We start from the raw sequence: 115343 nt of genomic DNA on the forward strand, positions 1-115343 counted from the left end.
GGCGGCTGTGAATCTCCTTCAGAATGAGATTGGCAATCTGTTTTTCTTTCTCGCTAAGCTCCAGATGATCGAAGAATTTCAGGGATTCTCCGATCGACAAGCTGGTAACATAGGCCATGTTGCGATCATTGATCGTAACGGCCAAGCTTTCCTTGCGGAGACGATGGCCTTTGCATACATCGCACGGCTTGCTGCTCATATAGCCTTCGATGTATTCGCGGATACCCTCGGAGTTCGTATCGCGGTAGCGGCGTTCCAGATTGGGAATGATGCCTTCGAAGGTGACGTGCGCTTCCTTCCGCTGACCGAAGTCATTCTCATAACGGAAGTGAACCTTCTCTTTGCCCGTGCCGTACAACAGTTTATTCATCTGTTCCTGGCTAAAGGTACTGACCGGCTTGTCCAGCGGAATGCCGAAATGCGCGCAGACCGATTTCAGAAACTGCGGATAATACGTGGATGTGCCCCCGCTCCATGCGGCAAAGGCGCCTTCCTCGACGCTTTTGCTCATATCTGGCACAAGTAGCTCTGGATCCACGATCATCTCCACGCCCAAACCGTCGCAATCCGGGCAAGCACCGAAAGGCGTATTGAAGGAGAACATTCTCGGCGTCAGCTCTTCCATGCTGAAGCCGCAGATCGGACAGGCAAAGTTGGAGCTGAACCGCAGCTCCTCCTGACCCATGATATCGACCAGGAGCTGGCCGCCTGACAGGTTCAGTGCCGTCTCGATCGAATCGGCGAGGCGGGCCTCGATATCTTCTTTAACCACGATCCGGTCCACAACCACCTCGATCGTATGCTTTTTATTCTTCTCGAGCTCGATGTTCTCCGACAGATCGCGAAGCTCCCCATCGACGCGCACCCGAACGAAGCCCTGCTTCGCAATGTCGGCAAATAGATTTTTGTGCTCGCCCTTGCGGCCGGAAATGACCGGCGCGAGAATTTGCAGTCTCGTCTTCTCGGGATACTGCATGATGCGGTCTACCATCTGCTCGACCGTCTGGGAGGTAATTTCCACCCCATGGTCCGGACAGTGCGGGTGTCCGACCCGGGCGAACAGCAGACGCAAATAATCGTAAATTTCCGTCACGGTGCCTACCGTCGAGCGCGGATTGCGGCTCGTGGTTTTCTGGTCAATCGATATCGCCGGCGACAGGCCTTCAATGGAATCGACATCCGGCTTCTCCATCTGTCCGAGGAACTGGCGCGCATAAGCGGACAAGGATTCCACGTAACGGCGCTGACCCTCGGCATAAATCGTATCGAATGCGAGGGAGGATTTGCCCGAGCCGCTAAGCCCCGTCAGTACGACAAACTTGTCACGCGGTATCGTGACGTCGATATTTTTCAGATTGTGTGCGCGGGCGCCTTTGATCACAATTTTTTCACTGGCCAAACGATATCATCTCCTACTCCATATGGCATGCATGTGGTGCTTATATTTCACAAAGAGAACGACCGCATAGGCCGTCCCCCTTGTCATTCGTCTCTCCATATTACTCGGCCTGCAGTTCCAGCAGCGCGTCACGAAGCTCGGCCGCACGCTCGAATTGCAAATTCTTCGCCGCTTCCTTCATTTCGGCCTCGAGGCGCTGGATCAGCTTCTGACGCTCTTTCTTCGACATCTTCTGTCCTTCGCCCACCAGGTAATCCGCCTTGCCCTCGGCGACCTTCGTCGCTTCGATGACATCGCGTACCTTCTTGCGGATCGTCTGCGGCGTGATGCCGTGCTCCTCGTTGTAAGCAACCTGGATGCTGCGGCGGCGCTCGGTTTCCTTGATCGCCCGATCCATCGAATCGGTGATCTTGTCGCCGTACATGATAACCTTGCCTTCCGAGTTCCGGGCCGCCCGTCCGATCGTCTGGATGAGCGAGCGGTCGGAGCGCAGGAACCCTTCCTTGTCCGCATCCAGAATCGCTACGAGGGAAACCTCCGGCAGGTCAAGACCCTCCCGTAGAAGGTTAATACCCACCAGCACGTGGAATGTACCAAGCCGCAGATCGCGCAGGATCTGCATCCGCTCCAGCGTTTTGATATCGGAGTGCATGTAACGGACCTTGATTCCGATTTCCTTCAGGTAATCGGTCAGATCCTCGGCCATTTTCTTCGTGAGCGTGGTCACTAGCACGCGCTCGTCCCGGTCCACGCGGTCATGGATCTCGCCGATCAAGTCATCGATCTGCCCTTCGGTCGGGCGCACGTCGATGATCGGATCGAGCAGGCCTGTCGGCCGGATGATCTGTTCGACCATCGTATCGCAGTGCTCCATCTCATACGGTCCCGGCGTGGCCGATACATAGATGATCTGGTTCACCTTCTCCTCGAATTCCTCGAACTTCAGCGGCCGGTTATCGAGCGCGGACGGCAAGCGGAAGCCATGATCAACCAGCACCGTTTTGCGTGCCCGGTCACCGTTGTACATCGCGCGGATTTGCGGCAGCGTAACGTGCGACTCGTCAATGACGAACAGCATGTCGTCCGGGAAGTAATCGAGAAGCGTATATGGCGTAGCCCCAGGCTCCCTGAAGGTCAGGGGACCCGAATAGTTCTCGATCCCGGAGCAGAATCCGACTTCCTTCATCATCTCGATGTCGTAACGGGTGCGCTGCTCCAGCCGCTGAGCCTCCAGCAGCTTGCCTTCCGAGCGCAGCAGTTCAAGGCGCTCTTCCAGTTCGCGTTCGATATTCACGAGCGCTACCCGCATCGTCTCTTCGCGGGTGACGAAGTGAGACGCCGGGAAAATGGCGATATGCTCGCGTTCCCCGACCAGCTCGCCCGTCAAAACGTCGATCTCCGTGATCCGTTCGATCTCGTCGCCGAACAGCTCGACGCGGACGGCATGCTCTCCCTTCGAGGCCGGGAAAATCTCGACGACATCCCCGCGCACGCGGAACGTGCCGCGCACGAAGTTGATATCGTTCCGCTGGTATTGGATATCGACCAGCCGCGACAGAATCTCGTTGCGAGGCTTCTCCATGCCCACCCGGAGCGAAAGCAGCATTTCCCCATACTCGTGCGGCGAACCCAAACCGTATATGCAGGATACGCTCGCCACGATGATGACGTCGCGCCGTTCGAACAGCGAGCTCGTGGCGGAGTGGCGAAGCTTATCGATCTCTTCATTAATGCTGGAATCCTTCTCGATATACGTATCAGAGGAAGGAATGTAGGCTTCCGGCTGATAGTAATCGTAATAACTCACGAAATAATCCACCGAGTTGTTCGGGAAGAATTCCTTAAACTCGCTGGCCAGCTGCGCAGCCAGCGTCTTGTTATGCGCGATGACGAGTGTGGGACGGTTTACCTTGGCGATTGTCTGCGCGATCGTAAACGTCTTACCCGTTCCTGTTGCACCTAGCAGCGTCTGATGTTTTTTCCCTTGGCGGAGTCCTTCGACCAACGCATCAATAGCCGTGGGCTGATCGCCCTGCGGCTGGAATTCAGACTGGATCTCAAAGGATTTGGTACTGACAACTAAATCGCTCATTGCCCTTCATCACCCTCATACTCTAAAATGAAATTCATGCTAAAAGATATGTCGAAACTTCCCGATGATATACTATGGGAAATTAGTGGTGTCTGCGTAAGGAATAAGAATATTTGTTCCCGTCTCATTATACCCTTTACGTTTTTTTGATGCAAACAGTTTAATGAAAATTTCAATAAGTTCCAGGGCAAATGTTTAAGTCCACGGCTTCCACGACTTCGGGAGCCTTCAGCGTTCATGTCGAACGGGCAACATACGAGCCGATGATCTTAATTAACTTCCTTAAGGAGATGATACAGCGTTATGGATATTACGATTATTCTTGGCATTCTCGCCGGTCTGGCCGCGTTGATCGGAGGGTTTTTATGGGAAGGCGGGCATCTGAGCGGCCTGCTGCAAGGCGCGGCTGCGCTCATCGTATTCGGCGGGACCATCGCCGCCGTCATCGTCAGTTTCCCCGCCACCCGGCTCCGTACGATCCCCGCTGCGCTCAAGCTGGCCTTCGGCCGCAGCAACCGTTCGACGGACGAGCTGATCGATGCCATCGTCGACATGTCGGTAACGGCCAGAAGAGACGGGGTGCTGGCGCTCGAGCGCATCTCGGCCGAACACGAGGATCCGTTCCTGCGGGAAGGCATGCAGATGGTCGTGGACGGCAACGACCCGGAAATGGTGCGTCAAATCCTGGAGCTCGATATTAATGCCGCCGAGCAGAAGCACGAAGGCTATGCCAAAATTTTCGAGTCCGCCGGGGGCTATGCCCCTACCATGGGGATCATCGGTACCGTCATGGGATTGATCCACGTGCTGGGCAGCCTGCAGGACCCGACCGGTCTCGGCCCGTCCATCGCTGTCGCGTTTACCGCCACTTTATACGGCGTCGCAAGTGCCAATATTATCTTTTTGCCCATTGCGTCCAAGATTAAAGCACGTTCCGAAGAAGAAATTGTAAAAATGGAGCTGCTGCTCGAAGGAATCATGGCCGTTCAGAACGGAGAGCACCCGCTGTTGGTTCGCAAAAAGCTCGCCTCCTTCGCTTCCGCAGGCAACACGAACATTCCGTCCTCAAGGGGGATCGCGCATGAGACAGCCGAATAGACGGCGGCGTCAGCGCAAGCAGGCCGAAGGCGAACAGCGCGACCGCTGGATGATCACCTATGCAGACCTGATTACGCTGCTTCTGATCTTTTTTGTTGTGATGTATGCCATGAGCCGGCTCGACACGGAAAAATACAAGCTCGTCACCCAATCCCTGCAGGCCACCTTCCAGAGCGGGGACAGCATTCTGGAGATGGGCTCGGGGATTACCGGAACTGCCGATACCGAGAACCATAAAAATCCTCCGCCGAAGCCTGCTGCCGACGAGGAAGGCGAGGACAAGGATAACGGGCAGGAACCGCTAACCGAGCGCGAGCTTGCTTTCCGTGCCCAGGAGGAAGAGCTGGCGAACTTTATGGGGCTCATTCAGCAATACGTGAAGGATAACCAGCTCGAAGAGGACATCTTCATCTCGGACGAGCCGCAGGGGATTGCCATTACGTTAAGCGACCGCTTCCTGTTCGATGTCGGCAAGGCCGAGCTTAAACCTGGCGCCGCTCCGGTTCTGGGCAAATTAGCCAGCCTGTTCGGGGATTTAAACACCACGGTGAGCATCGAGGGGCATACGGACAACGTGCCGATCGGCCGCTACTCCAGCTATAAGGACAACTGGGAGCTTTCCGGCGCCCGAGCGATGTCGGTGCTGCGATTCTTCCTCGAGCACAGCAAGCTGGACCCGGCAGGCTTCCAGTATGCAGGCTATGCCGATACGAGGCCGGCCGCGGACAACGCGACCGCCGAAGGCAAGCAGAAGAACCGCCGGGTTGAAATCACGGTGTTACGGCAGCTGAAGGAGTAGGCAATTGCCGCAATGACCGGCCCATGTACTTCCATGCTTTGCGTTGAAGGAAATCGTAACACATCCGCATAAACCGAATAAGCGCCCGGCAGACTGAATCGGCATGGATTCAGATCTGGCCGGGCGCTTTTACATATATAAACAATGGTTCGATTACTAACGGCATTCCTGAGGTTACAAGGTTTACGGCAAATTCGATATGCAACTTCCGGTCGAAGCTTCAAGAGCTTTATTACGGAGGAAACCCTGGAGGGAGTATCTTAAGCGCCGTGCCCAACCCCGCTCTCGCTCGGCCTCAGGACAGCGGAACCGACGGCCAGCAGAATGACCGCCATCAGGCCCAGCACGGCCAGCGGCAGTGCGATATCGGATAACGTGCCGCCCGTAGCCGCGGTCTCCACCGCCTCAATGGCCCATTTTTGCGGGATGAAATTGGCGATCTTCTGCATGAATTCCGGCATGATGGCAAGCGGCCAGAAGCACCCGCCCAGCATGCAGGTCGGCGTGACGATCATGGAATTGATCATGGCCGCATTTTGCCCGTTCCGGATCAGCCCCGCGACCGTGCTTGCCACGCCTAACGATACGAGCATAAAGGCCATCAGAATAAGGAAATGCAGCACGAACGGAACTCCGTAATCGTAACGAAGGACATACCGGCTGAGCACGAGCACGATGACCACCTGCAGCGAGCCGACCACCAGGCTGCCCAGAAAATTACCTAAAGCGATCTGATAGGCGCGTACCGGCGCCGTATACATGCGGGACAGCGTTCGCTGCCTGCGGTCATCAATCATCATCGACACCACGCTGGAGATAAGGGTCATCATGAACATCAGGGTAAATCCCGTTACGTTCGAGAGTCCCGGCTTCGCATACAGATTCAGATCCGTGACCTCGGTATCCACCCGATTCAGCGCGGATTGCTTGAGCACCTCTTGCAGCGCCAGCATACGATCCGCGTCCGGCTCCGAGGTTTCCCGGATCAAGGCAGCCGTACCGCTCAGGCGCGTAACCGCGGAGTCCGCCGTCATTCGGATCATCACCGAGGCCTCCGAGGTGGAAACTTCGTATATTTTGACCGCCGGCCGTTGGCCTTCCATCAGTCCGTCGCTGAACCCCTGCGGAATATAAACGCCCACCGTGCTTTTATTCTCCACCAGGTCTTCCCTCAGCACATTCTCAGACCCGGACTCCTTGAGCACGTATTGGCCGCTTCGCTCCAGTTCATTCATCAAGTACCGCCCTGCAGGTCCCTCATCCTCGTTCACGTAAGAGACCAGAATGCTCGCGGCCGTGGTCTGCCCCAGAAGAAACACCGTCAAGGTAACGACCACGCAAGGAACCAACAGATAGACGATCCAGCCTCTTTTTCGTCCCAGCGTGCGTCTCACCATATGCCAGGCAATGGTTAAGCTATGCATGGTATCCCACCTTCCTGTACGTAATCATGGCTGCAGCCGACAAGGCCGCGGTAATGGCCGCCAGCATGCCAACGCATGTGACAATCAAATGCACGTCGCTGTTCAGCATCATCCGCAGCATGCTCTGCATCGCCCAATGGTTGACGGTGAAGGCGCCAAGCTTCTGGAAGAACTCCACGGGCAGCGGCATAAACCCTCCGCTGACAAACGTCATGGCGATAATGATCGCCTGCATCAGCCCTCTGGCTCCAGCCGCCGTGGAGGAGACCAGGGTTATGAACGTGGCGATGGTCATGGACGATAACGTGATTAATACGCAGACCACGATGAGCAGCAAAGGGTGCGGTCCCCATTTAACGCCGTACAGCCACATGGATCCAAGGACGATGGCGGCTGCCTGTGCCAGCGTGATCAGGCTGCATCCGATAATTTTTCCGGCAAACACGGTTCCGGGGTTAACGGGCGCGCTTTGCAAGCGATACAGGGTCCGGCTTTCCCGCTCGCCCAGCAGGCTGCTGCTGGCCATCAGACCGGAATACAGCAAGAACATGATCAGCATGGAGGCTGCATAATATTGGGCTGCGGAGTACGTTGCTCCTTTCTCGCTCAACTGCCCGATCGTAACGTTGGGTCCTTCCGACGCATCGACAGGCGCTGCCGCTTGAGCCGCAAGAACTTGGTCTCCGCCCATAACGAATACCTCCGCCTGTTTGTGATTGGCATCTGCGATAAAGGTCTTGAAGACAGTGTCTGCCACGAGGTTTAGATCACGGTCTCTTCCAGGTAGCAGCTCAAGCTTCACATCCGCTCCCTGGCTCATTCGTTCATCAAAGGAAGCAGGAACCACCACCGCGTAATCGACCTCGCCCCGGCGCAGCTTTTCTTCGGCTTCTTCGCGGCTGGATACCACCTCAGGTTCCAGTAGGTCCTGAATCTCCGGCAAGCCGGTCAGCGCCTGCATGCTCCCCGGCAGCTGTCCTCCAGCCTCGGCATCCAACACCAATCCCACTCGGACCGATGGCTGTTTAAATTCCTGATCATTGCCAAACCAGCCCGACAGCGCATTTCCCAATATGAAAATAAGGATCAGCGGCAGCAAAAATTGGTTGATCAGCACCGATCGGCTGGTGGCCATCCGCTTCAGCTCGAACCAGGCGATAATCATCGTATTCATCTTCGGTATTCCTCCTTCATGGATCCCTTTGCTCGTGTCCGTTATGATCAATCGCGAAGCGTTCGCCCGGTCAGGCTGAGAAACAGCGTTTCAAGCCCCGGCTCCTCGCACTGCAGGGAGCGAAGCGTCGTATGGTGTTTACTGCAGATGAACAAAATATCCTGCAGCTCATCCTGAGCTGACGGTACATAGACTTCGACCTCGTTATCATTCTGCGCAACGCGCCTAACGCGCGGGTGAATGGTCAGTTCCTCCACCAGATCCTGTGTGATCCCATCAGCAGTAAGAATGATTTTTTCCTCATGCGCCACGCGTGCCCGAAGCTCCTGCTGCGTCCCGCAGGCGATAACATGACCTTGATCCATGATGGCCACCCGGTCGCTGATCGCGGCAACTTCCTCCATGTAATGACTTGTATAAATAACGGTAGAACCCAAGCGGTTCAACGTCTTCACCGATTCCAGGATATGATTCCGGGACTGCGGATCAATCCCCACCGTCGGCTCATCCATAATAATCAGCTTCGGACGATGCGTAATCGAGCAGGCAATATTCAGTCTTCGTTTCATCCCCCCGGAGAAGGTGGACGGCCTTTCTTTCGCCCGATCCTGCAGGCCGACAAACGCCAGCGCCTCCTCCACCCGCTCCTTCAGCAGTTGGCCGCGCAGCCCGTACAATTTCGCAAAAAAAGCGACATTGTCCCAGGCCGGCATCTCTTCGTACAGCGCCAGATCCTGGGGCACCAGCCCAATTCTCCGTTTCACTTCCAGCGGCTGCTCCTCGATGGAGATACCGTCTACTTTGATGATGCCCTGATCCTTCGCCAGAAGGCCGCAGATCATATTGATGGACGTGCTCTTGCCCGCTCCGTTCGGTCCCAATAATCCAAAAATCTCGCCTTCGTGCACTTCCAGGTTCATATGATCCACCGACAGCTTGCTTCCATATCGTTTTACGACATCCTTCATCTCCAGAAAGACGGTCATCATCATCATCTCCATTTCCCTCGTATCCATCTGTTGATTACATTCTATCTGGAATCGCCGGATTTTTAAGGTAGAGGAAGTCACCTTATGGGGTGACAAAAGTCATCTCCTTGCCGAAAACATCCATGTGCTATAATGTAGCCAATCGTTTGAACGGTTTGACTTCACAATGGAAAAGGGTTGGATCGCACGTGACATCTCCACTTGCCTATCTCAGGTACGGCCTCATTCTCCTGCCCGCCGCAGCGGACATCTTTTTGCAGCAGCTCGACGATTACGGGGAGTATATGGTGTACATCCTGCTTTTTCTGGCGATTGCAGTGCTGAGCCGTTTCCTGCCTTCGCCTGCTTACCGGAAAGCAGCCATACTGCTGGAAATCCCGTTGTCCCTATGGCTATGCCACCAATACGGCTTCATGATGGTATTCCTGTCCATATCCTCCCTATGCGTCTATCTGCCCTTGTTCGAGCGGCCTGGCAGGCTGTGGCTGGCATTCGGTCACCTTGCGCTGCTCAACATCGCGATTACCGATTACGATGCGCTGCTGCATACGACGGCCAATCTGCTGTTTCTGTTCTTGGCGGTCACATTCCACCGCATCCATGAAATGAACCAGAAGGAATTGGATCACATTCATTTATACGATGAGCTGAAAAGACTGCATTTCCAGCAGGACGAAGCAGGCAGGCAGCTGCTGCAGTTCGCCCATCAGGTGGAAAGCGCGGCGCAGGCCGAGGAGCGTAACCGCATCTCCCGCCAGCTGCATGACGATATCGGCCATCGGCTGATTCGCGTCAAAATGATGATGGAAGCCGCTCTTCATATCGTGCCGCAGGATGCCGCCCGGGGCATGGATATGCTCCATCAAATCCGCGACCAGCTGGGGGAGAGCATGGAGCAAATGCGGACCTCCGTGAAACAGATGAATCCGTCAAGGCGGATCACGGACGATTATTCCCTGGATCGGCTGCTGGAGGAGACCGGCAGGGAGACCGGAATCGAGACCGAGCTTGTACTGCAGGGAATTCCTTATCCGCTTTATCCGAGCCAACAGGTGGTGTTATACAAAAATGCCCGGGAAGCCATCACCAACGCCATACGCCACGGCGAGGCCAAGCAGGTCCAAATTTTTCTCCAGTACGGAGACGAGGAAGTTCGAATGGAGGTCTCCAACGATGGCACGGTCCAAGAGGAGGCGAAGCCGATCGCTGCGGCTGACCGTCATGGCATCGGGATAAGCGGCATGCTCGAACGAACCAAGGTGGTGGGAGGAGCGCTGGAGGTCAGAAAATCCGTGCCTTTTACCGTCATCACCCGGCTGCCTGTCTACCGAAAGCGCGAGATTATGTAACTGGCATGACCGGCAGCACCCTAACTTAGAAAGGATCGTGGCTATCCATGATATCCGTATTGATTGCAGATGATGACCCGTTCATTCGGGAAAGCTTGAAACTGTTGGTGGGGATGGATCCGGATATCGAAGTATCGGCTGTCGCGGAACACGGGGAGGAGGCTCTATCGTTATTGATGGACGGACTTCATGCCGACGTCGTGCTCATGGACATCCGGATGCCGGTATGCGACGGCGTGGAAGGAACCCGGCGTATTCGCGAGCGATACCCTGATGTTCGGGTGCTGATGCTGACTACCTTCGATGATGACGATTATATCGTAGAGGCGCTGCGGAACGGGGCCAGCGGTTATCTGCTGAAGAACATTCCGCCCGATCGCATCATTCAGGGGATCAAAACGGTGCATGACGGTAACATGCTGATACATCCCGATATCGCTCGCAAGCTGACCGGGATGCTTCGTCCAACCTCGCAGCCAGCCCCGAGATCCGCTGATCTGGAACAGTTCGGTCTCACCCCTGCCGAGAAAAGGGTCGTCGCCCTTATCGCGGAGGGCCTGTCCAACAAGGAAATTGCCGCGCAGCTTTACCTAAGCGAAGGCACCGTCAAAAACTACGTCACCGATATTCTGGGCAAGCTGAATCTTCGGGACCGGACGCAAATCGCTATCTTTTATTTAAAAAAGGTGCAGGGCTAGTCCCCGCTTATCCATTACATAACGGCATGAAGCTAAAAAACGGGCCCTTGTCCATATTGGACAAAGGCCCGTTTGAAATATCACGATGAAGGGAATCCGGCTTCTTCGGAACCGCCGGACGTCTTGCTTCCGGAGGCCCCCCGCTTGCTGCGAATATGAAGTTTATTCGCCAGCAGCGTGATCAAGCTTACCGGCTTCAACCCCACTGCAATGCCATCCCTCGGGTCTGGCGCCACGATAGCTCCCAGCTGATGATGATCCCCGGCGTAAATCGCACGCTGGAGAAATTTGCTCTCTCCTTGATGGTTCTGAACCTCCAGCTTGCAGAAGGCTGGATTCTGGCGCAGCGCGCTGTGCAGCTGCTCCTTGCTGTGAATCAGTTTACCGTTCACCTTGAGGATCGTCTCCCCTGCCAAAATGCCGAGCTCGCTTGCCGGACTGTCCGGCAGCACGGCGAGAACGCGTAATCCGCGTACCGGATGCACAAACATCGGGCTGCGCTGCTGTTCTTCGTATCTGCTGTACCATACCAAGCCCTCATGCAGCAGCAGCGCCGCTAATGCGGCGGCGATGGTAAGCGGCGACCACCACTCGGCCAGCAGGCTCAATGCCAGCACAATCGCTCCATAGAAAATGAGACGCTTCGACGTAATCCCTGCCTTCTCCTGCGGGAGCATGCTCTGCGTCATCTCTCCGAAGCCGATCACGACCGGAAGGGCCATCATGGTAAAGCCCGTACTCCAAGCATCGCCGCCAAAGAACGGTGTCCACGGCAGCACGCTGCCCCCGCCAACCGCCGGAACGAGCAGGAACAACGGCAGGGGCCAGAAGCTCTGCATATGATAGCCGCCGACAAGCTTGCCGCGCTTGCCCTCCAGAAACAGCGGGGTGGCAAATCCTGCCCCTTGTATCCTTACCAGCAAAGCTTCCGCAAAATGCAGGACGGCGGACAACGCCAGCAAGGCCGGAATGTCCAAACCAAGGATCGTTGCCGTTACCTGATGAATCCAGCCTTCCGGCTGCCAATTCGGAAACCAGCCCAACACAAACTGAATGATCCCGAGCAGACCGATGGAATAGGCAAAGCATAAGTACCGGATATGAAACAGCATCAGGATCAGCGAAGTCACCCATATGCATATAATGGCTTCCAAACTTAATGATATCCCCAAGAAGGCCACCACGATGGACACGCCGATGCCTGCCGCCAGTCCCCCTAGAAACGTACGCCAGGTCTGCAATCCCCAGGAATGCAGCTTCACATGGAACAGCTTGCGCTCCACCAACACCTGCCTTCGGTAAAACAGCATGACAAACAAAATCGAAATATAATAAAAGGGCTGCGTCAGCAGTTGTATGCCTGCATCTATCCCATACATCAGCAGTTGTTTCAATGTCTCCAACGGCTTGCCACGCTCCTTTCGGTTCCAAGATGCTTCGAAGTTTACGCTTTCTGATATCTCCAAAGAAAAAAGAAGGCTAACGTTCAGCCTTCTTACTTGTTCGACGCCTTAGCGGCGATTTCCTTCCGAACCTCGGCAATTCCGCGATTCATTTGGTTATCCTCTTTCGGATCCTGAATCTTCTCGATCAATGCCGCTTCCAATGCCTCGGCTGTAGCGCTGTTAATGATGCCGTCCGCTTTCAGCTTGTGCTTGCTCTGGAAGCTCTTGACCGCCTTCTCCGTATTCCGGTCGAAGTAACCATCCGTGCGTCCTGCCGCGTAACCAACCGCTTCAAGCATAATCTGCGCGTTCTTCACATCCGTGCTGTTCGTGTCGTACGCATAGGTTTTCTTCTTATCGATCGGCGCAACGGTAAAGTATTCAGGCTGCGACACCTTAATATCCGGTTCGATTCCCTTCTCATGGATCCAGGTACCGTTTGGCGTCAGCCATTTGGCAATGGTCACCTTGAGCAGGCTTCCGTCGCCAAACTGCTTGTCAAAGCTCGTTTGCACGGTCCCTTTTCCGAAGGAGTGCTCGCCCATCAGGGTAGCTCCGGCGGACTGCTGCAAGGCGCCTGCCAAAATCTCGGAAGCGCTGGCGCTGCCCTTGTTCATCAGCACCGTAATCGGGTACGATTTCGCCACGCCATTGGAAGGATGCTTCTCCCGCTTCTTATCCTTGTCTTCGACCTGAACGATCAGCTCGCCTTTAGGCACGAACTGCTCTGCGATGTCAATGACAACGGACAGCACGCCGCCGGGATTGTTCCGGACGTCGATCAGCAGTCCCTTCATGCCTTGGCTTTCCAGCTTCTTGAGCTCTTCCTTAAAGCGTTCGCCCGTATTCAGCGAGAATTGGGAAATCTCGATCACGCCGATTCCGCCCTTCTCCATCCGTGCCGACACGGTTTCCAGATCGACGTCATCCCGAACGATAACATACTCGATCGGCTGCTCGGATCCTGCCCGCTTGATCTGAAGGACGGCCTTGGAGCCCTTCGGACCGCGAATCTTGTTAACGGCCGCATTCAGCTCAAGGCCCTGCAAGGATTCGCCATTGACGGAAAGGATGGTATCCTTGGCCCGAATGCCGGCTTTATCCGCAGGCGATCCCTTGATCGGGGATACAACGACGACGCTGCCGTCTACGGAGGACACTTCCGCGCCAATCCCCGTGAAGGAGCCCTCAATGCTTTCTTCAAACTGGGCCGCCGTTTCTTTGCCCATATAGTTGGAATACGGATCTTCCAGCGCTTCCATCATCCCGTTGATCGCGCCGTCGATCAGCTTCGACCGATCGATATCCTTGTAATAATTGCTTTCGATGAGGTCAATCGCTGTCCCCAGTTTCTTCGCTTCAGACTGCTCCAGTCCATTCCTGTTCGCGATGCTGGCCAGCAATCCCTCGCCGCCGTCTCCGGTCTGACTTGGAGCAGGCAGCTGGGTCAAAGCCATCGTTAACAGTCCGCCGCACAGCATGGCAGCGATGACCAGAAAGACAGCCGTTCGTTTTTTCAGCAAGTACTTCACCGCCTTTGTACGTTTCAACTGCTACACACAGGGGAATCCCGTCCACCTAGTATATGATTGGCTTGCCGGGAATATTTATACAGCGGTATTGAAGGTTATATGGTTTGCGTCATCATTTCTGTTACAGATAAGGCGAAGGATTCACCGGCGATCCATTGACCCGAACCTCAAAATGAAGATGCGGTCCCGTGCTCTGACCCGTGGAGCCTACTTCGGCAATCTTCTGCCCTCTGGACACCTTGTCGCCTTCGCTGACTTTAATGCCGCCGTTGCGGATATGCCCATACAAGGTCCATACGCCGCCCCCATGATCAACAATAACACAGTTTCCGTAACCGCTCCACCACTCGGCCAAGATGACGGTGCCGCTCTCGGCTGCCCGGATCTCGGTCCCTTGCGGAACCGCGAAGTCCTGACCCGTGTGCATCTTGCCAACCTCGCCCGTTACCGGATGGACGCGCGGTCCGTAACCGGAGGAGAGTCTGGCTCCGGAGACCGGTATCGCAAACGGTCCGCCGTTGCCGGTATACCCGCCGCCGCCTTTGCTGCCGCCGAGGGTTGTCGCCTTCGCTCTCTTCGCCGCCGCCGCTTTGGCAGCCGCCGCTTTACGAGCCGCTTCTTCGGCAGCAAGCTTATTCTTTTCCTTCTGCAGGTCCGAGCGCTTGCTTGCCAAGGCAACTAGCATTCTATCCTGCTCTTCGGTCAGGATTTCCGCATCCTCGATATCTTGATCGTACTGGGCCAGCAGAACGCGCTTCTCCTGTTCCTTCTCGTTCAGGATGCTCTTGCGGTCCTCCATCTGGCCGTACAGGTCCTTGGCGGTTGCGTACTGCCCTTCAAGTTCTTTCTTCTTGTCGATGACCAGCAGCTTGTCCTGCTTATGCTGCACCAGCAAATCCTGGTCCTGATCGACGATAGTCTTCAACGAATCGGCACGCTCAATAAAATCGCTGAAGCTGGTTGCGGAGAGCAGCACATCCAGATACGATACTTGCCCATCCATATAGATGAGGCGAATCCGGGATTCCAACAGCTTCTCTCGGGATGCGATGCGCTCCTCCGCCGCTTCAAGCTCCTTGGTCGTTGTTCTCAGCAAATCCTCCGTCTCCTCGATCTTGACGGAAATCTTCGTCAATTCATTGCTGACGATGCTGATTTGCTCCATTACGTATTTCAGGTTCTTCGTCGTTTTATTCTTATAATGCTGGGCTTCTTGTTTATCATCCGCAGCCTTGCTCTTCTGCGCCCGCGCTTTCTTGACCTGCTCCTGAAGCACCCTCAGCTCTTTGTCTACATCGGCTGTGGTTTTCTTCTCGGCTTGTCCGACGGTCGGTTGGATCATAACAGTGGCCAGTAATAAGGCTGCTACTCCTGCGGCGATTTTCTTCAAGTTTCGCTCCCCATCCTTTACCTTGTTTTATACTTTCAAAAATTTACGTATCGACATGGTGCTGCCCCAAATGCCAATGACGATGCCCAGGGCCACGATGATGGTCCCGAGCAGCAGCCACAGATCTCCCAATGGAATCAGGCTCTGCGCCAGCGTCAAATCCGTCTGCGACGCGGCGTACAGGCGATTGTAGCCTATAAACAGCAGCGTAACCGTAATGATCGAGCCCAGGAGGCCGATCATGGCTCCTTCCACGAAGAACGGCCAGCGGATGAAGTTGTTGGTCGCGCCAACAAGCTTCATGATGCCGATCTCGCGGCGACGGGCCAAAATCGTTACCCGAATGGTGTTCGAAATCAGAAACATGGACATCAAGCCGAGTCCCGCTACGAAAATAAAGCCGATATTCCGCACCGTTTTCGTAATCTTGAACAAGGTTTCTACCGTGCCCTCCCCGTATTTGACCCGCAGGATCGGCTCTTCCGCATACTTCTCGTTCAGCGCGGTAATCTTGTCGGCAACGAACCCGACCGTGGTCGGTTCGATAACGGAAACCTCGAATGCGTCCGGAAGCGGATTCTGGTCCGCTTCGCTGAAGCCTTCCACCCATTCGGAGCCGAGGCTTTCCTCAAGCTCCTTCATGCCCTCTTCCTTGGACACGAATTTGATGGCGTTGACTTCCGGCATGGCCTCGATCTCGCCTTTGATGGTTTCGCGCAGCTTCTCGTCCACATTGAGATTCAAGTACGTATTGATTTGCACATTGCTATCTGCTTTATCGGCTAATGCGTTCACATTCATGACTAACAGCATGAAAACGCCCAGTATAAATAATGACACCACGATGGACGTAATCGATGCGACCGACATCCATCCATTCCGGAAAACGCTCTTCGCCCCTTCCCGCAAGTGCCGCAAGAAGGTTCTAAAATTCATACCCGTACTCTCCTCTCTGCTGGTCGCGGACGATCTGTCCGTGCTCAATCGCAAGTACGCGCTTACGCATCGTGTTCACGATATCCCTGTTGTGGGTAGCCATTACGATGGTGGTTCCCCTGAAATTGATTTCGTCCAACAGCTGCATGATGCCCCAGGAGGTTTCCGGGTCCAGGTTGCCCGTAGGCTCGTCCGCAATAATGACGGACGGGTTGTTCACGATCGCCCTGGCGATTGCGATCCGCTGCTGCTCCCCGCCGGAGAGCTGGGAAGGCTCGCGGTTCGCCTTGGCTTTCAGGCCCACCAGATCCAGCACCTCCATAACCCGTCTCTTGATGAGACGCTGCGGCGCTTCGATAACTTCCATGGCAAAAGCTACATTTTCGTAAGCAGTCAGCTTGGGCAGCAGACGATAGTCCTGAAAAATAACCCCGATATTTCGGCGAACATAGGGGATTTTGCGCTGCTTCAGCTTCCCGATATTAAATCCGTTAACGGAAATTTGGCCTTTGGTCGGCACTTCTTCTCTATAGATAAGTTTCATGAATGTCGATTTGCCGGCACCCGACGGTCCGACAACATAGACGAATTCATTGCGGTTAATGGTAACGGAAACTCCTTGAAGCGCATGGGCGCCGCTTGGATAAGTCTTCCATACGTCCTGCATTTCGATCACTTCATCACTTCCCAATCCATAATTAGCCATTATACTTTCGACAGTTTCCATCGAATTCCTTTAAAATCCAAGAAAAATCCTCACGACATCGTCTATTGTAACAAATTTGTTACCTTTTGAGTACCCGAAAGTTTAAGCCCACCGTGACATATACATGAACAAGTGCATGTACTGCGGCCAATACGAAGTTAAGAAGGTGGTTTCAAATGAAAAAAATTCATCTCGGTCTCATCTTTGTCATCAGTATCGCTCTTCTCCTCTCCGTCGGTTTCGGTCTATTGACGATGTACGCGAACCAAAAGGAGCTGCCGAAGGGAGTCGTTCTCTCGGGCTGGCAGGTAGGGGGGCAACCCGCCGACGAGGTATTGTCCGAGCTGGAACAGCGGCTCCATGCCATGACTAGCATCAAGGTGACGCTGGAGTCGGAGGCCCTGAAAGGGCACACGGAAAACTTCAGTCTCCAAGAAGCCGGCGTTCGGTTCAGCGCAGCCGATTTCAGGGAAGCCATCGCCAAGCTGTCCGAAGGATCGCTATGGGAACAGGTTCTTTACCGGCGGCAGTTTCAGCTGGAATGGCATATATCCACCGACTGGAATCGTGACGTATTGAAAGGGCGGTTAAACGAAGACTGGCAAAAAGAACGCTTTGGAGAGCCTGTCAACGCAGTGCGGAGCATTTCCGAAGACGATGTGGTCCGGTATACCCCGGAGAAAACCGCGTACCGCATCGATTGGCCTGCGTTCTATGAAGGGTTCAGCGCAGCGCTTCCGAACGAGTCCCACTTCACGGAACCGTATCCGGAAGAAGCCATTGCGGTGCAGCTGCCTCTTATCCGTCAAAAGCCCCCCGTTACCGTAAAGTCGCTGCAGGACGAGGGCATTGAGCGAAAAATCGTTGAAATTTCCACCGGTCTTGGATCCAGCGGGCCCGGACGCGTACATAACGTAACCGCTGCCTCCAAAGCCGTGGACGGCATGATTCTGAAGCCCGGCGATGAGTTCAATTATGCTCATATCATTGATGTTGCGAAGAAGGAGTATGGATTTGAGGAAGCTCCCGTCATCGTGAACGGCAAGCTGGTGCCCGGTATCGGGGGCGGGATCTGCCAGGTATCCAGCACAGTGTATCATGCCGCCCTGCTGATCGGGCTGGAGATCACCGAAAGGCGGAATCATTCCCTTCCGGTCAGCTACTTGCCCAAGGGACAGGACGCCACCTTTGCCGAAGGGGCGATCAACTTTCGCTTCCGAAACAATACAGGCAAGCATCTGCTGATCCTGTCCGAGGTATCGCACGGCAATTTAACGCTGAAGATGTTCGGCACCTTCCCGGAAAATACGGAATACGAGCTGGTATCCACCACGATCGAAACCTTGCCTTCGCCGGAAAAGGTCATCCACAACAACTCGCTGCCGCCGGGATTGAAGCAGGTGGTTCAGAACGGAAAACCAGGCTATGTGGTAGAAACCTACCGAACCAAGAAAGTGAACGGGAAAGTCGTGGAGAACGTGAAAATATCCAAGGATACCTACCGCCCCCAGAACAGCATCGTTGCCATCAATCCGACGAATGAGGTCCCGCTGCCGGATGCGAACGAAACGCCCAAAGAGGAAGTCGTTGAGGACGGTATCAGCGCCCCGTAAATCGAAGCTGACATGAAACAGCCCGCATTCGCGAATCGAACCGCGAATACGGGCTGTTTTCCTTGCCGTTATTTTAATGTCGTGCATCGATTTTATAATAGCTTCCGATTTCTGCCTGAGCATCTGCGCTGAACGTCTCGGTATATTCCACCCGGCCGATGGAGCAGCCCTTTCCGATATGGACTCTACTGCCCCTGACAATGGCCGCGCTCGTATTCTCCAGACGGATATCCTCGCCTTCAACCAGCTCGGCATTCAGATATCCGATCCGTGAGGAACGGAACCATTTGGCCAGCACCGTAGGCGCTACGGAGACCGTGCGGCTTCGGAGTTCGTTGACGCGCGAAGCTTGCGCAACGAGCCTCAGCGTCAATTCCCGAGCTATCACGGACCCGCTCACGCGTAGTATGCCGCGGACCGTCATCTCTTCGGCTTCCAGGTTGCCGCCAACATCCAGGGTACCGTTCACGACGCCTTTTACCGCAAACAGATCGGCTCCCGTGCTCAAGCCGCCATTGATTCCGATGCGGCTGATTCTAACGCTTCCGCCGGCATCCAAGCTTCCATTCACCCGGACGTGCTCCATCTGGACATGATGGGACACCTTCACATGGCCGTTCACTCTAGCCTGCCTTCCGAGCAGGCTTCCGTTTATGACCGCGCTCCCGTTGCAGCTTAGCAGATGGCAATCCGTGTCGCCATGAATGACGCCTTCACCGCTTATCCGAAGCTTGCCGACAATACCGCCGCCAACGACACCGTCACCCGTTATGGAAACACCGGGTCTTTCTACGGCTGTTCCGTTATGCACCATATCGCTGCCTCCTTACCATCTATTCGGCCAATGCCCGGATGTTTGGCCCGATTCTCCCTTAAAACCGCCGGGATGCTCTGACCTGGGCTTCCGGATGCTGCGTCAATTCATCCCGGTATTCCACTTGCCGAATCTCGCACCCTGGGCCGAGAATCACCCGGTTGCCGCGGACGATATCGGCTTCGACATACTCTAGATCCAGGACATCGCCCTCAATAATGCGTGCCTCCAGCCGCGTTCCCCGTAATGGCAGGGACAGCATCTCCCAGAGACGCTTTCCTTTTTTGCGGATCGTGATCCGGTCTCCGACGATTTCCTGCGCAAGGCAGCGGCCCAACAGCCGAATATCCGCTGTTCCTACATGCAGGCGGCCATCGATCTTGAAGCCCCCATGAAACGTGGCCGTCTCACTCCGCACGTCACCATGGCTTCTCAGGTTTCCGGTTACATCAAGCCTCTTCGATTCGGAATCACCGTGAATGCTGCAATGCCCCCCGATAAAAATGGACCGGCTGCGCACGCCTCTCTTCACGCTCAGGCTGCCGGCTACATGCAGCTCCTCCGCGTCCACCGTCCCCTTAATGGTTCCCGAACCGTTCACGCGAATCTTGTCGGCAGCTACGTCGCCGTTCAAACTCATCGTTCCGTTGCCTGTTAATTCCCGGCAGTCCAGATCTCCATTCACCTGACCGGCACCATCGATTCGCACCTTGCCGTATTGGCCGCCGCTTGAGCTGCCGGTTCCCGTAATCTTCAGATCGGACAGTTTATCGTCATGTGGTATCATGAGCATACTCCTCCAGATTCACAAATAGGATCATCATGCTATATCTTAACTGGACACTCGCTTCGCTGAACTTCTAAATCTATGCCATTGAATCCTCCACCGGGTGGAGCCATAATCTCCCTCTAAGATAACACAACGCAGCGCATCATAGAACAGCCCGATGGCTGAACCTCGCCTCGGTCTGAAGACCGAGGCGTTTTATGCACGGATTCATTCCATCCGTTTCAATTCGGTCGCTGACCCCCTTTATGCTCCTGGAGAATGGCGAAGCGTCCGAACGCTGCATCCTTTAAATGCGTTCTCGTCCGCCGCAGACGATAACTTAGATTTACTTGGAGCAAGGGAGCTCGATTATGATATGATCCTAGTAGGCTCGTCACTTTGATCTCTCATTTTCAAAAATGAAAGGGGATACATAATCCATGGCTCTAATGCAATGTCACTTTTACTCGGAGGTGCTCGGTCTCAGCACGTCCATGACCGTCATTCTCCCTCAGCAAACCTCTTCACAAATCGGCATGACGAATCATGCCAAAAGTGGTCTGCATCCGACGCTCTTCCTCCTGCACGGCCTGTCCGACGACGATTCCATCTGGCTGCGCAGAACCTCCATCGAACGCTACGTGGCCGAGATGGGCATTGCCGTCGTTATGCCGCAAGTGCATCGCAGCTTCTATACCGACATGGAATACGGAGGCAAATACTGGGCCTTTATCAGCCAGGAGCTGCCGGCCATCGCCCGTTCCTTTTTCCCGTTATCCCACGCGAGGGAAGATAACTTCGTCGCCGGGTTGTCCATGGGCGGCTACGGGGCGTTCAAGCTTGCCCTTCGCTGTCCCGAATCCTTCGCCGCTGCTGCCAGCCTGTCGGGCGCGCTCGACATGGCGGGTCATATTAATAGGAACGAGGCTTTGTTTGAGCATCGTTTAGTCTACGGAGATCGGGACATTACCGGCACCGACAATGACCTGTTGTGGCTGCTTCAGGAAGTGGACCGCTCGGAGGGGCCGAAGCCGCTGCTGTATCAATGCTGCGGAACGGAAGACTTCCTCTACCAAGACAATCAAGCGTTCCGCAAAGCCTGCGAAGCAACCTCCCTGGATCTCACGTATCAGGAAGGGCCGGGCGGTCATGATTGGGGATATTGGGATACCCACATCCAGGATGTTCTGAAATGGCTTCCGTTGAAAGCCTGATGAACCCATAATATGCACGCCATGAACGTGCCTGTGGTTCATTCGCGGTTCCATGGGATGTACTTGGTGTACTTCTCTTCGTGAGAGAATTTAGGCAATCCCTCATTCAACGGATCTCATCGTTACACAACAAAAGGTGGATCAGCAAATGTAACATTTGCCGATCCACCTTTATTTTTGCTACGTCAGGGTTTTCTGTATCCTTTACTCTACATTCCCCTGGCGGAGACCCAGCCATTCTTCCGTGACCTGAAGGGTCTGCACGCTGCGGTCGATCGCCGCTTTCACCTGCTCGGTTGCCGTGCCGCCGTAAACGTTACGCGCATTGACCACCGTCTCGGGTTGAAGCACGCCATAGATGGAGTCGTCAAACAGCTCGGAGAACTGCTTGAATTCGTCCAGCGTCAGGTCCAGCAGGTATTTGTTGTTCTGGATGCAGTACAATACGGTCTTGCCGATCACTTCGTGCGCCTGGCGGAAAGGAAGCCCTTTGCCGACCAGGAAGTCCGCAATATCCGTTGCATTCGAGAAGTCGGTGTTCACTGCTTCGCGCATGCGGCCTTTGTTGACCTTCATCGTGGCGATCATCGGCGCGAACAGCTGCAATGCGCCTTCCAGCGTAGCCACCGTGTCGAACATGCCCTCTTTGTCTTCCTGCATGTCCTTGTTATAAGCAAGCGGCAGCGACTTCAGCACGGTGAGCAGACCCATCAGGTTGCCGTATACCCGCCCGGTTTTGCCGCGGACAAGCTCGGGCACGTCCGGGTTCTTCTTCTGCGGCATAATGCTGCTGCCCGTGCAGAACGCATCATCCAGCTCGACGAAGTTGAACTCGGTGCTGCTCCAAAGCACCAGCTCCTCGCTCAGGCGGGACAAGTGCATCATGATGATGGAAGCATCCGAGAGGAATTCCAGGATAAAGTCGCGGTCGCTGACCGCATCCAGGCTGTTCTCGTAAACGCCGTCGAAACCGAGCTGCTCGGCCACGAAATGGCGGTCGATCGGGAACGTTGTGCCCGCAAGCGCGCCTGCCCCGAGCGGCAGCACGTTAATGCGCTTATAGCTGTCGATCAGACGGTCGATATCCCGCTGGAACATGGACACGTAAGCCATCAGATGATGCGCGAACAGAATCGGCTGCGCACGCTGCAGATGCGTATACCCCGGAATAATCGTATCCAGGTTATCCTTGGCTTGCCCAATCAACGCGGTCTGCAGCTCGTGCAGCATGCCGGTCAAAGCCACGACGCGGTTGCGCAAATACAAGTGCATGTCCGTTGCCACCTGGTCGTTACGGCTGCGGCCCGTGTGGAGCTTGCCGCCGACAGGTCCGATTTCCTCGATCAGATTCTTTTCGATGTTCATATGGATATCCTCATCCGATACGGAGAACTCGATGCTGCCCTCACGGATGCGTTCCAGCACTTTGCCCAATCCTGCCTTGATCGTCTCTACGTCTTCCGCCGGCACGATGCCGCATTTGCCCAGCATGGACACATGTGCAAGGCTTCCCTGGATGTCCTCCTCGGCCAGCTGCTTGTCAAAACCGATGGATGCCGTATATTCCTCTACCAATGCGTTGGTCTGCTTCGTAAAGCGTCCGCCCCATAACTTGCTCACAACACTTGCCCCTCTCTGATTTAAGGCAGAGGGCCGCTTCCCGCTTAAGAGGTTCCGTTCGTCCCGTTCAACGAGAATCGACGGAGCTCTCCAGCATGAAAACGGCCTTCAGCCTGTTCATTACTAGTACGTCCATATCCATACGCTTATATTCGATCAATTACCGGATATAAGACATAAGGCTTCATATCATGTATCCTTCGGCCGCGTTGTTACCGCGCTCTATCCGATGCGCTTGTTCCGTTAAACGGGCCCACAGACTGTTTTATTGATTTTGATTCACGCCGGTTGCCACTTTCAAACGCAATGCGTTCAAGCGAATAAAGCCGGTAGCGTCGCCTTGATCGTAAGCTTGCGTCGGATCGGCTTCCATCGTGGCGATGTCCGGGTTGTACAGGCTCACCGGACTCTTCACGCCTGCGCCGATCACATTGCCCTTGTACAGCTTCACGCGCACCGTTCCCGTAACGTTCTTCTGGCTCTCGGTCACCAGCGCCTGCAATGCCAGACGCTCCGGCGCAAACCAGAAGCCGTTATAAACCAAGGTGCTGTAGCGGGTAATCAGGCTGTCGCGAAGGTTCATCACTTCACGGTCCATCGTGATGGACTCCATCTTGCGATGAGCGGTGAACAGGATCGTGCCGCCAGGAGTCTCATAGACGCCGCGGCTCTTCATGCCGACAAAGCGGTTCTCCACCATATCCACGCGACCGATGCCGTGCTTACCGCCCAGCTCGTTCAGCTTCTCCATCACTTGCAGCGGGCTCATCGACTCGCCGTTCAGCGCAACGACATTCCCTTGCTCGAACGTAAGCTCGAGGTATTCCGCCTCATCCGGCGCATCCTCAGGCGATACGCTGAGCAGGTACATATCCTTGCTGTCCTCCGCGCTTGCATCGAACCAAGGATCCTCCAGCACGCCGCTCTCGTAACTGATATGGAGCAGGTTGCGGTCCATGGAGTAGGATTTCGCAGCGGATGCCGTTACCGGAATGCCGTGCGCTTCCGCGTAAGCGATCATCTCCGCGCGTCCCGGGAAGGAGTTGCGGAACTCCTCGATGCGCCAAGGCGCGATCACTTCAATGTCCGGTGCCAAGCCGGCAACGCCCAGCTCAAAACGAACCTGGTCATTCCCTTTACCCGTAGCGCCGTGCGCAATCGCCGTCGCGCCTTCGGCACGTGCGATATCCACCATGCGTTTCGCGATCAACGGGCGCGCGATGCTGGTGCCGAGCAGGTACTGCCCTTCGTACATGGCACCCGCCTGGAACATCGGGAAGATGAAATCATTCGCAAATTCGTCGCGCAGATCGTCGATGTATACTTTGGAGGCGCCGGTCGCCAGCGCTTTTTCCTCAAGTCCGTCCAGCTCTTCCTTCTGGCCGATATCGGCCGTGAAGGCAATGATCTCCGCATCGTAGGTTTCTTTCAGCCACTTCAGAATGACGGACGTATCCAGACCGCCGGAATACGCCAGTACGATTTTTTGTTTTGCCATGGTTTAACTCCCTCTCTTTGTTACTAACAACCCTGTCCTTCATTATACTAAAGATAACGTCCATTGACGCATTTTCATATAGAATGTTCGCTGGTCATCGGCGGCTTTATGCCATCAAAGCAACCATCAAAGCCTTCTGGGCATGAAGACGGTTCTCGGCCTGATCGAAAATGACGGAATTGGCACCGTCGATCACGCCTTCGCTGACCTCTTCGCCGCGGTGGGCCGGAAGGCAGTGCAGGAACAAGTAATCAGGCTTCGCCGCTTTCACCAGCTCCTCATTCACCTGGTAGTCCGCAAAGGCGGCTTCCCGCTGTGCCTGCTCCTCTTCAAAGCCCATGCTTGCCCATACATCCGTGTAGATCACGTCCGCATCCTTCGCGGCTTCGAGCGGGTCTTGGGTAATCGTGATTTTGCCGCCCGTTTGCGCCGCGATTTCCTCGCTCAGCTTCACGATGCTGGCATCCGCCTCGTAGCCCTTCGGACTGGCCACGGCCACATGCATGCCCATCTTGGCACCGCCGATCAGGAGCGAATGCGCCATGTTGTTGCCATCGCCGATAAAGGCCATTTTGAGGCCCTTCAGCTTGCCCTTGTGCTCCAGTACCGTCTGCAAATCAGCCAGCACCTGACATGGATGCGCCATGTCGCTCAGGCCGTTGATGACCGGAATCGAAGCATATTTCGCCAGGTTGACCACGTTGTCGTGCCCGAAGGTACGGATCATCAGGCCGTCCAGATAACGGGACATCACCTGCGCCGTATCGCTGATCGGCTCGCCGCGTCCGAGCTGAATATCGTTTTTGCTCAAAAAGAGTGCATGTCCGCCCAGCTGGAACATCCCAGCCTCGAACGAAACCCGCGTCCGCGTGGACGACTTCTCAAAAATCAAGCCGATCGTCTTGCCTTTCAGCGGCTGATAGACTTCGCCGTTCTTCTGCTTGCGCTTGATCTCGATTGCCGAATCGAGCAAGAACTGAATCTCTTCCGTCGAGTATTCGTCCAGCTCGATCATATCCCGCCCTTTCAGGCTTAATTCCTTCAATTGTCCGCTAGCGGCCATATTCTTCAGTCCTCCTTAACCATGCTGTTATTGTCCGTAATGCTGCTGCACGATTCTTCTATGCTTGGCTAACCGCCGTATGTTCATGTATAAGTTCCGTAACGATCGACACCGCTTGGTCGATCTCTTGTTTCGTGACGTACAGATTCGGAAGCAGCCGGATCACGTTCGGTCCTGCCGTTACGAACAGCAGCCCGCGGCTCTGTCCTTTCAGCACCAGCTCGCCAACCGATTCGACGCATTCGATGCCGATCAGCAGGCCTTTCCCCCGGATCGCCTTCACAAAAGGATGACTGCCCAGGCTCTCATTCAGCTTCGTCATCAAATATTCTCCGGCTTCGGCCGCGCGCTGCGGCACGTCGTCCTCCAGCATCGTCTCGATGGTGGCCTGGATGACGGCGCTGGCAATCGGCGTGCCGCCAAACGTCGTGGCATGGCTTCCTGCCGTGAAGGCTTCGCGCAAGTAAGCTTTGCCCAGCATCGCGCCGACCGGGAACCCGGAGCCGAGCCCTTTGGCCACGGTGAAAATATCCGGCTCGATGCCGTAATGCTCGTGCGCAAACAGCTTGCCGGTCCGGCCCATGCCCGTTTGCACCTCGTCCACGATCAGCAGCAGTCCGTGCTTCTTGCACAGCCCGGTGACGGCTTGAAGGAATTCCGGTTCCACCGGATGCACGCCGCCCTCCGCCTGCACCATCTCGATCATGATGGCTGCGGTTTTGTCGTTAATGGCTGTTTCCAGCGCCGGAAGGTCATGCAGCGGAACGCTTTTGAAGCCTGCCGGAAGCGGAAGGAAGCCTTCCTTCACCTTATCCTGGCCGGTGGCCGTCAGCGTAGCCAGCGTCCGACCATGGAAGGACTGGGTAAACGTAATGACCTCGTAGCGTCCCGTTCCCTTCACCTTCTGATGGTAGCGGCGTGCCAGCTTAATGGCAGCTTCGTTCGCTTCGGCCCCGCTGTTGCAGAAGAAGACCGCATCCGCGCAGGTGTTGGCTGTCAGCAGCTCGGCTGCTTTTTCCTGGCCCGGAATGTGGAACAGGTTCGAGACATGCCACAATTCATCCAGCTGGGCTTTCAGCTTCTCTTTCACTTTTACCGGGGCATGGCCGAGATTCGTTACCGCCAGACCGGCCATAAAATCAAGATACTTGTTGCCTTGATCATCCCATAGCCAGCTGCCCTCCCCTTTGACCAGGGCGATTGGGTATCTGGCGTACGTTTGGAACAACGAGCTTTCATTAGCTGCTTTGATACCGCCTGCTGCTTCTTTTCCCATAGCCTTCACACACTCCTTTGCATTTGGCATTGCTTCGTGTTTCACGTTTGAACCGTCCTACGATATGAACATCCATTAAGCTTAACCGGCACTGCGAATTCGGATCATTCCTCCGATCCCTGTTGCCCACAGATTTTCATGGAATCATGTAATCAAGGATAAATTCCGTGGACAAAGGGGCCCGCTTCGCTTCTCCGGAATGATGCCGCCTTCTCCGTTGAAGTTTTTTATAGTTCCGGTTTGACTATCAAACCGTGCCTTATTACATTCGCACGATGCGCGTTCCCAGCACTTCGCCTCCAAGCACCCGGCTCAGCACGTTCGGCTCGCTTCCGTCCACGATGACAACCTCGCTCACTTTGCCGTGAATGCAGCTGATGGCTGCTCTTACCTTCGGTATCATGCCGCCATAGATTTCGCCCGTTCCGATCATATCCTCGATCTCCTGCACCGTCACGGTCGGAAGCACCCGCTTCTCGCCGCCCGATCCCTTCATGATCCCCGGCACGTCGGTGACAACGATCATCCGGTTAACGCCCAGATGAGAAGCCACGGCACCAGCTGCGGTATCGGCATTGATGTTATAGCGCTGACCGGATGGATCCACGCCGATCGGCGCAACCACCGGCATGTACCCCATCTCCAGCACGCCGCTCAGGATCGATGACTTCACCAGCGTAACGTCGCCGACCCAGCCAACCTCCGCATGGTTCGTTACCGGTTTGGCCTCGATCAGCCCGCCGTCCGAACCGGACAAGCCGATGGCAGAACCGCCCACGCTTTGAATCCGTCGTACGATCTGTTTATTGATGGTGCCCGCAAGCACCATCTCCACGACGTCCAGCACATCCTCCGTCGTCTTGCGCAGCCCGTTCACAAACTCGGTCTCGATGCCGAGTTTCTCCAGGTTGCCGGAAATTGCGGGACCGCCGCCGTGCACGATAACGGGGTTAACCCCCTTATCCTGCAGATTCTTCAAATCCTCGAAGAAGCTGTCCGGAAGGGCCGCGAGCGTGCTGCCGCCGCATTTCATCACAAACGTATCCGCGCTTGAGGTTTGAACCGGCTGCGAATTCTCCTGATCGATCGTGCTCTTCATATCCATCTCCTCCGTCCTGATTTTTTGTTATCTAAGTACGATAGGCCGCATTAATGCGGACATAGTCATAGGTTAAATCACAGCCCCAAGCCGTAGCCGACCCGCTGCCGATATGCAGCTTCACGTCGATATCCACGGTGTCGCCTTGAAGGTAAGCCAGCGCCGCATCTTCGTCAAAAGGAACGGGCCTTGACTGCTCCAGCACCGAAATCGGGCCAATGGCAATATCCACCGTCTCCGGATTGACCGGACGGCCTGCGCGGCCCACAGCCGCAATGATCCGTCCCCAGTTGGCATCCGCACCGAACACCGCCGATTTGACCAGGCTGGAGCCGATGATGGTCTTGGCAATCGCTTGCGCGTCATCGTCGCTTTCGGCGCCGTCCACGCGAACCTCGATCAAGCGGGAAGCTCCCTCTCCGTCACGCGCGATCGCTTTCGCCAGCTGCTGGCACACATAGTGGAAACCGGCTGCGAATGCATCCCAATCCGGATGCTCCGGCGTAAGCACGTCGTGCCCCGCCAAGCCGCTGGCCATCGCAACCAGCATATCGTTGGTGCTTGTATCGCCGTCCACCGTAATCATATTAAAGGTCAGGTTGGTCGTTTGGCGCAGCAGCAGCTGCAGCGCTTCCTGACCAATGACCGCATCCGTCGTCATGAATCCGAGCATGGTCGCCATGTTCGGATGAATCATTCCCGATCCCTTCGCCGTGCCGGCGATGGTCACCTTCGTGCCGCTAACCTGTACGGTAACGCAGGCTTCCTTTTTTACCAGATCGGTTGTCAAAATCGCTTGGCTGAAGCTTTCAGCCCCTTCGCTTTCGCCGCTGAGCCGTGCAGGCAAGCCGGCAATTCCGGAGGATACTCGGTCCATCTTCAGCAGCTCCCCGATGACACCCGTCGAAGCAACGGCCACATCGTTCACGTCCAGGCCGAACTGCGCAGCCGTATCGGCGCGCATCGTGTAAGCATCCTCTTCGCCCTGCTTGCCCGTGCAGGCATTGGCATTCCCGCTGTTCACGACAATCGCGCGAAGCTTGCCGTCATCTAAGCTTTCACGCGTTACCTTCAGCGGTGCCGCTTGGAACAGGTTCGTCGTATAGACGGCAGCCGCCACGGCAGGCACATCGCATACAATGACGCCCAGGTCGTTACGGTCGGTCTTCTTAAGTCCACAGTGGAGCCCGGCAGCCTTGAAGCCTTGCGGCGTTACGATGCTGCCCCCATCGATAATCGCAAACGTATTCTCTCCCATGTCTGTATCCCCAGCCGCTTACGGATAAATCGGCGTAAACGTAAGTCCGAGGCTCTCCTCCCATCCCATCATCAAATTCAGGTTCTGGATCGCCTGCCCGGCCGCACCCTTCACCACATTATCAATGACCGATATAATGGTCACTCTGTTCGTGCGCGCATCCACCGCAAAGCCGATATCGCAGAAGTTCGACCCGCTGACTTCTTTTGTTGCAGGCCATACGCCCAGGTCGCGGATTCTCACAAATTTACGATCCTTGAAATACTGGCGGTACAGTTCAATGAAATCCTCTTCCGTGTAAGGACCGTTCAGCGTGGCATACATGGTGCTCATGATCCCCCGCGTCATCGGTACCAGATGCGTCGTAAAGGTGACCGTGATCGGTTCGCCCGCTACCTGCGTCAATACCTGTTCGACCTCGGGAATATGCTGATGCTTATTCACCTTGTAGGCTTTGAAGTTCTCGTTGATTTCGGCATAATGCGTCATCAGGCTCGTTCCCCGTCCTGCACCGGACACGCCGGATTTGGCGTCGATAATAAGGGATGAAGCATCGATCCAGCCCGCGCTGATGGCCGGAATCAGGCCCAGCAGCGTCGCGGTCGGATAACAGCCCGGATTGGAGATGAAATCCACATCGCGGACCTCTTCGCCAAACACTTCGCACAGGCCATATACGGCCTTTTCCAACAGCTCCGCGCTCGGAGCCGTGTGTTTATACCACTGTTCATATACGGCTCCATCTTTCAAGCGAAAATCGCCCGAGAGATCAATGACCTTCAAGCCTGCATCCAGCAGCTCCGGTACCAGCTTGGCACTGACGCCCGAAGGCGTAGCCGCAAATACCAAGTCGGCCACCTCGGCGATTTCCGCCGGGTTAACGCCATCCAGGTTACGTGTGATGATATTGGTCAAATGCGGAAATCCGTCCGATATCGGTACGCCTGCCGTCGATGAAGAGATTACCGATGTAATCTCAACGCGCGGGTGCGCTTGCAGCAAGCGGATCAGTTCCACGCCACCGTAGCCGGTAGATCCAACAATAGCAACTCTTACTGTGTTTGTGTCCGTCATATCCTCATCCCTCTCCCCAAGGAACAGCTGAAGGACCTTATGCAAGGTCCCATTCATCCATCCTTCATCTATACGCCATGCTCTTCCGTTTCCTGCGTCAAAAGCGATATGTGCTTCCAAGGTATTCATTGACTTTATCCGTCTCATAAATATGTATTATTATACGACCGTATTCATATAAATACAATGGATTATTCAAATTTGGTCCAAACTGCTAACGGGCTCCGAGGCAATGTCTATCGAGATGGATCGAACTCTTCTTTCAGAATGGAATAGAGCTTGAGGTCCCAATGCTGCCCCTTAACCTTGATCCCCTTCCTCACCGTCCCCTCATAGGACATGCCGATCTTCTCCATTACGCGCTGAGAGCCGATATTCCCCACCAAACATCGAGCCTGCACGCGTACAAGCTCCATACGGCCGAAACCAAGCTTGAGCAGCGCGGAGGCCGCCTCGGTCATGATGCCTTGCCCCCAACAATCCCGTGCCAGTACATAACCGATCTCCGCGGCCTGCTGCTCGGGCTTCCACCATACAAAATCAACCGTCCCGACCAGTCGCCCGCTCTCCTTCAGCTCGATCCCCCACGGGGCAATATCATGCTTGGCATACTGAGCCAGTATGAATTGAATAAACCGCTTGCTGTCATCGATCGAGCGATGGGTCTCCCAAGTGACGTATTTCGCCACCTCATCGTCTGAGGCATAGGCATACATCTGATCGGCATCCTGCATCGATACTCTGCGAAGGCGCAGGCGGTCGGTTTCCAGGACCGGCAAACTGCCGTAGATCTGTTCGATTTCCATTCGTAAGTCCCCCTTACTTGTTCTATAAACTAAGACTTCACGCTCCCTATTACTTTTAACCTAATAAATATGTCTATCGACCTAAACGGTGCTTTGATATAATCCTCTTAAGGAAATATGTTCCTACAACTTAGATTCCTGGAGGTAAAACCATGATATTCAAAAGAACGACGGGCCTATTATGTCTTCTCTTACTGATCTGCCTCACGTGGCAGGCTCCTCATCCCAGTTTCGCTGCCGCTTCAACCACCCAAGCCAAAACCAAACCTGCGCCAATGTTAATCCTCAACAAGAACACGGCGGCTTATTTGAAAAAGGGAGTCATCCCGGGCTTTGGCGGCGTCCAATTCGGCATGACCCAAAATCAGATCGCTTCCAAATTGGGAAAACCTGTGAGTTCATTCTACCACTACGGCGGCGAGTTTTGGAAATTCAAAAATATTTCGTATGCCGGATTTAATTTCGAAAACCCTTATACAGGCTCTAACGGCATGTGGTGTTTGTTGATAGGTAAAGAAGGCTTCCCGAACCAAACCTTTGCAGACGTCAAAAAGCATTTAGGCAGCGCCTACGAAATGTATTATAACGACATGGAAGAGGCGTACGAGATGGTCTACACATTCGGCAAGACCCGCATCTCCTTCATGGCGGACACCTCCAAGGCAAAGATTACGCTGGTTCAGATCAGTCGTTAAAGATCCCATTACATAAAAAAAGAAGTAACCCATGTTCAGACTACGCCGTCTGTCGAATGGTTACTTCTTTCTTATAGAGAGTATGCTGACGAGCCGCGAGGCTACGCCTTAATATTGCGGAATCCTTCGCCCAATACCTCATGGGCATTGCTAATGATGACGAAGGCATTCGGATCCACCGATTGGACCACCGTTTTGAGACGGGGAATTTCGCTCTGTCCGACGACGACCATCAGGACCGTCCGGTGTTCGCCCGTATAGCCTCCCTCTGCGGTCAGCTTGGTTAAACCGCGGTCAAGGTCCTCGAGAATGGCCTTGGTAATCGGCTCCGTATGATCGGATATAATATAGGCCACCTTGGTGAAGCTAAAGCCCAGTTCAATGGCATCAATCACTTTGCCTGTCACGTACAGTCCGATCAGCGCGTATAACGCCTGCTCCAGTGAAAGCACGAGGGCTGCCGACGAGATTACGATCGCATCCAGCAGTACGACGCAGACGGAAAAGCTCAGGCCGCTGTATTTTTGCAGGAGCTGTGCCACGATGGTCAACCCGCCGGTTGACCCCCTGCCGCGATAGACCAGCCCCATGCCGATACCGACGCCGATACCGCCATAAATGGAAGCCAGCAGCGGGTTAGAGGTTGGAATCGGCCAGTCCTTGGTCAAAAAGACGAACAGCGGCAAAATCACGCTTCCCAGCAGGGAGCGGATGCCGTAGTCGCGTCCAAGCAGCCAAAAGCCAAGCACGAACAACGGAATGTTCAGCGCCCACTGCGTAAAGGCCGGTTCAATGCCGAGCCATGCTTGCGCAAGAACGGACAAACCCGACACGCCGCCCGAGGCGATGTGATTGGGCAGGAAAAACAGATTAAACGACAGCGCCATAATAAAGGAGCCGACGATAATAAAGATTGCGTCCACCGTCTGCCGAAGCGGACCGTTGATCGGAATCAAGGGTTCTCTTTTTCGTTTGTTGATCGATGGATTGCCAGCGGATTGCGCCATAGTTCTATAAATCTCTCCTCAACGTCCTACTCGACTTCCTGCTTGATCTGGCTGCGCAAATATCCGTCGATGAATCCGTCCAAATCTCCGTCCATGACGGCGCCGACATTACCGGTCTCCACTTGCGTCCGATGATCCTTGACCATGCTGTACGGATGGAATACATACGAACGGATCTGGCTGCCCCAAGCAATATCGGACTGCTCGCCGCGGATTTCCGCCAATTCCTTCTGCTGCTCCTCGATTTTGCGTTCGTAGAGCTTGGAACGAAGCATCGTCATCGCCCGCTCGCGGTTCTTGATCTGGGAGCGTTCATTCTGGCACGTCACCACCACGCCAGTTGGCAAGTGCGTAATCCGAACGGCCGAGTCCGTCGTATTGATATGCTGACCGCCGGCGCCGCTCGCCCGGTACGTGTCGATCTTCAAATCCTCGGTACGGATGTCGATCTCCACGTCATCCGTAATTTCCGGTACGACGTCACAAGACACGAAGGACGTATGCCGTCTGCCCGACGAATCGAACGGAGAGATCCGAACCAGTCGATGGACCCCTTTTTCAGCCTTCAAATATCCGTAGGCATTAAAGCCTTTGATCAACAGGGTTACGCTTTTGATTCCCGCTTCATCGCCAGGGAGATAATCCAGCGTCTCCACCTTGAAGCCGCGCTTCTCGGCCCATCGCGTGTACATGCGGTGCAGCATTTGGCCCCAGTCTTGAGATTCGGTACCCCCCGCGCCGGGATGCAGCTCAAGAATCGCATTCATTTTATCGTAAGGCTGGTTCAGCAGCAGCTGAAGCTCAAATTCCTCCACGCGCCCAACCAGGTCCTTGATCGTCTCACCGATCTCTCCCGCAAGGGAGTCATCGCCCTCTTCATCCGCCAGCTCGATCATCACGACGGCATCATCGTAATCCGCCTGCAGCTTCTGATATTGATCCACGGATGACTTCACGGCATTCATCTCGGCGATGAGCGCCTGAGCCTTCTCATTATCATCCCAGAAATCGGGAGCTGCCATCTTTTCCTCAAAATTCTCAATCATTTCCTGTTTGAGATCTAAGTCAAAGAGACCCCCTAAGATTGGTTAGTTTCTTGCTGATTTCACGCAGGTCCTGCTTCACACTTGGATCGATCATGAGTCCTCGTCCTTTCTTATCTACACGTAATAATTTCAGTATACCCTCTCCTCCATGGAAAACGTTCCATTTCAAGAGAAATTTACGTTGCCGTACCAGGAATTTCGCTGTTTATTCAGATAAACTCCCTTAAGCGCGGCAGGGGTATCCGGATCACCGTGGAAAAGACCACCATCACCCGGTTCATCTGCCGCTCTTAAGGGAGCCAGAAAAATCCGCGCCCATCACCTGGACGGGCTATCTATACGATTCATCGCCTTTGGGACGGATCGCTTACGCGTTCTGTCCATGGCAATGCTTGTACTTCTTGCCGCTGCCGCAAGGGCATGGGTCGTTCCGGCCGATCTGTTCAGCCACTTGGACCGGTCGCTTCTCGGCAGGTTCGCTGCTGCTGTTTGTGGAGACTTTGTTCTCGTCCACAACCGCTTGACGTTCCTGGTTCGTTGCGATTTGAGCTTTCATGATATAGGTCGCCACTTCTTCCTGGATCGTAGCGATCATCGCATTAAACATTTCGAAGCCTTCGAATTGGTATTCGCGAAGCGGATCAGTACCGCCGTATGCACGGAGGTGGATACCTTGACGCAGCTGGTCCATCGCATCGATGTGATCCATCCACTTGCTGTCTACCGCGCGCAGCACGATAACCTTCTCGAACTCGCGTACCATTTCTTCGCCGATGGCTTGCTCGCGCTCTTCGTATTTCTTCATCACGCGATCGAAGAGATACTCGGTAAGCTCTTCGGCTTCTTTGCCCCACAGATCCTCGCGGGTAACGGCACCCTCGTCCAGCAGCTTGCTGTTCACGTAGTCTGCCACTTCCTGCAATTCCCAGTTCTCCGGAATGTCATCGCTGCAGTGTGCCTGCACGACGCGGTCAATGACCGGCTTGATCATCTCTACAACGATTTGCTTGATGTCTTGGGATTCCAAGATCTCGCGGCGCTGCTTGTAGATGATCTCGCGTTGCTGGTTCATGACGTCATCGTATTGGAGAACGACTTTACGCATGTCGAAGTTGTTGCCTTCTACCCGCTTCTGCGCGGATTCAACCGCACGGGTAATCATTTTGCTCTCGATCGGCTGGTCTTCTTCGAAGCCAAGGCGTTCCATCATGTTCAGCACGTTGTCCGTACCAAAACGCTTCATCAGCTCATCGCCGAGGGACAGATAGAACTGGGTAGACCCCGGGTCTCCCTGACGACCGGCACGGCCGCGCAGCTGGTTATCGATCCGGCGCGATTCGTGACGCTCCGTACCGATAATGTGAAGTCCGCCAATATCCTGTACGCCTTCGCCAAGCAAAATATCCGTACCGCGTCCCGCCATGTTCGTCGCGATCGTTACCGATCCCGGCTGACCGGCGCGAGAAATGATTTCCGCTTCCTCCGCATGGTATTTCGCATTCAGCACTTTATGCTGGACGCCTTTGCGTTTCAGCATTTCAGACAAACGCTCGGAGTTCTCGATGGATACCGTACCCACCAGAATCGGCTGGTTCTTTTTATGGCGTTCCACGATCTCGGTTACTACTGCCTTAAACTTGCCATCTTCGCTCTTGTAAACCACATCCGGCATGTCGACACGCTGATTCGGTTTGTTCGTAGGAATTTGAAGCACTTCAAGACCATAGATCTTCTTGAATTCTTCTTCCTCCGTCTTCGCCGTACCGGTCATGCCCGCCAGCTTGCGATACATCCGGAAGTAGTTCTGGAAGGTAATCGTCGCAAGAGTCATGCTCTCGTTCTGAACCTCAATGCCTTCCTTCGCTTCGATCGCCTGGTGGAGACCGTCGCTGTAGCGGCGTCCAGCCATCAGACGGCCCGTAAATTCGTCAACGATGACCACTTCGTCGTCGGTAACAACATAATCCACATCGCGGCGCATGATCACGTTCGCTTTCAGCGCTTGTACAATGTGGTGGTTTAATGTTACGTGATTGTGGTCATACAGGTTTTCGATCCCGAAGGAACGCTCCGCCAGCGCCACGCCTTTCTCCGTCAAGGCTACGGATTTGACCTTAATGTCTACCGTATAATCCTCTTCTGCCGTCAGACGCTTCACGAACCGGTCGGCTGCAAAATACAGCTCGGTCGATTTCTGAGCTTGTCCCGAGATGATGAGCGGCGTACGCGCTTCGTCAACCAGAATCGAATCCACTTCATCAATGATACAGAAATACAGCGGACGCTGAACCATCTGCTCTTTGTAGAGGACCATGTTGTCCCGCAGATAGTCAAAGCCGAACTCATTGTTCGTTCCATACGTAATATCGCAAGCATAGGCCTGCTGTTTATCCGGGTGCTCCATGCCGCTCAGGTTAACCCCGACCGTCATTCCCAGGAAGTTATATATCTGCGCCATCTCTTGGCTGTCACGCTGTGCCAGATAATCATTGACCGTTACAACGTGAACCCCTTTGCCAAGCAGGGCATTTAAGTAAACCGGCAGCGTACCTACAAGGGTTTTACCTTCACCGGTCTTCATCTCTGCAATTCTGCCTTCGTGGAGGGCCATTCCCCCGATCAACTGCACGTCATAGTGACGCTTGCCGAGTGTCCGTCTGGAAGCTTCACGAACTGTCGCGAACGCTTCGGGAAGCAATTCCTCCAGCGTCTCACCTTTCTCGATCCGCGCACGGAACTCCTCGGTTTTGGCTTGCAGCTGCTCATCGGAGAGCTTCTCAAAATCCGGTTCCATTTTGTTGATTACATCGACCGTCTTCATGAGACGTTTGACATCACGCTCGTTGGTGTCGCCGAAAATCTTTTTGACAAGTCCTAGCATGGTTAACCCCTTTCGTGCAAAACAAGTGATAGAATCAACTTCATTAAATGCCAAAGGGTTAAATGATGAAATCGATTCATTGATTCCTTATGATGGTCCCATTTCATGCAGGCTAAAAAGCCCGTCCCGTAAAATGAGGGTTTGCATAAATTGTAACAGTTTGTAAGGGATGCCGCAACAATATGTGCTATTACAAGAGGTGTCTGTTACGCGAAGCCTTACTGTATGAGACGCGGAGAGGCCCAAAAAAGTTGCGTGGAGCATTTCCTCGGCGCGCAGCAATGGAATTATCTTCATCCCCGAAATGAAATTCTACATCTAATGAGGAAGGAAAATCGATGTCCATTGTACGGAGTAAACAGAGGATGAAGCCTGGAGCCACCGGCTGAAGCCAGCGTTAAATAAGCGGCTAGATGGGCCTCGATCCGGCTATATAGGAAGCCCTAGCTTTGTGTCATCTGAGGATGTTGTAAGAAGGACCCATGAAGTTCCTTACGAACCCATTCCATCGATAAAAAGGTTGCACTATTCGGCATACTCCGATGGGGTTACCATCAAATACCATCCTTTTTACGATCCTTACGCGTCTCGAAGCCGTATATCCAAATAAAGAGCCCCACCCGCTTGCACGGATGAAGGCTCATCTTACATTTCGATTTCATTTTAAAATTCGAACCGGGCCAGTTGCCTCCGCATTCCCTTAGGAATGCTGCCGCTTAAAACTCAGTCCCGCTCGATCAATCCGTACTTGCCGTCATCACGTTTGTAGACGACATTTACTTCTTGTGTGTCAATGTTGGAAAATACAAAGAAATTATGGCCTACCATGTTCATCTGCAGGATCGCTTCTTCCACGTCCATCGGCTTCATGGTAAAACGTTTCGTACGGACGACTTCGTATTCGTCCTCGTCATACTCCACTTGCTCTGCATCCACCTGACTGGTGGCCGCTGCCCCGTTCTCCGCAATGAGCGTCTTCAGTCCGCCCTCTTGCTTGATCTTGCGGTTCAGCTTGGTTTTGTGCTTGCGAATCTGACGTTCCAACTTGTCCACAACGGCGTCAATGGAAGCGTACATATCATCGCTTCGGTCTTCCGCACGAAGTACCACACCGGTAAGCGGAATGGTCACTTCCACCGTGTGCAATCCTCGAATGACACTCAGGGTGACGTATCCTTCGGAGGTGGGGGGTGCATCAAAATACTTATCTAGCCTGCTGAGTTTCTTGTCAACATAGTCTTTCAAAGCATCGGTCACTTCAATTTGTTGACCTCGGATAGTGAATTGCATTGGGCACTCCTCCTTTGCACCCTCATTATACCATTTTGTTTTGGCTATGTAAAAAGACAGAATTGTGAATTTTAGCACAATATTTTTCGGGGGTCGGATACAAAAAAAAGACCCCGGAAGTTCCGGAGTCTTGGGCTAGCGAATCTCCAATTGTTAACCATCGATTACCGTTTATGTAGGTCGGCTATGCCGGGATGATTATAATTTGATTACGTTAGCTGCTTGCGGGCCACGAGCGCCTTCAACGATCTCGAATTCTACGGATTGTCCCTCTTCCAGAGTCTTGAAGCCCTCGGATTGGATCGCGGAGAAATGTACGAATACGTCGCCGCCGTCCTCAGTCTCGATGAAGCCATAACCTTTCTCTGCGTTGAACCATTTCACTTTACCTTGCATGCACTAACATTCCCTTCATTGTCAAATAAAGTGTGACACTAATTGTCCACATTTCCGACTATAGCACCCGACATATCCAGTGTCAATTACCAAGGAAAAGGTTTTCTTTTGCAGAAAACCGGGAAAAATGTCGACTTGGCTTCACGACTGAGTTGGCGGGCGAAAATAGTTTGCGGACAAAATAGGTTTATGGTTATTTAACCAGGGAGGGAGGGGGTGAAACAGGGAATTACATTATTAAAGTTAATGTAATGAACTTCTGATTTACGGTAACAACTTGGTTGGTATTGAATCTTCATTCAATGCGCTAGATCAGCAGTTCCATCTTGCTTTTCGGGGACCGGTCCCAATAAGAGTTCGGGTCCTCGACCACTCCGATACATCTATCAGTTAATACTTAACTGTAATCATGTTAACAAAAGAATATACAATGGAAACCAATTCATGATCATCCCATTTTCTCTCCACTGCAGTTTTGGCAAGCTGATGGATATTCTGTATTGCTTCACCGCTAAAGCAAGGATTACCGTAAAGGTCTGAATTTTCTTTTGCAACCTTCATATCGTGTTTTACCTCATCTAGTAGATCTCTAGCAGCATAAACTGTGGCACGTTCTATCAATGCTTCAATCATTAAGGTGACATTTCCGCTTTTAAATTCATCTTTATAGAGATCTTGAATTTCAAATTTATGATAAAGATTTTTGAATATAAGCTTTTCATAATCGGCTGTTTTTGAAAGGATCTCATTAAATTGGACTGGCTCATCTTTTGAACCCCTACTACCTGAATGTAATCTGTATTTCACTGTTGGAACTGGTAGGTACTCTGCAGCATAGTAATAGATTAGCCTAAGCCAAAAATCGTAGTCTTGTGCACGGATCAAATTGGTATCCCAACCTTTAAGTTGATCAAGGCAGCTTTTTTTGAAGAGAACGGTGGGCCCGTGAACGTAACAGCCTCTCATAAGCAGCTTCAGGTTCAACTTATTCTTAATAGGAGAGAGATCGTGAATTCCTACTATTTCATGAGTGGCATCATTGAAATTTATTGATCTTGTGTGTACCATGCCTAAATTTGGATTCAATTGAAATCGTTTCAATTGCAACTCTAGTTTCAAAGGTAAGGCGATATCATCATCATCAAAAACCCAAATGTATTCCCCTTTAGCATGATCTATAGCAAGGTTCAGAGCAGATGACTTTCCACCGTTCGCCTTATATATATAGTTAATTTGTTCCATAAAAGGGGATAGTTCTTCTTTGGGAGGATCCACCGAACCATCATCAACAACGATAATTTCAATATTTTTATGGGTTTGATTCAGGATCGATTGAATTGTATCCGCAATGAACTCTTTCCGATTAAATGTTGATACAATTACCGATACTAGCGCCTCACTCTTTGGGATACTGTACGGTTGTGGCAAAAAGTAACCGTTTAAGTCCTTGACGTCATTCCCTACGGGATTACGGCCCGGTTTTACAAATGTACCCATAATCCACTGAGAAGGAACCTTGTAATTCCATCTTAATGAACATCCAACTGAATAATGAACTAGATCAGTAAGTACATTACGAGAAAATATATTGTAATGATCAGGATCCGGAATAGCGTATCCGTTAGGAACGCTTATAATGACCGTTCCTCCTGATTTGCAGATTCTGTAAGCCTCCTGAATGATTTTTTTAGGATCATCTACATGCTCCAACACCTCTGCCACTACTACTGTGTCAAACATATCATCTGGTAATTCTAATCCGTATCCGTTGCCTATTTGAAAACGGCAATTATCAATACCTAATGAAGCTGTTTTATGTCGAGCTAAGTCAACAGCAATCGGATCTATGTCTATACCATATAAACTGGCACCATGACTTGCTATGAATATGGACAAATCTCCGTTGGCGCAGCCAATCTCCAATACATTTCCACTACATAAAGAAGCCGTTTCTGCCATTCTGATCATTTCATGCTGATTCCGAAGTCTACGGTAGTTATCCCATTTCCCCTTGGCTTCTCTATCATTTATGCTTAGAAGTAGATCGTTGTCAATTGTTGAATATATGTTATTGTCAATCTGTTCAAAATACCATTGAGCCTCGTTATGATTTCCACAGTACATGGAAAGTAACCCTAGACATGTGAGCGCATCACTATCATCAGGATCTTCCATTAATTTGTCAAAACAAAGCTCATAACCTTTCTCCGGTGTATTCTCTTTAATAGACCAAGTTACTTTTTCCAATAACGCTGTCATATTTGCAGCTCCTGTCCGTCTCTGGTTGTCCAATTTGACCCCGGTTCTAATTTTGAAATGCACTGAAGAGCTTCTTCTGCAGCCAATCTATCATTAATTTGTCTAGCAACGGTAACTACTTGAAAAGCTATTTCTGGCTTTTCCTTTTCCATTAACGCCTGCTTATAATAATGGAGACTATCCTCGAGAGAATGAAGATGACGCAAAGATTGAGCTGCCAGCAGGTTGATTTTATAACGTTCATCTTTAGTATTCCCCTCAATCAAATTTGAAAGAGAAATTTCATAAAACCCTGCACGGTAGAAAGCTTTAGACAAAACATAGCGCATTTGTGGCGTAATAAAATGTTGAGATAGATAATCTACATATTGATAATCCTGAATTTTCAAAAGATCAACCACTAATTCATATATGATATTTTCAAAATCACTTGTAAACTTTATACATGTAAATGTCTGCTTTGTTATTACTGCTTTAAGGATTTTCTGTTCGGCACTCCTTAGAGATACTGAATGCACGAAGCGATCAAATAAGTTTACATCTGACAACAGAAAACTAATTAGCAAAAGTTCTCGGGCTTGTTCACGATTGCTAGGTTCCGATTTAGCATAGTAATCACTTGCCAATAGATACTCGCCTTTCAACAAATTTATAAACACCGAAACGCCAGGGTCTACCTGTACATTATAGCGTTCTATAAACTCTACTAGGACCGGATGTCTTAATTGATAGATCACGGCAACCAATTGTTGAATTACTGGTGCCTGCGTTGGCCACAATGCAGTAATGTGGTCAAACAGCGCCCGGCGGTCTGCTTCATAATTAATGTCCAAAAAACTCTGAAGTAGCCCCATGACATTAGGTGCCTTTTTTATTGCTCTAGAAATATATTCATTCGCTTTTTTTCGATCGAATTGTTGTGCTGAAATCTCCGCTAACTTAGCCAAAGCTAGATAGCTTCCCGTTCCTTCATAGGTATTATAATGAACAGTAGGATCGCTATCTCCATGCTCTACGCATTTCTCAAAGCACTGCTCTGCATCAGGCAGATATCCTATCTCTTGGTATATCAAGCCTTCAAAATATTTAAATTCAATGTAATCCGGATAGATGGTGAAAGAATCCCTTGCTATGGACAAAGCTTCAGAATATTGGGTTAATTTCATCAAGCTTTGAATTAACCCTAGAAGGAGCCTTTTGGTAAATGCATATTCCCCACCATACTGAAAAGCTTGTTGATAAGCTTCTACAGACTTTTGATACTTCTTGTCAGTATAATACTGCTGACCTAAATTATAGAGATTAAATGCAGAAGGATTCTCCTCGTTTTCTCTCAATAAAATGTCCAGATTTCGTTTTTGCTTATTTTTTGAATGAGCAATATGCGCCAAGTAACCATCATGGTGAATCAATACTTCTTGCAGTACACCTGAACTGCGGTGCTGGTTCAAGGATAGGTTAATCTGCTCATGTAGTGCACCTACATATCTTAATTCCTTAATATTTCGGAATAGACGTGGAAATTTATGAACCTCGGCCAGCCCACCGCCAATATCATTACGAATAGGAAGGTAATAAATCTCCTTATTCAATATAGTTTTCAAATTACTTTTCGGATCCTCGATCCATTCATCAGCATCCAAATGAAGAATGTAGTCTCCTGTAGCTTGTTCTATCGCGTAGTTTCTCGCATTTGCAAAATGATGATCCCATTCATAATGGTACACTTTATGATTGTACTTACTTATGACTTCAAGTGTACGATCCGTCGATCCTGTATCAACGATAATAATCTCGTCAACTAGTGCATGAACACTTTCAAGACAACGTTCAATGCATCGTTCTTCATCCTTCACTATCATGCATAGCGATATGGTAGGTCTAATCATGAATGCCTCCTAGGTCAGTTGAGTTAATCGGTTCTTTGCCAATTCAAACCCAAATTCACTGCTTTTTTTATAATGGTATCGGGCTTCATCTAATTTCATCAGAAGTTCGTAATAGAGCCCTAAGTTGTAGTGAGGTAGGAACGTACCGACGCCCGACTCCGTCTCAAATATAGTAGAGTCAACTTCACCTAACTCGATACACTTTGTAAACGCCTGCGGAAGAAGATCGAAAGAATCAATCGTCCTTATCTCAATTAAAGCGCAGCCGTATATATAATATAAATCGGTATAAAGAGGATAAGTTATTAGAGATGCTTCGATAAGATTAAATAACTCCCTCCATTTTTTTTCTTTCAAATATACCTTGCAAAGACTGTAGATAATACTGGGATGATAGGAGTTTTGTTGGCTACTGCATCGGTATGCCATCTCTAAATACGAAATGGACTGATCATACTCAGCATTAACTGAGTAAGTCCTCCCTAACTGGAACAAAGTATAAGCATCTTCCGGCTTTTCCTGATTCTGCTTGTGAAGCAGTTCTAAATTACGGTTAATTTTGTCTTTACCATCTATGTGATTAATACTATAGCCGTAATGGATAATTTTCAGAGAGGTTTGATGCGTCTCCGGAAAACTAGACTTGTGCTGAAGTTGCTCATGAATCAAGCCGGTATAAGCAAAGCCAGGGTCATTCGGAAATAATCTAACGATACTCGTTTTCATAATTCCATGGTCCAATACATTATGAATCTCCACCTTACCTGCTCTTTTTCGGTTTAGATTCAACTCGTGTAACTCTTTCAAAACATTTGAAACATCTAAATCTAAAAGCCGTTCGTCAGCATCCATCATTAGAATAAATGGCTGACTCGCATATGTAATCACCTGGTTTCTGGCAGCTGCAAAATCATTCTTCCACTCACTCTTTTTTATTATCCCCCCTTCTTCTGAAACAATTGTCGGCGTCCGGTCTGTTGATCCGGTATCCAACACAATAACTTCGTTCATCCATTTTTGCGCAGATTGTATACACTCCTTGATATGTTTTTCTTCATTCCTCGCAATTACACAGACTGATATAGGAAGCTTCATAGTTGCACCCCTTAATTAAAAAAATAGAAACAGGTACCTAGCATTGAATGCTAGGCACCTGCGTTTATAAATCAGTTATACGTATACCCGTCCGCCAGTGTCCCAGTTTGACCATCCGGATTGACGATCGTTACAGAAACAGCACCAACGAAACTAGAAGCTGGAACTCGAATTCTAAGCTGTGAGGAACTGATAAAGGTTGCTGCGACACTTACACCGTTGATTTCAACCTTCGCTCCACTCTGAATGTTTGTTCCGTTAATAGTCACAAGGTTACCGCCTGATTTCGAACCTGTGTTTGGCGAGACACTTGTAACTGTTGGTGCTGGTTTCGGTGCGGGAGCGGTATAAATAAATCCTCCCTGCATAATAGCTTGTTGTCCATCAGGGTTAACTACAGTCACATCAACTCCCCCAGCAGCAGACCAAACTGGTACGCGTATTCTGAGCTGATTGGCATTTACAAATGTAGCAGCAATTTCCTCTGTGTTGAAGTAAACCTTAGCACCATTTTTGAAGCTAGAACCATTAATATTGACTAGTGTTCCTCCTGATATCAAGGCAGTATTCGGAGACAGACTCGAGATTACCGGTGGTGCATCAGGAGTGAAGCTGAATCCGTTCACTATCTCCCCTGTTTGTCCATCGGGATTGATCACTTTAACGGTAACAGTCTCAGGTTGGCTCCATATTGGGGTAGCTACCCGCAGTTGAGTTTTACTAACAAAAGTTGACGATACCTCAACGTCATTAAAAGCCACTCGAGCACCACTCACAAAGTTTTCTCCATTAATTGTAATCAGCGAACTTGTTGAAGCAAAAGCACTACTTGGTGATAGGGAGCTAACCACCGGTGCTGGTGGAGGAGGAGGTGTTACATACGTAAATCCATCTTGAAGCAATCCTTCCTTCCCATCAGGGTTAACAACCTTCACATTCACAGCTCCTGCATTACTAAACGTAGGTGTTTTAATTCTCAATTGGGTAGCGCTTAAGTACGTGGCACCAATCTCTACGTTTTCAAAATATACTTTTGCTCCACTCTCGAAGTTTTCTCCCGTAATCGTTACCGTGATCCCGCCACCAGGAAGATCTGCAGAGTTGGGAGATACCGAAACGACTACTGGACTTGGTTTCTCTGGAGGTGCATTGTAGGTAAATGCATTTTCCAGAACATTCATTTGACCGTCTGAGGACGAAACTGAAATATTTACAGTCTCAGCTGTTGACCAAGCAGGTGTTTTGATCCGGATCTCGGTATTCGACATGAAAGAAGTTGGAACCTTAACATCCCCGATCCTAACTTCTGTTTCAACAGATAAATCACTGCCCTTAATGGTTACTATCGTTCCTCCTTCTTGAGGCCCGCTATTCGGTGTAACCGAAGATATGGTAGGAGCCGGAATAGGTGGTGGAAGTTCGAACGTGAATCCACCCGTAAGAACAGCAGATTGACCATCGACATTCAATACTTGGACGTCTACAGTACCAGCTGAAACCCACTCCGGGGTAGTAATCCGAAGTTCTGTTGTCGAGATATAGGTCTTAGCAATCTCTTGGCCACCTAAAAACACCTTGGAGTCATTTTTAAAATTGGTCCCATAGATTTTTACAGCAGTTCCCCCAGCAACAGGGCCCAAGTTAGGCGAAACTGACGTAAGCGTCGGCCCCGGTAGCGGGAGATACTCGTATCCATCTACGAAACTAGCTGATTGACCGTCTGGATTGGTTACGCTTATAGACACAAATCCCGCAGAAGTCGCAGCCGGAACCTTAACTCGTAGCAAGGAACTGCTTGTAAAGGTATATGCTACTTTTTCTTGTCCAAAATGTAATTCCAATCCATTTACAAAATTAGATCCATTAATAGATACAATATTCCCTCCCGAAACTACTCCTGAAGAAGGGGAGATACTGCTAATGGATGGTGCTGGCGGCTTAGGAAGAGGGAGATACTCGAACGCCTCTTGTAGGCCCACTGTAAATCCTCCAGGCGTTAGAATACTGACATTGACCTTCTCTGCTACTGACCACTCAGGGGTGGTGATCACGATTTGCGAGGCAGTGAGAGAATTAACTGGAACCTCTGTGTCATTAAAGAGCACCTTCGTACCATTAGGAATGTTTGTACCGCTGATAGTCACTGTAGTACCGCCTTTTACCAGACCGCTAGTAGGGCTAATCTTAGTAAGTGACGGATCCGGTGGTGCCAAATACTCAAATGCATTTTCCAGCTCAACTTCTTTACCATCTGGATTCACAACTTTAACCGAAACGAAGCCAGCAGTTGACCATGCAGGGGTCTTGAGTCGAATTTCTCCTGTGTTGATGTACGTGTAGCTACCCTGCTCAATTCCGTCCCAAATCAATTTCGCCCCAGATTTTATATGGTTTCCTTTTATAATGACCAAGGTACCACCAGCTAATGGCCCGGCATTTGGAGAGACAGAACTAATAACCGGATTTGGGTCTTCATAGGTGTAACCCTTAGCCAAAGTATGTTTCTGTCCATTTGGATTCTCTACGATTACGTCTACACTCTCAGCCTTGGCCCAAGGAGGTGTTACTAACGTTAACTCTTCGCTTGTAACAAAGGTTGAGGAAACCAACGTATTGTTAAAATACACCTTTGCACCTTCGACAAAGCGTTCCCCTGTCAAAACCACGTTTTCCCCGCCAATTCGGCTCCCGATATTAGGTTGAATGGCGGTGATTTGTGGTCCTGCAATATAGGTAAAAGAATCTACTGAAGTAACAGTCGTTCCATCAGGATTGGTAACGGTAATGTCTACCGCGCCTGGTAGTGTGCCAGCAGGAGTAGTTACTTCCAATTGGCCCACACTATTCTTAGTTACAACTGATTCCTTCCCATCGATGGATACGGAAGCTCCAGGCATAAAATACTGCCCCTTAATAAGAACCTTAGTACCGCCTTCAAGAGGACCTTCATTAGGTACAACCTCAACAATTTGCGGTTCAGCGTAATAACGGTATTCAGCTTGAGCAAATTGACCATCCCCGTTAGTCACCTTAACAGGTACTGAACCCTGGACTCCAGGCGGCACAATAACTTTTAATTGTTGGGAATCGACATATTCGATATTTGAAAGCTGGGTCGAACCAAAATGAACAGTTGCATCAGGATGGAAATAATTCCCTTTAATTACAATCAATTCTCCGCCATCCACATGCCCCGAGTTCGGCTCGATGGATGTAATAATAGGAGCATAGTGTTTGACGGTCAAAGTTGGTTGTGAAATGGTATAACTGTGTTGTTGACCAAGATAATCTTTATAGCTTACCGAAATTTCTTGGTCGCCCGAAGGGAAAGTGCCGACAGGAGCTCCTGTTTTATGACGGATTTTATACTTGAACGTCAGTAGTTCATTTTTCAATTCAAGGAAACTCCAAGAAATTGTATTACCCTCTAGTGTAGGTTGTGGAATATTGTCATTATAAGAGCCAGGAACAATCTCAAATTGTGGAGATATGAAATCCTTAACAACTACATCATAAGCACTTGCAACCCCAATTTCTTGGACAATGGCTGCATAGATTTCTGCAAGTCCCACTGATCCTAAAACGAAGTGATGATGATGTGCTGTCGTAGCCATATCTTTCATCAAAAGGTTTGGAGCACTGGTGTCAGGGTTTTCATTAGGCAGTAATAAAGCAATAGTGTAGAAAACAACGCCCTCAGACTTTGCAGAGTTTGCTTGCTCTAGAGCAACTTGGCGTGCATAGCTATCCGGACTAGGTTCTGTTGCTTGTCCATCCGTCATTAATATAATAACCGGCTGGGCGTCACTTCTATGATTCCGAAGAAGATCTTGAGCTTTCTCAATCGCGGATTTTGTACCTGTTCCGCCACTCGCTTGAATTCCATTAATATATTGTTTTATTTCGGTTGGATTCGAAGAGAGGTCCTTATAGTTAACATTACTGGCAAAATCAACAATGCCGACACGGTGCTTACTAAAGTCAACCAAATCAATAAAACCTTTAGCAGCTTCTTTGGCATTACGCATTTTATCTTCGCCGTTATTAGGACCATAACTAGGACCCATACTGCCCGATCGGTCAATAACCAAAATAATGTCATTGGGTTTTATGAAGGTGCTGTCCGGCGTACCTTGAACATTAATCGTTACTTCAGACTCGCCACCTTCAAAAATTTCAGCAGGATTTAGTCCCTTCGTAACCTTAACGCTTTCACTGTCGGCCGATGCAGCGGAAATTACAGTGAGATTCAAGCATTGTACCGTGAAAAGTACTAACGCTAAGATTGAAATGAGTAGTCTAGGCTTCAGCCTCATATAGATCCTCCGTTTGCCTATTTTTTAAAATCTACAAAAAAGGCACCGACGTCATAATTGTTCGAATGCCTTCCATAATGATCCGAGATTCTCTTTTTCTTCTCAAAAAGGTTCATTTCTTCCTTCAGTTCTTTAGTTTCATTTAAAATGACGAGGATCAGCTCTTCGTGAAGCACTTGCACTTCAGACAATAACGAAAGGTCATATTCAGTTAGCGAAAGTTGACGCAAATGATCGTAAAGATTATCAATCTGCTCCTCATACTTACGGTAATGGTCAAAACTTGGAGACTCTAGTACAACCCTATATAACCGAACCAACTGTTCGATGGGACCATTTTGTGAAATTTCACCCATTAGCCTGAACCCCGGCTGATTTTAATGATTGTAGAGCTTGACTCCATGTATGGACCATATCCCTAGCAAAATCAAGCATGTGATCGAGCATACTCTCGTCCTTCTTGATAATGAACTCTGCTATATAGCTATAGTAGAATTCATACAAACTTCGCAGATTTTTTGCTATATCATAGTCCATGTTCAAAGTCACTGTTAATTCATTGAGAATTGCCCGAGCCTTATAAAGAGGTTCGTTCATGGCTTCGAACTGATTTTGAGAATATAATTTTTTGGCTAAGAGCAATGATTTAACTATCTCCTGATATAGCAATAACGTTAAATCACCAGGACCCGCTGTCTCAACCCGAACCTTCAAATATTGCTGTTGTTGTGCATAATGCATAATTATTCGCTCTCCATCAGTCATTTTATTGAAACTCGAACTAAATAAATCAACCTAACTGCGATGCAAGCCAGGAGCTTTGGCTGTTCATTTTTTGAAGCGCTTGTTCCATGGCTGCGAATTTTTTGTAGTATCTGTTTTCAATATCGATCAACTTGGATTTCCAACTCGCTTCTTGATCGTTTAACGTCTTCAATTGTTTTCCTATTACGCTGTCATCGATCGACTCGATTGAACCAGAGCCTATTTTCTTCTTGAGGGCATCCATTTGCTTATTAACAATATCGTATACCCGATCAGCAATCCCCAAATTACTCTTCCCTGGAGCCGGGTCTTCCGAAGATGTCATGACAAACAATTGTTTTACCTCTTCAAAATTTGTATTAATGGCTTCTCTTAACTTTGTTTCGTCAATTTCCAATTTTCCGTTTTCTTTATAATCGCTCTTAACAGTAATCCCGATGTTCGCCAGCATTTGAATTTGCCCCTGGGGAACGTCTAGTGGTGTGTTCAATGCAGTACGCAGTGTGTTAAGTGTCCCTGTCAAGATATTGTCATTATAAAGAGTACCTTGTCTGGCCTTTTTCTCCCACTGTGTGATCTGACTCTCAGTCATCGCTTCTTTCTCTTCTGAAGTAAGCGGTTCATAACCCCGACTGCGTCTCGTTGTGGTCGCCGTACTGAACGTGTCGATTAAGGAATTGTACTGATCGACAAACTTCTTGATATCGTCGATAATACCGCTGCGATCGGTAACCGTTCCAATAGAGGCCTCGCCTGTACTTCTTAACGTCACCTGGACCCCATTGATACTCACATTGTTAGAAGCGGAAAGGATTTCGGCGGAACCGTTCACTGAATATCTAGCATCTTCGCCGCTGGCCGTAGCGCTGGAAAGGTTCAGAATCCCCATAAAATCACTAAGGCTGTTAGGATTAGTCGTTGAGTCACTGGTGATTTCAATTTTGGATTTTGAGCCGGAAGCGGTTGAATTAAAATATACAGTGCCGCTCGATTTATCATAGCTCGCTTTCACTCCGGTTTGGGACGCTCTAGCATTAATATCTTTAAGAATGGAGTTCACCGTTGACTCTTCGGTAAATGAGATCTCTACCCCATTAATTTTAACCGTCCCGGATTTGTTCACTTTCTCGCTATCAGTTGTAACCGAACCACTTATGAGTGTTGCTGAAGATGCCAGTTGCTCAACCTTGACCGAACTACTTCCAGCTGTAGTCCCACTAGAAGTGATGTCCAATACCGATGTATTAGAAGAAGTTGCCGTTGTTTTCTCAAAGTTGCTTTCATATCGCAATTTGTTGGCTGTATTCCTGAAGTTTAACAATGCCGTATTCATAGCCTGGTAGTCTTCTCTTTGCCAGATTGTAAATTGCTTTTGCTTTTGTATTTTATTCAATGGCAATCGTTCAGCCTGCATCAGTTTCGCGATTAGTGAGTCCGTGTCCAGGGTGCCGCTAAACCCTGTTAATCGAACAGGTCCGCTAATAGCCATTTCCACACTCCCCTTTCCTACATTTTTTCATCCAAAAATACGCCAACCCGTTGACTAATGTTATATAAGAGATCAAGCATTTTTTCGCTAGGTATCTCGCGAATGATTTCATTCGTTTCATCCTGTAATACCATGACCATAATCGTATTCGTCTTATCATGGACCTTGACCTGGATGTGAGTACCTAACTCTTCGAGTTTCTTATTGACCTGGTTCACAAGTTCAGGAATCGTTTTTTTATTTTGGCTTGTATAACTAACTTCTGTCTGTACGTCCTGTGAAGCGTCGCTGGCAATTTTGTTGAACCAAGGCAGCAAGGATCCCTGAGCAAGATTAAAGTTCGGTTCGATCCTCATCACTAGCCTCCCAACGCCTGTATCAGGCTAAAATGAAAAAACCGGCCGGTTTCCCGGCCGGCTAAATCCAAAATTAACGCAGCAATTGCAGAACGCCTTGAGGCTGTTGATTTGCTTGTGCAAGCATTGCCGTAGCTGCTTGTTGCAAGATGTTATTCTTTGTGAACTCAGACATTTCTTTCGCCATATCAACATCACGAATACGGGATTCAGCAGCTTGCAGGTTCTCGGAAGTCGTACCCAAGTTGTTGATCGTATGTTCCAGACGGTTCTGCACTGCACCAAGATCAGAACGCATTTGCGATACCGTGTTGATTGCAGTTTGAACAAGACTCAGGTTTGCTGCAGCATCAGTGTTCGCTGCACCAGCTGCTGAAGATGCAAGATTTTGCAGTCCTGTACCATCAAATTGAACCCCTAGAGTCGTGTTTGTTGCACTTTCAAGATTAAGTGTGATTGTTTCCCCACCATTTGCTCCAACTTGGAAAACGATGCTGGTAGTAGTGCCATCCAACAATTTTTTAGTATTGAATTGGGTTTGAGTAGCAATTGAGCCGATTTGCTCGGACAGTTGCTTAGCTTCCGAGTCAATTTTAGCGGCGTCAGTAGTAGTCAGCACTTCGTTTGCACCTTTTACATACAGTTCAGCCATACGTTGCAGCATAGCATGAGTTTCATTCAGGGCACCCTCAGCAGTTTGAATCAATGAGATACCATCCAACGCATTACTTGAAGCTTGCTCCAGGCCACGGATCTGGTTACGCATTTTCTCGGAGATTGCAAGACCAGCAGCATCGTCAGCTGCACGGTTGATACGGTAACCGGAAGACAACTTTTCAAGGGATTTACCTTGTTGAGTGTTGTTAAAAGACAATTGACGCTGTGTGTTGTAAGAGCTGATATTGTGGTTAATACGCATGATAAAATTCCTCCTTGGAATGTGTTGGTGATTAGCATCCTTGCTTCACCCTATTGTGATCGGGACATGGTGTTCGGCCGTCACTGCCATGTCTTTCGACCCATATTATATTTATCGGAAACTTCACTCTATTGTTTATAGCAGAATATTAATTTTCTAATAAAAAATTAAATCTTTTCTCTTGGGATGACCGTCTGCAAAATATTCTGTATATCCTCATTGAATTCAACCGCATTTTGGTTCTGTTGCTTGATAGCTTCATAAATTTCCTCACGATATATAGTTACATTCGCAGGAGCCTCAATGCCGATTCTAACCTGATCACCGTTAACTTCGATGACGGAAAGAACAATATTATCATTAATCATAATTTTCTGCCCTTTACTTCTTGAAAGAATCAGCATTAATATCAGCTCCTTTCTTCTCTCTGAGCATCGGTTGCTTAGTCGTGTAAACACCATGATCTAAAACAATCTGTGCTGCACTATTATTAGATTTATTAATGACAATAGGCGCCTTTAAATTGCAGGATATATCATCTGCAGATCGGACCGTAACGATGACCATCACTATTATATCGGACTCATCTGTAATGGCTAATGTTTCAATCCAATGTGATTCTAGTTGAAATTCGTAGTCAGGAAAAAAAACAAAAGGATCCGTAACAATAAAACTCAAATCTTCATTTTCTGCAGACTGCAAAAATTCAAAAGGACTCTTCTTCTCTTCTGATTGAAGCAAGACATACTTTTTTAAATCTCCAAATCCCAGTATAGGACTCTCAAATATGATTATTTGGTTGTTTTCTATTTCGATTTTACCGAATCTCTTTGTGTTCACAATCATAATTATTCCTCCTTCATTAAAAACAATAGCTATAATGAAACTAGTTTCATTATAGCTATTGTATATCTACAACTAGACAACTGCATCAAGCTGTTTACCCGTTGCCGACATAAATATAAAATTTTGATTAATCAAATATGGATTTATCTTGCCAGGATAGTAATCAATTATCGGTTTATGCGTCTCCGGATTAAAGCTAACTCCACCTGGAACATAGTTAGTTTTCACTTGACCCGGAATATACGTAATGTCCACATTATCATATCCTGGATCGCCAGTTACCTCGACCCTTGGACGGTCTTTGAACACGTTATTCCTCGCAATTTCTGCAAATACATTACCGCCCTCATGAGTAGCCATCATACGGTCCCCGTTCTGGGCTATCTCTCCAATGTTCTGCATTGAAATCTGAAGAGAAGATTGCGCTATTCTATCCGTAACCTCTTCAAAGCGAGCCTTGCCTAACGCCGACCACGCCTTGCGTGAATCAATCTCCAAAGTCCCCTTAGCTTGTTCCACTTCAATGAAGGCCTGCTTTTGGGTCATATTTATGGATGGTCTAGGTTGCTCTATACTCTGTTGGCCCTTCGTGGATTGTAGGCCAAGCTGTGAGTATCCTTGCTGAATTTGTATTCGGGGGATATTCATGCATACCCTCCTTTATCTTAGGAAATCCAACAGACTCGGACGAATAATTCTAGCCATTGTATCTAAAGAAGCCTGATATACACTTTCAGAAGTCTTCAGATCAATAATAACTTTTGAGATATCTGCGTCCTCTACTTTGGATTGTAGATCCATATAGTTTAAATTTAAATCGCCAAGTCTGCTAAGCGTAAATTCCAAACGATTTTGTTTACCGCCCATCTCCGCTTGGGCAGTAATAGTCGTCTCTAAAGTCTTCTGAAGTGAGGGAATAGCACTTTGAATGCCTGCTGTATCATCCGCCAACAGCGCCTTTTTGAAATTATCTACGACAGCAAATATTCCCGAAGTGTCACCATATGCTCCAAACACCTGCTCTCCCAAGGTGTTCACGGACACCGTGATTCCAGCACCTACTTGATATCTCACTTCGCCATCATCCAGAGCATATGCAGTTTGCGTAGGATCATCAGGGAATGGCTTCTCATCGGTTCTCTCGCCATTAAAAATATACTTCCCCTTAAATTGTGAGTTGCCAAGGGAAACTAGTTGCTGGAATAGCTGGTCTACTTCTGCAGCAATATTGGCACGAGCGTCGGCCGGTACCGTATCCGTTCCGCCTTGAACCGCCAACTCCGAAAGCTTTTGGATAATCTGTGTAACTTCGGTCATAACCGTATCTCCATACTTTAGCCATGCGTCCGCATCATCCGCGTTTTGCTCAAACTGCGTTGTTGCCGTGATCTGACCACGGTATTGGAGAGCACTTGCAACACCCACCGGATCGTCGGAAGGACGATTAATCCGGCGCTGGGTCATCATTTGCTCCTGATACTTATCCAGTCTGCGATAGTTGCCTTGCAGGCCGCTCATCATGGAGCTAGTCATCATGGACTGGGTTATGCGCATGATTTATTCCTCCTATCTGCCGACAACGCCGGTACCGTTAATTAATTTATCCAACATCTCATCAATGGTAGTAACCACGCGCGATGATGCGCTATAAGCATGCTGGAAGCGAATAAGATCCGACATTTCTTCGTCAAGCGATACACTGCTAATCGATAGGCGGAGTGTATCAGCATGCTCAACCAGCAACGTGCCGTTCTCCACCATCTTGATGGCATTACTGCTGTCCGTACCTAATTTGGAGATAACGGACTGCAGATATCCTTCAAAATTAGTGATATCCGTTACTGAACCATTGTTGTTATTCGGATTGAAATTAAACGTACGTTCTGAGAGTTGCGCGATCAAAAGCGCCATGCCGCCGTTCCCTTTCAAAACCACCTCGGAGGTCGTACCATTCACCGGATCAGTCTTCATTTCGGTCCGCAGGGAGGCGCCGATGTTCTTCAGATCGGATTGAATGGTCTGGCTAAGCCTCATATTCCCCGCCGTAATCGGCCCTCCGTTAGCAGAAACAAAGAAGTCGCCGCCGGTCGTCGCTGGCTCATTCAGGGTATAACCCAGCTTATGCAGCCCATTTAGACCATCCACGGTATGCTTTGCATCCTCGGCTAGTTTTCGTGGATTATTCGCATCCATAACCGCATTCGGAATGTTTACGCCCGGTGGAAGGATCGTCCCAGCCGGCAGGGTCACTTCCACTTTTCCTGTAGCCAGCGTGTTGGCCATAATGTTCAACTGGGTGATATACCCTTGAACATGCACATCACGCGAGGTCACATAGCCGGCAATCTCCCCGCCGGTCAATGCGCCAGCAATCGCATTTGTAATCGGGGTAAACGTCATATCATCAACCACAACCTGGTTGCCAAACGTTACTTGATAAACGTCACCGGTCTCCGTGACATTGACGTTTCCGAGCAATGATAGCTGATCAACGAGCAGATCCCGCTTATCGCGCAGATCGTTTGCGTTATCACCAAGACCCTCGATGCGTTTAATGCTTTGCGTTAATTCCGCCACTTGCTCAATATAGTTATTAGCTTCCGCTACCTTGGTGTCGATGCGGGACGTCAAGTTGTTGCTGAGCGTATCCAATTGGGAGTAAATATGGTTAAACGTCTCCGTCAAAGCAATCGCTTTCTGCTGAACCGCCATACGGGCGGACAAATCGGTGTCGCTTGGATTTTTGCTCAGCGTCTGCCAAGCCGTCCAGAACTCCGCAATGCTTGCGCTCAAGCTGCTGTCCGAAGGCTCGTTAAAAATCCCCTCAATATTTGAAAGCGTCTCTTGTTGAACGCTCCATGTCGACAAATTCGTGTTCTGATTGCGGTATTCGATATCCAGCAGGAAATCCCGAACCCGCTGAATACTCTCCGCTTCTACGCCCATCCCGAGCTGACCAGCCGCTTGAGAGCGCTGCAATCCCGGAAAAGCGATCGGGTTAGCTGCAACCAGGCGGGTTGTCTGGCGGGAATATCCCGGCGTATTCGCGTTCGTAACGTTATGACCAGCTGTGTTAAGTGCAGCTTGCTGGGCAATCAAGCCCCTCTTTCCGATTTCGAGCAAATGAAAAGTGGATCTCATCTACATTTTCCTTTCTGCTTATGCCCTGGTATCAAACATGCTTCGGCCTTTGCCCGTCGGATTCTGATGTTGAGGATGCTGGTAAAGCATATCATCCTCCGGACGGCTGACTAATAAATTCAAACTATAATCTATGAATGCCAGAGATTGCTCAATCAGTTCTCGATTCATGGCATTCAGTTCTTTGAGCTCCATGAGCCTGTCCATTAATTGCTGCTGTACATCCTGCAGCTCTGTTTTTTCCTCCGGGTTAAATACAAGACGAGTCATTTCAGTAACCGTCAGCTGAAGCTGGGAGCGGATGCCCTTCTCACGTAAAAAATCATCTGCGGCACCTTGACGCAGCGCTTCCGTTTCCGCCACCTGCTTCAGCAGGCGGTTCTCCTTGGTCATGACCGCTGTAAGACGTTCCACATCATTATCCAGAATGGCTTGCCTTTTATCTTTCCCTGCCTCTATGAGCTGCTGATGCAGCTCATCCTGACGCTTCATATAATCGATTATGGACCTAGCACTCACTTGGACTCACCTGATTTATTGTAGGATTGAAAATACGGGAGCAACTTGTCTGCCAAACGATCAACCGGTACTTCATATGTGCCGTTGGTTACAGCTTCCTTCAAACGCTGAATTTTCTCCGCGCGTTCCGGATCCTGTACTTTACTCTGTGCACTCAGTTCCATCGCCTCCGGGGAGATTGATACTTCATCCTTGCGGCGTTTCTTCTTATCGATATGCTGCATCTCCCGAGATTCAATATTCCGTTGATACGAATTGATGCCGTTCACACGTCCCGATTCGTTAATCTTCACGCCCTATTCACCTCACTTAAAATAAAAGACCGATAAGCTTTACTAAGTTTATCGGCCGGATATGAAACATTGTTAATAGTTCAAAAGTTAGTATTTGCGCAGTTTATCGACTGCACTATAAGTCTCTCTGTCTTTGCGGGACCCAGGCTGATGTTCCTGGTCGCCAGCAGCTGCCTGCCTTAGCTCCCTCGTTAATCGGGTCCGGCAGGACTCGCACATATTGCTCTCGCGAATCAACGTTCCGCACACTTCGCAAGGATACGCCAGGTTCGGCGCGTTCGCAATCGAGATCCGGCCTTCCTTGATAAACTTCGTAATCTGCCGCACGGATACTTCCGTAGCCTCAGATACCTCATGGATGGTTGCGCCTTTTTGCTCACGCAGGAAGGTTGCGCATTTCTCGTATTCCTTCTCAATCACTTTCATGCATTCGGGACACATTTCCCGAATATTCACCGTATATAACTTGCCGCACCGAGGGCAATTCCCCAAATTCATGCTCAACAACCTCCATGCCACATAGAACCTTTGATACCCCTAGATTACATTATCTGAGGGCTTACGTCTATCATTCGAAAGGAGAATCCACATATTTTTCCTATTTCGGTTGTTTATGAGCGGGCCCAGGTTAAACTATAAATCTCGATAGGCATTTCCAAGAAGGATTCGTATCCTCGCAAAACCTGCGCGCAAGCGTTAATCGTACTCCCGGTGGTATAAATATCATCGACGAGTAATATACGAAGTGGCCCCATGATCGGTAATATCTCCTCTGGAGAACCAATATTCGCTGCGCCCCGCTTACTTATAGACCTCAACACTTCGGGTGCATGCTGTAACGCGCCAAAAACACCCTCCATATCCTTTAGCCTGTCCATCCGGCTCTTAAAACTCTGTTTATCCGTATGGCGGTTACGTTCCAGCAGCGGAACATAAGGAGTTTTAATGCTAGCCGCAAGCCCCATAGCCAGTACTTCCGCTTGATTAAACCCCCTCTCCCGCAGCCTTTCCTGGCTAACCGGAACCGAAGTGACGGCATGTATGCTCCAAGGCACACTACGAGCGTTCTGCAAACGAGGATCAAACATACGGACGTTCGCCTCTCGATGAAACATCGTAAAGGCTCTCAGCATCATCTCGACCAAAAGAGGCGCGTACCGCTCATTCCCCCTATATTTATATTGGGCCAGCCACTCCCTCATCTGCGCGTCATAGGTTACCGCACTCCGATTCAAAACAAAGCTCCGATCGTTCACGCCTAATCGAGTACAGTCGGGACAACCGATTCCCCGCCCACATCGCAAGCATCGGGGTTTGAAAATCCATGGGATCTGCCGATAACAGGCATGGCATAACCCCGGAAGTTCCTGGTTACATGAGCCTATTTTTCCGCAAGTGAGGCAGATCTCGTCAATCGGTTTTAGCAAACGATGCATGTGCCCGAAGAGTTGGCTTAATACGTTGGATATCAAAGACGCACCTCCCTTTCTTGGTTAGTTTGAAAATAGAATGCCGCTCAGCGGATAACAGACTACAGAGTGAACAGTGCGTTCATATCGCCATTGCGGACCACTGACATAGCCAGTTATATTTTCGTAGCTAATATTGGATGTGTTAAATGATTCCTGATTAATAATTCACTTGAGCTTTGGCCAACTGAACTCTCGATTCAGATGAAACCGCAGTTACTAAATCCCCCATGCACAGGAGCTGTTGAAGCTCTCGATCCATTACCATGTCAACAACAGTCATCTCGGTCATCTATTATCCTCGTTATGTAAGGATGGTCTGGAATTATAGGAATCTGAGAACTATGAGAGACACTGGGGATCTAAGGGATCTAAGGGAATCTAAGAAATCCAATAGACTATAAGAGTCTATGGAAGACTACGAGTATCCATGAGAGACGAGAATGTATGGGAGCTAAAAGTATCTATGTGAATCTATTAGATTCCATAAGGTACCATGAGATTAACATCAGGAGGACGAGAACTATAATTAACGCCCACACGCTTACTCCCAGTCACCCCTCCTATTTACCCGTCAACTCTTGAACTGTACGTAAATACCCGCCTTTACCAGCGATTCGGTTCATCGCCTTGATTTGCCGAACTGCCGAGCTTTGGCACCTAGTCCATTGTGGTGCTGCAAACACTACCCATCCTGCCGGATCATCCTTGGATCGGCCCGCACGACCGGCCATCTGAATCAAAGCGGCTTCATCAAAAAGCTCGCTATCTGCATCCAAAATGAAAACATCACTCTTTGGAACCGTAACCCCGCGTTCAAGAATGGTTGTTGTCACCAGCAATCGAATCTCGCGGTTTCGGAAGGCCATCACTTTGCCCGCCCGCTCCGGGTCGATGGATGAAGTCCCTTCAATCGGCATATTGGCAATCGCCTTGCGGAGCAGTTCCAGAATAGGATCAATATGCTTGATCCGGGAAACGAACAGGAACACTTGAGCTCCGCGTCTCAGGGAGGCGCTCAGGCTGCGAACCAGGAGTGGGGAAAGCTTTTTTTCTTTAAGACAGCGATTCACCGCTAACATTTTCAGTTTCTGAGGAACGGGTAACGGATGGCCATGGAAGCGTGCGGGAACTTTCGCATGTGGCAATCGGCCCGCAGCTGCTTCGCGCTGTAGAGGCGTTGGCGGGGTAGCCGACAGATAGATATATTTCCCCCCCGGTTTGCAAGCACCCTTGGCCGCGTAATCCAGCATCGGATCGTTATGATAGGGAAAGGCATCAATCTCATCGATCACGACCAGATCAAAAGCTCCCCTGAATCGCAGCAGCTGATGCGTCGTTGCCAGCGTGATGCTCCCCCGCTTCCAACGCTCCGGACTTCCGCCATATAACGTGACCACCGTCTCTTGGGGAAATGCCTTGGATAGCCGAGGTGCCAACTCCAGCACCACATCCCGTCTTGGCGTGGCGACCAAGACGCGCCCACCTGCATCCAGAATGGACTGCAGCAGCGGAAAGATCATTTCGGTCTTTCCGGCACCGGTCACCGCCCAGATGAGAAACCGTGCGGCGGACCTCGCGGAGCCCCCTGCGGGCGGCTCCGCCAAAAACCGCAGCGCAGCGCCAGCGGCGGCGCTCTGCGCTGCGCTAAGCCCCCACCGGCCCAAGGCCGCGGTGGGGGAACCCCCGGCCGTGCCCCGCACGGCCGACCCTGCTGTGCCATGCAGCAGCAGGGCACAAGCGCGGCTGCGCCCCATCGCGAGGCAGGCCTCGCAATAGGCGCAAGCCGCCGAGCCGCACGTGGCGCATGCCGTGCGGCTCTTGGCCTCGCTGCCGCAACGCCGGCAGCGGGGGGTCATGGCCCGGCGGCGGAGCCAGCCGGGCCCTCTGCGCGGGGCGGGCTGTGCCAGCCCCGCTTCCAAGCGCAGGCGGCCCAGCAGGACGCCGAGCTGGGCCGCAGCGCGCCAGTCGCCGTGCCCACGGCGACCTCCCCCAACAATGCTTCGACCTCGCCAGCAAGCAAGGCTCGTCCTGCCATGCACTCGATCAGCAGCTCAGCCTGCTGCACCAGGGCATCCCAGCCTACTAGCACGGCTCCCTTCTCGATCAGGGAACTTAGATAAGTCCCATCCAACAATTGGGTTTCCTGCAACAAGGCGCTCCATTTGGACCTACTGCTCTCCGGCTCTTGCAGTAAAAACGGGCTTAATGCCTGATACATATATCTCAGCCAATCCGGCCTCTCCCATCGATCCATGTCTGGAATCGGCTGAAATCTCGCTTGGATTTCAACGGCCCATCCCAGTGGTACTCGAGAGGACAGCAGCACCAATAACGGTGTACCAGCCCTTTCATCCGCCTGACTCATTCTTCCACACCACCATTGAAGATCCACCCTCAAATCCAGCGAGAGATAGCAATTCCATTTCTCTGCTACTCGAATGGCATATATGGCAATCTGCATGACATCAACTCCAATATTGAGACGTATAAACAGCTCAAAAGATCATGTATGGGTACTGGAACTTGGTAGTTCACAACATGCTTCAGTTGCTTTTCAGTTTAAAAAATTTGGTGGATCTAATACCAGTCGGGGAAGCATTGTATGAAAGATTCAATAGAACTCCGTAAATAACTATTAATTATGCTCCTTTCTCGAATACCTATCTTCCTTCCACAACTCCCACCCTTTAGCCAGCCCTGCTAATAGAAGATAGAATCTCAAGCCCGAGTTTGAGTTAGTTCCAATCAATATAGATGTACAATCGTCCTGATCTAACTGCAGTGACTTCCATTTCATATTTGTTTCTCACCTCAACGCCCAGATCACCCAAACCAAAACATCTCCATTGCACAACGCCTTTTGTCGAATACTGTCATAACTACGATTTATTAGCATCTGATCTCTACATCTTCCACCCCAATACGCCAATAAACGCAAAAAGCACACCCCTCGCTATACGCTCGGAGTGTGCTTCACGCCTTCAACAATATGAATATCATCCCGGGAACCAAAACAACTTGCCGATGTTTATCCCTGTACATATGGAATCTGAACAGCCTCCATCGGGTTTCTCAGATCGACCCGTATGACTTCGTCTTCATTCGGATCGACATCCGTTTCTTGTGATGCCGGATCACCGGATCTCCAAGTCCCGTATACCAGTTCAATTCCGGACAAATGAGTCAATCTCTTAACAATCTTTAACGTATCATCATACGACTGGTCATCAAGGACGGTGACGCGCACGCGCGTCCCGCTCAGCAGGGCATACCAGGAAAGGGCTCTCAAATACCATTCCACCTGCCGCTCATGGTTGGACGTGATCAGCACATAATGCCTGCGCCGCCCCGTGCCTTCACTAGCTCTTCGGAGATGACGGGCATGCACGATATGAACCAGAGCAACAGCGATCCCGTACACCGCGAGTATCCACAGCAATTGGGCAACCATGAGACTCACCTCCTTCTCTTATCAACAATATATGCTGACCAGGAAAGGACGGTGACAGTTATGTAACCGGTGCCCACACGGAACTTATCGGGAACGGCTTATTTGCCATAAGGAAGACGTTTATCGACATTCCCTCTACAAGATAGGCCGCCGTTCTTGCGATATCAAGAAAGCCCTCGAACTTATTCAAAAAAATACAGCGATATAAGCAGTTATTTATTATGTATGCTAGTTACCGAAAGAGTTCAGCCATACTGTAAACCCCTAATGATCATAACAAAAAGGAACCGCCCTTGGCAGTTCCCTCCCTATGTAAGACGCGTCCGTGCATTCGGATCGGCGATTACAACGTCACCCAGCCATACTTGATCGAGTTGATAACCGCTTGCGTACGGTCGTCCACTTCCATCTTCTGCAGGATGCTGCTGACGTGGTTTTTTACAGTTTTTTCACTAATGAACAGGTATTCCCCAATCATCTTGTTGCTCTTGCCTTCGGCCATTAGTCTAAGCACTTCCGCTTCGCGCCTTGTCAATGGGTTGTTCTCGCCTGCCACAAACTTGACTCCAGCTTCACGCGAACCGCTCTCCGCCATCGCGCCTGCTTCGTTTACATACGTCATCCGGCGGAGCTGGTGGATCAGCTTGCCCGTTACTTTCGGATGGATAAATGCATATCCTTCATGTACCGAACGAATCGCATTAATCAGTGACTCGGCTTCCATATCCTTCAGGAGGTAACCGTTCGCTCCCTTACGGAGCGTTTCAAACACATAACTTTCGTCGTCATGAATCGACAGAATAATAACTTTGATCTCAGGAAACATTTCACGTAGTTTCTCGGTCGCTTGAACGCCGTTTTCGGTCGGCATGTTGATGTCCATCAGCACGATATCCGGCTTTACTTCGTTGCAGAACTCAAGCACTTGAATGCCGTCGCCGCATTCGCCGATCACGTCAATGTCGTCCTCCATATTCAGTATGCGTTTCAGACCCTCCCTAAACAGCTGGTGGTCATCCGCTAATAATACTTTGATAATCGTGTTCTCTTTCTCCAAATGTTCCATCCGATTACTCCTTTCTCTTTTCTACGTTCGTCGGGATATGAATCACGATCTTGGTTCCTTGATTCTCGGCTGAATCGATCTCCATTCTCCCTTCGAGCAGCTCAACCCTCTCCCGCATGCCAATTAACCCAAAGTGGTCCTTGCTTTTCTGCTCCAGCAAATCGACATTGAATCCCAGGCCATTGTCCTGTACCACGATTTTGACCAATTGCGCCTGGTAGGTGATTTCAACAAGCACATAAGTCGGGTAAGCATGTTTTGCAGCATTCGAAAGTGCTTCCTGCACCAACCGGTAGATGGCCGCCTCCATCGCAGAAGAGAGACGATGCTCTTTCCCCCGTGTCTCGAAGATCGTGCGGATTTTCGATTTCTCTTCATAATCATGCACATATTTACGCAGTGTGGGGATTAATCCTAGATCATCGAGTGCCATTGGACGCAGATTGAAGATGACTTTTCGCATTTCCTCCAGGCTCGAACGCACCTGGCCCTTCAAATCTACTATTTCGTCCTGCACCATCTTAAATTCCTGCTTTGCAAGCATTCTTTCTACAATTTCCGTCCTAAGAACCAGATTCGCCAGCAATTGCGCAGGTCCATCATGAATCTCTCTGGATATGCGCTTCCGTTCTTCTTCCTGCGCCAGAATAATTTTGAGTCCAATGACCTGTCTGTTCTTCGCAGATTCGATGATTCGGGATACCTGGCCCAGCTCGCCGGACAAGTATTCCAACACTACGCCCATCTGAGATCCGATCGATTCTGCGCGCTCCACCGAGTTCTCGACATTGCGAACCCGCTTCTGCAGCTCATCTCGTCTTGCTTTCAGATACATTTCCTTCTCCCGGTAGATCATGAGGTCAAGCTGAAGCTGCGTTGCTTTCTCATACGCCTGCTTGATGTCCTCTTCCTTGTACCGGACGAAATCCCGGCTGACCTCGGTCAGCCGGATCCGGGAACGGCGGTAGTTCAGCTCCAGCTGATCCACCTTCTCTAAGGTTTCCGTCGTTTCTTTTAATGTCCGCTGCAGTTCATGATTGAGAGACGCGAGCTCCTGCCGCGACGCCTCCAATATTTCGAACATCTGGTATTTGCTGTCCTCCATCACTTTGATGGCATTTTTTATGACACGGTCGATGGCATCGGCTTGATAATCCACGCACTCTACTCCATTTCTAACGTTTCATATACATATCATACCATATCATGATTCGATCGTAACGGTCTTCGTGTTCTTGTCCCATTTTACTTTAAGGCCTAATTGCTCGGAAACGAGACGAAGAGGGACCAAAGTCCTACCGCCTTGAACCATAGGTGCCACAGCCGCCGAACTGCGTTTACCGTTGAGGATGAATTCTTTTTTGCCTACCGTCAATTCCATGAGCATGCCGCCTCTCAGGACGCCTACCCGCTGCGCGGATTGGTTCCAGGTCGCTTGCCCGCCGAAGGCGTCGAGCACATGCTTAATCGGAACATAGGTCGTTCCGTTTTTCAGGATTGGCGCGGAATCGATTGCCACTTTCGAACCATTCAGCATGAGCGATTTTTGCCCAATGGTCATGACCGCTTTACCGGTTGGAAGTCCTTCATTACCTGACAGGGACGGCATCGTGAAGCGAATATCGTCAAAAGACACAGCCCCAGTCAATGCACGCTCGTCCTGACCCTCTTCCACGTTCACGACATACAGCCGCTTCATCTGAGCCGGGAACGCAATGTTATATCCGCTCAAATCGATGCTCAGCGTCTTCCAGCCGCTCCAATCCATCGCCTTAGCCAGATCGACGTACACGGTTTTCCCGTTATTGTCCTTGAGCTCCGCACGCAGCCAGTTCAGGCTGTTATCTCCCTCCACGTCAATCGTCATCGACGTTGCCTGTGCAGGAATCGTTTTGCCTGTCGTGCCATTCAGCTCGGCATAAGCGTACATTTTTTGTCCCAGCCCGCCTGTCATATCATAGGTTAGGTTCAAGACTTTGGAGGCTGCTTTTGTTCCGCTGCCATTTTGGATCGCTGCCGTCCCGGTAACTGCAGGCACGTTGGTCGTGAACTTCACCGGGTAATTCACATTCTCGAAGTTCTCCCACGTACTCTCGCCTGCTGCCGACAAAATAACGACCGTGCTAAATCCGTCATAACGTGCGATGGCATAACCGACTTTTGTATTGCTGTTCACGGAGGAGACGGTCAGGCGGCCGTCTTTGACACTGCCTTTGAAGCCGATAAACTCCCATTTCAGCGCGCTGCTCGGAACCTCCAAGCTTTGGCCGCTGCTCGTTACGGCGGTTACCGGTACGGAAACGCTCGTTCCAGCCTGCAGCGGTGCACTGGAAACGCCTGTAGTCAAGGCAACGAGATCATCCGCACCCAGCACCTTGACTTGCATCGTCGCTTTGGTGCTGCCGCTTACCGCCGTCAGGGTCGCTGTGCCCGGCTTCGTTGCTTTTATGCTTTGGCCGTTAACCGCAAGGTTGCCGTTGCTGGATTTCCAGGTCGGTTTAATCGAGCCAGCCTCAATGGGATTATAGTAGGTGTCGTAGCCTTTGAGTTGATATGCTCCGATCTGCCCGATCAGCAGTGTGTTGCTGCCGCTTACCTTCAAGCCCTTCAAGCTGCCTTTAGGTGCCGTCGAGAACACGCCGAGTGCATTAACGATGCTTCGCTGCGTCGTCCCGTACTCCGTGTTGAAGGTCAGCTGGGTATTCATCTCGGCTAACGGACGGTTGACCATCGTGGTCGATCCGCCGCCGTCGAGGTTCATTCCCTTCCAAACGCCAACCTTCGTCATGAAATCCTGAAGCTGCTGCAGCGTCATGCCTTTGCTGTTATCGTTGCTCTCCGTGGCGATCAGGTAGGCGTAACGTCCGTCTTTGGAGTAACCCACCGCCGTACGCGCACGATTGCCTCCAAGATCATTCACGTTTCTTGAAAAGGACGTCGCTTTGCCGTTATCCACCAGTATCGTATGTCCGCCAATCATCATCTGCAGATTCGTAGGATCCAGCTTTTGACCGGTCTTTTTCGATACGAGCGCATAATCCGCTTCTAACCTCTGGCCTACGGCCAGGTTGTTCTTCACGAACTCGGCTGCGGCACCATGCGTACGAAGAATGTAGCTTCCTTCCGGAACTGCCGTAGGTATTCCGGCCATCACCGAAATATCCGTTATGACCCCGTCGGTCACCATTACTTCGGTCGGTGTGCTTGAGCTGTTTTTCGGACGCTCCAGAGCTTTCCATGCACTTGTGTATATATAAGCTGCGTTCACATGGCTGTAATTCGATCCGGTACCTTCCGGTGTGTATGCTGTTTTGTTCATGCCTGCCAGCGGGAATGTGGTTCCGTTCTCAGCGGTAATGCTTCCCGAAAAAGCAAACTCGTCCAGGATCGGCTTTCCGTCATTCGTCACGGCAAAAGCATACATGCCTTTAAGATCCGAAGGCGACGACATCATAAGACCATTCGAGACTTGCGCGCCCATCGGTGCTCCTTCTCTGCCAGTATTAAAGAAATCCCCGTTGATCGCTGCTACCGCACCGTTTTCCTTCGCCATTCCGCCCGTGCTTTGTCTTGTAGTAAATTGATTGCCTTGTCCTGTCATGACATCCAGCTTCACATATTTGTTGTTCAGATCCACCCGGATGACATTCGCCAGCGATTTCGCGCCGGCACTGTTGATGTACTGATACTTCATTAAAACCGCGCCGGACGTAATGATTTCCTCACCCAGCTTCTTCGCTGATGTGGTTGCCGCGTATGCTACCGTGGAAGCTGATAGATTCCCTATCACCGGTATTCCGCTGCTCAGCACAGGGCCCACCCAGATGACCCCGGCCAATGTGATAATCAACCATTTCTTGCCCACGCCTGATTTTGCAGACTTCAGTGTTTTCCCCTGACTAACCATGTAATCGTAACTCTCCCATCTCTCGTTCAACACGGATGCCGAACATATAAAGTCTCTATTTAATAGACTTCATTTTCGAGGAAAAGTTACGAATTTGTTATAAAAAAAACACTTTCGCGTATCGTACACCAAGTCTTAGCAAAATTGTAGCGGCATTTTTTAGGAGCCTATGTAAATCAATCCTATGTTACTATATTTTCATCTAAAAGTAACTAGTTTGTCATAAAGTATATTCCTTTATTACCAATTATTAATCAAAAACAGCCGATACCTACACTAGGCATCGGCTTTATAATTATTGCATTTTTGTCATAAATTCTAATTCCATCTCCAGTTTCATCACTACATCTTGAGAGGATTTTAAACACAAAAAGGCATGTGCCTTTTTTCAAAAGAAAAATGGAATGGCACATGCCTAAACTTTATATCCGGAACATATCCTAAAATTACCTTAGTTTGCGCCAGCTTGTTCTTTCAGCGCTTCGGCTTTGTCAACGCGTTCCCAAGGCAGATCCAGGTCGGTACGTCCAAAATGTCCGTACGCCGCCGTTTGCTTGTAGATCGGACGACGAAGATCCAGCATGCGGATGATTCCAGCCGGCCGCAGGTCAAAGTTGTTGCGCACAAGCTCAACCAGCTTCTCTTCGCTCACTTTACCTGTACCATATGTGTCGACACTGATCGACACTGGGTTAGCGACACCGATGGCGTAAGCCAATTGGATTTCGCACTTGTCCGCGAGTCCTGCGGCAACCAGGTTTTTAGCCACGTAGCGCGCCGCGTAAGCAGCGGAACGGTCGACTTTTGTAGGATCCTTACCGGAGAATGCACCGCCGCCATGACGAGCGTAGCCGCCATAGGTGTCCACGATGATTTTGCGGCCTGTCAGACCAGCATCGCCTTGAGGACCACCGATGACGAAACGGCCGGTAGGGTTGATGAAATATTTAGTTTCGGCGTCCAGCAATTCAGCCGGTACGACAGGAAGAATAACTTGTTCTTTAATATCCTTCTGGATTTGCTCCAGCGTTGCTTCTTCGGCATGTTGAGTCGATACCACGATCGTATCCACGCGAACCGGCGTATTGCCGTCGTACTCAATCGTTACCTGAGTTTTACCGTCCGGACGCAGGTATTCCAGCGTACCGTCTTTACGAACCTCGGACAAACGACGAGCGATACGGTGAGACAATGCAATTGGAAGAGGCATCAATTCTGGCGTCTCGTTGGTTGCAAAACCAAACATCAGACCTTGGTCACCAGCACCGATGTTCTCGGTTTCCTTGTCCACTTGGGAAGGATCACGATTCTCCAGTGCAGCGTTTACCCCTTGTGCAATATCGGCCGATTGCTCATTCAGCGATGTCAGCACCGCGCATGTATTGGAATCAAAACCGTATTTAGCACGGGTATACCCGATTTCCTTCACGGTATTGCGTACGATGGATGGAATATCCACGTATTCAGATTTAGTGCTAATTTCACCAATGACCAAAACAAGACCAGTCGCAACGGAAACTTCACAAGCTACGCGCGCGTTCGGATCGTTAGCCAAAAAAGCATCGAGTACCGCATCAGAAATCTGGTCACAGATTTTATCCGGATGTCCTTCAGTTACGGACTCAGATGTAAATAAACGTCGCCCTGTTAAAGACATGAGATCAACCTCCCATATGAATAGTATGTGATATATCAAGAGGTCCTACACAAAAAATGAACCTTTTCCGACAGGAAAAGGTTTGAAATGTACAATCCTCAACATGCATATTAACTTATTTGTTACCAGGTGTCAATCCAGTTAGTGAGCTGTTTTTCAAGGATTTTCTTGGGTTTTTCAATCGGATGTTAATCAAGAATAAGTTCCCTATACAATTGAAAAATGACTACAGTCTGCCGAAGAGGCTTTGCTCGGCGTTTTGAACCAAACGCTTCGTGATCTCTCCGCCAACGGATCCGTTCTCGCGGGATGTCAGATGCCCCCATCCAGCACGACGGCTGGAGTAACCTCCTCCGATGGCTCCAAGCTCAGAACCGAATTCCGTATCCGCTCCATACGAGCTGCTGCCATATCCCACCGGTAATCCAAACTCTGCTGCGATTTCGTATTTCATTTGCTTCAGCATTTCACGACTTTCCGGAACCACTTGACGATTACGACTGCTGCGTGCCATGAAATACACCTCCTGTATTGGTTTTTACAGAAGTTATTATTTGTCGAGAACACAGCGTCAACACGTATAAAACGTTGTCACAACTGGCAATAATTATAAGAGGATCATACCGAACGAAAGTTAACACGTACTTGGTGGAAGAGGCAATATTAGCAGGGGCTATTGCCCCTAGTTGCTGACACTATTTAATGGTGTAACCGCCACGTACCATGACAATCAGATTGCTTGACTGCCCTTCTTTCACCTGAATACCGCGACCTTCACGCGGGAAGGAAAGCAGATGGTTCTTAGGCGCCGTTTCGCCGTTTAACAGGTCTTTACCATCCGTAAGGTCCGCAACGCCGCTAGCGACTTCTGTGTAGATCACAGCGTTACCTGAACGTACAATGAACTCCGTTCCTGCGTCGGCGATTAGAATCTTCCCTGGCTTCAACGCCACGTTTTTCACTTCATCGGCACCTTGCGATGGTTGCGTAGGATTGGTTGGGTTGGTAGTCCCCCCACCACCGCCATTGAGTGCTTGCTGGATTTGTTGGTCTACGTAACTCTTGGTGACAACCGGATCGTCAGTAGTGCCTGGGGTGGTGCCTGCGCCGTCGGCGGGGGTGTTGAGGATGGAGCCGATTGCAATCCCGATAGCTAGCACCAAAAATGCAGACAAAACTTTCATCTTCATCATTTTCTTGTTTTTCATACTGCACCTCTTCAATAACTATAAATTTAAAAGAACCCTTACCTCAAGGGTAAGGGTTCTAATAAGGCATTACAGATACAGATTAGTTAACGCGTGCTGAAACACTAAAGTTGTCAGCTGCATTTCCGCTCTTATCTGTGAGGTACAAACCGTCTGGGTTACCTTTCAGTTCTACCTCGATCAAAGCAGTTGCAGGAGCAGCATTATCAAGAGTAATTACCAATTGATTTCCGCTAACACTTGCAGTGTAATCAGCCACTTCAACTGCGTTACCATTTACACGAACTACAAATGTAGCTGCAGTTTGAGCAAGGTTAAGGTCTTCAGTGAAGTTAATAGTAACTGCAGTTGCAGTTGCACTAACTTGTTTAGTACCATTGGAGTTTTCAACAATGGATGGCTTAATTTTGTCAGCAACATCTTTCTTGATTGGAGCAATCTTACGACCGTAGTTATCTACAGTATGCAGATCAGCTGAGCTTGTAGAAGAAGTTCTCAATTCTACATCACCTGTGTTAGCAGGAAGATCTTTAGTAAGATTGAACTCAACAGTTGTTTCGCCGTTAGCAAAGCCTTTATTTGTTACGGAGAAGCCATAAACATCAGTTGGTACGGATGCAGAACCAACTACAAAGTCACGTGCATCAACATATCCCAACTCACCTTTAAACTTAGCAACAATTGTTCTTGCACCTGTAGCATTCACGTCACCGATAGCAACGCGGGAAACTTCTTGTGCTGTCAGATCAGTAACACTTCCAGTTGTGTTTACATAGTTTCCGTTAAGGTCAGCTACGTTGACAACACGGATTTTCTTAGCAACAGTATTATCACTGAAGTTAGCATTCAGATCATCTTTATTTACAGTAATTACAACTGTATTAGCTGTGTAAGAAGTGATCGATGCATTTGCTGGAATTGGATAATAAGTGCTTCCAACAACATAGTTGTACTTGTTAACATCAAGCGCATTACCTTCACCAGAAGTTGCAACGTTTCTGTCAAACTGTACATAAATGTTGTATTGGTCATTTGCGGAATCAAGAGTATACCAAGCAGCAGTAGTCTCGATAGCGCCAGCTTGTGTTACATTGATTTCCACAGTTTGAGGTACCATAGTGTTACCAAAAGCAGTGTTGTCGCGGATTCCGGAGATTTCCAGAGTGTATTTGCCAGCTGGCAAATTCGATCCGATAGACTTCAGAACAGCTTTAGTGTTATCAACAGTTCCGTTAGCCTTCGTTGCATAGCTAGGAGAAGTAGTTGGGTTACCGGCGCTTGTGAAACCAGCTCCGGAGAACACTGTTCCATCTGCTTTTTTCAGAACAAAGTTGCTTCTGTTTTGAATGTCAGACTCTTTAACCGATTTAGAGAACTCAACAGTGATTGCTGTTGTGTCTGTGGACTTCGCATTGACACCAACAACTGTTGGACGCTCAGTATCAACTACAGGAGTTACTTTAGTCGAACGGTTAGAAGAGTTATTGCTGTAGTCACTTACAGCTTCAAGGAAAACTTCTGTTTCGCCCAGACCCAGACGGTTAGGTTCAGTGAAGCTCAATGTAACTTCATTGTCACTAATTGACACTGTAGCTGGTCTTGCAGTAGAAGTATGATAACCTTTGCTTACCGATTTAATCGGCTCGTTGAAAGTCACAACTACTGTTTGCAGGTCTTTAGCAACAGCAGATACAACCTCTGGTGCAGCAGTATCTTCAACTACCGAGAATGTGGAACTTGCATTACCAACTTTAAAGTTAGCAAAATCAGTTACACCTTCAGCTGTCAAAGTATGCTCACCAACAGCAAGTGGAGTAGAAATAACTACGGAATTTGTAAGGTAGCTATAAGTAATTGTTCCGGAAATCGGTTTACCATCGATACGATAGTTAGCGATGTTACCAGCAGAAAGTCTTGTTACAGGCTCGGAGAATTGAACGCGTACAGCGCTTGTTCCCAGACCAGTAACCGTTTTAACTTCAGGAATTGCAGTATCATTCACAGAGAAGGAAACTGTTTCATTGAAAGTTCTGCTTCCATCGGAGTTTTTAACGCCATTCACTTTCAGGTTGGTAGCTTTTTGCTGTGGCAATTTGTTACCATTCTCAGTCAGTGTCAGCGTAACAACTCTCTTGTCTGCAGACAGGGAAGCAGAGTCAACTGCAACGTTGCTGATCGTGTAGTTTTCTTCGTTGGTAGCAGTTTTAGTATCAACTTCACCGTCGAAAGTTACAACCAGTTGCTTGTAGTTAGTACCCGCAACGCTTTGAATCTTAGTAGCTGCAGTTACAACCCAAGTTACTTTTTCAGTGTAGTCGTAGTTGTTGTGGGAGAACTTAACTTCTGTAGCTGTGTTAGCTTTCAAAGCAGTTTCCAAAGTTACTTTAACAACTTCGTTGTTAGCAAGTTTGAACTCAACTACTTTGCCGTCTTCTTTAACTTCGTAAGAAACTACAGCTGGTTTTTGTTGAGCCAGGTAGATGGAGTAAGCTACGTCAACCAGTTGGGAACGGGAAGCGTTCGCTTTAGGGTTCGCTTTAGCGTCTACCAGACCAGCGTTGATTGCTGCTTGCACATAACCTTTAGCCCAATCAGAAGCGTTGTTGTTCGTTTCAGTTGGGATTTCGAGTTTTTGTGCAGTAACGAGAACCTTCGCCATTTCTTGAATGGTGATTTTACCATTGAAGTCGAAGATCATTTTCGTTGTGTTTTTACCTTCCATCAGACCTGCAGCGTAAACTGCTTCTACGTAAGGAGCTGGCCATTTGTCAGCTTTGTAGTTTTTGTCTTTGAAAGATGCTTTGCCTTCGATTGGCTCAAGACCCATGATACCAACCAGGACTTTAGCGAACTCAGCGCGAGTCATTTCTTTGTCCAGGCCAGCAGTTCCGTCTGGATAACCAGTGAAGATCCCTTTTTCTTTCAGTACATCAAATTTCTGTTGAGTGTTGAGTGCGTCGTCACCGAATGCAACAGAAGCAAACATGGAGAATGCCATTGCTGTAGACAGTGCTACGGATAAAATTTTCTTCATAACCTTTTTTTCTCCTCCTTGAATCATCACTTGATTATTTTCTTTAATTTGGTAGCTCTTATCACTCATTTGTCCTGCACCTCCTTTCCCGAGTTGAGCATAAATCATAAATGATGTCTGTGACGATATCACAGAATCTTGTTAACGAGAGAACACTACATACTAGAATAGATTCCTAATCCTACCTAGGTATTATACAACGAGTCCCCAACACCGTAAAGAACATTTTTCTAATTAATAGACAATCTTCTTGCATCGGATAATCTTGGTTACTTCGTTGGGCTCTACATTATAAACGTTTGATTTTCCAAAAAGTTGCGGCAGTTGCAAAGTTTTTTTAAAATTTTTTTTCAAAGTTCCCCCGCTTCATATAACAGGCCTTCATTTACATATTGCGACAACAAAAAAAGACGCCTTATCGGCGTCCTTTGTAGAATGCTAGCGAATCTTCATAGCGAGTTGGATAATCCGCGCGCGCATTTCTGGATTGCTGTGCAGCGTGCTGTACATCTGATCGATCTCCGCTTTATTCGTACGATATGTCTTATCATGTTTAATTGTAGTATGTGACCATTGGATCAACGCATTCTCAGCCGCTGTCATTTCGTTAAATGAATCATGAAAGCCTGTCTCAACAACGAGTCCCTCCATGACTTCCTGAGTTATCTCATCATGAGTGGCACGAGCCAGCTCAATCTTCTTCTCCATCACTTTGGCTTTTTCCTCGAACTTGGTCTTCGCCTTCATGTAGTCGAGCTGCGCTTTTGATAATATCGGCTTCATAAATTCATCTTCACCCTCTAAAAATAGTATGTGCTTCCGCTATTGTAGCGTATTCTACATGAAATTACAAAACAATAGATATTGGTAAACGGTTTCCGCGGGGCATAGTACGCCCATAAGATCTTGTTAATTATGACATATATAACCTGTTCCTTAAAAGCTGTGCAGGAAAAAAAGAGAGCCCTGCCAATAGAAATTGGGCATCGGCTCTCGTTCCTTTTGTCATGTAAATCCTAACTTATGAATAATGGCTTACAGCATTTTCAGCTTGCTCATCATGCGTTTAACGACGGTTGCCGTATCGGCACGATTCAGCACCGCATCCGGGTTGAAGTTATAAGTCGGCTTTCTCTCGCCTTCCTTCAAGCTGTTCGCAACGCCGGTCAGAATGCCGGCCTTGCTTACGGCAAGAATGGCTGGATAGGAGTAGTTCGACTTGATATTGCCCACATCTTCGAATTGCTTCTGAAGCGCTGCTTTATCTTTTTCGACTTCGCCCATCTTCAGGTTCAGCGCGCGTGCGATCATATTGGCCGCTTCCTCGCGGGTCAGCTCCATATTCGGAGCAAAGCTTCGAGGCGCAATGCCGCGGATGATCCCTTTTCTGGCTGCCGTCTCGATGTAACGGTAATCCCACTGCATGCTGTTGACGACACTTTCCTGATAAATGTCATCAAAGGTCAGCTTGTTCTTGTCGGTATCGTAATCCAACGGAATATCCAGCAGCTTCACGATAATCGTAGCAAATTCGCCGCGAGTCATCGGATCATACACGCCGAACGCATCCTGCTTGGACGCTTTCATGTATCCTCTGGCCAGCATCAATTCGATATCGTTGCGAGCCGTCTTATGCGAGATTGCATCGGAATAGCTGTAACGCAAGGATTTAACGGCGTAGTAACCGAAGCCCTTGAATGGAGCGGTAATGGTTTTCTTCTTGGCGTCTACTTTTCCGCCGATGTTGATCCAGGTTCCTTGGGACGGGTTGTACCACCAGATGCCCAGATTGCTGGAAGCCGAATTCACCAGCGCGGAATCGTATTTCAAGGTAATCGTACCTTTTTGGGAGAGCTCCATCCAGTTTTGAGGAATCAAGCGTTGATGGAATTCGTGCCCTTTTGCGTACGGATGCGTTGCCGCTTTTACATTAAAGTCTTCCACGTTGCTGCTGTAGGCATTAAGCGAACCTGCATCCAGCCAGTAAAGCGGAGAGGCATATCCGAAATGCGCAGCCGGCGTGAAACGGAACGCATTGTTGTTATCCCCTGGTATCAGGGACAGGCGTCCGTCCATTTCCACGCCGTTCTCGATTTCGCCGATCCGGTTATAGGCTTTAATCGTACGACCATCGATCTGGTTGGCAATGCCGAACAGGATGTCATGCTCGCCGAGCAGGTTGATCGTTGGCACTTCAGCCGTAGGGCTTGATTTCGCCTGTTGAAGCACGGTGCCTTTCGGCAAGGACAGCGATACGCCGCCTTTAAATACGGACACTTTACCGGACTTCGAAATATTGGTTTTAAACTGGGAGCCTTCCGTTGCATCGTCTGTGTACGTTACGACGAATTGGCCGTTTGTCTTTTTGGTGCCTTGTTCGATCGTAAACTTGATGGTGTTTTTGCCGTTTTTCAGGTTTTTGACCTCAAGACGGAAAATGTCGCTGATTTCGGATTTCACCATTGGCGTTTTGCCAATCAGAATGGCGTCAGCTCCCTCAGCCTTGATGCTTACCTCTACAAAGTTCTGTTTCAGCACGCCTTCGTTCGGCAGTTTAGGAGACAGCACTTGGTAAGGTGCACGTTCGCGCGTGATTTCGATGGTATCGGTTGTTGTAACCGACTGATAACGCGAACCGATGCTGATTGCCTGCAAACCAACCTCTGGTAGTGCGAGCTCTTTGAACACCACGCGGGCCGAGCTGGAGTTTGCGCCATTGCCAATGGTAAAGTACCGGTCGTAATCCGCCGGATTAATGGGATCCAATTGCGTCTTCAGGGCACCGCCCGAAAGAGTCCAGGTTCCTTGGTTATTTTTGGTAAATACTGCAAAGATGGTTGGCGTAGGATGACTGAGGTTCACCGTAATCTCATCCGTGTACTCCACTTCAAAGCGAAGACCCAAAGCTTTTTCATATGTGTTATACGCATTCTCAGCCGTTTCTCGGAACAATCCGTCCGGATCGGATTCCGTTGCGGAGCCAACCGGGAATGGGATCATGTTTTTGATAACCGAACGGGTATCGCTAAAATAAAGCAGGGTCAGCTTCGTCGAGATTTTCCCGCTCTTGTCGGCGACCACCAACGTATTCGGACCTGGAATCAGCTGCAGGAACGTCGTATCCGTAAAGCTGAATTCCCCGTTGCCGTTCACGTTCAGATCGCGAGTGTTACCGTTCAGGGAAATCGTAAGTCCTGTAGTCCCTGTGTAGTTGACAATGCGTCCTGTCACTTGGTTGAAATCCGAGCTGTTCTTAAATACCTGGTTGTTGTACAAATTGAAAATATCAATATAAGAAGAAGACAAGAACGTCACCGGGATGACTTTGGTATCGGAAACGCCCGACCCATTGCTGACCTTGATGATCAGATTTTGCTGACCTGTCGGCAGGTTCGTGATTTTGAAAACCGTGTGGCTGTTATAGGTAAACTTCTGAGCGATCGTGCCGCCGCCCTTGCTGGACTCTATCTCGACATTGCCTGCGTTCACTTGCTCGACCATTAAATAGATCGGCAGTTCATTCAGGACGGTGTTGTTACTGCTTGGGAAAATGGATTGGGAGGTAGCCGATACCGTTCCCCCGCTCTCCGTTACGCCGTACAATTGGTACACCTGCTTGATGGTAGGCGCACTGACATCGCGGTAAGTAAAAGAATTCTTCACATCAAAGCCCGTGGTAGTATCCTTAGTGAGTACAAAATAATCCCCACTCTGAGTGATGCTGGTAGTGCCGGTCGTTGTAAAAGGATACATCAAGGTATTGCCCAGCAAGCTTGCCGCACCTACGGTTGCTGGCGAGGTCATGATCGGATTTGTGGCTCCTACCGAAAATACGGATACTTCAAGGATCGGGGGAACCGCTGGGGTACCAGCCGGAGGAGCATCCACGATCACATAACCGGAGATGACGCCGTTCACCGTACCGGTAACAACCGCCTGTCCATCGATATTTGTGCCGCCAATCTTCAGTTGATTGACAGTTATAGAACCTGTCGGATGATAAACGACCTGTCTATTGATGGTCTGGGATTTCGATTCGGAGTTCACGACGATCACCAGATCATTGACGCCCTTCTGCAGCAGGATCCCTGCGGAGTAATACGTATCGCCGCCGCCGGCATACATATTCTGCCCATTGACGGTAACACCCTTGGATCCATTCGTCGCTTTGACGGAAATGCTGACGGTCTGCGTAGTAACGACAACCGGCTTGGAAGCATTCTCTTCCAGAACGCGTCCATCACTGAGCGCTACTTCGTAAACAGCCGGTACATCGGAGAACTTCACGTAGGCCGTAGCACTCATCTGCTGGCCTTGCGTGCTCATGCCGGACACGATGATTTTGTTCACGCCTTGGTTCAGCTGCACGCTCAGGAACTCGAACGTATTCGCTGCTTCGTCCAGGATCGGCTTGACGCCGGTGCCGCCCGTGGTTGTGTCATCGAACCGTTTGATTTCATACGAGATGGTGTTCGGATTAATGCCGTTGTAGGTACCCGAAACCGAAATGGAGCTCCGGTTCTCCGGCGTTGGAGAATTCGGATCCGTACTTAGATTGGAAAAGTGAAAAAACAAGGCTCCATTTGCAGCTGAAGCCGGTAATGCCGGAATAAGGGAAAAGAACATAGCAATGGCCAATAACAGGCTTGCTATTGTACGGAAATTTTTCTTCAACGGTTGTGCCTCCTTGATCATTCGGACGTTGGCGTCCGTTTTGGGTGTTGCGTCGTTCACTGGGTCCCCTCGCTTTCACTGACAGATTGGTACTTGCGCATAGTTCATATATCGGTCCCAGACATTCAATTATTTAGAAAAAAGCACAAAAAAGCCTCACCCTTTTTGGGCGAGGCTGGCATGTCCGTACCGGACTCATAATGAAAAAGAATAAGTTTTATTTGGTGCGGCTTTCGGGATTTGCCTTCATCCGCATCCGGTTAATCAGCCCGAGAATCGGCCGTTTGGTCTTGCCGACCAGTCCGATGACTTCGGCACCGATCTGCATGAAACACATCATGACGCAGATAACCACAAACGTCACCCAGTTCGCTTCATACATGGCAGCCGACGATTGAATGACGGCCAATACGCCGAAAAACGCGGCAATGACGTAAATGATCAACACGGTCTGGCGATGGCTGAATCCAAGCTCGCGCAGGCAGTGATGCAAATGGCCCTTGTCCGGAGCAAAGATCGGTTTCTTCTGGATTTTGCGGCGAATGATCGCGAAGAACGTATCCGACAGCGGAACGCCGATAATGATCAGCGGCGTAATAAAGGACACAATCGCAATCTGCTTAAATCCAAGCAGGGACAGCATGGCCAAACTGAATCCAAGGAATAATGACCCCGTATCTCCCATGAAAATCTTTGCCGGATGGAAGTTGAAAAACAGGAAACCGATAATGCTGCCGAGGAGCAGCAGGCAGAGCAGGGCTACGGTTGTGTTGCCCATCAAGACGGCCATGACCAGGATCGTGCCGATCGCAATGCCGGATACGCCTGCTGCAAGTCCGTCAAGCCCGTCAATCAAATTAATCGCGTTCGTTACGCCGACGATCCAGAAGATCGTAAGCGGAATCGATACCCAGCTCTCCAGCATGGAGTAACGGTCCTGGAACGGTATATTTACAAAGTCCACGGTAATATTAAATCCGAATACAACTACGCAGGCAGCTGCAATCTGAGCCAAAAACTTCACTTTGGCCGAAAGTTCAAATCGATCATCCAAGGCTCCGATCAATACGATCATGGAACCGCCGATCAGAAATGCCTTCATGAAGTTGGCATCACGAGGCGACAGGCTATCCGGCAAAAAAGGAAGAACCGCAATGAGTCCAAGAATAAAAGCCAGATAAATGCCGAGTCCCCCGAGTCGGGGCATGATCCGGGTATGAACCTTGCGGGCATTAGGAACGTCAACGGCACCAATCTTAACCGCAAACTTCTTTACAAGCGGGGTTAAGAGCAGAGCGAGCGCCAGCGATACGATAAACCCGATGATGTATATCATTAACATGTAATCATTCGACCCCCAATAAAAGTCTACCGGTTGAATTATACTCCCTTCGGGTCCGAAAACCAATGCCAATTTCCGGTGATTTCCCGGATTTTACCCACAGAAATGAGCCATTCAGCTCGATTTCGTTACGTTTTCTTTCTCGCGCAGCACTTTCACTACGAATTTCGGCAGCGCAAGCATTCTTTTGTAACGGGTAGGCTCCTTCAGAAGGCGATAAAACCATTCGAGACGCAGCTTTTGGAACACCTTCGGTGCCCGCTTCAGTTTGCCGGAGATAATATCGAACGATCCCCCGACGCCCATCACGACCGGAACCTGGAGCGCCTGTTTATGCTGGGCAATCCAAGGCTCCTGGTTATCCGCACCGCGCGCCACAAACAAAATATCCGGTGAAGCCGCCCGTATCTGTTCGATGACGGCAGCATCTTCATCAGGCCCAAAAAAACCGTCCCGGCAGCCGCATATAATTGCAGCCGGATATTGCATTTGTAACCTTTCGGCAGCTTCCTGAATCACTTCGGAGGTAGTTCCAAGCAGAAAGAACTTCCATCTATAGGTTTCCCCGACCTTCAACAATTCATGTAAAAGCTCGAAGCCGGTCACGCGTCCCTCCAACGGATCGCCGCCCACACCGGCGGCCCAGACGATTCCGGTGCCGTCCGGAACGATGATTTCAGCTCTTTGCATCATCTCTTTATACTCCGGATTGTTGACGGCCGTCATCACCATGATCGGATTCGCCGTAATCACATGATGGGGCTGCCCCGACTGCACAGCCTCTGTCAGGTATTTCACCGTATCTTTCATGCTTAGCTTGGAAAACGGAATCTCGAATACCGATACGGTAGGAAATGGATAGGTCTGTTTCATGTTTATCATCCTCTATGGCGTAAATATTGGGCAATGTGGCGTGCAGGCATGGCAGCCTCGCGTTTCAGCAAGGCAATCTGCTCGCCATGCTCCGCCTTCCATGCCGCTGCATCGTCCAACAGCTTCAGCATCTGATCCTTTAATACGTTCGGGTCAAGAGATTCACTGCTTCCGACAGGCTCGCTGCCAAGCCGCTTCAAGAAGTGGTTGATTTTCGGATCATAAGAAATTCCGAGCAGCGGCACGCTCTGATTCGCGGCATAGATCAGGCTATGCAAGCGCATGCCCAATATCATATCACAACGGCTAACCTCGCGCAGCATGTCCTGCGGCTGCTTCTCATCGCGGTAGAAACTCAAGGCAGAGCCATTCTTGGAAACATTACCTATGGCATCCGCTATAAACTGCGAAGCCTCAATATCATCCGGCTGATGAAAAGGAAGAAAGCGAAGATGCACCGGTCGTTGTTCGGCCAATGCCTTTAAACCTTCCGCTACAGCCTTCAGCTCTTTTCGTTCCGGATGCCAATACCGAACCGAAATGCCGATGACCGGAAGAGAGCCCTGCATCTCTTCGCTTGATAACGAGGATGGCTTTACAGGTTCTTCGGATGATTCGCGCTGCTCTTCTATAGAAGAAACTGGTGCAGCTTCATTCTCTTTAAACGCTGATCCCGAGTGGGAATCCAGATGGACACCCTTTCCCTCCGCCAGCGGCAACCCCATCACCGGATCCGGCACGACGTGCACGGCTTCCCCCGATATTCCCATGGACTGAAGCAGTTCGCCCGACTGCATGTCCCGCACCGAGATATACGTGCATTTACGGAAGATCGAGCGAATCATCGGATAAAACAGTTTACGGTTCACCGGGCCAACGCCCTGGGCATAAATGAACGTCGGCTTACCGAGCCACTGCGCGATCTTGAGAACGCCCAGATAATAAGGAATGGTCTTCGGACTGGTAGCATCCTGCAGCAGGCTTCCTCCGCCGCTGATCAAACCGTCGCTGTCCTTGATCGCCTGTCGAACCTCGCCGAGCTTCATCCGATGTACCGATTTAACCCCGTAGGCAGCCGAAGTCCATTCCGGGTCAATGGAAAGCACAACGGGGTTGATATCGACCCCCGCTGCCTGTCCTTCCTGCTCTAATGCGGTCAGAATCGATTTCAGCACCGCTTCGTCACCGCTATTTTTAAATCCGTAATATCCGGAAATGACTATTGTCTTAGAAGTGGAGACCATCGTTTCCAGATCCTTTCTGCCACTTGCCATACCAATATCGCTATCAATCCGATGATCAGGCCGAGTCCAAGGCCCAATACCACCCGAATCGCCGAAATATAGAGAGGCGTGTGAATATGCGTGAATGTTCCGACCATCGACAGCTGCCCCATCACGCCGATAATGAGAAGGTATACGGCATGACGATACTTAAATGACAGGAACACGCCGAGCACCATCATCGGATGAGCAAGCAAGAATTCCTTGTTACGCGGACGTACGCCAAACGTATTTTCCAGGAATGTACGGAATGCCATTTCGATCGAAGATACGGAGCCTGCATTACCAGTACGGGTGAGATAGTACCAGCCAACGATGGCCACAATACCCGCTGCGATGACCCATGTCAGTGAGATCGGCGCTTTAAGCAACTTCAGAATTGCGCTGTAAGTCGATCCCCCGCGATACAGAACCACGTAGATCGCAATAAGCCCAATCGGAGCTGCAGCCAGCAAGCTCACGCCACGGAACTGATCCAGCACGAGCATATAGGTCACATTGTTCAATAACGCAACAACGATCGGTACAGCCGCAAGCGACAAAATCGAGGTTTTGACCAGCAATACGATCGAATGGGTCACTCTTCTGCCAGGACTCATGTCCGGAATGCTCTTCTGCGTTTCATTGACTTTGCGAATGGCCAATATGACGGCAACCGTTGGAGCGCTGATCGCGGCAAATAAAGCCAAGGCCTGTTCAAGCAATGTCGGCATTAGAACATATAATCCGGCGCTGCCCACAAGCCCAATCAGGAAGGCTGCAATCGTCAAGAACGGAATGTAATAGGAAATCATGAGTGAAATCAGGGCGATGGCTCCGACGACCGCCCCAAGCTTAAAGTAACGCTGCAAGGACGAGTCAGTTACCTTAAACGGCTCTGCAGGGCCCATAGTGAAGCCATTGTCCTCGATCTGCTTGATGGCTTGGCCCGCCCCGGTCAAACTGTCAATCAGATTATCCAGCGGATGGGTAACGGAAGCCTTGGTCATATCCCGGCTCGGCTCTGCATTCAAATAGAACATCCGAATGTTACGGTCTTTGGATGCCAGGGCGAAGCGGTCCCCGATAACCTCGGGCTCCAGATTAGCATCCCGCTCGCTTAAGGAATAAATACGGGTTACGTTGTAATCCGTTAAATAGGCAAGTTTCGTAAAGCCTTTTTGCGGACGCTTGATATTCTCAATCGCCACGAGGCCGATCCCATGCTGGTTCAACAGCTGGCCAAAGGAATCCAGGCTTTTCATTTCGGCTTGATCATTAAAACCTCTGGCGGAATCCCCTTCAAACAGAATGCGTTTCACGCCGTTATCCGCGAAGTACGCCATCAGCTTCTCCATGTAAGCCTGGTCATACGGAAGACTGTCCGACAGACGCGGCACAATGTTAAAGCCCTTCTCCCTCAGCATGCTGATCGTAATCGGGTCTGGAGACAACGGTTTAATGACCGAATTGGAACGCGGAGTTTCCAGCACCAATCCGTCCACTGCGCGCTCGAACTGCCATGATCTTACCGGAATCCCCAGTCTCGTGAACGTGTCTTGAATGATGGGTTTAATTAAAGCTGCGCTTTCCTCGTTCAGGAATGCAACATACGTAAAATTCTCGTTCGGGGAGACCGTCGTACCTGTCAGATCGGCGACCTGCTGCCCGTCATATACCGATATCCGCCGCGATTTCGCCAGCTCGTCCAGCGTGCTTTCATAAAGCGCCATACTGATCACGCCAGCGTCTTTCAGGCGATCCAGCTGCTCGGATATAAAATCCTGCGGCTTGGATTGATACACCGCGACATCCAACAAATCCCGATAATCAAACACCAACTCGACGTTCTTTGATGTTGATTCTGTTTGCAGTCGGTCATAACCTACAGGCAGGGCCGCTGCAACGCCAAGAACAACCAGAATCCACAGCCACTTGCGGGCTGCCGTGTTCCAGCGTTTCCATTTCTGAACCACGAAAGTACCTCCTCATCGAACCTGCGGGGGATTTACGATGGAGGGCAACAGCTATTTGATGCCTTGCGCAACCATCGTAAATCCCCTTCGTTCTCTTCTCTCATTAAAATGTATCTATGGTTAAGCGTCTACCCGGGCCATGACTTGATCCGAGAGCGATTGAATTTTGGCCTTCGCATCGCCGAAAGATTCGCCGCGCACGGCAAAATACACTTTGATCTTCGGCTCGGTGCCCGAAGGTCTCAGGCAGAACCAAGAACCGTCTTCAAGCAAATATTTTAACACGTTTTCCTTCGGCAATCCGTCCAAGCCCTCCGCATAGTCAAGGACCTGCTTAACCGATTGGCCCCCGACCTTCTGGGGCGGATTGTCGCGCCAATCGGACATCTTGGCTTGAATCTGGGCAACGCCATCCTTGCCTTTGAGCGTCCGGGATTCCAGCGTCTCGAGGAAATAACCGAACTGCTCGTAAAGCTCCTGCAGCACATCGTACAGCGTCTTGCCTTGTCCTTTATAGTAGGCGGCGGCTTCGCAAATCAGCATCGAGGCCAGCACAGCATCCTTATCGCGCGCATAGTTGCCTGCCAAATAGCCGTAACTCTCCTCATAGCCGAACAGATACGTATGGCTGCCGGACTCCTCGAACTGGGTCATTTTCTCGCCAATGTACTTGAAGCCCGTCAATGTATTCAACACGGCGGCACCATAATGCTCGGCAATCGCGGCTCCCATCTCGCTTGTTACGATGGTCTTGATTACGGCACCATTGTTAGGGAGCTTACCCGCTTCCTTCAATTGACCCAGCAAATAGTGGATCATAATCGCGCCCGATTGATTGCCTGTCAGCACGACGTATTCACCTTGGCCGTTCTTCACGACAGCCCCCATGCGATCCGCGTCGGGATCCGTCCCGATCAAAATGTCGGCTCCTACTTCCTCGCCAAGCTTCATCGCAAGCGTGAACGCTTCACGTTCCTCCGGATTCGGAGATTTCACGGTGGAGAAATTGCCGTCCGGCTGTGCTTGCTCAGGAACGACATGGATATGCTTAAAGCCGATGTTCCGAAGCACCCGCTCGACCGGGGCTTGCCCTGTTCCGTGGAGCGGCGTGAATACGATTTTGAAATCCTCGCCCAGCTTGGACGCGATAAGCTCCCGATTCACGCTGACATCGGTCACCGTATCCACAAAAGCCTGGTCCTCCGCTTCGCCCAGCCAAACCAACAGACCCTGTGCCTCGGCATCCGCCTGCGACAGCCTCTTCACGGCGGAGAAAGAATCCACCTCCTGAATCCGGGCAATCACGTTTTCCGCTTCGTCCGGCACCAGCTGGCCGCCTTCACGGTTGTACACCTTATAACCGTTATATTCCGGCGGATTATGGCTTGCCGTGATGACAATCCCTCCGGTAGCACCCAAGTGGCGCACGCTGAATGACAATTGCGGCGTAGAACGCAAGGAAGGGTACAGCTTGGCTACAATCCCGTTGCCGGCCAGAACCAAAGCAGCCTCCAACGCAAACTCCGGCGAGAAATGCCGGGAATCATGGGCAATGACAACGGAAGGCTTGCCCTCCGCATCGCCGTGAGCCTCCAGAATATACTGCGCAAAGCCTTGCGTTGCGCGACCTACCGTATATTTATTCATCCGGTTGCTGCCTGCACCGATGACGCCGCGCAGACCGCCCGTTCCAAATTCCAGATCACGATAAAACCGCTCCTCCAGCTCTTTGGCATCGTGCTCGAGTGAACGCAGCTCCTGTTTCGTCTCCTCATCTACATAAGGATCATTCAACCAACGCTGTACCGTATCGATTGTTCTCTGACTCATCTCTGACATGAAAAAAAGTCTCCCTTCCTCATCCAAACAAGAATAGTCTGAAAATTACTCCTTATCCGCGAGAGCAAACATAATTTCTCCCTCGGCCACTACGCGTCCATCCACTGTTGCGGTCGCTTTCCCTTTGCCGATCATGCCCTTCAGGCGAATGATCTCGACTTCCAGGCGCAGCGTGTCTCCCGGCACCACTTGTCCACGGAAACGGAAACCGTCAATGCCCGCCAAAAAGCCGAGCTTGCCCCGATTGCTCTCTACGTTGAGAATCGCCACAGCGCCGACTTGCGCCAAAGCTTCTACAATCAGGACTCCCGGCATAACGGCATATTCAGGGAAATGCCCGACAAAAAACGGTTCGTTGATCGTCACGTTCTTGATGCCGACCGCCCGTTTGCCATCCTCGATCTCCACGATCTTATCGACGAGCAAAAACGGGGGACGATGCGGAATAATCTCTTGGATCTGTTTGATGTTCAACATAGTATTAAATCCTCCTTATGTACGTACCCGCCAAGCATAGCGTTTGAAAAGGGGAGTTCGTTCCAGTTGCGACGCTATGCCGATTTCTCAAGCAGCGGAAGGTATTGCCGATGGTTGTATCATGCTTCATCTTCGAGGTTCTTTAACGAATTTCGGATCATTTGCATAAAAAGAAGGAGTTGCGGAAAAAATGATGGATATCCTTCACCGCTGCAGAAGTGAAGGTTTCAGATAAGGGGCTTTCTCCTTCGGACATTCCGTGTACGAGGAGAGGGCCCTTTTACAAGTTTTTGGGGTCCCCGCAAAGTATTTGGAATAAGCATCGCAGCATAGGCTCCACTTTGTGGGGTTATTTTATATACATCCGTCCATTGTCATGAAATGACAAAGTTAATACGCAAGTCCCATCCCATTATACCGTTTAACCCTAAAAAAAGAAAACTCCCTTCCAGGGAGTTTGGCATCTTATCAACAACGTTGTATGTCACCCCGACCTTCGTCACGGTGCGAAAATCAAATCAAAAACATGCTTCCATGTGCCCCATTCAAACACTTCACTAAGCTCCTGATCCCCCAGGACAACATATCCGAAGACCATACCCCCAAATAATGCCAGTACGAGCAATACAGGAATCATGATACGGACGGCGATTTTCCATCCGGATGTCTTGGAGCGTTTTTTGGCGTTTGATTCACTCATGATGCCCACCTACCCTCGCATTGTGTTGGCAAGGTTCATCATGGTATCGCTGGAACTAAGCGCGCGTGCCGTCAGCTGGTAGGCCCGCTGAACTTCCATCATCTTGGTCAATTCATCGGTCAGGTTCACGTTGGATTGCTCCACAAATCCGGACAGCACCTTGGATTTAGGAGGCTCGCCCGGAGCAGGCGGCGTCGTATCGAATACGTCGCCTTCCGCTAAACCGTTCCCTAAGACAAACAGGTTATCCCCTACAGCGACCAGTCCCTCCGGACGCTCAAGCTCAACCAGCTTCAAGGTAGCATAAGGAGCCGTACGGCCACCCGTTGGGGTCTCTACAATAATCTGACCTCTCTCATTGATGGCAACTTTCCCTTTCGCCGGAAGAGAGATCGGATTATCGTTCACGTCAAGTACGGGATAGCCTTGTGAATTGACCAGCAGCAGGTTGTTCGGATTACGGGCGTCCGGGGATACGTGGAAACCGCCTTCGCGGGTATATCCGATCGCGCCGTCTCCCTGAACCGCAAACATGGCTTGCCCGTCAATCATCAGATCGAGCGGGTTGCCGGTTTCCTTCATGGCGCCCTGCTCCATGTTTGGCACAACGGAAGATAATCTCATGCCGTACCCGAGTGTATATCCAAGCGGCGTCGCACGGCCCGTCCGGTCGAAATCCTTGTGATGGCCCTGAACCTGTGTCAGCACATCCTCAAAGGATGCCTCCTTTTTCTTATAACCGGCCGTGTTGACGTTTGCCATATTGTCCGCAATGACATCCAATCGCTGCTGGAGGGCATTCATCGACACCATGGCGCTAATCATCGAGTTGTTCATTACTTACCTCCCGTGGGCTCCCATTATTCCGGCAGCAGTGTGCTGCCTACCTGCTTACAGACGTTAGCTTAGACGCGGCCAATCTCATTGACCGCCTTCTCCAGCGTTCTGTCGTAATATTGAACGATTTTCTGATTCGTTTCATACGCGCGCAGCGCAGCGGTCAATTCCACCATCGACTGCGTTGGATCCACGTTGGACCCTTCGATGAATCCCTGTCGGACCACTCCGTTATCGGCCGGCGTCATAAAACGCACTTCACCGTCCGGATCAGCCATGCGGAACACGCCATGCCCTTCTCGAATCAGTCCATGAGGCTGGCTCACGATGCTGACGCCGAGAATGATGCCCGTCCCTCTGCCAGCGGCGTCCATGATTTCTCCTTGCTCATTCACTGTAAAGTCACTCGCCGGACCTGTCAATACAATCGGTCTGTTATTGTTATCCAGAACCTGATAGCCGCTCTCGCTCAACAGGTTGCCTTCGGGGCTGACCCGGAAGCTGCCGTTGCGGGTGTACCGGACATCTCCGTTCTCGTTCTGAACCGTGAAAAATCCTTCCGGCCGGTAAATCACCTCGCCGTTCTCATCCACGTATCTGCCCGAAGCATCAAACGGATAAGCCTGGCCCGTTGCCGGATTCTGTACCGTGAACGAGGATACCAGCGCAAAGTCCGTTGTCTTGTTCGTTTCCCGGAGCGCGCCTTCCGTATAGAGCGAAATGCTCTCCTCCGCGTATACGCCCGTGTTGAACTTGCCCAGCTTCCGTCCTGCATTCGACGACTCGTTGCCGCCGATCATCGAGACCAGAACTTCAGGGAACGAGCGCTGTACGCTGTTCGTTGCCTTATAGCCTGTCGTGTTAACGTTGGCGATGTTCTGCGTCACCGTATTATGTCGCTGCTCCTGGGTCATCATCCCTGAAGCGGCTGTATATAGACCTCTTAACAATGAAGGCACTTCCCTTCCAAAATAGATCCTTGAATGGCCGCTTCGTTGACGGATTGTATTTCCAATCGCTGTTGTTTTCGGATTTCTCGTTAGAACTTCTCACATGTCGAAATCCGAAATCAAAGGCGACCACTCCGTTTTTCCAATACAATTCCGTCCTCTTCGCTGCTGCTGCGCTTGACCATTGTATACTGCAGACTTATGTAGCTGCATCGTATGGATACAGATTTATAATCAAAAATCACGTTCCTATCATCTATATCGGAAGGTTAGAACTTTTTCTTAACGACCTTGTCCAAATTATCGAGCATAATTCCCGTTCCCTTAACCACACAGTGCATCGGATCTTCAGCGACAAGCACCGGCACCCGAAGCTCGTCCGTCAACAGCTCGTCCAATCCATGAAGCAGCGCGCCGCCGCCCGTTAGAATAACGCCGCGATCGATGATGTCCGCCGACAGCTCAGGCGGAGTACGCTCCAATACGGATTTGGCTGCGAGCACGATCGATGACACGGGATCCCACAGGGCTTCCTGCACTTCCTCTGACGACACCGTGACGGTAAACGGCAATCCCGATACCATATCGCGTCCGCGAATATCCATCTCAGCTTGTCTGCCGCCCGGACGAACCGTTCCGATCGCCATCTTCAAATCTTCTGCCGTCCGTTCCCCGATCAGCAATTTATATTTATGCTTCACGTACTTCGTGATCGCCTCGTCGAACTTGTCCCCTGCCATTTTAATCGAAGAAGCGGTGACCACATCGCCCATGGACAGGACGGCCACATCCGTGGTGCCGCCCCCGATGTCCACAACCATGTTACCGCTCGGTTGGAAAATATCCATTCCTGCGCCAATTGCCGCCGCCTTCGGTTCTTCTTCCAGGAACACATCCCTTGCGCCGCTGCGCTCAGCCGCTTCCCGGATCGCTTTCTGCTCCACCGAAGTAATGTTCGTCGGTGCACAGATCAGGATTCGGGGCCGGCTGTGCCAACTGCGCGCGCCCACGCGATCAATAAAGTACTTCAGCATCGCTTCCGTAATTTCGAAGTCGGCGATGACCCCGTCCCTCAGCGGGCGGATCGCCGTAATGTTGCCGGGAGTACGCCCGACCATGCGCCGTGCTTCCTCACCGACGGCAAGGACTCGTTTGGTGTCGGTCTCAATAGTGACAACGGAAGGTTCGTCTAACACTACCCCCTTCCCCTTTACGTGAATGAGCACGTTCGCCGTTCCGAGATCGATTCCAATATCCTTGCTCAACATCATGAAAAGCCCCCAAAGTGTTATTTTATGGTAAAAGAGTCTGTTCGCTGTACCGTACCACCCTTCGACATAATCTAGCAATCGATGATGATCTTCGGCAAAACAGGTCCCATATTTCGATCCTATACCAGCTTTTAACATATCATACTTTAGGGGAGGGATTCAACGCCAATCTAGCGACCAAAGCCCTAAAAAATCAGGATTTTGCCGTGGCCACCGGTTCACGGTTGCTGCCGGTTTTTTTGTACTTGATCTTGGTAGCTTCTCCGCCTCTCAGATGGCGGATGGATTTGTGGTATTCGAGAATGTGCTTTACCTGATCCGCCAGGTCCGGGTTGATCTCCGGCAGACGTTCGGTTAAGTCCTTATGCACCGTGCTCTTCGACACGCCAAATTCTTTGGCTATAGTTCGAACCGTATGCCTCGTTTCCACGATACAGCGTCCGATCTTAATGGTCCGCTCTTTGATGTAATCGTGCACGCTCCCGCCTCCCTACTGTGTGGATAGTTTGGTACATTATATGAGGGGCCTGACGGGATATTCGCGGTTTCAAGTGCTGACAAGCTTACTTGGACCCATTTATTTTCTGGACATGCCGGTCGCGGACAAGCAGAGAAACTCCATAAAATAAGGCGCTGCAAGGGTTGGACTTGCCATCCGAACCCGCAGCAAAAAAAAAGACAGGATCCCAAGATCCTGCCCTCTTCAAGTGCGCGGTGGGCGCATATGACGAAGAAATGAAATTATTTTTGCGGAAGCACGCTCACAGGGTTGACCAGTTTCCCGCCCTCATACACTTCAAAGTGCACGTGGTTGCCGAGATCCTTCTCAAGCTCGCTGCGTCCGGCCGTCGCGATGGAATCGCCCTGCTTCACTTCTGCGCCTTCCTTCACTTTCACTTCGTTCAAGCTTTGGTACACGGTTTTCGTATCGCCGGAGGTAATCTCCACGACGTTGCCGTTGACCGGATGATTCTCGACCCGGGTCACTTTACCCGTAAGCGCGGCTCTGACTTCGAACATCGTGTCATCGGCGGCAGCCAAGTCGATTCCCAGATTCGGCGTGAAGGTGTCGTTATATTGCACCATCGCCTCTTGATGGGTCTCCGGATTCGTCTCGTCAAAGTAAGGTTTGACGATGCTCACCGCCACGTCGTCCGCTACCGGCCAGATCATCGCTTGCGCATTAGCCGTCACTTCTACAGCCTCTCCGTCATTACCTTCGGTTGCAGCAGGCTTCTCCGAGCCTTGAACCGATTCCGATACGGTTGTTGCTTCCTCTTGTGGGTTCAGCGTCTTTTGGCTGGCGTCCTGGTAGACCCACACGAGGGTTAGTATAATTGCCGCTGCTGCTAAGTATGCTGCCGGGAACACCCACCGTTTGGATAATGCTTTCTTCCACGAAGATGACGTTACCGCCGAATCTCCTTGCACAGTTTTAGGAGTTTCTTCGTGGGGTTTACTATTTTTGTTCTGTTCATTCATTTGCAATCACCTCAGTAACCATTGTTACCGGGGCCAACTCTTTTATACGTTATCTCACTATTATTTTTTTGAGAGGTTGTTCCAAAAGTCGTCTTTTGATCACGGAGTGAATCAAGGGGCAACTCGGCATCGAATCTTGAATTCAGCCGGTCCTTCCAATGCTCACGTACCCAAAACGTACGCTCCGCTTCTCAGTCCCTAGCTTTATTCAACCTTCTCGGTGTTGAAAAACCGATTTTTTGAACTTGTATTTAAAGAGAGAAGATTTGAAGTTTTGTCAAAAGAAATATTCGTATAATAGTGCTCCAGAATCGCTTTCGCTTCATATCCCTCGCGGGCCATGCCCTCTGCTCCGTACTGGCTCATGCCGACTCCGTGGCCGTTGCCGTAGGTCGTAATCTCAATCTCTCCGTCTTTCATATGAAGGGTGAATTGGCTGGACCGGAGCCCCAGCTTCTCTCTCACCTCGCGACCGGTGAACTTTTTGCCGCCGACCCGCACACTCTCAATGCGATGGCCTTGCGTATACGAGAGCACTTTCAAAAAAGAAGAACCCCCTTCCCCGCCTGCCGATACCGGTACGGCTCCATCCGCCAGTCCAAGCTTCCCGATAAACTCCGACCTTGGCATCGTGACCGTTGTCTTGTATTTGGGCGAAATCTGTTTATCCCATGGACTCTCCACGCTGCGCAGGTAGGGAATCTCGTTCTTCCAATAATCCTCTGAATTTTCGGTATACCCGTTGCTGGTGGAGAAAAAAGAAGCCGTAATCGGCTTACCTTCATACGTCATCACCACACCCGCCGTTTCCTTAACGGCCTGCCGCAGTTTCGCCAGCTCGGCTTCCTTCCCCAGCCGACGCCATTCCTTCGTTAGCTCGTCTTGGGCGATATAGGCCTGGTGACTGACCGTGTCGGTCACCAGGGCCTTGCCGTCCGGCACGCCGCTGCGGTCGCCGGACGCCAGCCGCTGCACGATATAGGTTCGTGCCGCGATGGCCTGGGCCTTGAGCGCCTCCAGCTGGAACTCCGCCGGCATCTCGGCGGCCAGGACGCCGACGAGGTATTGTTCCAGCGGCAGCTCCTCCACGGTATCCGTCTTGGTTACATAGACGGATACCGTGGGCTCTTCCGCCGCCTGCGGCTCGGCGGAAGGCAGGGGGGCTGGCCCGGGCGGCAGCGGCTCTGGTGCGTTGTTGCCGGGGGCAACCACCAGCAGAGGCAGCGCCAGCGCCAAGGCCAGCAGCCCGGCCACCGCCCAGACGGCGGGGTGCACCCGCACCCGCCGCTTCCCGGCGGCCGGGCGCCGCGCGGCAAAGCCGCGGCGCCCCCAGCGCGCAGGCCGCACACGGAACGTGCGGCCGCCGCGCGGCACGCGGCCCGGTGCCGCTTGCGCGAAGCGCTGCGGCTCGGCCGCGGAATGCGGGCCCTGCGGCATGGCCGCCGGCCCGCCGGGGGCTGGCCCGGCGCCATGCGCAGGCGCGCCGGCAGGGCGTTCGGGCGGCTGCGTATGTGCCGCCCGCGGGCCATGGCCGGACTCGCCGAAGGCGTCCGGCCTGCTCCTCGGGCCGCGGTGCCCGCGCGGCCCTTCCTGCATATCCTCTGTATCCGGTATCGAACGACGGCTTTGTTCTTCAGTCAGCCCGCCCTTCGTCTCAAGCCCCTCAGGAAATTTCCACTTCAACACGGGAGCCGCCGATCCTTCGGACGGCACCTGATAAGGCTCAGCACTTCCTTCTTTCCGAACGTCTTTTGAATCGACCGCTCGTTTGTTCCCTGCGGTGCTCACATTCACACGAACCTTCGAATCTTTCATTGCGTTTCCCTCCTGTGCCTTTTCCCCTGGTATAGGCTCTCGTTCATGCTCCATCACGCTCTACTTATACTTATGAGATACGGGTATTTGATAGAACTATTCTAAGAGAACGGGAAAATTCATATGGATGAAGAAACGCTGAGGCTGACTGCAAGCAAGCTAGCAAAAAGTCTCCTATTGATCCGGAATCCCAACATAAGAGAAGGAGGGATAGCTGCCATGATGATGGCATACCCAAAAAAGAAGAGGCCTTGCCTCCATCGGCAAAGCCCCTTCTATGACTTAATGCGGTCTAACCTTAATGAACAGATCCAGCCTCCAGGTTATACCCAGGTTGGCTGCACTTTAAAATGTTTGGCGTCCTCTGCTTCAGTTGCCGCTTTCTTCGAAACCTTCTCCGTGCTCGGTTCCTCCGTCGAAATACGCCAGATATCCGCGCCAAGTCCGGACAGCTTCTCCGCCAAATGAACATAACCGCGATCAATATGCTGAACGCCGCCAACTTCGGTAGTCCCCTCAGAAACAAGACCGGCTAAAATCAAGGCGGCCCCTGCACGCAGATCCGTTGCCGTTACTTTGGCTCCTTTCAGCTTCGCGCCGCCGGTCACGATGGCAGAACGTCCCTCCACCTTGATCTCCGCATTCATCAATTGGAATTCGTCCACGTGCATAAAGCGGTTTTCAAATACGGTTTCGGTCACGACACTTGTACCTTCCGACACCAGCAAGAGCGCCATCATCTGCGATTGCATGTCGGTTGGGAATCCAGGGTAAGGCAAGGTTTTCACATCCACCGACTTTAACGGCTTGTCAGCGATGACGCGAATCCCGTTCTCGTCCGGCTCGACGGTGATCCCCATCTCCTCCATCTTGGAGATGACAGGGCCGAGATGATCGGCGATGGCTCCTTCCACGTATACGTCCCCGCCGGTAATCGCAGCGGCAGCCATGAAGGTGCCTGCTTCGATCCGGTCAGGAATCACGTTATGCTTCACGCCATGCATCTTCTCAACGCCTTCGATGCGGATCACGCCCGTGCCCGCACCGCGAACTTTGGCTCCCATTGCATTCAGGTAATTCGCTAAATCGACAATTTCCGGCTCTTTCGCCGCATTTTCGATAACCGTTGTCCCTTCAGCCAATGTGGCAGCCATCATAATATTTTCAGTAGCACCTACGCTGGCAACGTCCAAATAGACCTTTGCCCCGCGCAATCTGCCATTGCTCTTAGCTTCAATATATCCTTGTCCGAGGCTGATTTCCGCCCCGAGAGCTTCAAATCCTTTTAGATGCTGATCGATGGGTCTTGTGCCGATAGCACATCCCCCGGGAAGCGAAATCCGGGTTCGTCCACAACGTGCCAATAAAGGTCCCATGACCAGAAAAGACGCCCGCATCTTCCGCACCCATTCATAAGGCGCTTCACATGTCGTTATGTGCTCTGCATTCACACGTATCACTTCATCCTGATATGTAATGCCCGCACCAAGCGACTCCAATACTTTGCTGATTGTAATTACATCGTCAAGAGGAGGCGCGTCAATAATAACACTTTCCCCAACTTCCCCTAGTAGAGAGGCAGCGATGATCGGAAGAACTGAATTTTTTGCTCCGCTGACTTTGACGCTTCCGGTCAGTCTTTTGCCACCGCGGACGATAAATTTGCTCATCATGGTTTCCCTCCGCGTCCATAATTTTCCTGATTGCGTGTGTTAGTAATTAGGTGTTGCTAATTCCCTAACTTTCATCTTAACATTAGTGTTTTCCGCTAAACAAGCGATTTTTGAACTATTTATGACATCTGATACGGTGTCTACATCAGGAATCGAACAATCCATGATGCCACCTTATGAAGCATCTGTTATCCGCAGTATGGACCTACGAAAGGTACCATGACCGACCAGCACTTGTCAATGCGCAACAATTACCGGGTGAACATTATAGTCCGGAAGTCATAGCGTCCGCCCGATCCGTTTCTTGATTTAAGTGTTAACATAATAAAATGCGTTTATTCGACATCTTCTTCTGAAGCAACCTAACAGAGATATAACCATTCATACCGCAATTAAAACAGACACGTAAAAAGATTGCCGAACACATAACCATCCTACAACTCATGTCTTAAAAACAAGCTGCTCCAACACGTTATGTACCACGCCCGTCATTCGCGTTTAAAACATATATCGGATCATTTGACTCCATGTAATATAGTCAATTAGGAATTCAGCAACGAATCGTCCAAGCACCACCGCCAGCAGCAAATGCAGCAGCTTTCCCTGCGGCCCTTTCGGATGACGGACAACCAAATCCAGCTTTACTTGTTGTAATGCCCACCAAGCCAGTGCGATACAGACCAGTGAAACAACAATCGATATCAATCCGCTAACACCGACGGCACCGATTGAATTGGATAAATCCTGATTCATACTCCCTCCTCCTTCGTGAATTTGTCAGCCCTATTCAGGACCGACTCTTCTATAATACTTGGCTGGAGGCTAAGAATCCAGCACTTTCTATACGACATTTCCTCGGAAATAATAAAATTTATCGACATTGCCCAAAAACGATCAGGAACACGCCATTAGCCGAAGTCCAAAATGCTGTTCTTATCGCAATCATGAACCAATGAAACACCAGGAATGGATATAGTTTCATTCCCCATGCTCCTATTTATACTTATTATATTACAAAAAATTACCGGACCCTAACTTAGCGGCCGGTAAAGCTTCCAGCATGGTTAATTCTTGGAATGACCTTTCTCTCTTAGACGCTATATGTTGTGCTGCGACTCTATAAAAGCAAGGGTTAGATACTTGGGATATCCAACATTTCATAGAATCGCAGGCTCCATAAGCTTCATATGACACTGTTAGAGAGCTGCTTTAGCGAATTCATCCTACTATTCTGACCCTTTAAACGATGAAAAAATTAACTATAATTGACGCGATTTTCAGAAAACGGCCCTTGTTTTCCCCGCTTATCGAACTTCACAGCAACATGATTCAGATTCTCTGAAATCCTATGCTTGCTGTAAACAAAAAAACAGCTTGGCTGCAATCTTGCAGCCAAGCTGTCTTGGTTCAACGATTAGTTCCGCGTCACTTTAATCCGGTTCATCGCTCTTTGCAGAGCCAATTCCGCGCGACGATGGTCAACTTCATCTTGTCTTCCCTTCGCATGCAGGCGAGTCTCTGCTCTTTCCTTCGCGGCTTCCGCACGCTCCAGATCGATTTCTCCCGCTCTCTCTGCGCTTTCCGCCAGGATGACAATCTTATCTTTGCGGACTTCGACGAAACCGCCCTGTACCGCAAACGGGGTTCTCTCGTTGCCGATCTTCACAAAGACTGGCGCTATTTGAAGCGGCGTAACGAAGGAAATATGACCAGGCAAAATGCCCAGCTCTCCCTCAACCCCACGCACCGTAACACTGTTCACCTGCTCCGAGTAAACCAAGCGGTCCGGCGTTACGATTTCCAACAAAATGGTGCTCACTTCCATCCCTCCTCACCGTTTTCCGCAGAAAACTCGCGCAGCAGACCTCACAGTCCCACTGTGAGCACTGTTTCGGTCTGCCGATCACGGAGCGTCAGCTTACAATGTTTTTGCTTTTTCAACTGCCTCTTCAATCGTACCTACGAACAGGAAAGCGGCTTCCGGAAGGTGGTCGTGCTTGCCTTCCAGGATCTCTTTAAAGCTGCGTACGGTTTCTTTAACCGGCACATATTTACCAGGAATGCCGTTAAACTGCTCGGCAACGTGGAAAGCCTGGGAAAGGAAACGCTGAACACGACGAGCACGTCCAACGATCGCTTTATCTTCCTCGCTCAGCTCATCCATACCGAGGATTGCAATGATATCTTGAAGCTCGTTGTAGCGAGCCAAAATTTTCTTAACGCCTTGAGCCACATTGTAATGCTCTTCACCAACGATTTCCGGAGCCAAGATACGGGAGCTGGATGCCAGCGGATCTACCGCAGGATAGATACCCATCTCGGAAATTTTACGCTCCAGGTTCGTCGTTGCATCCAAGTGAGCAAACGTCGTAGCAGGAGCCGGATCCGTATAGTCATCCGCAGGTACATAGATCGCCTGGATGGATGTTACAGAACCTTTTTTCGTGGAGGTAATCCGCTCTTGCAAGCGACCCATTTCGGATGCCAGCGTTGGCTGGTAACCTACCGCGGAAGGCATACGTCCCAGGAGGGCGGATACTTCGGAACCCGCTTGAGTAAAGCGGAAGATGTTGTCGATAAAGAGAAGTACGTCTTTACCTTCTTGGTCACGGAAATATTCCGCCATCGTCAATCCGGTCAACGCTACGCGAAGACGGGCACCCGGAGGCTCGTTCATCTGTCCGAATACCATCGCGGTTTTGTTGATAACGCCGGAATCGCTCATCTCGTGGTAAAGGTCATTACCTTCACGAGTACGCTCACCTACGCCGGCAAATACGGAGATACCGCCGTGTTCTTGAGCGATGTTGTTGATCAATTCCTGGATCGCAACGGTTTTACCTACGCCGGCACCACCGAAGAGACCGATTTTACCGCCTTTTTGGTATGGAGCAAGCAAGTCGATAACTTTAATCCCCGTTTCAAGCATTTCTGCTTGCGTGGAGAGCTCATCGTATGCAGGAGCTTCACGGTGGATCGGGTTATTAACTTCGGACACTACGGCACCTGCATTATCGATCGGCTCACCCAATACGTTAAATACGCGACCGAGTGTAGCGGAACCTACAGGAACCGTGATTGGTCTGCCCAAATCCACAGCTTCGATGCCGCGAACGAGACCGTCCGTGGATGACATCGCGATACAACGAACCAGGTTATCACCCAAATGATTGGATACTTCCAAAGTCAAATCAACCGAGCGGCCGCCTTCCAACGTAGCTTCAATCTTGACAGCATTAAAAATCTCGGGAAGATGACCGCGCTCAAATTCAATGTCAACTACAGCACCTGTAATGCTGACAACGCGTCCTTTTTTCATTGATTCGTTTTCCCTCCTACCCGTTCACCTCTGGCGGTGAACGATGATCGTAAAAGCGGCTGTTCATCACATCGCCGCATATCCGTTAAATACTAAGTTAAGAATTCAAACGTGCATTATTGCTGAGCGTTGGCTCCGCCCACAATCTCGGAAATTTCCTGCGTGATGGCAGCCTGACGAGCACGGTTGTAAGTCAGGTTCAACTCGTTGATCAACTTGCTCGCATTCTTCGTTGCTGCTCCCATCGCGGTCATCTTCGCTCCAAGCTCACTTGCCTTCGCATTGAGCATTGCGCTGAAAATCAGCGTTTCCGCATATTTCGGAAGCAGAACCTCCAGCACGCCTTCCGGAGACGGCTCATACTCATAACCAGTCAGGTTCTCCCCGCCGCCAATGTTCTCCATCGGCAGAAGTTTGGAGATTTCCTGAAGCTGAGTCAAGGCATTCACGAATTGGTTATAGCACAGGTATAACTCATCAATCTGACCCAGCTCGTATTGGTGAACCGCCGCGTTAGCGATGGTCTTAATATCCGCATAGGTCGGACTGTCGGATAAATCGGTGAGCTCCTCAACAACCGGAAGTCCACGACGGCGGAAATAATCCCGTCCTTTACGTCCGATCACAAACAGGCAATACTCGTCCTTGGACTGATGGCGTTCTGCGATAAAATTCGATACTTTACGCAAAATATTGGAGTTCGAAGCACCCGCAAGACCACGGTCTGAAGTGATCACCAGATAACCGGTTTTCTTCACTTCGCGCTTCTCCAGCATCGGATGGCTGATTCCCTTGGTTCCAGCAGCGATGCTGCCAACCACTTCTTTCAGCTTCTCGGAGTATGGAAGCGCGGAGGTCGCCTTCTCTTGAGCTCTTCTCAGCTTGGCAGCAGCAACCATTTCCATCGCCTTGGTGATCTGCCTTGTGTTCTGAACACTCTTGATCTGCCGTTTAATATCACGTAATCCTCTTGCCATGTTTTCACCACCTTAAAGCTTTGGCGAAGCCAAAGCTAACTTCGTAAGCATCAGCCTAGCTTTGGCGAAGCCAAAGCTAACTTCGTAAGCAATCACCTAACTTCGGCAAAACCAAAGTTACTTCGTAAGCAATTCGCGCTTTGGCTGGGGCCAAAATTACTTCGTACGGGTAGACTAAGCTTTGGCTAGGACCAAAGCCACATCTGTTGTAAAAACCACTTTGGTCACAGCCAAAGCTACATTCCATATGATGAAAGAGGATGCCGGGCTTACCCCGGCTCCCCTCCTATTACTTGCCTGAGGAGCTTAGACCGAAGCGGCAAAGCCCTTCTTAAATTGATCGATTGCCGCTTTCAACGCGTTTTCGTTGTCGGACGTCAAATCCTTCGTATCCGTAATGGATTGAAGAATTTCCGGTTTATTGCTTCCAATAAACGCGAGGAACTCGCTCTCGAAACGACGCACGTCAGCAACCTCGATATCATCGATATATCCTTTAACGGCTGCGTACAAGCTAACCACCTGTTGTTCAACGGACAACGGCTGGTTTACGCCCTGTTTCAGGATTTCCATCAATCTTGCACCACGGTTCAAACGAGCCAAGGTTGATTTGTCCAGATCGGATCCGAACTGGGAGAACGCCTGGAGCTCACGGTATTGCGCAAGATCCAGCTTCATGCCGCCCGCAACCTTTTTCATCGCCTTGATCTGCGCGGAACCGCCGACACGGGATACCGAAATACCGACGTTAATCGCTGGGCGTTGTCCGGAGTAGAACAGCTCGGACTCCAGGAAGATCTGTCCATCCGTAATCGAAATTACGTTGGTTGGAATGTAAGCAGATACGTCAGAAGCCTGTGTTTCAATAAATGGCAGTGCGGTTAATGAACCACCACCAAGCTCATCGTTGAGCTTCGCTGCACGCTCCAGCAAACGGGAATGCAGGTAGAAAACGTCACCCGGATAAGCTTCCCGACCCGGAGGACGACGGAGGAGCAAGGACAATTCACGGTATGCTGCCGCTTGCTTCGACAAGTCATCATAGATGATGAGTGCATGCTCGCCTTTGTACATGAAGTACTCGCCCATTGCGCAGCCTGCGTATGGAGCGATGTACTGCAGCGGAGCCGGCTCGGAAGCCGAAGCCGTAACAACGATCGTGTACTCCAGCGCGCCATGACGGCGAAGAGTTTCAACAACCTGTGCTACAGTGGACTGCTTTTGCCCGATGGCTACATAAATACATTTAACGCCGCTGCCTTTTTGGTTCAGGATCGTATCGATGGCTACGGTCGTTTTACCTGTTTGGCGGTCACCGATGATCAGCTCGCGCTGACCGCGGCCGATAGGTACCATCGCGTCGATCGCTTTAATACCGGTTTGCATCGGCTCATGAACGGATTTACGGTCGATAACGCCTGGTGCACTGCTCTCAACCGGACGGAATGCAGTCGCTTCGATCGGGCCTTTGCCGTCAAGCGGCTGACCCAGCGGATTCACGACGCGTCCAAGCAGAGCTTCGCCTACAGGAACCTCCATGATACGTCCTGTACGCTTTACCTGATCGCCTTCCTTGATTTCGGAGTAAGGTCCCAGGATAACGACACCGACATTGCTCTCCTCAAGGTTCAGCGCCAGACCGAACACGCCGTTTTGGAACTCCAAAAGTTCCCCGGACATCGCGTTCTCCAGGCCGTACACGCGAGCAATACCGTCACTTACTTGAATTACCGTACCTACTTCAGAGACAGTGATATCGGATTTATATTCTTCAATTTGACTTTTGATTAAAGTACTGATTTCTTCAGGTCTGATACTCAACGTTTTCACCCCTATCTACTATGCTCGTCTATTAAAAGACTTTTCGAGACGTTCCAGCTTCCCGGCAATGCTTCCGTCATACAGCTTGTCGCCAATGACAACTTTCAGGCCGCCGAGCAAACTTTCGTCCACAACATTGGTCACGCGGATCTTCTGATGTGCTAACTGTCCGAATTCCGAAGCAACCTGTTCTTTTTCCTGATCGCTAAGCGGGTAGGTGGAGTACACAGTGGCGTCTGCCAATCCCAAGCTCGCACCTTGTATCTTCACATAGCTGTTCAGCAGTTCTGCGAACATCTCTGCACGCCCTCTGTCGAGAAGCAATTCGATCGTGTTCAATACAGGCTGCGATACCTTCCCTGCCAACGCCTTGCTGATTACGTTCATCTTCACGGACTGGGGAACATTCGGCGTGGCGATGAATTTCTGGATGTCGGCATCGCCTTCAATGGCATGCACGACAGCCCGCAATTCTTCTTCCACTTCCAGACCCTTCTGCTGCTGAGCCGCCACTTCGAACAGCGCCCGCGCATACCGCTTGGCTGCTACCGTATTTTGGCTCATGGTCTGCCTCCTACCTCTTTAAGGTATTGATCCACCAGTTCTTCTTGAGCTTGGTCATTCTTGACTTCACGTTCGATCAGCTTGGTCGCGATCTTCACGGAAACGCTGCCGATTTCGCTGCGAAGCTCTTCGACCGCTTTCTTCTTCTCATTCTCGATATCACGAACAGCTTCGGATTTCAGGCGAATCGCCTCTTCCTTAGCTTGTTCCATAATTTGCTCTGCTTGTTTGTTGCTAGTTTGTCTGGAACGCTCGATGATTTCGTGAGCATCTTGACGCGCTTGCTCCAGTGCCTTCTTCTGCTCTTCTACATATGCAGTCGCCTGCTGGCGGGTCTGTGCCGCTTCGTTCATCTGGCTCATGACCAGCTCACGACGCTGCTCCATGATGCCGAACAATTTGCTGAACGCAAACTTTTGAAGCAAAAGGTAAAGAATAACAAACGCGATAATAGTGATTACCATATTTTCCCAAAGAATTGTCATTGAGGTCACTCCTTTCCATCAACACGAAGTGCGGTGCCTAACAAAACGAAGGCGCGGATGGCATCGGCCCTCCCCGCCAAACCGTTGTATTGTTATTAAGAGAACATGATCAAGAACGCGATTACAGTAGCTGCCAAAGGAATAACCTCTACGATACCAACACCGATAAACATCGTTGTTTGCAATTGACCACGTGCTTCTGGTTGACGAGCGATAGACTCAACTGTTCTGCTTACGATCATACCGTTACCCAAACCTGCGCCAAGGGCGCCCAGACCTACTGCAATAGCTGCTGCCAAAAATTCCATTGTTAAATATCCTCCTTAAAATTGTTTCAAAATTGAAATTTGGTGAAACTATAGAAAATATCTCTTTCGAAAAACACCGCTGTTACGGCGGATTCGTCCGAGTTGATCAATGCTCTTCGTGAATCGTCGTTTGCGAGATGTATACCATTGTCAAAATCGTAAAGATAAACGCCTGCAATGCACCAATGAAGATACTGAAACCTTGCCATGCGGCCATGAACGGAATGCCGTAGAAGCCGGTTTTCAGAATCACCGTGATCAGTACCTCGCCGGCAAATATGTTGGCGTAAAGCCGGATTGCCAGAGCGATAGGTTTTGCCAGGTTCTCAATGATATTGAGCGGCAGGAAGATCGGGAACGGTTCGATGTAATGCTTCAGGTAATGCTTGCGATTCAGCTTCAGGCCCAGGTAGTTCATGAGCACGAATACAACGATCGCAAGACCGGCCGTAACGGAAATGTCCGCTGTTGGCGACTTCCACCACAATACGTGAGCATAGTGGCCATGTTCAAGTCCGAGTGTAGCCAGGATTGGCTGTCCAAAGACTGTGAAGTTCTCCGGCAAGTCGGTGATAATTGAGAACGGCAAGCCCAGCAAGTTGGCTACAAAGATGAACAGGATCAGAGTAAGCCCCAACGATATGTAAGCTTTCCCTTTCTTCAGATCCATCGCACTCGCTACGACGCCTTGCACAAATTCCACTACCCATTCCATGAAGTTTTGCAGTTTGGAAGGGTTTTCGACAGATAGATTACGTACCGCCAGCCGGCATAATACGAACACCACCACACAGGTGACAAGAAGCATTATGACCGCCGATAGGTCAATATTCAATCCGCCAAGTTTGATAATCGGTGAATCATGCATATAATTGTTTTCACCCCTTTCCAAGTTAGCGCTGATCAATGATTGTTTCTCAAACTGAACACAATGCTGACAGGAATGGTCAACAATTGGGGTATGAACAGACCGGCGATTGCACCGCCGAGGGATACCTGTTCGAGTTTCACGGCGAAGATCACAATCAGAAGCCCGATGCACAATCTCGTAATGAAGCCGAAGTTGTACTTTTTCGGTTCCGGATCGACAGCCAATTGCGCCAGCTGCTGCACTTTCATGGAGAGGAAGCGTACATTAAACAAGCCCGCCGCCATGCCCATGATCAACCCCATAATTATCGGGCGGAATTCCGGATAGAGAGCCCATCCGAGAAACAAGGCAGACAATAAGAGTAGCGATACTCTAAATACAGCGTTCACAATGGAAGTCAAATCATTCACGCCTGCGCCCCCAAAAACTTTTTAATGAGAAGAGCGATATTCAAAATCCCTACAAAGAGCCCCGAAAGCGTACCAATGGCAAGCCACACTCTGGGCCCGTCCAATTGATTCATGAGCCATCGCCCGGTAAAAAAACCGATGAGAATGTAAGCGGCAAGCAAACCGCCCGCCCCGCTAATGTATAGCGCTATCAACCAAGGGTTATCTTGACTTTTCGGATTTTTCATATGAACCTCTAATCCCAACTCATTTTACTGAATATAGCAAGAGTTTGTCAATGAATCGATTTGATGGATTTCCCGTGTAAAATCGGCGTTTTGAGCAGTCTGAATTGCGCAAAACGCCGCGGTAACCGTACAGTTCAACTGTATGCTGTCCCCTTGCCAATCAGAATACGGTAAACTATGCCTTTGTGAACATTCTGTGAAATTCCTCAGGACGCTCTTTCCGGATCCCAAAATGGTGCAAAATCGCATTGACAATTCGCTGGGAAGCCTGTCCATCTCCGTAAGGATTAGCGGCTTTGCTCATCTTGTCATAAAGCTCCTGGTCGGTCAGCAGAGCCTTAATGCGTTCGTACACATTCTCTTCCTGGGTGCCTACCAGCTCCAGGGTTCCGGCCTCAATGCCCTCCGGACGTTCCGTCGTGTCCCGAAGCACCAGCGTCGGCACGCCGAAGGAAGGAGCCTCCTCTTGCATGCCGCCCGAATCCGTAATGATGAAATGCGTACGGGTGTAAATATTGTTCATATCCACGACATCCAGCGGTTCAATCAGCTTGATGCGCGGGTGGTTCCCCAATATGCGGTGAGCCGGCTCTTTGACGGCAGGGCTCGGATGCACAGGGTAGACGATGGCGATATCCTCGAACTCGTCGGCAATGCGCTTCACTGCTTCAAAAATCTGACGGTGCGGCTCCCCTTGGGATTCGCGGCGGTGCGCCGTCATCAGGATCAGGCGCTTGCCCTGTGCCCAATCCAGAACCGGATGGGTATATCCTTCCCGCACCGTATACTGGAACACGTCCGTGGCGGTGTTGCCCGTCACGTAAATACGGGATTCCGGCTTGTTCTCCTTGCGGAGATTCTGGGCAGACCAGTCCGTCGGCGCAAAGTGCAGATCGGCCAGCACGCCGGTCAGCTGACGGTTCATTTCTTCAGGATAAGGATTCAGCTTGTTCCATGTGCGAAGACCCGCCTCTACATGGCCGACCTGAATCTGCTGCAGGAAGGCTGCATAGCTGGCTAGGAACGTTGTCAGCGTGTCGCCGTGCACCAGCACGATATCCGGCTTGGCCTCGCGCAGGACAGGCTCAAGCCCCTCCAGAACGCGTACGGTGATCTCGTTCAGCGTCTGACGGTCCTTCATCACGTCCAAGTCGTAGTCCGGAACAATCTTGAACACGTCAAGCACCTGATCCAGCATTTGCCGATGCTGCGCAGTTACACAAACCACCGATTCGATATGCTCCGGATGGCGCTGAAGCTCCAGAATAAGCGGCGCCATCTTGATCGCTTCGGGGCGGACCCCAAATATCGTCATCACTTTCACTTTTGACATGTTTGAAATTACCCCTCTTTGCATGCTTGTTTTTTCAATTCAAGTCGTACGAATGACCGGCTCGGCTCTTATTTCGTGCCGTACAGCCGATCTCCTGCATCACCCAGGCCCGGTACGATGTAGCCGTGGTCGTTGAGCCCTTCATCCAGAGCAGCAACGTAAATATCCACGTCCGGATGGACGTCATGCACGGCCTTTACGCCTTCCGGCGCAGCCACGAGATTCATCATCTTGATCTGGGTGCAGCCGCGCTTCTTCAGCACGTCGATCGCAGCGATGGCCGATCCGCCCGTTGCCAGCATCGGATCGATGACGATCAATTCCCGCTCCGTCACGTCGGTTGGAAGCTTCGTATAATACTCCACGGGCTGAAGCGTTTCCGGGTCGCGGAACAATCCGACATGCCCTACCTTGGCAGCGGGAAGCAGCTTGACCACGCCGTCCAGCATGCCAAGACCCGCACGCAGGATCGGCACGAGGCCGAGCATCCGGCCGGAAATGACTTTCCCTTGGGTTTCGGCTACCGGCGTTTGAACAGATATCGATTCAAGAGGAACCTCCCGCGTAATTTCATAAGCCATCAAAGTCGCGACTTCGTCTACCAATTCGCGAAAGTCTTTTGTGTTAGTCCGCATATCGCGTATAAATGTAAGTTTGTGTTGAATCAACGGGTGATCACAAATCACCAATTTTCCCATGTCTGGTCCCTCCGGTTTGAATGCAAATGTTATTTCAATATGGGCGTAAATACTTGTGAGCTCCATAAATCCTGTCTATTATATCATTCCCTCTAGTCAATTGACACCTGCACGAGTCATGTTTATTTCCGTGAGTTTTGACCTTATAACCGGATCTTCGTCAGCCCTGCACCTAGGTTTTCCATTTTCGCCTATATTGATCCTCACCGAGAAACGACCCGACCCGGGAACATGCGAGCATAGCAATCTGGCCAGAATGTGACAGCTCCTAAAAGAGGACCCCACCTTCAGGTGGGGTCCTCTTATCATAGGCCTCTTATGCTGACGAAACTGTGATTAATATTTCATTTCGGCATAAAGAGGATATTGATCCGTAAGCTCAGCCACCAAACGGCCCGCTTTTTCCAGCGTCGCCTCGTCTTTAGGCTGCTTCAAGGTCATGGCAATAATCTTCGCGATTTTTACCATCGCCTGCTCATCCATGCCGCGGGAGGTTACCGCCGGTGTACCGATACGGATACCGCTCGTGACGAACGGGCTCGTCGGATCGAACGGGATGGCGTTCTTGTTGACGGTAATCCCGATGGAATCCAGCACCTTCTCTGCGTCTTTGCCGGTGATGTCCAGATTGCGGGTATCGACCAGCATCAGATGGTTATCGGTTCCGCCGGAAACGATGTTCAGGCCTTCCTCGATCAGGGTGTCAGCCAGCACTTTCGCGTTCTTCACGACGTTCTCTGCATACGTCTTGAAGGATGGATCCAATGCTTCGCCAAGCGCAACGGCCTTGGAAGCAATGACATGCATGAGCGGTCCGCCCTGGGAGCCTGGGAATACCGCTTTGTCGATCGCCTGCGCCCATGCCTTCTTGCACAGAATCATGCCGCCGCGAGGTCCGCGAAGGGTCTTGTGCGTCGTGGTGGTTACGAAATGGGCATGCGGAACCGGATTCGGGTGAAGACCCGCGGCAACGAGACCGGCAATATGAGCCATATCGACCATGAACAATGCGCCTACGTCGTTCGCGATGGCAGCAAGCTTCTCGAAATCAATGATGCGAGGATATGCACTTGCACCCGCCACGATCAGACGAGGACGGTGTTTGAAAGCCGCTTTGCGGACTTCGTCGTAATCGATAAGGAACGTGTCTTCCTGCACGCCGTACGCAACGAAATTGTACAGAAGGCCGGACGCGTTAACCGGGCTTCCGTGAGTCAAATGGCCGCCGTGGGCCAGGTTCATGCCGAGCACGGTGTCTCCAGGCTTGAGCGCTGCCAAATACACCGCCATGTTCGCTTGGGCGCCGGAGTGCGGCTGAACGTTGGCATGCTCGGCACCGAACAATTCCTTCGCGCGGTCACGGGCGATATCCTCCACGATATCCACACGCTCACAGCCGCCGTAATAGCGCTTGCCAGGGTAGCCTTCCGCATATTTATTCGTCAGCACCGTCCCCATGGCTTCCATAACCGCTTCGCTGACGATGTTCTCGGAGGCAATCAGCTCAATGTTGCTGCGTTGACGCTTCAGTTCCAAATCCATCGCTTCCAATACAGCCGGGTCATTCTTCCGCAAATGTTCCATCATGTTCATATCCTCCCATAATCAATCGTTATTTTCTCTTGCCAAGTCAAGACTACAAGTTTACCTAATGACTAAAGCGAGCTCTCATTCGAATCAATCGCATAGCGTGGAATCATCCCGCTGCTCGAGCCGGTACACGGCGCGTTCTCCGCCGATCAGCTTCGGCCGGGTGTAAGCCGCCGTTACGCGCGCATCGCCGATATAACGCTTGCTCGGCCTGAACGGAACCGCCACTCTCCGCAAATGCATGCCGATCAGCGTCTCGCCGATATCGAGACCCGCATGAGCCTCAATGGATTCCGCAAGGCAGGGCTCCTTCATACTCCGATACGCCGCCGAGGCCATGGAGCCTCCCGCCCCCGGAATCGGTACAGCCGCCACTTCCGTCAGGTGCAGCTCTTCGAGCAGTCCCCGCTCCATGACTAGCGTCCGGTTCAAATGCTCACAGCATTGATAGGCTACAGCGAAGCCGAATTCCGCTTGAACCTCGGCAATGCCCTGAAGAAGCTGCTGCGCCGTTTCAAGAGCGCCGCCTGTGCCGATCCGGCGTCCGACCACTTCACTGGTGCTGGCTCCGATGACCAGCACCTTGCCCGGTCCTAAGGCTGCCGCTTCGGCCAGTTCGCGGACGATCCGCGCCGTCTGTTCGCTCAAGGAAACCTTGGAGATATCCGTCATGTCACAGTCCTCCCGATGATTTTTTCACAGAAGATGCTTCATTCCATACGCAATAACCGCAGCAGCTTTACGCGTTGACCTATCGCGATTCGCTCTTCAGGTAACGCTCCTCGATGGCCTTGATCTTATTCACGCGGCCGACATGACGTTCGCCCTGGCTGAAATCCGTTGTCAGCCATGCGCTGACGATCTCGGCAGCAAGCCCGGGGCCGACGACGCGCTCGCCCAGCGCAATCACGTTGCTGTCATTATGCTCACGCGTGGCTTTGGCCGAAAATACATCATGCGTCAGCGCGCAGCGGATGCCCGGCACCTTGTTGGCGGCAATGCTCATGCCGATTCCCGTTCCGCAGATCAGAATGCCCCGATCCGCTTCACCCGAGACCACCTTCTCGCACACCGGAAGCGCGTAATCGGGATAATCCACGGAATCGGTACAGCCGCAGCCAAGATCCTCCACCTCGTGTCCAAGACCCCGAATGACCTCCACGATCTCCTCTTTCAGACGAATGCCGGCATGATCGGTACCCAATGCAATTTTCATCTATGAAAAACCCCCTCGAATGTTCGCTTTTGCGTTTTAGCTTGTTTCATTATAACCCAAACTCCAAGCAAAAGACGAAAAAAGAGCAGTCGGCGCACGTATTGTGCTCCAAATGCTCTTTGCCCAGGCGACCGGCCGTATATTCCGATGCTCCATCGTGGTTTCATCCACTTCGTCGCCAGTTACATCGGATTCATGTTTTTCACCTTCATCTTAAAGCAATACCCTGCGAAAGGCAAGCGGCTTTTTTAGCCAGATTGAGCCCGGATCCGGATTCACTCTTCGCTTCCGTGGAAGCCGATCCTATTTATGCTGATCCGCTTCCAGCTTGTCCAGCAGGCGGAAGAGCGCCGTCCGAATCTCCGCCGCCGTCGCCTCGTATTCCTCCCGCGAGCCGCCGAAGGGATCGGAGATATCGAAGCTCGGAATGCGCTGGCGCAGCTCGATCAGACGCTCCCGGTCGCGGTCGCTGACATCGCGGCCCAGCGATCTGGCCAGCTCAAGCGTTGCGTACAGGCTGTCCTGCTCCCGCAGATCATCCAGCACCCGCCGGTCATCCTCCACAAATTCCTTCAGCGTGTGCATCTTGTCGGCGGCATGCGGGAACTGCCGAATCGCATACTGCTTATGCGACTGGGTCAGCGTCAGAATCAGGTCTGCCCATTCCACCAGATTCGCGGTCAGCGGCTTAGATACCAAACGATCTTGAATATCCTGGTCCCGCAGTATCGATTCCGCATGACGGGATACCGGCATGCCGTCCACGGCCGAGACGCCGGCGGATTGCGTTTCCAGCGGAATGCCCCGCTGATTGGCGAGCTTGCGCAGCATCCCTTCCGCCATTGGGCTGCGGCACGTATTCCCCGTGCAGACAAACAATATATTTTTCACGGTCCCGTACCTCCCCGTTGTAGGTTGTTTTGGGATTATTGTAACAAATATTGCATCAAAAGATAAACATCACGCCAAAGATGATCAAAATCAGTCCGCCCAGCATTTCGCCGTACTCTCCCAGCTTGTTGCTCACCTGACGGCCGAGCAGCAGGCCGAGAATGGACAGCAAACCGCCCACGACGCCGAAGGAGATCACGATCAGCAGCACATCATCCACGAACATCCCGAGCGAGACGCCTACCGAGAAGGAGTCGATGCTGACGCTGAGCGAAAACAGCAGCATGCCCAAGAACGCGGTAGGATGAATTCGCTGACCTTCCCCGCCCCGCCAGGCATTGTACAGCATATGCCCGCCCAGCAGGAGGAGCAGCCCGCCGGCCGCAAACCCTGTGACGTGCCCCAGCAGCATGCCTACATAGCGGCCGGCAAACAAGCCCGCCAGCGGCATAAGCATGTGAAACAAGGCGATCATGAAGCTGATGCCCAGCATATGGCCTAAACGCATGCCGCCTCTCATTCCGACTCCGATGCCAAGCGAAAATGCGTCTAGCCCGAGTGCAACCGCCATCAGCAGAATCGCCGCAAGCTGTCCCGATTGGACAGACGCCTCCAACATCCCCATTCCCCCAAGTCCCATGGTCTTGTACACCATATGCGGACAAGGGGGAAATCATGCTAAAACCGTTCAATCGGCATTTTCATTGACGTGGATGATGTGATGTCCCGCGGCCTTCAGCAGCCGGTTCATGACGGCTGCGCCAAGCCCCTGCTCCGGGCACGCTTCGGCCAGGATGAAGGTCGCGCCTTCTTCATCGAAGCGGCGCAGGCCGGCGTACAGCCGGCGGGCCGCTTCCTCCGGCGCGGCCAGGCTGCCGAGCGAGACGGCAACGTCCGCGCGGTAGTGACCGATGTGCTCGTCGAACGACAGCACGCCGGTCACCTCCCCGCGCCGGGCCGCCGCCCCGAGCTCGGCCGCGATGCGTGCCGACACCGCGTCGGCACGCGGGCCCTGCACCACGCACATCGCACCCTTCGGTGCGTAGTGCGTGTACTTCATGCCCGGCGAGCGCGGCGCCGGGCTCTCCGCCTCCCCGGCGGCGCGCTGCAGCGCCGGGTCCTGGCGCACGCTTGCCGCCACCGCGGCAAGCTGCTCGGCCGTGACGCCGCCCGGGCGGAGCACCGTGACGGCACCGTCTTCGCCGACCTGCACCACCGTCGACTCGACGCCCACCCCGGCCGGGCCGCCGTCGAGCACGCCGTCGATCGCCCCCGCCAGATCCTCCAGCACATGGCTTGCCAGCGTCGGGCTTGGCCGGCCGGAGCGATTCGCGCTCGGTGCGGCGAGCGGACAACCGGCGGCGCTGATCAGAGCCAGCGCAACGCGGTGATCCGGCATCCGCACGGCAACCGTATCGAGCCCGGCCGTCACGCGAGGCGATACGGCGCCCGGTTTCACGGGCAGCACCAGCGACAGCGGTCCGGGCCAGAACGACGCCATCAGCGCCCGCTCCGTCTCGTTCACCTGTTGGACCAAGCCGTCAAGCTGAGCCAGCTCCGAGATATGCACGATTAATGGATTGTCCGATGGCCGACCCTTGGCGGCGAAGATGCGCTCGACCGCCTCCGTATTGCCGGCGTCAGCACCAAGTCCGTACACCGTTTCCGTCGGAAAAGCCACCGTACCGCCCTGTGCAAGCACCTGTCCTGCTTCGTGCAGCGCCTGCTTCGCTTCCTTCTCGGACCCGAGATTCTCCTTGGAGAGGGAGCTTAAGACGTGCCACACTTTGGTTGGTTTCGATGCAGCATTCCGGGAGCCTTGTTCCCGCTGCAGGTTGCGTTCCTTGCCATTCCCGTTCTGTTCCATACCTATCCCAAGCTTTCTGTATATGAAATATATAAACACCCAAACTCGTTTTGCCTATGATCCAAAAGAAAAAGCGCTTCTCGTTCTTCAGTCCCGTGCCGGTTCCCATTCAAACCAGTCGCGCCAAAGAGAAAGCACTCTTCTAGAGGTTGTTCAAAAAGTCCGCTTTTGATAAGAAAACCAATCGAGGCAAATTCAAGGCTGAGCGACCGCGATTCGAAGTAGGTTTTCTTGCGATATAGAATTTCATCAACTCCGTTGATAACTTATAAATCCTATATCTAACACGAAGCGAATCAGGAAGCAGCTCGGCATCGAATCTTGAATTCTGCCGGGCCTAAGCAGATGCTTTCGAAGTTATGTTTCCTCCGGAAACATCTTAGGTGCTCACGTACCCAAAACGTACGCTCCGCTCCTCACTCCCTAGCTTCATCCAACTGAAGCGTTTTGAAAAAACGCACATCGGAAGCATAAGCTTCGGTGCTGAAAATCCGACTTTTTGAACTCGCACTTCTACATCAAAGTTTATCATACCCGCTCAGGATTGAAAATCAACTCGCTTATAATCCTAGAACAAGCTTACCACCCAGTTCCAAATGCCAAGGAACATATCCCACAAGAAGAAGCGGACCTCCGGTTCACTGTCGCCTGCATTCTTCGACGTTTCCTCTTGGGAAGCCTCGCCGCCCGCATCGGCGGACACCGTTTGGATCCCCGTCTCTACAGGCTGGGCTGCCGCATCCCCGCTGCCGCCGTCAATGAAACAAAGCGGCGGGAACAGGACGCACCACCAGTTTTGTCCTTGGCCTTCGCCTAACGTAATCCGCAGCGCATCGTAATCGCCCGCCGGATACACCGTGCCCCCGTACAATTTGGTCGGGAACGGCACGACGCCAAGCTCTACATGGTAATTGTAGGTGATTCCTCTTTTTCTCAGCTCTTCACCCACCAGCTGGCGGATTTCGGGAAGATGCTGCCGGGTTAATGCCTTGGCGTCTTCCAGGCTTTGCGGGTTCTCCAGCTGCAGGACCCAGAGCTGCATTTGCTCAACGACCGCGTCACGAATCTCTCTTTTGACGAGCTGATCGGACGGATTATCTGAATTCGCGAGAATGCGAAGCCGTATCGATTCTTGAGGGATCGGACCGCCGACAACGGAAGCATCGATCTGCTGTCCCTCCCAAGCCATGATGACCATAAACATGCAGGATAAGAGCACAACCATTTTTTTTACGATAATACGGAGGGTTTCACTATAATTTGTCATCTCGGACAACCGCCTCTCTATGAACGAAACTCTATGATGCTATCAGTATGTCCGCCTGAAAAAGATATAAACGTGGAATCTAGCAAATCGAAAAAAATTCATAGATTGGCGCATCACGACTTTGACAAAAAAAGATGCCGTCCCCATGGGAACGGCATCTTCTCATACCAATGACGATTCGGTTTTGGTTATATTCATAATAACTGCACCCAGACCGCGGCGAAGTTCCACCCGACCATCATCTAAGCCTGCTGCTTAGCGGCCGCCGGGCGATAAGCATGCGGATCCGGCATATCTTCCTCCACTTCCTGACCATGCAGCTTGACGCTCATGGCGACCCCGAGACTCGCCATGCTAATCACAAGGGACGTTCCCCCGTAACTGATGAAGGGCAGCGTAATCCCCGTCAGCGGCATCAAACCGATAAACATCCCGATATTCTCGAAGATCTGATATAAAAACATGGCCACGATTCCTATGATTAGAAACGGTCCCGCACGCTCCCGGGATTCCAGGGAGATCAGGATCAGCCGATGGATCAGGATGAAATACAACAACAGCAGGACGGAGGAACCAATAAATCCGAACTCCTCGGCAATCTGCACAAAGATGGAGTCGGAGTACGCATAAGGCACCCGGCCCGACTGTATCGACGATCCCTGCATATAGCCCTCGCCGCTCATGCCGCCGGAGGCGATGGCAAGCTTCGCATTCGTCGTATGATAGCTGGCCTTGGCGGTCGCTTTCTCGGGATACAGCCACGGATCAATCCGTTCCACCCAGTGCGGCTTCAGTATTTTCGATTCCAGCAGTTCATCATGATAATGAATGTAAGCCTGGGCGCCGCCGAAGGCCACTCCTGCCACCAGCACAAGCCCGATCAGCGCATGGGAGAACTTGACGTTCCCGATCCAGAGCAGCCCCAGCAAAATGATGACATAGCTAAGCGCGTTCCCCAGGTCATTCTGAGCCATGACGAGCACGAAAGGCACGAACGCCAACAGTCCGATCGGAACGACGTCCTTCCAGAAGGACAGCAGCGGTTTGTTTTTTCGCACCAATACAAAAGAAAGAAATATGATCAGGATCAGCTTGAACAATTCAGCAGGCTGTATACTTAAACTGCCAATGTAAATCCAGCCTTGGGCGCCGTTAATATCCTTACCGATAAACATCACGAGGACCAGCACGGCTAAACCGCCTAAGTATATATATTTGGCATATTTAATCAATAACCGGTAATCCAGCAGGCTAATTCCGAAAAAAGCCATGAAACCGACAATGTAAAAAGCAATCATGCGAATATGAGAGCCTTCGAACTTGGTGTCGACGGTCGTGCTGTATATGGACGTAATGCTGATACCCATCATCAAAACCAGTACGAAAACAATAACGTAATCCATCTTCTTGAATTTCTGAAGCATGCTTTGATCCCCCTGTGCCCGGAGACACGAACCCCCGGTTTGCCTATACAGGCATATAACGATTATTCGAAAAGAAAGTTTGCCTTGGCCTTATCGTCGTTGATATTCATCATTCCATAAACCCAAATCTGAAGGTGGCATTACGGTCAAGATTTCAGGGATCCAGCGATGCAAGCCCCTAATGAATTATTCTAAAAGATTTTCACCGCTAACACAATTCGCGATCCTCTTTCCTGAATACCGGAGAAAAAAACAAAAGAGATGCTGCTTTCGATAGCATCTCTTTTGATTCTAAACTCTAATCACCCGCATTAAGCCTGTTTGGTTGGCGCGGGACGGTATGTTTGCGGATTCGGCATATCCTCCTCCACTTCCTGTCCGTGCAGCTTCACGCTCATGGCAACCCCGAGGCACGCCATATTAATGATGAGCGACGTTCCGCCGTAACTGATGAAGGGCAAGGTGATTCCCGTCAAAGGCATCAAGCCGATAAACATGCCGATGTTCTCAAAGATTTGGTACAGCAGCATGGCCAAGATGCCAATGATCAGAAACGGACCCGCTTTTTCCCGGCTTTCCAGCGAAATCAGGATCATCCTGTGAATGAGTATGAAATATAACAGCAGCAGCACGGAAGAGCCGATAAAGCCGTATTCCTCCGCAATTTGCACAAAAATCGAATCCGAATACGTATAAGGTACGCGCGAAGATTGCACGGAGCTGCCTTCCAAGTACCCCTCTCCGCTCATGCCGCCTGAAGCAATAGCCAGCTTCGCATTATTCGTATGATAACTTGCCTTCGCGGTAGCTTTCTCGGGCACCAGCCATGGATCGATCCGTTCCATCCAATGACCGCGGCTCTCCATGAGTTTCGATTCTTTAATTTCATCATGAAAGTGGATATAGGCCTGTGCTCCGCCAAAGGCAATGCCTGCTACCAGCAGCAGCCCGATCAGCGCGTGCGAAAACTTCACGTTGCCGATCCATAATAGCCCGAGCAGTATGACAATATAACTGAGTCCGTTCCCCAAGTCATTCTGAACCATGACGATGGCAAACGGAATGAACGTCAGAAAACCAATCGGTACGATATCCCGCCAGAAAGACAGCCTCGATTTGTCCTTGCGAATAAGGACATAGGCAATAAATATGATCAATACCAGCTTAAATAATTCGGCAGGCTGAATATCCACGATGCCGAGATTGATCCAGCCCGTGGCATTATTTTTGGTTTGACCGATGAAGGAAGGCAGCAACAGCGTGATTAACCCTCCGATATAGATGTGCAGCGCATATTTATTCCATATTCGATAATCAATCAAACTAAGCCCGAAGAAAGCCGCGAAACCGAGGATATAAAATACCGCCATTTTGATGTGGTGTCCCTCGAACCCAGCGGTATCGAACGTGGCGCTATATATCGACGTGATGCTGACGACCATTAGCATCAGCAGCACAAACACAATGACAAAATCAATCTTCTTCAACTTCTGAAGCATGCTTTCGGTCCCCCTGTGCCCGGAGCCCGTAAACCCCGATGTGCCCATTCAGGCAGAATAACCATCTGGACAAACAAACCCATGTTCATTCTGCAGCCCGTTCTCTATATTTTAAAAGAAATCGGCCCCGAATACAATTAACGGAAAATTCCCAGAACATGCCGGTCAATCCCCGCCAAATCGGGTACCGTGACGATTTCCTCCCAGTGTCCTGCCTTCCGCAGCAGCTCTGCCACATCCCCGGCCTGGCCCATGCCCAGCTCAAAAGCGATCAGGCGCGGCGGCGCCGATAGCAAGGGCAGCTGCGCCATCATGATCCGGTACGGATTCAATCCGTCCGGCCCGCCATCCAGAGCCGTGCGCGGTTCATAGTCCCGGACTTCCGGCTGCAGCTCCTCGATATCCTCCGCCGGAATGTACGGCGGATTGGAGACAAGGATGTCCGGCCCCATGCCGGCGAACGGCTCCAGCAGGTTCCCCTGCCGGAACTCAACCCGGGCGCCCAGCTTCTTCGCGTTCCGCGCGGCAACCTCCAGCGCATCGGGCGAAATATCGCTCGCCAACACATCCCATCCCTTTGACTGCAAAGCCAACGTGATGGCGATGGCCCCGCTGCCGGTGCCGATGTCGACGACCTTCAGCCCTCCATCCGGTCGCGGAGTGAGCTCCCGTCCATACTTCAGCACCGCTTCCACGAGCAGCTCCGTTTCCGGACGCGGAATGAGAACCGCCGACGTGACTTCAAACGGCCGGCCGTAAAATTCCTGTTCGCCGATAATATACTGCGCAGGGACGCCCTGCGCCTTGCGATTGATGACGTCCTCCAAGGCGTGGCGCCGGTTCGCCGGAAACGGCTCCGCAAGCGCCATATAATATGAGGTTCCCGACAATCCCAGCACATGCTCCAGCAGCAGCTGCGCATTCCGCTGCGGCTCCATCACCCGCATGCGGTCTAAAAAAGAAGAAGCCTCCACAAAGGCTTCCCTGATGCTGCGCTTCGGCGTCAATTCAAATATCGTCCGCTTCAAAGCGTTATACTCCTTTTTCCATCGCTTCAGCCTGCTCCGCAAGGGTCAGCGCCGAAACGATCTCTTCAATCTCCCCGTTCATCACTTGATCCAGCTTGTGAACGGTAAGTCCGATCCGATGATCGGTCACGCGGCTTTGCGGGAAGTTGTACGTCCGGATCCGCTCGCTGCGGTCACCGGTGCCGACTTTGCTCTTGCGCTCTCCGGCGTACTTCGCTTCTTCCTCTTGACGCATCATATCGAAG

General features: G+C 50.8%; 98 protein-coding genes, 1 pseudogene and 1 riboswitch (2 of these 100 only partly in view). Of the genes and pseudogenes, 7 read left to right on the plus strand and 92 right to left on the minus strand.

All coding sequences use genetic code 11. From position 1 onward, the window contains the following. Both uvrA and uvrB read right to left on the minus strand, forming a co-directional pair. Positions 1 to 1399, minus strand: partial view of an excinuclease ABC subunit UvrA gene (gene uvrA, locus MHH82_RS29900; protein ID WP_015737681.1) — the 5' portion only. 1469 nt of this gene lie to the left of the window's left edge; the window shows 1399 of its 2868 coding nt (coding positions 1-1399); the start codon lies at positions 1397 to 1399; its stop codon lies off the left edge, out of view. Between the two features lie 100 nt (positions 1400 to 1499). Continuing rightward, entirely contained in the window at positions 1500 to 3491 is a 1992-nt protein-coding gene (gene uvrB / locus MHH82_RS29905) for an excinuclease ABC subunit UvrB (RefSeq protein ID WP_009594250.1), read from the minus strand. A 303-nt stretch (positions 3492 to 3794) separates the two neighbouring features. On the opposite strand from uvrB, the gene MHH82_RS29910 reads away from it, so the two are divergent. Both MHH82_RS29910 and MHH82_RS29915 read left to right on the plus strand, forming a co-directional pair. Beyond that, positions 3795 to 4589, plus strand: coding sequence for a flagellar motor protein (locus tag MHH82_RS29910; RefSeq protein ID WP_145039221.1), 795 nt, complete (start codon positions 3795 to 3797; stop codon positions 4587 to 4589). Continuing rightward, complete coding sequence (locus tag MHH82_RS29915) at positions 4573 to 5388, plus strand: flagellar motor protein MotB (protein WP_015737684.1); 816 nt, start codon at positions 4573 to 4575, stop codon at positions 5386 to 5388. Before MHH82_RS29910 ends, MHH82_RS29915 begins: the two co-directional genes overlap by 17 nt. Positions 5389 to 5648: 260 nt before the next feature. On the opposite strand, the gene MHH82_RS29920 is transcribed toward MHH82_RS29915, so the two are convergent. The 3 genes from MHH82_RS29920 to MHH82_RS29930 are packed head-to-tail and all read right to left on the minus strand — an operon-like array spanning position 5649 to position 9002. Then, positions 5649 to 6812, minus strand: coding sequence for an ABC transporter permease (locus tag MHH82_RS29920; protein WP_340969163.1), 1164 nt, complete (start codon positions 6810 to 6812; stop codon positions 5649 to 5651). Next, positions 6805 to 7986 carry an ABC transporter permease gene (locus tag MHH82_RS29925; protein WP_340969165.1) on the minus strand — a complete coding sequence of 394 codons (1182 nt, stop codon included), beginning with the start codon at positions 7984 to 7986 and terminating at the stop codon, positions 6805 to 6807. Before MHH82_RS29925 ends, MHH82_RS29920 begins: the two co-directional genes overlap by 8 nt. A gap of 47 nt (positions 7987 to 8033) precedes the next feature. Further along, positions 8034 to 9002, minus strand: coding sequence for an ABC transporter ATP-binding protein (locus MHH82_RS29930; RefSeq protein WP_340969167.1), 969 nt, complete (start codon positions 9000 to 9002; stop codon positions 8034 to 8036). Positions 9003 to 9064: 62 nt separating this feature from the next. Here MHH82_RS29930 and MHH82_RS29935 point away from each other — a divergent pair, with 62 nt between their 5' ends. Together MHH82_RS29935 and MHH82_RS29940 are read left to right on the plus strand one after the other, a co-directional pair. Continuing rightward, positions 9065 to 10324, plus strand: coding sequence for a sensor histidine kinase (locus MHH82_RS29935; RefSeq protein ID WP_340969169.1), 1260 nt, complete (start codon positions 9065 to 9067; stop codon positions 10322 to 10324). 47 nt (positions 10325 to 10371) lie between these two features. Further along, complete coding sequence (locus MHH82_RS29940) at positions 10372 to 11022, plus strand: response regulator transcription factor (RefSeq protein WP_340969170.1); 651 nt, start codon at positions 10372 to 10374, stop codon at positions 11020 to 11022. An 80-nt stretch (positions 11023 to 11102) separates the two neighbouring features. Here MHH82_RS29940 and MHH82_RS29945 read toward each other — a convergent pair whose 3' ends face one another. The 5 genes from MHH82_RS29945 to ftsE form a co-directional block, all read right to left on the minus strand. Beyond that, positions 11103 to 12425 carry a PDZ domain-containing protein gene (locus MHH82_RS29945; RefSeq protein ID WP_213580632.1) on the minus strand — a complete coding sequence of 441 codons (1323 nt, stop codon included), beginning with the start codon at positions 12423 to 12425 and terminating at the stop codon, positions 11103 to 11105. A gap of 92 nt (positions 12426 to 12517) precedes the next feature. Further along, positions 12518 to 13990: a S41 family peptidase gene (locus MHH82_RS29950; protein ID WP_015737691.1), complete on the minus strand. Its 1473-nt coding sequence runs from the start codon at positions 13988 to 13990 to the stop codon at positions 12518 to 12520. Positions 13991 to 14120: 130 nt separating this feature from the next. Continuing rightward, positions 14121 to 15389 (minus strand): murein hydrolase activator EnvC family protein, encoded by a 1269-nt coding sequence (locus tag MHH82_RS29955; RefSeq protein WP_340969172.1) that lies wholly within the window; start codon positions 15387 to 15389, stop codon positions 14121 to 14123. 27 nt (positions 15390 to 15416) lie between these two features. Beyond that, positions 15417 to 16325, minus strand: coding sequence for a permease-like cell division protein FtsX (gene ftsX, locus MHH82_RS29960; RefSeq protein ID WP_015737693.1), 909 nt, complete (start codon positions 16323 to 16325; stop codon positions 15417 to 15419). After that, positions 16315 to 17001: a cell division ATP-binding protein FtsE gene (ftsE, locus tag MHH82_RS29965; RefSeq protein WP_015737694.1), complete on the minus strand. Its 687-nt coding sequence runs from the start codon at positions 16999 to 17001 to the stop codon at positions 16315 to 16317. The genes ftsX and ftsE overlap by 11 nt, the downstream gene beginning before the upstream one ends. 206 nt (positions 17002 to 17207) lie before the next feature. Between ftsE and MHH82_RS29970 the strand changes: the two genes are divergently transcribed. Next, positions 17208 to 18644, plus strand: a complete 1437-nt coding sequence (locus MHH82_RS29970) for a VanW family protein (protein ID WP_340969173.1) — start codon at positions 17208 to 17210, stop codon at positions 18642 to 18644. A 73-nt stretch (positions 18645 to 18717) separates the two neighbouring features. On the opposite strand, the gene MHH82_RS29975 is transcribed toward MHH82_RS29970, so the two are convergent. Both MHH82_RS29975 and MHH82_RS29980 read right to left on the minus strand, forming a co-directional pair. Next, complete coding sequence (locus tag MHH82_RS29975) at positions 18718 to 19458, minus strand: hypothetical protein (RefSeq protein WP_340969174.1); 741 nt, start codon at positions 19456 to 19458, stop codon at positions 18718 to 18720. Positions 19459 to 19516: 58 nt separating this feature from the next. Then, the gene (locus MHH82_RS29980) at positions 19517 to 20245 is read right to left on the minus strand and encodes a polymer-forming cytoskeletal protein (protein ID WP_145039242.1); all 729 of its coding nucleotides are present in this window, start codon (positions 20243 to 20245) and stop codon (positions 19517 to 19519) included. 422 nt (positions 20246 to 20667) lie between these two features. Between MHH82_RS29980 and MHH82_RS29985 the strand changes: the two genes are divergently transcribed. Next, positions 20668 to 21441, plus strand: a complete 774-nt coding sequence (locus tag MHH82_RS29985) for an alpha/beta hydrolase (protein ID WP_340969177.1) — start codon at positions 20668 to 20670, stop codon at positions 21439 to 21441. Between the two features lie 204 nt (positions 21442 to 21645). Here the strand turns inward: MHH82_RS29985 and argH are convergent, their stop codons facing one another. From argH to MHH82_RS30025, 8 genes are all read right to left on the minus strand, one after another. Continuing rightward, positions 21646 to 23061, minus strand: a complete 1416-nt coding sequence (gene argH / locus MHH82_RS29990; RefSeq protein WP_304148678.1) for an argininosuccinate lyase — start codon at positions 23059 to 23061, stop codon at positions 21646 to 21648. A 265-nt stretch (positions 23062 to 23326) separates the two neighbouring features. Beyond that, on the minus strand, positions 23327 to 24559 hold the full coding sequence (locus MHH82_RS29995; protein WP_015737700.1) for an argininosuccinate synthase: 1233 nt from the start codon (positions 24557 to 24559) through the stop codon (positions 23327 to 23329). A gap of 106 nt (positions 24560 to 24665) precedes the next feature. Next, on the minus strand, positions 24666 to 25622 hold the full coding sequence (gene argF, locus MHH82_RS30000) for an ornithine carbamoyltransferase (protein ID WP_009594235.1): 957 nt from the start codon (positions 25620 to 25622) through the stop codon (positions 24666 to 24668). 58 nt (positions 25623 to 25680) lie between these two features. After that, positions 25681 to 26898, minus strand: coding sequence for an acetylornithine transaminase (locus MHH82_RS30005; protein ID WP_036660315.1), 1218 nt, complete (start codon positions 26896 to 26898; stop codon positions 25681 to 25683). A gap of 262 nt (positions 26899 to 27160) precedes the next feature. Next, positions 27161 to 27997, minus strand: coding sequence for an acetylglutamate kinase (argB, locus tag MHH82_RS30010; RefSeq protein ID WP_036660318.1), 837 nt, complete (start codon positions 27995 to 27997; stop codon positions 27161 to 27163). Between the two features lie 31 nt (positions 27998 to 28028). Beyond that, positions 28029 to 29255: a bifunctional glutamate N-acetyltransferase/amino-acid acetyltransferase ArgJ gene (gene argJ / locus MHH82_RS30015; RefSeq protein WP_340969182.1), complete on the minus strand. Its 1227-nt coding sequence runs from the start codon at positions 29253 to 29255 to the stop codon at positions 28029 to 28031. An 18-nt stretch (positions 29256 to 29273) separates the two neighbouring features. Beyond that, positions 29274 to 30329 (minus strand): N-acetyl-gamma-glutamyl-phosphate reductase, encoded by a 1056-nt coding sequence (argC, locus tag MHH82_RS30020; protein ID WP_015737704.1) that lies wholly within the window; start codon positions 30327 to 30329, stop codon positions 29274 to 29276. A gap of 236 nt (positions 30330 to 30565) precedes the next feature. Then, the gene (locus MHH82_RS30025; protein ID WP_015737705.1) at positions 30566 to 31135 is read right to left on the minus strand and encodes a GNAT family N-acetyltransferase; all 570 of its coding nucleotides are present in this window, start codon (positions 31133 to 31135) and stop codon (positions 30566 to 30568) included. A gap of 152 nt (positions 31136 to 31287) precedes the next feature. Between MHH82_RS30025 and MHH82_RS30030 the strand changes: the two genes are divergently transcribed. Continuing rightward, entirely contained in the window at positions 31288 to 31830 is a 543-nt protein-coding gene (locus MHH82_RS30030) for a hypothetical protein (RefSeq protein ID WP_036660320.1), read from the plus strand. 101 nt (positions 31831 to 31931) lie between these two features. On the opposite strand, the gene MHH82_RS30035 is transcribed toward MHH82_RS30030, so the two are convergent. From MHH82_RS30035 to prfA, 72 genes and pseudogenes are all read right to left on the minus strand, one after another. Continuing rightward, positions 31932 to 32837 (minus strand): YitT family protein, encoded by a 906-nt coding sequence (locus MHH82_RS30035; protein WP_009594247.1) that lies wholly within the window; start codon positions 32835 to 32837, stop codon positions 31932 to 31934. A gap of 26 nt (positions 32838 to 32863) precedes the next feature. Further along, a protein-coding gene (gene prfB, locus MHH82_RS30040; RefSeq protein ID WP_096775885.1) for a peptide chain release factor 2 occupies positions 32864 to 33977 on the minus strand; the annotation gives its coding sequence in 2 pieces (ribosomal slippage) (positions 32864 to 33904 and positions 33906 to 33977; 1113 coding nt in all). 273 nt (positions 33978 to 34250) lie between these two features. Continuing rightward, on the minus strand, positions 34251 to 36764 hold the full coding sequence (gene secA, locus MHH82_RS30045) for a preprotein translocase subunit SecA (protein ID WP_036660323.1): 2514 nt from the start codon (positions 36762 to 36764) through the stop codon (positions 34251 to 34253). Between the two features lie 723 nt (positions 36765 to 37487). Further along, positions 37488 to 38054 carry a ribosome hibernation-promoting factor, HPF/YfiA family gene (gene hpf / locus MHH82_RS30050; protein WP_009594286.1) on the minus strand — a complete coding sequence of 189 codons (567 nt, stop codon included), beginning with the start codon at positions 38052 to 38054 and terminating at the stop codon, positions 37488 to 37490. Between the two features lie 198 nt (positions 38055 to 38252). Continuing rightward, positions 38253 to 38450 carry a cold shock domain-containing protein gene (locus tag MHH82_RS30055; protein WP_009594275.1) on the minus strand — a complete coding sequence of 66 codons (198 nt, stop codon included), beginning with the start codon at positions 38448 to 38450 and terminating at the stop codon, positions 38253 to 38255. Positions 38451 to 38840: 390 nt separating this feature from the next. Further along, positions 38841 to 40709 carry a glycosyltransferase gene (locus tag MHH82_RS30060; protein WP_340969186.1) on the minus strand — a complete coding sequence of 623 codons (1869 nt, stop codon included), beginning with the start codon at positions 40707 to 40709 and terminating at the stop codon, positions 38841 to 38843. Further along, the gene (locus MHH82_RS30065; RefSeq protein WP_340969188.1) at positions 40706 to 42598 is read right to left on the minus strand and encodes a tetratricopeptide repeat-containing glycosyltransferase family 2 protein; all 1893 of its coding nucleotides are present in this window, start codon (positions 42596 to 42598) and stop codon (positions 40706 to 40708) included. The genes MHH82_RS30060 and MHH82_RS30065 overlap by 4 nt, the downstream gene beginning before the upstream one ends. A gap of 9 nt (positions 42599 to 42607) precedes the next feature. Next, positions 42608 to 43693 (minus strand): glycosyltransferase family 2 protein, encoded by a 1086-nt coding sequence (locus MHH82_RS30070; RefSeq protein ID WP_340969190.1) that lies wholly within the window; start codon positions 43691 to 43693, stop codon positions 42608 to 42610. Positions 43694 to 43764: 71 nt separating this feature from the next. Then, a complete protein-coding gene (locus tag MHH82_RS30075) occupies positions 43765 to 48009 on the minus strand; it encodes an IPT/TIG domain-containing protein (RefSeq protein ID WP_340969191.1) in 4245 nt (1414 codons plus the stop codon). Positions 48010 to 48026: 17 nt separating this feature from the next. Beyond that, on the minus strand, positions 48027 to 48365 hold the full coding sequence (locus tag MHH82_RS30080; protein WP_340969193.1) for a hypothetical protein: 339 nt from the start codon (positions 48363 to 48365) through the stop codon (positions 48027 to 48029). Beyond that, complete coding sequence (gene fliS, locus MHH82_RS30085; protein ID WP_340969194.1) at positions 48358 to 48750, minus strand: flagellar export chaperone FliS; 393 nt, start codon at positions 48748 to 48750, stop codon at positions 48358 to 48360. The genes MHH82_RS30080 and fliS overlap by 8 nt, the downstream gene beginning before the upstream one ends. Positions 48751 to 48799: 49 nt before the next feature. Further along, entirely contained in the window at positions 48800 to 50263 is a 1464-nt protein-coding gene (fliD, locus tag MHH82_RS30090) for a flagellar filament capping protein FliD (protein WP_340969196.1), read from the minus strand. Positions 50264 to 50280: 17 nt separating this feature from the next. Beyond that, a complete protein-coding gene (locus MHH82_RS30095) occupies positions 50281 to 50619 on the minus strand; it encodes a flagellar protein FlaG (protein ID WP_340969198.1) in 339 nt (112 codons plus the stop codon). A 73-nt stretch (positions 50620 to 50692) separates the two neighbouring features. Then, entirely contained in the window at positions 50693 to 51538 is an 846-nt protein-coding gene (locus MHH82_RS30100; protein WP_340969200.1) for a flagellin N-terminal helical domain-containing protein, read from the minus strand. Between the two features lie 167 nt (positions 51539 to 51705). Then, positions 51706 to 51942, minus strand: a complete 237-nt coding sequence (csrA, locus tag MHH82_RS30105; protein ID WP_340969202.1) for a carbon storage regulator CsrA — start codon at positions 51940 to 51942, stop codon at positions 51706 to 51708. Continuing rightward, a complete protein-coding gene (gene fliW / locus MHH82_RS30110; protein WP_340969203.1) occupies positions 51920 to 52384 on the minus strand; it encodes a flagellar assembly protein FliW in 465 nt (154 codons plus the stop codon). Before fliW ends, csrA begins: the two co-directional genes overlap by 23 nt. A 72-nt stretch (positions 52385 to 52456) precedes the next feature. After that, positions 52457 to 53032, minus strand: coding sequence for a DUF6470 family protein (locus MHH82_RS30115; protein ID WP_340969205.1), 576 nt, complete (start codon positions 53030 to 53032; stop codon positions 52457 to 52459). A 12-nt stretch (positions 53033 to 53044) separates the two neighbouring features. Beyond that, positions 53045 to 53938 (minus strand): flagellar hook-associated protein FlgL, encoded by an 894-nt coding sequence (flgL, locus tag MHH82_RS30120; RefSeq protein ID WP_340969206.1) that lies wholly within the window; start codon positions 53936 to 53938, stop codon positions 53045 to 53047. Between the two features lie 12 nt (positions 53939 to 53950). Continuing rightward, entirely contained in the window at positions 53951 to 55525 is a 1575-nt protein-coding gene (gene flgK, locus MHH82_RS30125) for a flagellar hook-associated protein FlgK (RefSeq protein ID WP_340969207.1), read from the minus strand. 18 nt (positions 55526 to 55543) lie between these two features. After that, the gene (locus MHH82_RS30130) at positions 55544 to 56044 is read right to left on the minus strand and encodes a flagellar protein FlgN (protein ID WP_340969209.1); all 501 of its coding nucleotides are present in this window, start codon (positions 56042 to 56044) and stop codon (positions 55544 to 55546) included. Continuing rightward, positions 56041 to 56337: a flagellar biosynthesis anti-sigma factor FlgM gene (flgM, locus tag MHH82_RS30135; RefSeq protein ID WP_015737724.1), complete on the minus strand. Its 297-nt coding sequence runs from the start codon at positions 56335 to 56337 to the stop codon at positions 56041 to 56043. Before flgM ends, MHH82_RS30130 begins: the two co-directional genes overlap by 4 nt. Before the next feature lie 87 nt (positions 56338 to 56424). After that, positions 56425 to 56835, minus strand: a complete 411-nt coding sequence (locus tag MHH82_RS30140) for a TIGR03826 family flagellar region protein (protein ID WP_009594229.1) — start codon at positions 56833 to 56835, stop codon at positions 56425 to 56427. Positions 56836 to 56948: 113 nt separating this feature from the next. After that, positions 56949 to 57425: a ComF family protein gene (locus MHH82_RS30145; RefSeq protein WP_340969213.1), complete on the minus strand. Its 477-nt coding sequence runs from the start codon at positions 57423 to 57425 to the stop codon at positions 56949 to 56951. Positions 57426 to 58369: 944 nt separating this feature from the next. Further along, a pseudogene (locus MHH82_RS30150) lies at positions 58370 to 60270 on the minus strand (DEAD/DEAH box helicase). Between the two features lie 567 nt (positions 60271 to 60837). Next, positions 60838 to 61260, minus strand: coding sequence for a hypothetical protein (locus MHH82_RS30155; protein ID WP_015737728.1), 423 nt, complete (start codon positions 61258 to 61260; stop codon positions 60838 to 60840). A 343-nt stretch (positions 61261 to 61603) separates the two neighbouring features. Continuing rightward, complete coding sequence (locus tag MHH82_RS30160; protein ID WP_009594205.1) at positions 61604 to 62326, minus strand: response regulator; 723 nt, start codon at positions 62324 to 62326, stop codon at positions 61604 to 61606. Positions 62327 to 62330: 4 nt separating this feature from the next. Continuing rightward, on the minus strand, positions 62331 to 63485 hold the full coding sequence (locus MHH82_RS30165) for a sensor histidine kinase (protein WP_009594214.1): 1155 nt from the start codon (positions 63483 to 63485) through the stop codon (positions 62331 to 62333). A 45-nt stretch (positions 63486 to 63530) separates the two neighbouring features. Next, positions 63531 to 66233 carry a phosphodiester glycosidase family protein gene (locus MHH82_RS30170; RefSeq protein WP_340969215.1) on the minus strand — a complete coding sequence of 901 codons (2703 nt, stop codon included), beginning with the start codon at positions 66231 to 66233 and terminating at the stop codon, positions 63531 to 63533. 451 nt (positions 66234 to 66684) lie between these two features. Further along, entirely contained in the window at positions 66685 to 67890 is a 1206-nt protein-coding gene (gene metK / locus MHH82_RS30175; protein WP_340969217.1) for a methionine adenosyltransferase, read from the minus strand. A 226-nt stretch (positions 67891 to 68116) separates the two neighbouring features. After that, on the minus strand, positions 68117 to 68404 hold the full coding sequence (locus MHH82_RS30180) for an alpha/beta-type small acid-soluble spore protein (RefSeq protein WP_340969218.1): 288 nt from the start codon (positions 68402 to 68404) through the stop codon (positions 68117 to 68119). Between the two features lie 181 nt (positions 68405 to 68585). Then, positions 68586 to 69098 carry a hypothetical protein gene (locus MHH82_RS30185; protein WP_340969220.1) on the minus strand — a complete coding sequence of 171 codons (513 nt, stop codon included), beginning with the start codon at positions 69096 to 69098 and terminating at the stop codon, positions 68586 to 68588. 82 nt (positions 69099 to 69180) lie between these two features. Further along, positions 69181 to 72201 carry an S-layer homology domain-containing protein gene (locus MHH82_RS30190; protein ID WP_340969222.1) on the minus strand — a complete coding sequence of 1007 codons (3021 nt, stop codon included), beginning with the start codon at positions 72199 to 72201 and terminating at the stop codon, positions 69181 to 69183. A 369-nt stretch (positions 72202 to 72570) separates the two neighbouring features. After that, positions 72571 to 72915, minus strand: coding sequence for a hypothetical protein (locus MHH82_RS30195; protein WP_009594240.1), 345 nt, complete (start codon positions 72913 to 72915; stop codon positions 72571 to 72573). A gap of 252 nt (positions 72916 to 73167) precedes the next feature. Further along, complete coding sequence (locus MHH82_RS30200) at positions 73168 to 76806, minus strand: S-layer homology domain-containing protein (RefSeq protein ID WP_251501329.1); 3639 nt, start codon at positions 76804 to 76806, stop codon at positions 73168 to 73170. A 217-nt stretch (positions 76807 to 77023) separates the two neighbouring features. Further along, entirely contained in the window at positions 77024 to 78148 is a 1125-nt protein-coding gene (locus tag MHH82_RS30205) for a glycosyltransferase family 4 protein (protein ID WP_009594254.1), read from the minus strand. Between the two features lie 114 nt (positions 78149 to 78262). Beyond that, entirely contained in the window at positions 78263 to 79021 is a 759-nt protein-coding gene (locus MHH82_RS30210; RefSeq protein WP_340969227.1) for a WecB/TagA/CpsF family glycosyltransferase, read from the minus strand. A 5-nt stretch (positions 79022 to 79026) separates the two neighbouring features. Beyond that, positions 79027 to 80265: a polysaccharide pyruvyl transferase CsaB gene (gene csaB, locus MHH82_RS30215; RefSeq protein WP_340969228.1), complete on the minus strand. Its 1239-nt coding sequence runs from the start codon at positions 80263 to 80265 to the stop codon at positions 79027 to 79029. Continuing rightward, entirely contained in the window at positions 80241 to 82259 is a 2019-nt protein-coding gene (locus MHH82_RS30220) for a DUF5693 family protein (RefSeq protein ID WP_340969230.1), read from the minus strand. Before MHH82_RS30220 ends, csaB begins: the two co-directional genes overlap by 25 nt. 120 nt (positions 82260 to 82379) lie before the next feature. Then, positions 82380 to 84098, minus strand: a complete 1719-nt coding sequence (locus MHH82_RS30225) for a phospho-sugar mutase (RefSeq protein WP_340969231.1) — start codon at positions 84096 to 84098, stop codon at positions 82380 to 82382. Between the two features lie 45 nt (positions 84099 to 84143). Then, positions 84144 to 84575 carry a 3-hydroxyacyl-ACP dehydratase FabZ gene (gene fabZ / locus MHH82_RS30230; RefSeq protein WP_007133270.1) on the minus strand — a complete coding sequence of 144 codons (432 nt, stop codon included), beginning with the start codon at positions 84573 to 84575 and terminating at the stop codon, positions 84144 to 84146. Positions 84576 to 85074: 499 nt separating this feature from the next. After that, positions 85075 to 85275, minus strand: coding sequence for a DNA-directed RNA polymerase subunit beta (locus MHH82_RS30235; RefSeq protein WP_009594210.1), 201 nt, complete (start codon positions 85273 to 85275; stop codon positions 85075 to 85077). A 9-nt stretch (positions 85276 to 85284) separates the two neighbouring features. After that, the gene (locus MHH82_RS30240; RefSeq protein ID WP_015737739.1) at positions 85285 to 86112 is read right to left on the minus strand and encodes a flagellar hook-basal body protein; all 828 of its coding nucleotides are present in this window, start codon (positions 86110 to 86112) and stop codon (positions 85285 to 85287) included. 68 nt (positions 86113 to 86180) lie between these two features. Next, positions 86181 to 87062 (minus strand): flagellar hook-basal body protein, encoded by an 882-nt coding sequence (locus MHH82_RS30245; protein ID WP_036660349.1) that lies wholly within the window; start codon positions 87060 to 87062, stop codon positions 86181 to 86183. 269 nt (positions 87063 to 87331) lie between these two features. Further along, complete coding sequence (locus tag MHH82_RS30250; protein ID WP_036660372.1) at positions 87332 to 88330, minus strand: rod shape-determining protein; 999 nt, start codon at positions 88328 to 88330, stop codon at positions 87332 to 87334. Between the two features lie 196 nt (positions 88331 to 88526). Further along, complete coding sequence (gene spoIIID / locus MHH82_RS30255; protein ID WP_009594246.1) at positions 88527 to 88811, minus strand: sporulation transcriptional regulator SpoIIID; 285 nt, start codon at positions 88809 to 88811, stop codon at positions 88527 to 88529. 263 nt (positions 88812 to 89074) lie between these two features. Then, on the minus strand, positions 89075 to 89815 hold the full coding sequence (locus tag MHH82_RS30260; RefSeq protein ID WP_015737742.1) for a M23 family metallopeptidase: 741 nt from the start codon (positions 89813 to 89815) through the stop codon (positions 89075 to 89077). A 204-nt stretch (positions 89816 to 90019) separates the two neighbouring features. Continuing rightward, complete coding sequence (gene spoIID, locus MHH82_RS30265) at positions 90020 to 91630, minus strand: stage II sporulation protein D (RefSeq protein WP_340969235.1); 1611 nt, start codon at positions 91628 to 91630, stop codon at positions 90020 to 90022. Between the two features lie 323 nt (positions 91631 to 91953). Beyond that, positions 91954 to 93300 (minus strand): UDP-N-acetylglucosamine 1-carboxyvinyltransferase, encoded by a 1347-nt coding sequence (gene murA / locus MHH82_RS30270; RefSeq protein ID WP_176502510.1) that lies wholly within the window; start codon positions 93298 to 93300, stop codon positions 91954 to 91956. 501 nt (positions 93301 to 93801) lie between these two features. Continuing rightward, the gene (locus MHH82_RS30275; RefSeq protein WP_009590551.1) at positions 93802 to 94056 is read right to left on the minus strand and encodes a DUF1146 family protein; all 255 of its coding nucleotides are present in this window, start codon (positions 94054 to 94056) and stop codon (positions 93802 to 93804) included. Between the two features lie 661 nt (positions 94057 to 94717). Continuing rightward, positions 94718 to 95122 carry a F0F1 ATP synthase subunit epsilon gene (locus MHH82_RS30280; protein ID WP_015737745.1) on the minus strand — a complete coding sequence of 135 codons (405 nt, stop codon included), beginning with the start codon at positions 95120 to 95122 and terminating at the stop codon, positions 94718 to 94720. Between the two features lie 99 nt (positions 95123 to 95221). Then, positions 95222 to 96622: a F0F1 ATP synthase subunit beta gene (atpD, locus tag MHH82_RS30285; protein ID WP_009590553.1), complete on the minus strand. Its 1401-nt coding sequence runs from the start codon at positions 96620 to 96622 to the stop codon at positions 95222 to 95224. Positions 96623 to 96738: 116 nt separating this feature from the next. Then, a complete protein-coding gene (gene atpG / locus MHH82_RS30290) occupies positions 96739 to 97599 on the minus strand; it encodes an ATP synthase F1 subunit gamma (RefSeq protein ID WP_009590544.1) in 861 nt (286 codons plus the stop codon). A gap of 306 nt (positions 97600 to 97905) precedes the next feature. Further along, the gene (gene atpA, locus MHH82_RS30295) at positions 97906 to 99420 is read right to left on the minus strand and encodes a F0F1 ATP synthase subunit alpha (protein WP_015737746.1); all 1515 of its coding nucleotides are present in this window, start codon (positions 99418 to 99420) and stop codon (positions 97906 to 97908) included. Positions 99421 to 99438: 18 nt separating this feature from the next. Beyond that, a complete protein-coding gene (locus MHH82_RS30300; protein ID WP_009590556.1) occupies positions 99439 to 99984 on the minus strand; it encodes a F0F1 ATP synthase subunit delta in 546 nt (181 codons plus the stop codon). Then, a complete protein-coding gene (atpF, locus tag MHH82_RS30305; RefSeq protein ID WP_009590554.1) occupies positions 99981 to 100469 on the minus strand; it encodes a F0F1 ATP synthase subunit B in 489 nt (162 codons plus the stop codon). Before atpF ends, MHH82_RS30300 begins: the two co-directional genes overlap by 4 nt. A gap of 95 nt (positions 100470 to 100564) precedes the next feature. Next, entirely contained in the window at positions 100565 to 100777 is a 213-nt protein-coding gene (gene atpE / locus MHH82_RS30310) for a F0F1 ATP synthase subunit C (protein WP_007128780.1), read from the minus strand. Positions 100778 to 100883: 106 nt separating this feature from the next. Beyond that, complete coding sequence (gene atpB, locus MHH82_RS30315; protein WP_251501320.1) at positions 100884 to 101645, minus strand: F0F1 ATP synthase subunit A; 762 nt, start codon at positions 101643 to 101645, stop codon at positions 100884 to 100886. A 35-nt stretch (positions 101646 to 101680) separates the two neighbouring features. After that, complete coding sequence (locus tag MHH82_RS30320) at positions 101681 to 102058, minus strand: ATP synthase subunit I (RefSeq protein ID WP_015737749.1); 378 nt, start codon at positions 102056 to 102058, stop codon at positions 101681 to 101683. Continuing rightward, positions 102055 to 102285, minus strand: a complete 231-nt coding sequence (locus MHH82_RS30325; protein ID WP_009590543.1) for an AtpZ/AtpI family protein — start codon at positions 102283 to 102285, stop codon at positions 102055 to 102057. The genes MHH82_RS30320 and MHH82_RS30325 overlap by 4 nt, the downstream gene beginning before the upstream one ends. Positions 102286 to 102460: 175 nt before the next feature. After that, positions 102461 to 103618 (minus strand): non-hydrolyzing UDP-N-acetylglucosamine 2-epimerase, encoded by a 1158-nt coding sequence (gene wecB, locus MHH82_RS30330; RefSeq protein ID WP_009590538.1) that lies wholly within the window; start codon positions 103616 to 103618, stop codon positions 102461 to 102463. Positions 103619 to 103686: 68 nt separating this feature from the next. Then, positions 103687 to 104316 carry a uracil phosphoribosyltransferase gene (gene upp / locus MHH82_RS30335; RefSeq protein WP_009590550.1) on the minus strand — a complete coding sequence of 210 codons (630 nt, stop codon included), beginning with the start codon at positions 104314 to 104316 and terminating at the stop codon, positions 103687 to 103689. 336 nt (positions 104317 to 104652) lie between these two features. Further along, a complete protein-coding gene (gene glyA, locus MHH82_RS30340; protein ID WP_009590552.1) occupies positions 104653 to 105903 on the minus strand; it encodes a serine hydroxymethyltransferase in 1251 nt (416 codons plus the stop codon). Between the two features lie 90 nt (positions 105904 to 105993). Continuing rightward, a complete protein-coding gene (locus tag MHH82_RS30345) occupies positions 105994 to 106578 on the minus strand; it encodes a TIGR01440 family protein (protein WP_340969245.1) in 585 nt (194 codons plus the stop codon). Between the two features lie 79 nt (positions 106579 to 106657). Next, positions 106658 to 107122: a ribose 5-phosphate isomerase B gene (gene rpiB / locus MHH82_RS30350; protein WP_340969247.1), complete on the minus strand. Its 465-nt coding sequence runs from the start codon at positions 107120 to 107122 to the stop codon at positions 106658 to 106660. 114 nt (positions 107123 to 107236) lie between these two features. Further along, a riboswitch (ZMP/ZTP riboswitch) is annotated at positions 107237 to 107318 on the minus strand. A gap of 107 nt (positions 107319 to 107425) precedes the next feature. After that, on the minus strand, positions 107426 to 108013 hold the full coding sequence (locus MHH82_RS30355; RefSeq protein ID WP_251501314.1) for a low molecular weight protein arginine phosphatase: 588 nt from the start codon (positions 108011 to 108013) through the stop codon (positions 107426 to 107428). Positions 108014 to 108068: 55 nt separating this feature from the next. Continuing rightward, positions 108069 to 108632, minus strand: coding sequence for a manganese efflux pump MntP (locus MHH82_RS30360; RefSeq protein WP_015737752.1), 564 nt, complete (start codon positions 108630 to 108632; stop codon positions 108069 to 108071). A gap of 69 nt (positions 108633 to 108701) precedes the next feature. Then, positions 108702 to 109880, minus strand: a complete 1179-nt coding sequence (locus MHH82_RS30365) for an L-threonylcarbamoyladenylate synthase (RefSeq protein WP_251501312.1) — start codon at positions 109878 to 109880, stop codon at positions 108702 to 108704. Between the two features lie 568 nt (positions 109881 to 110448). Continuing rightward, a complete protein-coding gene (gene spoIIR, locus MHH82_RS30370) occupies positions 110449 to 111147 on the minus strand; it encodes a stage II sporulation protein R (protein WP_251501310.1) in 699 nt (232 codons plus the stop codon). Between the two features lie 242 nt (positions 111148 to 111389). Beyond that, the gene (locus MHH82_RS30375; protein WP_009594539.1) at positions 111390 to 112571 is read right to left on the minus strand and encodes an FtsW/RodA/SpoVE family cell cycle protein; all 1182 of its coding nucleotides are present in this window, start codon (positions 112569 to 112571) and stop codon (positions 111390 to 111392) included. Positions 112572 to 112882: 311 nt separating this feature from the next. Then, entirely contained in the window at positions 112883 to 114070 is a 1188-nt protein-coding gene (locus MHH82_RS30380; protein WP_340969251.1) for an FtsW/RodA/SpoVE family cell cycle protein, read from the minus strand. A gap of 137 nt (positions 114071 to 114207) precedes the next feature. Next, complete coding sequence (prmC, locus tag MHH82_RS30385; RefSeq protein WP_251501306.1) at positions 114208 to 115098, minus strand: peptide chain release factor N(5)-glutamine methyltransferase; 891 nt, start codon at positions 115096 to 115098, stop codon at positions 114208 to 114210. 4 nt (positions 115099 to 115102) lie between these two features. Then, on the minus strand, positions 115103 to 115343 hold the 3' portion of the coding sequence (gene prfA, locus MHH82_RS30390) for a peptide chain release factor 1 (protein WP_015737758.1). The gene runs 827 nt beyond the window's last position; 241 of the gene's 1068 nt are visible here — the last part of the coding sequence; its start codon lies off the right edge, out of view; its stop codon occupies positions 115103 to 115105.

The sequence above is a fragment of the Bacillus sp. FSL K6-6540 genome, assembly GCF_038007545.1.

What these genes read in the sequence shown, in the direction of transcription:
- uvrB (WP_009594250.1), bottom strand. Translation starts at nt 3,491, where the DNA reads ATGAGCGATTTAGTTGTCAGTACCAAATCCTTTGAGATCCAGTCTGAA.
- MHH82_RS29910 (WP_145039221.1), top strand. Translation starts at nt 3,795, where the DNA reads ATGGATATTACGATTATTCTTGGCATTCTCGCCGGTCTGGCCGCGTTG.
- MHH82_RS29915 (WP_015737684.1), top strand. Translation starts at nt 4,573, where the DNA reads ATGAGACAGCCGAATAGACGGCGGCGTCAGCGCAAGCAGGCCGAAGGC.
- MHH82_RS29920 (WP_340969163.1), bottom strand. Translation starts at nt 6,812, where the DNA reads ATGCATAGCTTAACCATTGCCTGGCATATGGTGAGACGCACGCTGGGA.
- MHH82_RS29925 (WP_340969165.1), bottom strand. Translation starts at nt 7,986, where the DNA reads ATGAATACGATGATTATCGCCTGGTTCGAGCTGAAGCGGATGGCCACC.
- MHH82_RS29930 (WP_340969167.1), bottom strand. Translation starts at nt 9,002, where the DNA reads ATGGATACGAGGGAAATGGAGATGATGATGATGACCGTCTTTCTGGAG.
- MHH82_RS29940 (WP_340969170.1), top strand. Translation starts at nt 10,372, where the DNA reads ATGATATCCGTATTGATTGCAGATGATGACCCGTTCATTCGGGAAAGC.
- ftsX (WP_015737693.1), bottom strand. Translation starts at nt 16,325, where the DNA reads ATGAATTTTAGAACCTTCTTGCGGCACTTGCGGGAAGGGGCGAAGAGC.
- MHH82_RS29970 (WP_340969173.1), top strand. Translation starts at nt 17,208, where the DNA reads ATGAAAAAAATTCATCTCGGTCTCATCTTTGTCATCAGTATCGCTCTT.
- MHH82_RS29975 (WP_340969174.1), bottom strand. Translation starts at nt 19,458, where the DNA reads ATGGTGCATAACGGAACAGCCGTAGAAAGACCCGGTGTTTCCATAACG.
- MHH82_RS29980 (WP_145039242.1), bottom strand. Translation starts at nt 20,245, where the DNA reads ATGATACCACATGACGATAAACTGTCCGATCTGAAGATTACGGGAACC.
- MHH82_RS29985 (WP_340969177.1), top strand. Translation starts at nt 20,668, where the DNA reads ATGGCTCTAATGCAATGTCACTTTTACTCGGAGGTGCTCGGTCTCAGC.
- MHH82_RS29995 (WP_015737700.1), bottom strand. Translation starts at nt 24,559, where the DNA reads ATGGCAAAACAAAAAATCGTACTGGCGTATTCCGGCGGTCTGGATACG.
- argF (WP_009594235.1), bottom strand. Translation starts at nt 25,622, where the DNA reads ATGGCCGCTAGCGGACAATTGAAGGAATTAAGCCTGAAAGGGCGGGAT.
- MHH82_RS30005 (WP_036660315.1), bottom strand. Translation starts at nt 26,898, where the DNA reads ATGGGAAAAGAAGCAGCAGGCGGTATCAAAGCAGCTAATGAAAGCTCG.
- argB (WP_036660318.1), bottom strand. Translation starts at nt 27,997, where the DNA reads ATGAAGAGCACGATCGATCAGGAGAATTCGCAGCCGGTTCAAACCTCA.
- argJ (WP_340969182.1), bottom strand. Translation starts at nt 29,255, where the DNA reads ATGGGAGAGAATACGTTTGCGATTATCGATGGGGGCAGCATCGTAACG.
- argC (WP_015737704.1), bottom strand. Translation starts at nt 30,329, where the DNA reads ATGACGGACACAAACACAGTAAGAGTTGCTATTGTTGGATCTACCGGC.
- MHH82_RS30025 (WP_015737705.1), bottom strand. Translation starts at nt 31,135, where the DNA reads ATGGAAATCGAACAGATCTACGGCAGTTTGCCGGTCCTGGAAACCGAC.
- MHH82_RS30030 (WP_036660320.1), top strand. Translation starts at nt 31,288, where the DNA reads ATGATATTCAAAAGAACGACGGGCCTATTATGTCTTCTCTTACTGATC.
- MHH82_RS30035 (WP_009594247.1), bottom strand. Translation starts at nt 32,837, where the DNA reads ATGGCGCAATCCGCTGGCAATCCATCGATCAACAAACGAAAAAGAGAA.
- secA (WP_036660323.1), bottom strand. Translation starts at nt 36,764, where the DNA reads ATGCTAGGACTTGTCAAAAAGATTTTCGGCGACACCAACGAGCGTGAT.
- hpf (WP_009594286.1), bottom strand. Translation starts at nt 38,054, where the DNA reads ATGCAATTCACTATCCGAGGTCAACAAATTGAAGTGACCGATGCTTTG.
- MHH82_RS30055 (WP_009594275.1), bottom strand. Translation starts at nt 38,450, where the DNA reads ATGCAAGGTAAAGTGAAATGGTTCAACGCAGAGAAAGGTTATGGCTTC.
- MHH82_RS30060 (WP_340969186.1), bottom strand. Translation starts at nt 40,709, where the DNA reads ATGACAGCGTTATTGGAAAAAGTAACTTGGTCTATTAAAGAGAATACA.
- MHH82_RS30065 (WP_340969188.1), bottom strand. Translation starts at nt 42,598, where the DNA reads ATGATTAGACCTACCATATCGCTATGCATGATAGTGAAGGATGAAGAA.
- MHH82_RS30070 (WP_340969190.1), bottom strand. Translation starts at nt 43,693, where the DNA reads ATGAAGCTTCCTATATCAGTCTGTGTAATTGCGAGGAATGAAGAAAAA.
- MHH82_RS30075 (WP_340969191.1), bottom strand. Translation starts at nt 48,009, where the DNA reads ATGAGGCTGAAGCCTAGACTACTCATTTCAATCTTAGCGTTAGTACTT.
- MHH82_RS30080 (WP_340969193.1), bottom strand. Translation starts at nt 48,365, where the DNA reads ATGGGTGAAATTTCACAAAATGGTCCCATCGAACAGTTGGTTCGGTTA.
- fliS (WP_340969194.1), bottom strand. Translation starts at nt 48,750, where the DNA reads ATGCATTATGCACAACAACAGCAATATTTGAAGGTTCGGGTTGAGACA.
- fliD (WP_340969196.1), bottom strand. Translation starts at nt 50,263, where the DNA reads ATGGCTATTAGCGGACCTGTTCGATTAACAGGGTTTAGCGGCACCCTG.
- MHH82_RS30095 (WP_340969198.1), bottom strand. Translation starts at nt 50,619, where the DNA reads ATGAGGATCGAACCGAACTTTAATCTTGCTCAGGGATCCTTGCTGCCT.
- MHH82_RS30100 (WP_340969200.1), bottom strand. Translation starts at nt 51,538, where the DNA reads ATGCGTATTAACCACAATATCAGCTCTTACAACACACAGCGTCAATTG.
- csrA (WP_340969202.1), bottom strand. Translation starts at nt 51,942, where the DNA reads ATGCTGATTCTTTCAAGAAGTAAAGGGCAGAAAATTATGATTAATGAT.
- fliW (WP_340969203.1), bottom strand. Translation starts at nt 52,384, where the DNA reads ATGATTGTGAACACAAAGAGATTCGGTAAAATCGAAATAGAAAACAAC.
- MHH82_RS30115 (WP_340969205.1), bottom strand. Translation starts at nt 53,032, where the DNA reads ATGAATATCCCCCGAATACAAATTCAGCAAGGATACTCACAGCTTGGC.
- flgL (WP_340969206.1), bottom strand. Translation starts at nt 53,938, where the DNA reads ATGCGCATAACCCAGTCCATGATGACTAGCTCCATGATGAGCGGCCTG.
- flgK (WP_340969207.1), bottom strand. Translation starts at nt 55,525, where the DNA reads ATGAGATCCACTTTTCATTTGCTCGAAATCGGAAAGAGGGGCTTGATT.
- MHH82_RS30140 (WP_009594229.1), bottom strand. Translation starts at nt 56,835, where the DNA reads ATGAATTTGGGGAATTGCCCTCGGTGCGGCAAGTTATATACGGTGAAT.
- MHH82_RS30145 (WP_340969213.1), bottom strand. Translation starts at nt 57,425, where the DNA reads ATGTTTGATCCTCGTTTGCAGAACGCTCGTAGTGTGCCTTGGAGCATA.
- MHH82_RS30155 (WP_015737728.1), bottom strand. Translation starts at nt 61,260, where the DNA reads ATGGTTGCCCAATTGCTGTGGATACTCGCGGTGTACGGGATCGCTGTT.
- MHH82_RS30160 (WP_009594205.1), bottom strand. Translation starts at nt 62,326, where the DNA reads ATGGAACATTTGGAGAAAGAGAACACGATTATCAAAGTATTATTAGCG.
- MHH82_RS30170 (WP_340969215.1), bottom strand. Translation starts at nt 66,233, where the DNA reads ATGGTTAGTCAGGGGAAAACACTGAAGTCTGCAAAATCAGGCGTGGGC.
- metK (WP_340969217.1), bottom strand. Translation starts at nt 67,890, where the DNA reads ATGTCTTTAACAGGGCGACGTTTATTTACATCTGAGTCCGTAACTGAA.
- MHH82_RS30180 (WP_340969218.1), bottom strand. Translation starts at nt 68,404, where the DNA reads ATGGCACGCAGCAGTCGTAATCGTCAAGTGGTTCCGGAAAGTCGTGAA.
- MHH82_RS30185 (WP_340969220.1), bottom strand. Translation starts at nt 69,098, where the DNA reads ATGAAAAACAAGAAAATGATGAAGATGAAAGTTTTGTCTGCATTTTTG.
- MHH82_RS30190 (WP_340969222.1), bottom strand. Translation starts at nt 72,201, where the DNA reads ATGAGTGATAAGAGCTACCAAATTAAAGAAAATAATCAAGTGATGATT.
- MHH82_RS30195 (WP_009594240.1), bottom strand. Translation starts at nt 72,915, where the DNA reads ATGAAGCCGATATTATCAAAAGCGCAGCTCGACTACATGAAGGCGAAG.
- MHH82_RS30205 (WP_009594254.1), bottom strand. Translation starts at nt 78,148, where the DNA reads ATGTTAATGATATACATCATCGGGTTTATCGTATCGCTGGCGCTCGCT.
- MHH82_RS30210 (WP_340969227.1), bottom strand. Translation starts at nt 79,021, where the DNA reads ATGAAACAGACCTATCCATTTCCTACCGTATCGGTATTCGAGATTCCG.
- csaB (WP_340969228.1), bottom strand. Translation starts at nt 80,265, where the DNA reads ATGGTCTCCACTTCTAAGACAATAGTCATTTCCGGATATTACGGATTT.
- MHH82_RS30225 (WP_340969231.1), bottom strand. Translation starts at nt 84,098, where the DNA reads ATGTCAGAGATGAGTCAGAGAACAATCGATACGGTACAGCGTTGGTTG.
- fabZ (WP_007133270.1), bottom strand. Translation starts at nt 84,575, where the DNA reads ATGTTGAACATCAAACAGATCCAAGAGATTATTCCGCATCGTCCCCCG.
- MHH82_RS30235 (WP_009594210.1), bottom strand. Translation starts at nt 85,275, where the DNA reads ATGAGTGAATCAAACGCCAAAAAACGCTCCAAGACATCCGGATGGAAA.
- MHH82_RS30240 (WP_015737739.1), bottom strand. Translation starts at nt 86,112, where the DNA reads ATGAACAACTCGATGATTAGCGCCATGGTGTCGATGAATGCCCTCCAG.
- MHH82_RS30250 (WP_036660372.1), bottom strand. Translation starts at nt 88,330, where the DNA reads ATGTTGAGCAAGGATATTGGAATCGATCTCGGAACGGCGAACGTGCTC.
- MHH82_RS30260 (WP_015737742.1), bottom strand. Translation starts at nt 89,815, where the DNA reads ATGAATGAACAGAACAAAAATAGTAAACCCCACGAAGAAACTCCTAAA.
- spoIID (WP_340969235.1), bottom strand. Translation starts at nt 91,630, where the DNA reads ATGAAAGATTCGAAGGTTCGTGTGAATGTGAGCACCGCAGGGAACAAA.
- murA (WP_176502510.1), bottom strand. Translation starts at nt 93,300, where the DNA reads ATGAGCAAATTTATCGTCCGCGGTGGCAAAAGACTGACCGGAAGCGTC.
- MHH82_RS30275 (WP_009590551.1), bottom strand. Translation starts at nt 94,056, where the DNA reads ATGAATCAGGATTTATCCAATTCAATCGGTGCCGTCGGTGTTAGCGGA.
- atpD (WP_009590553.1), bottom strand. Translation starts at nt 96,622, where the DNA reads ATGAAAAAAGGACGCGTTGTCAGCATTACAGGTGCTGTAGTTGACATT.
- atpG (WP_009590544.1), bottom strand. Translation starts at nt 97,599, where the DNA reads ATGGCAAGAGGATTACGTGATATTAAACGGCAGATCAAGAGTGTTCAG.
- MHH82_RS30300 (WP_009590556.1), bottom strand. Translation starts at nt 99,984, where the DNA reads ATGAGCCAAAATACGGTAGCAGCCAAGCGGTATGCGCGGGCGCTGTTC.
- atpF (WP_009590554.1), bottom strand. Translation starts at nt 100,469, where the DNA reads ATGACAATTCTTTGGGAAAATATGGTAATCACTATTATCGCGTTTGTT.
- atpE (WP_007128780.1), bottom strand. Translation starts at nt 100,777, where the DNA reads ATGGAATTTTTGGCAGCAGCTATTGCAGTAGGTCTGGGCGCCCTTGGC.
- atpB (WP_251501320.1), bottom strand. Translation starts at nt 101,645, where the DNA reads ATGCATGATTCACCGATTATCAAACTTGGCGGATTGAATATTGACCTA.
- MHH82_RS30325 (WP_009590543.1), bottom strand. Translation starts at nt 102,285, where the DNA reads ATGAAAAATCCGAAAAGTCAAGATAACCCTTGGTTGATAGCGCTATAC.
- wecB (WP_009590538.1), bottom strand. Translation starts at nt 103,618, where the DNA reads ATGTCAAAAGTGAAAGTGATGACGATATTTGGGGTCCGCCCCGAAGCG.
- upp (WP_009590550.1), bottom strand. Translation starts at nt 104,316, where the DNA reads ATGGGAAAATTGGTGATTTGTGATCACCCGTTGATTCAACACAAACTT.
- glyA (WP_009590552.1), bottom strand. Translation starts at nt 105,903, where the DNA reads ATGATGGAACATTTGCGGAAGAATGACCCGGCTGTATTGGAAGCGATG.
- MHH82_RS30345 (WP_340969245.1), bottom strand. Translation starts at nt 106,578, where the DNA reads ATGACGGATATCTCCAAGGTTTCCTTGAGCGAACAGACGGCGCGGATC.
- rpiB (WP_340969247.1), bottom strand. Translation starts at nt 107,122, where the DNA reads ATGAAAATTGCATTGGGTACCGATCATGCCGGCATTCGTCTGAAAGAG.
- MHH82_RS30360 (WP_015737752.1), bottom strand. Translation starts at nt 108,632, where the DNA reads ATGTTGGAGGCGTCTGTCCAATCGGGACAGCTTGCGGCGATTCTGCTG.
- MHH82_RS30365 (WP_251501312.1), bottom strand. Translation starts at nt 109,880, where the DNA reads ATGGAACAGAACGGGAATGGCAAGGAACGCAACCTGCAGCGGGAACAA.
- spoIIR (WP_251501310.1), bottom strand. Translation starts at nt 111,147, where the DNA reads ATGACAAATTATAGTGAAACCCTCCGTATTATCGTAAAAAAAATGGTT.
- MHH82_RS30375 (WP_009594539.1), bottom strand. Translation starts at nt 112,571, where the DNA reads ATGCTTCAGAAATTCAAGAAGATGGATTACGTTATTGTTTTCGTACTG.
- MHH82_RS30380 (WP_340969251.1), bottom strand. Translation starts at nt 114,070, where the DNA reads ATGCTTCAGAAGTTGAAGAAGATTGATTTTGTCATTGTGTTTGTGCTG.